The following is a 113,183-nucleotide window of genomic DNA, read 5'->3' on the forward strand; positions in this document are numbered from 1 at the left end:
TCTCCAACGGCACCCCTCGGGCCCGGTGACACCACCCCCCAGGTCATCCCTTCGACAGGGGGGAACAGTCATGCCGGGCCCGGAGGCCAGCGGCCCTCTTGCAGGACCGCGAAGAAGATAACGGGGGTGCGCCAGGGGCCTGCGGCGGCACGGGACCGCGGGGATGGGCTGCGTGCGTGGGGCCCGTGGGCAGTGGGAGGGGCGCAGGCCGAAACGGGTACGCGGGCCGGGGGCAGCGGGGCCGGGGCGGATAACCTTGGGCTCATGGCCGAGTCCTCTGAGTTCGGAGCGGACCTTTCGGACTTCCGCAGCAGGGTCGAGGAACTGCGGTCGGCACGCTCGCTGCCCCCGGAAGAGCAGACCGCTGCCCTCGACGCCGCCCTCTTCGAGCTCCAGCACGTCGCCGAAGTGCTGTGGCCCCGCTACGAGGAGCTCGCCGCGGAGGCTCGCCGCAACGGCGGGCGGCGCGACGAGCCGGAGTTGCGGCTGCTGCGCGGCCTGTTCCAGCGGCTGCCGCTGCCGGTCGCGCTGCTGGACCACACGACCGTCGTGCGGCGGCTCAACGTCGCCGCAACCGAGCTCTTCGGGATGCGCATGGGCTACGCCACCGGGCGCGCCCTGACCGGACTGCTCGCCCACGACGGCCGCCCCGCCTTCCGCTCCCAAGTGGCCGCCGTGGCCCGCGGCGAGGGCGACCGGAGCCTGGAGGTGCGGCTGCTGCAGGAGGAGGGCGCCAAGCCCCGGCCGGGCGGGGCCCTGCGGGTCACGCTCACGGCGCTGCGGCCGCCGGGCGAGCCGCGCCCTGCCGTGCTCGCCGTCTTCCAGGACGCGGAGGGCACCCGCCGCGCCGCCGCCGCAGCCGGGCGCGCGGTCCGCCCGGCCGCCGCGGGCGCGGCCGGCCACCCCGGCGGACACGGGCCGCGCGTGTCCAAGGCGCCCCGCCCCGACCTGGCCGAAGTGTCCCGGAACGCCGAGCTGATGGACCTGATGGACGACATGACGAGCGAGCTGCTGCGCGCCGAACCGGTCGGCCGCGAGGCCGTACTGGACGGAGCGGCGCGGCTGCTGCACGGCCGCTTCGCCGAGTGGGTGGTCGCCGACCTCGCCGAGGGGCGGAGCGGGGACGAGTACGGCGGCTGGCCGCTGCGCCGTATCGCGGTGCTCGGACCCGACCCCCAGCAGGCGGCGTCCCTCAGGGCCCAGGACCCGGCCGACTGCCCGCTGGTGGTGGACGCGGTCCGGAACGGCGTCTCGGCCCTGCGCGTCCGGCCCGACGACCCGGACGCCTTCGGCCACGACGCGTCCGGGGCCTCCGTACTGGTACGGGCCCAGGTCACGTCGCTGCTGTGCGTGCCGCTGTGCGTGCCGCCCTCCCACGGGGAAACGGCCCCCGCGCTGGGCGCACTCACCCTCTTCCGTACGGGCTGGCGGCGCGCGTTCGAAATGGCGGAGGCGGGCGTCGTCGACCGCATGTCCCGCCATCTGGCGATGGCCCTGCGCCAGGCGGGCCTCCAGGCCCCGCCGACCGACTGACGACCGGCTGACGACCTGGCGACCGACCGACGGCCCGGCGACCTGGTGACCGACGCGGTCCCTCGTCAATCGTCAGCTCGCGTCGGCCATCACCTGGTCGCACAGTGCCGCGCACGTACGGCTGATGAGCCGGGAGACGTGCATCTGGGAGATGCCGAGCTGCTCGGCTATCCGGCTCTGCGTCATGTCGCAGAAGAAGCGCATGTAGAGGATCTGCCGCTCGCGCTCGGGCAGACTGCTGAGCTTCGGCTTGAGGGCCTCGCGGTCGACGACCCGGTCGTAGCCCGACTCCTGGTCTCCGAGGGTGTCGACGAGGGCGTAACCGTCCTCGGAGCCCGGCAGTTCGGCGTCGAGCGAGAGCGGGGTGTAGCTGTCCAGGGCCTCCAGACCGATCCGGACCTCCTGCTCGGTCATGCCGGTGTGGTCGGCGATCTCCTGGACGGTGGGGCCGCGCCCGTCGAGCGAGTGGGACAGCTCGCGGTGGGCGGCCCGTACGCGATTGCGCAGCTCCTGGACCCGGCGGGGCACGTGCAGGCCCCACATGTGGTCGCGGAAGTGGCGCTTGACCTCGCCGACGACCGTCGGCACGGCGAAGCTCTCGAATGCGGTGCCGCGGGCCGGGTCGTAGCGGATCACGGCCTTCACCAGCCCGAGGGCGGCCACCTGCTCGAGGTCCTCGAGGGACTCTCCGCGGTTGCGGAACTGCCGGGCCAGCCGCTCGGCCATGGGGATCCACGCCTGCACGACCTGTTGCCGCAGGGCCTCCTTCTCGGGCCCGTCGGGGAGGTGGGCGAGCTCCTGGAATTCGGCGGTGGTGTCGGGGGCGTCGTCATGCGGGTGCTTCGCTGAGGGGCGCCTGGTGGCCTGAGCCTTGCCCCGTGCTCGTACGGTCGTCATGAGGAACAGCTCCCAGTACGGCGTTCTGTTCACCGCAGGAGCGAAGAATGCGCCCGGGACGGGCCAGGGACACCCGGGGCGGGCGCTATTGCTCCCGCGGGGCGTGCCTTCGGTCCGAAGCACGATTTTCGCTTGCCCGGCCGGTTGGGGCGTAAACGCGGCAGCCGGGGGACTAACTCCACGGTAGCCACGGGGGGCGGCGGACGCATCCGGACGGGTGATTCCGCAGGCCCGCCGCCCGCGCGGGAGGTTCCCGTGCGGGCTACCGGTGACGACGAGCACGTCGGCCAGGTGCCGTGGACCGACGGACCGGGCGTCGGCGCGGTGCGCCCGGCGAGGCGCTCCGGGCGGTTCAGGACTCAGGCCGGCCAGGTGCCGGTGAGGCGGCGCATGCCGGTGGCCTCGCCGCGTTTGACGGTCGCGCGGACGCCTGCCGTGATGGCGCCCTGGAGGGCGGCCGCCGGCAGCACCTCACGCCAGGTGGCGTCCTCGTCCGTGGGGGCGGGAGCCTTGTCCTGGCCCGGGAGCAGCCTCCACACGCGCTTGAAGATCGCGCCGGCGATCATGCCGCCGAGGATCCCGGACACCATGGCCAGCACCTTGTAGATCGCTTTCGCCACGGCTCACCACCTCCTGTCATGGGCGGGTCGCGCGGGCCCGGCCGCGGCCGGGCCGGCTCCGGCGGCTCGTTCGGCGGGCGCGCATGCCGCGCGTGGCCAGCACCGCGGCGAGCACCAGCAGGCCGCCGATGAGGCCGGCCGGGACCGGGCGCCGCCGTCCGGTCTCCGCGGCCTTCGACGCGGCCGACCAGATCTGCTCCGGGGTCCTGTCGTGGACCACATGGGCGGCGTGGGACGTCCTGTCCTGCACGGCGTGGCGGGCGTGGGACGTCCTGTCCTGCACGGCGTGGGCGGCGTGGGACGTCCTGTCCTGCACGGCGTGGGCCGTGTGGGCGGTCCTGTCCTGGACCGCGTGCCGGGCGTGGGACGCGGTGTCGCGCGCGTGCTGCCTGGCCTCGGCGGCCCGGGCCTGTACGCGCTCCCTGACCTCCGCGGCCTTGTGCTGCGCCCTGCCCTTCACATCGGCCTTGGCCGCGAGCTCCTCGACCGTCGTGCCCAGCCGCTCGCGGGCCTGTGCGACCTGTCCGCGCAGCTCCTCGGGGTTGCTGCTCATCGGTGTGCCCTCTCCTTGATCTCTTCGACGTCGGTCCTGACCCCGCTGATGGCCTGCTCCGGCTTGAGCGGCGCGGCCTTACGGGTCTGCCTCCTGCCCAGCAGTGCGAGAACGGCCGCGAGCACGAACAGCACGCCGGTCACGATCAGCGCGGCCGCCCAGACGGGCAGGGCCAGCGCGATGGCCGCGATGCCCGTGGCGGCCAGCGCCTGCAGTCCGATCAGGGCCATGATCCCGGCCCCGCCGAAGAACCCACCGCCGAGTCCGGCCCGCTTGCCCTTGCTCACCATCTCCGCCTGGGCGAGTCGGAGTTCGCTGCGCACGAGGTCGGACAGTTGCTCCGAGGCCTGCTTGACGAGCACGCCCACAGACTTGTCGTCGGGTGTGGCGGCGCGGTGTCCGTAGGTATCCGCGGGGGTGGGGGTTCTCGTATCAGCAAGTGCTCCCGAGGCCCCCGTATCAGGAGGGGTTGCGGTTTCCGCGCGCGTGGTGCTTCCGGTGCTTCCGGTGCGCTCCGAGGTGTCGGTCACGTGTCCTCACCTCCCTCTTCAGGCGTGAACGGTGGGGCTGTGACCAGCCCTGCCGGCGGCGTCAGCAGCAATTCCTCGTACCGGCCCAGTGCGAGAACGACACCGAGCATCACGATCGGCATGAGTAGGGCGAGCAACAACGCCATGGGCCCTGTCCCTTCCCTGAGCGCCCGCGCGCGCTCTGGAAGAACGCCGCGGACTCAGGACCGAGTGACCGCGCTCGACGTCACCAAACGTCCGGAATATCCAGGGCGTGGGCCCAGACATGGCCCGAAGCACGGCTCGCGCATGGCCCAGGCATGGCTTGGGCCCGGGATCCCTGAAGTCCCGGGCCCAAAGCCTCTCTTCTCCCCAACTCACGGCCGCTCGGCCGACGTCCGGGTCCCCGTCCCGGCCGACTCCAAACACCCCCGGGGACGTTTGTTCCCCCCAGCTCTTTCCTCGGCCCTTCCCGCCACCGCTCCGGCCGCTCAGCTGCAGGTCCTGGCCCTGGCGCCGTCCCGCGTCCGGCCTGCCGCCACGGACCGGTCCGGGTGCCTGCGCAGATACTCCGCCTCCAGCTCCGCCATCCGGGACGTGTGCCTCTCCAGTGCGTCCTCCGACCCGTAGAGCAGCGTCTCGTGGCGGGTGCGGTGGATGGTCTCGAGTTCCTTGATCAGGTGTGGTTCGTCGAGCGCAGCCGCGTCGATGCCGCCGCCCCGCCGTCCGGGGTCGCCCATGAGGCCACTCCCTTCCGTCACCTGCGTGACCGGGCCGGCCACGCAGCGCAGCCGTGTTGCTGTCCGCTCGACGGGTACCCGCTCGGCATGACCGACACGGATCCGCACGGGATCCGGACGGATCAGTACGACGGATCAGTACGGAGGACGCCATGGAGCGAGGCAACCGGCTCAATGTGCACAAGGACGACGAGATGAAGCACGAACTCCAGGGTCTGCTTCGCTCCGGCCACCCCACCAGGTCCGAGGAATGGCACGACCCCGAGCCCGCCGCGGACGACGACCCGGAGGTCGCCGCCGGCCGGGTCGCGGGTCTCGGCTCCCCCGGCGACGCCGAAGCGCTCCGCTACGAACTGGCCCGGTACTTCGCCCGCACCCCGTTCCCGGCCAAGCGGCGGGAACTGGTGCGCACCCTGCAGGAGCGGAACGCCCCGGACCGGCTGGTCGAGATCGTGGGCGGTCTGCCGCCCCAGGACACGTACAGCAACGTGCAGGAGGTGGTGACGGCGCTCGGCCGCTCCACGCGCGCGTAGGCGTGGGCAAGCGCGTAGGCAGGCACATCGTGCAGTGGAGCGACGGGGACGCATGGCGCACCGAGAGTCGGGTACAGCGTGCTGCGGGACCCACGTATGCACGGATGAGAGAAGGCGAACAGCGATGGCACGGTACGTGAGGGACGTCATGACTCCCGCCGTGACCGCCGTACGTCCCGATGCGTCGCTCGTCGAGGCGGCACAGCTGATGCGGGAGCAGGACATCGGGGACGTACTCGTCGCCCAGGACGGCAGGCTGCTCGGCATGCTCACGGACCGGGACATCACCCTGCGAGCCGTGGCGGACGGCGTGGATCCGCTGACGGTGAGCGCCCAGTCCGTCTGCACGCCGGAGCCGGTGACGGTCCGACCCGACGACTCGGTGACGACGGCGGTGGCGCTGATGCGGACGCATGCGATCCGGCGGCTCCCCGTCGTCCAGGACGGCGCGCCGATGGGCGTGGTGAGCATCGGGGACTTGGCGCAGGAGCAGGACCCGGACTCGGCACTCGCGGACATCAGCCGGGCGTCGCCGGACAGCTGGCCGGGCTGACGGGCACGTCGTCCGGCCGGCACACGGACCGGCAGAGGAGGCACAGGCTGATACGGCATGCGCTGAAACGGAGCGGGCTCCGCCGATGGCTGAGCGCGCGGGACCGGTCCCTCTTCCATATGGTGGCGTCCCGTCACTGGCCCGGCGCCGAGGGCGTGCTGCCGCGGCTGAGCCGGAGCGCCGACCACGGGCGGCTGTGGTTCGGCATCGCAGGTGTCATGTGGGCGGTCGGCAACCCGCGCGGGCGACGCGCGGCGGCGCGCGGTGTCGCTTCGCTGGCGCTCGCCTCGGCCACGGTCAACACCGTGCTGAAAGGATCCATAGGCCGGGCCCGCCCGGTTGCGCACGCCGTGCCGCTGGTGCGGCGGCTGGCCCGCCACCCGATCACCACCTCCTTCCCTTCGGGCCACTCGGCCTCGGCTGCCGCCTTCACCGTGGGAGCGGCCCTCGAGTCGCGCCGCTGGGGCGCCGCGCTGGCACCGGTCGCGGCCTCCGTCGCGTTCTCCCGCGTATACACGGGCGTCCACTATCCGAGCGATGTGGTGGTGGGGGCAGCGCTGGGCGCGGGCGCGGCGTTCGCGGTGCGCGGGCTCGTACCGACGCGCACTCAACTGCCGCCGCCCGCCCGGCCGCGCGCGGACGCGCCCGCGCTGCCCGGCGGGGACGGGCTGATCGTGGTCGTCAATCCCGCCTCGGGTGCGCCGCCCACCCTGGCCGACCCCGTGCGGCAGCTGCGGACCGCCCTGCCCGAGGCGGAAGTGGTGCTGTACGAGGAGGATGCCGGGCCGCTGCCGAAGGTGCTGGAGGAGGCGGCGGAGGACGCACTGCGGCGGGCCGGCGCGCTGGGCGTCTGCGGCGGCGACGGCACGGTGAACGCGGCGGCGGGCGTGGCGCTGCGCTACGGCGTGCCGCTCGCGGTGCTGCCGGGCGGCACGTTCAACCACTTCGCCGCCGACCTCGGGGTGGAGACCGTCCAGGACACGTGCCGCGCGGTGGCGGCGGGCACCGCGGTGCGGGTGGACGTGGGCCGGGTGTCCCCGGTGGCGGGTCCCCCGGCCGAACCGGTCCACTTCCTCAACACCTTCAGCATCGGCTCGTATCCGGAGCTCGTGCGGGTGCGGGAGCGCTGGTCGCCCCGGCTGGGCGGGCCGCTCGCGGGACTGCTGGGGGCGGTGCACGTGCTGCGCACGTCGCGGCCGGTCACGGCGGTGGTGAACGGGCGGCCGCGGTCGCTGTGGCTGCTGTTCGCGGGCAACGGCGCCTACCGCAGCGTCGGTCTGGCCCCGGTGCGGCGCTACGACCTTGCGGACGGGCTGCTCGACGTCCGGATCGCGCGGGCCGGGCGCTTCGCCCGTACGTGGCTGCTCGCGGCGGCGGTGACGGGAGTGCACCGGCGCTCCCCCTTCTACGCGGCGGTCCGCGCTCGGCGCCTGCGGGTCTCCGGGCTGCCGGAGGGCACGGACATGGCCTACGACGGAGAGGTGGCGCCCGCGCCTCCGGCGTTCCTCATCCACAAAGCCGAAGAGGCACTGACGGTGTACCGCCCCACACAGGACCCTTGACCAGTATGTGATACGCCTCTCTCGCCATACGAGATCGAGGCGTAGGCTGCGGATACCTGCCGCCGCACGGTCGAGAGAGGGGATCCGCCATGCCGGAGAAGGCACCCGAGAGGTCTGTCGACAGGGCGCTGGACGGGTCGCGCGCCGGCGAGGCACCGGGCAAGGCCGCCGTCTACACCCACGGGCACCACGAGTCGGTGCTCCGCTCGCACAGCTGGCGGACGGCCGCCAACTCGGCCGCCTACCTCATCGGCGAGCTCCGCCCGGGCCTCGACCTGCTGGACGTGGGCTGCGGCCCCGGCACGATCACCGCGGACCTGGCCGCCCTGCTCGCGCCCGGCCACGTCACGGCGGTCGACGTGGCACCCGGCATCCTGGACCAGGCGCGCCGGGCGGCCGCCGAACGCGGCTTGGACAACGTCGACTTCGCGGTCGCCGACGTCCACGGCCTGGACTTCCCCGACGACTCCTTCGACGTCGTCCACGCCCACCAGGTGCTCCAGCACGTCGGCGACCCGGTGCGCGCACTGCGCGAGATGCGGCGCGTGTGCCGGCCCGGCGGCGTCGTGGCGGCGCGTGACTCCGACTACGCGGCGATGACGTGGTACCCGTCCGTGCCGGGCCTTGACGACTGGCTGGAGCTGTACCGGCGGGTGGCGCGCGCCAACGGCGGCGAGCCGGACGCCGGCCGGCGCCTCACGTCCTGGGCCCGCCGGGCGGGCTTCACCGACGTGACGGCGACTGCCGCAACCTGGTGCTACGCGGCGCCCGAGGAGCGCGCCTGGTGGAGCGGCCTGTGGGCGGACCGTACGACCGAATCGCTCTATGCGCGCCGCGCGGTGGACGGCGGCCACGCCACCGGGGCGGACCTGCGGCGGATCGCGGACGCGTGGCGGGAGTGGGGACGGAGGGACGACGGCTGGTTCGCCGTTCTGCACGGCGAGGTCCTGTGCCGCACCGCGACCGCAACCCGCGTACCGTGGATCCCCCGGACGGCCTAGGCTCGTTGTATGGAGATCCTCGGTACTTCACTGCGCGTGTGCGTCGATGACCTCGAGTCCGCTGTCGGTGTCTACGAGCGCCTGACGGGCAGCCAGGCGCTGCGCTTCGAGCGCGGCGGTGTCTCCGTCGCGGCGGTCGGCGCCTTCCTGCTGATGAGCGGCCCCCAGGCCGAGCTCGACATTCTGCGGAAGGTCACGGCCACCATCGCCGTGAAGGACGTGGACGAGGCGTACGCCGTGCTGACCGAGGTGGGTGCCCAGATCATCGCGGGCCCCGTGCCGACCCCGGTGGGCCGCAACCTGCTGGCCCGTCACCCGGACGGATCGGTCTTCGAGTACGTCGACCGTGGCGGGTCCGCGGCCCTATGCGGGCAAAAGACCGAAAACCCCCCACGGGCCCACCGCTGGTCACGTCCCGTCACGTCACCAGCAGGACGATCTTTCCCCGCGTGCGGCCTTCCTGGCTGAGCCGGAACGCCTCGGCGACCTCCGCGAGCGGAAGCTCCTTGTCGACATGGACGGTGAGCTTCCCGGCGTCGGCGAGCTCGCCGAGCGCGGTCAGATCGGCGCTGTCCGGGCGGACGAAGAGGTAGCGGCCGCCCTGCTCCGTGATCCCGGGGTCGATGATGGACACCACCCGGGACGGGGTCTTCGCGAGCTCCAGGGACGCGGGGATGGCGTCGTCGCCGACGAAGTCGAAGGCCGCGTCGACCCCTTCGGGAGCCAGCGCCCGCACCCGGTCGACGAGCCCCTCCCCGTACGTCACAGGCTCCGCGCCCAAAGAGCGCAGATAGCCGTGCTTGGGTTCGCTCGCCGTGCCGATCACACGTGCCCCCCGCGCTGCCGCGATCTGCACGGTGAGTGAACCGACGCCGCCCGCGGCCGCGTTCACCAGGACCGTATCGCCCCTGCCGACGCCGGCTGCGCTCAGCGACTGGTACGCGGTGAGCCCGGCCAGCGGCAGGCCCGCGGCCTGCTGCCAGCTGAGCGAGGCGGGCTTGCGCGCGAGGGTGCGGACGGGCGCGGGCACCAGCTCGGCGTACGTGCCGTGCTGCACGACGTCCTGCCGGTTGTAGCCGATCACCTCGTCCCCCGGCGCGAACTCGGTGACGGACGGGCCGGCGCGCTCCACCACACCGGCCAGGTCCCAGCCGGGGATCAGTGGGAAGTGGACGTACATGATCTGGTCGAGGTAGCCGGCCGCGACCTTCCAGTCCACCGGGTTGACCCCGGCGGCCTTGGTGCGGACGAGCACGGTGTCCGGGCCGACCTTGGGCTCCGGCTGGACGGTGATCTGCGGGGTTTCGCCGTAGGCGCTGATCGTGACTGCCTTCATGCCCGCTGGAACGGCGGGCCGGAACCGATCATTCCCGATCCGCCGCTTCTGGCGGAACGTCATCCGTGTGGCCGCATGCGGTAGTCGTACCGCCGCGGCAGCGGGTGCGCGGCGCGGGCGCGGGCCCGTACGTCCTCGGTCACCGGACCGCCGCCCGCCATCAGCTGCTCCGCGACGGCGTACCAGGTCCGCTCCAGCGTCTCCTCGCCCTCCCGCAGGTCGTCGACCTCGAAGCCGGCGTCGAACACCGCCCGCGCGGCCTGCGCGTCGCCCTGCGCGAGCAGAACCTGCGCCTGGAGCAGCCGGAACCGGCCGCGGTCGCGGACGGAGGGGCGGAGCGCTTCGAGGACGGCCGCCGCGTCGTCCGCGCGTCCCGCGGCCAGCAGGGCAGGAATTGCCTCGCGGGCGAGCGCCGTGTGGAAGTGCTTCCCGTACCGGGCGTCCCACGCCGACTTCACCGCCTCGGTGAAGGCCCGGTGGTACAGATCGGCGGCCCGCCCGGTCTCACCGGCCTCCGCCTCCGCGACCGCCAGGCAGCGCAGCACCCAGGGAGCCCCGGAGTCCGAGCCCCAGCTGCGCAGCGAACGCTCCCAGCTGCGCACGGCCTGCGAGCGGTCGCCCGCGTGCCACTGGGCGACCCCCAGGTGGTAGTCGCTGTCGGCGGTCGGCGCCGAGGCCTCGAGGAGAGCCCGCCAGTGGGGGCCGACGAGGCTGGGCCCCGGGATGTGGGAACCGGGGAGGTCGTGGTACTCGCCGGTGTGGAGCAGTTCCAGCCAGGGCCGCTGCTCGTCGCCGAGGCCGGCCTCGTCGAACGGCGTCCCCGGCAACTCGTAGTGCCCGCGTACGACTTCGAGCGCGCCCCAGCCCGAGCCCGTCGCCAGGATCTCCTTCGGTTCGGCGTCGGCGGACGGCAGCCAGGCGGCGTAGGCTGCGTCCACGGCGGCGCGCGGCAGGGCCGCTTCGAGGCGGGCCTCCGTCTCCGCGCGGGCCGCCGCCCAGTCCGCGCCGTGCACGGCCGCCGGGTCGGCGGACAGCGGGCCGTACGCCTCCAGCCAGGCGAAGTCCGCGCCCGGCTCCAGCCGTACGTGCTCCAGCTGGGTGCGGGCGAGCCGGCTGGCAGCAGGCCGCCGGACTCGGGGCTGTCCACGGCGGGCATCACGGAGGGGTCCGGTCCGAGTTCCCGGGGTGCCGGAAGTCCGCCGAGCCGTCGATCGCGGCGAGCCGGTACCGGCCGATGCGGCGGAGCACGGGGGACGCGCGGCGTTTTCGGGCGAGGGAGGGAGCGGGCCCCGGCCGTCCTCTCAGGACGGCGTGCGCCGACCGGCGGAGTCGTCGGCGTCGTTCCCGTTGGCCGCGTCGGCCGACGGGCCCGTGCGGCCGCTGGACTGATCAACTGTCATCTCAGCCGTGATGGCCCAGCGTTCATGGTCCCGCCACGCGCCCGCGATGAACAGGAAGTCCGGCGAGTAGCCCTCGAGCCGGAAGCCGAGCCGCTGCACGAGCTTTCGTGACGCCTCGTTGCCCGGCTGGATGTTCGCCTCCAGCCGGTGCAGGCCCAGCCGCTCGAACGCGTACCGCACGGCGAGCCCGAGACCCTCGGTCATGTAGCCGCGCCGGGCCGCGTGCGCGAAGACCCCGTAGCCCACAGCACCGCACTGGAAGCCGCCCCGGACGATGTTGTTGATCGCGATGCCCGCCACGATCCGCCCGGTGTCCCGCTCGCAGACCGCATAGCCCTCGGCGCCGGGGGTGCGGAACTTGGCGGACCACCGCTCGAACTCCTCGGCGGTGGATGGCAGAAACACCCACGGGTGATGCAGCCCGGCGCTCTCCCGCACCCGTGCGGTGAACTCCTCCTGGTCTCCCCGCTCGATGTGCCGGATGGCCACGCGAGGCCCTGCTGCGAGATGGACGGCGTCGAACGGCACCGGTCCATCGTACGAATCGGGGGCGCAGGACGCACGGCGAGCGGATCGGAACGCTCCCGCCCGCGTGCCCGCTCCCTACGGGGACGGCGGTTGCTCCGTACGGACGAGGGGATCCGTAGGCGCGACCGCAGCGGTCGGGCTGAGGCGTACGGCGCAGGCTGCCGCGTACTCGTGCCGATCCACGAGGTCTTCGGGCCGCTCCGCAGGCATGACGGGCACGTCGCGTGAGGTTGGCAGGGGCACATCGGCGAGGGTCCAGCCGGGCGGCTGCACCGGTTCAGGACCCGCCCCGACAAGGGTGATGGACGGGTCCTCGGCGAGGCCCGTACCGGTGCCCTTGAGGTAGGCCTCCTTGCGGGTCCAGCAGCGGGCGAAGGCCGCTGGACGTTCGGCGTCCGGCAGGGCGGCGAGTTCGGCGCGCTCGGCCGGGTGCAGAGTGGTGGCGACTTCGGTCACCGTCCTCGCGGACGGCACCTTCTCGACGTCGATGCCGACAGCGGTGTCCGCGAAGGCGAGCAGCACGAGGTCCCCGGAGTGGGAGAGGGAGAAGTGCAGCGGCGCGCCGGGCAGGGCGGGGCGGCCGTGCGGGCCGCCGCAGCCCGGGCACGGCTCCCGTACGAACTCGACGGCTGCCGGGGCGAGGCCGAGATACGCGGCGAGCAGCCGCCGCAGCGCCACATGCGCGACCCGGTACCGGTCGCGGTCCACCGGGCGCACGAACGCCGCCGCCCGCGCCCGCTCCCCCTCGTCCAGCAGGTGCTCCTCGGCAGCGGCGCGCTCCGTATGCGCGGACACGTCTGCCACCCACACGCGCGGCGCACCACCCGCCCAGGGTGCGGGCAGGGGGTCCGCCCAGTACCGGTGCGGCGCGGGTGTGCACCCGACGGCCGGTCCGTCGAACGGGCTGCCAACGGCGGTCATCGGTCGTCCTCCTGGGGGTGTTGCGCCGTGATTACAGTCAGGGGCGGGTGCGGTCAGTCCATGTGGCCATTCGTGATGGGTGATACGTGAGGTGTGATGCGTGATTCCCGATGCTGATTGATGACGGTACCGGTGATCGGTGACGTACGGCCGTGGCGGAACGCGGTTCAGGACCCGACGTGGCGAAGGTAGCGGAGGACGGCGAGAACCCGGCGGTGGCCGGTCTCGGACGGCGGGAGGCCGAGTTTCGCGAAGACGTTCGCGACGTGCTTCTCCACCGCCCGCTCCGAGACCACCAGCACCGCCGCGATCCCCGCGTTCGTACGCCCCTCCGCCATCAGCTCCAGGACCTCGCGCTCGCGTGGGGTGAGCAGGTCAAGTGCCGAGGTGCGGCGGCCCGCGCCGAGCAGTTGGGTGACCACGTCGGGGTCGAGGGCCGTGCCACCTGCGGCGACGCGGCTCAGTGCGTCCACGAACTCGTCGATGTCGACGACCCGTTCCTTGAGGAGATAGCCGACGCCCGCGGAGCTCTCGGCCAGCAGATCCGCGGCGAACCGCGTCTCCACGTACTGCGAGAAGATCAGCACTCCCACGTCCGGCGTCTCTCGCCGGATCGCGACCGCGGCCCGCAGCCCCTCGTCGGTCTGGCTCGGCGGCAGGCGGATGTCGATGACGGCGGCGTCGGGGCGGTGCTCGGCGACCGCGCTGTGCAGCGCGTCCGCGTCGCCGACCGCCGCGGCCACCTCCACACCGCGCAGGGCGAGAAGTTGCGCGAGGCCGTCCCGCAGAATCGCGGAGTCCTCGGCGATGACGACACGCATGCTCGGGCGCCCCCGTCGGTCTCGGTCTCGTAGTAACGGTTCTGATGCGTTGTGGCCGGGTGAGCAGGTCAGCAGGGCAGGACAACGGTGACCACCGTAGGCCCTCCGGGCGGGCTGTCGACGTCCAGCGATCCGTCGACCGTACGGACCCTGGCCAGCAGCCCGGCCAGCCCGCTCCCTCCCGCCGCTCCGGTTCCGGATCCGGTTCTTGCGCGGGCTCCCCCGCGCCCGTCGTCGGAGACCGTCACCCGCAGCAACCCGCCCTCGCGGCGTACGTCCACGGCGACTCGGCTCGCGCCGCTGTGCTTGACCGCGTTGGCGAGGAGCTCGGCCGCGCAGAAGTACGCGATGCTCTCGATCGCCGGGGACGGCCGCTCGCCGATGTCCGCCGTGACGGTCGCCGGCAGTGCGCTTCCCGCGGCGAGCGTCGCGAGGGCGCTGTCGAGGCCCTGGTCGAGTACGGGCGGGTGGATGCCGCGGACGAGGACGCGCAGGTCGGCGACGGCCTGTTTGGCGTTGTCGCGCGCCGTGTCCACGACCCGCAGCACTTCGGCACGGTCGGCGCCTGCCGCCACCAGCTCCCGGATCATCGTGAGGTGCATGCCGAGTCCGACCAGCCGGGCCTGGGTGCCGTCGTGCAGGTCGCGTTCGATCCGCCGGAGGGTCGCGGCCGCGTCGTCCACGGCCTGCGCCCGGGTCTCCTCAAGGGTGCGGATACGGTCCTGGGCGCGGCTCGGGCCGAGCAGTCCGCGCAGCAGCGTGCGGTGCGGGACGAGGGCGGCGCGCAGCAACCAGGGTGCGCAGAGCAGCAGTTGCAGCCCGAAGGCCGTCACCAGGACCAGCAGAGGACCGGAGCCCGCCTCGATCCCGGCGACGGAGATGCTGACGTGCCGGACGGTGCCGCCGGGCTCGTGGACGGTGGTGCTGTTCCAGTGGCGGGTGAGGGGGAGGGTGAGGAACAACAGGCCGTAGACGTATGCGACGAGCGCGGTCGCGAAGGCGAGCAGGGCCGTCGCGGGCGCCGCGACGAGCGCCCCGACCGCCCGCCAGCAGGCCGGGTCGCCGAGCACGGCGCGCCGCCAGCCGAACAGGCCCGGCTGCGTACGCGGTACGGGCGGCTCGACGCGCTCGCCCAACAGGCCGCGGACGAGGCCGCGGTGAGCCGCCGCGAGCCCGAGGGCGCCGCGCAGGGCCGCCGCTATCAGCCAGGGCCCGAGCGGAGTCACCGACAGCGCGCCCCCGACCAGCAGCCCGGCCGGGACCAGTACGGCCCCGGCCAGCGCGAACGGCAGCGCGATGACCGCGTACAGCAGCGCGGCCAGGCTGCGCGGAGTGAACGGGGCCGTGAGCAGGGCCTGGACGCGTCGCATGGTCCGCCGAGGATCCCAGATCAGGTTCCGAGGAGCCGGCGGGTGGCACGGTCCTGCAGTGCCGTGAGCCCGCGTATCAACGCCAGGGCGAGGATCTGGTGGGCGAGGGCCACGCAGGAGTGAATGAACCACGCGCCCACCAGGGTCGGGCCGCCCCAGGAGGAGTTGAACCGGTCGTCGGGTGTGAAGGGGTGGCCGAGGGCGAACGAGGCGTCCGGGCGCAGGAAGTAGAGATATCCGGCGTAGATCCCCCAGAGGGACAGGGCGACCGCGACGAAGGACACCAGGGCGGGCAGCCCGACGACGACGCTGTGAGCGATGACCCGCGCCGCGCCGGGCTCCCGCGCCGCGCCGGACTCTCGCTCGGGTCCCCGCCCGGCGCCCGGCCCGGGGCCGAAGCGGCTGATCACCCCCCGCTGCGCGCGGGCCGCCACCCCGCCCGCGCCGACCAGCGCCATGGGGACGGCGGCCACGGCGAGCGGCAGCCCCGCCGCGCCGCGGACCGTCATCCTCCGGACCCAGGCCCACGGTCCGGAGCGGAAGTCGGTGGACTCACGGGCTGGTCCTGCGTCGCGGCGCGGGCGCGAGGTGAGGGTGGTGCCGGCCATGCGTGCCTCCTGGCGCATCAGCGATCCCGCCCCGCGGGATCTCGTACGTCCAGGCTCCCGGCTGCGCCGGCGCGGATCGATGGGGGCAGTACGGAACCTCGGGGTTCGGTTTACCCCACCCCCCTGGCCACGGCCGACCGCCCCTGCCGCCCCCGGATCCCGGCCGCAGCCGGTCGCAGCCGGCCTCTCCAGTCGCCCCGGTCACCCATACGTCACTTGGTGAGCTCCAGCGTCGGTACGTCCGGCGCGTCGATGCCGAAGGTCCGGGCGTAGAGGGAGAGTTCGGCCTCCAGCGCCCGGATCATCGTCTCCGCTCTGCGGAACCCGTGGCCCTCCCCCTCGAAGGTGACGTACGCGTGCGGGACGCCGCGCCCGGCCATCTCCGCGACGAACCGCTCGCACTGCGAGGGCGGGCAGATCACGTCGTCCAGCCCCTGAAGGAGCAGGAAGGACGCCGTGATCCGGTCGGCGTGACGCAGCGGCGAGCGGTGGCGGTAGCGGCCCGGCACTTCGGACGGCGAGCCGATCAGGCTCTCGAGATAGCGCGACTCGAAGTCGTGCGTGCCGTCTTCCGCGGCCCAGCTCAGCGGATCCAGGACGGGGTAGATGACCGTGCCGCAGGCGTAGACATCCGTGGTGGCGAGGGAGGCCGCCGCCGTCCAGCCGCCCGCGCTGGCGCCGCGGATGGCCAGCCGCGCGGGGTCCGCCGTGCCTTCCTCGGCCAGCACCCCGGCGACGGCCGCGCAGTCCTCGACGTCCACCACACCCCACTGCTCGCGCAGCCGGTTGCGGTACTCCCGCCCGTATCCCGTCGAGCCGCCGTAGTTGACCTCCGCCACGCCGATGCCGCGAGAGGTGAAGTAGGCGATCTCCAGGTCGAGTACGAGCGGTGCGTGGTCCGTCGGGCCGCCGTGTGCCCACACCACGTACGGCGGGAGCTCGCCCGCCGGGGCGGTGTGGTCCGGGCTGTGCGGAGGGTAGATGTGGGCGTGGACCTTCCGGCCGCCTGGACCGCTGAAGGTCCGTATATGCGGCTCGGGGTAGTACGCCGGGTCGACCGGATGGACGTGCTCCGCGCCGATCACGCGGGTGCGGCCCGCGGCGGTGTCGAGCTCCACCACCTCGTACCCGCTCCGGGGGCTGGCGGCGACCCCGACGACCCGGGAGCCCTGCACGGCCAGGCTCGGCGCCCATGCCGTCCACGGCCCCGCCGCGTCGGTGAGTTCACCGGTCTCGGGGTCGAGGACGCCCAGCGCCGTGGTGCCGCGGCCGTGCACGACGGCGATCAGGCCGGTGGGCAGCGGGGCGAACCAGCGGGAGCCGATCCGCCACAGCGGTCCGCCGAACTCCTCGGCCCGCGGGCACAGGGCGGTGGCCCGCCCGCCCTCGAGGGGGATGCGGTAGAGGTTCCACCAGCCGCTGCGGTCGCTCGCGACGAGCAGTTCGCCGTCGGGCGTCCACTCGGCCTGGGCGATGGACTCGACGGCGCCGCCGACGACCGGGCGGACGCGCGTGAGCCTGCCGTCCTGCGTGACATCCGCGAGGTTCACCACCGTCCCGTCCCACGGCATCCCGGGGTGGTCCCAGGCGATCCAGGCCGCCCGCCGCCCGTCCGGGGACAGCTTCGGTCCTGTGACGAAACGGTTCCGTTCGTCGGTCAGCTCACGGACTGCGGTGCGGTCCTCCGCCGCCGACCCGTCGAGCGGGACGGCCACGATGACCCGGCGTACGTCGGTGGGCGTCTCGCCGGTGAACTCCTCCAGCACGCACCACACTTCGCCCCGCTCGAGGTCGATCCGCGGATCGGCCCAGCGCAGCCCGCCGCCGAGCGCCGAGAGGGGTGTGAGCGGCCGCGGCTCCGCAGCACCGTGCGCGCCCGGCCCGGCGCCCGGCCCGGCATCCGCCCCGGCGCCCGGCCAGGCGTCCGGCTCGAACACGTACAGCCGCTGGTCGGCGAAGTTCACGAAGACGGCGATCGGGCCGCCCTCCGCCCGGGGCACCGCGGCCCACGGCTGCCCGCCGTACTCGATGACCCTGCTGCGGACGTTCCAGGGCGCGGGCAGCAGCGACTGCTCGGTGCCGTCGGCGCGACGCCGGACCAGCGCTCTCCGTCCGCCCTCGGAGGGCCTCGGCCCGGTCCACCACACCTCCTCCCCGACCGCACCCACGAACTCCGGCCTCCCGTCGTGGGAGGCGGCCAGGGCCGCGCCGATCGGCGACTTCCAGGCGCCGTACGGGGCCGTGGACACCATTCGTCATGCCTCCTGCGATGTGCTGCTGTTCAGTGCGATGTGCCGCTGTTCTTGAGGAAGTGGTCGAGCACCCGGACGCCGAAGTGGAGTGCCTCGACCGGGACCCGCTCGTCGACCCCGTGGAAGAGCGCTCCGTAATCGAACCCCTCGGGGAGCTTCAGCGGCGAGAAGCCGTAGCCGGTGATGCCGAGCCGGGAGAACTGCTTGGCGTCCGTGCCGCCCGCTATGCAGTACGGCACGGCCTTGCTCCCGGGGTCGAACAGCTCGACGGCATCGCGCATGGCCCGGTACGCGGGCGAGTCGACGGGCGCCTGCAGCGGTACCTCCCTGTGGTGGAACTCCCAGTCCACGTCCGGCCCCGTGAGCCGGTCGAGCGTCGCCCGGAACTCCTCCTCGCCGCCCGGGAGGATGCGGCCGTCGACGAAGGCCGTAGCGCTGCCGGGGATCACGTTCACCTTGTAACCGGCGTCCAGCATCGTCGGGTTCGCGCTGTTGCGCACGGTGGGCTCGACGAGCTTGCCCGCAGGCCCCAGCCCCGCGATCAGCGCGTCGACCTCGCGCGCCAGGTCGCCGGGGCCGGCTGCGGACAGGTCCGCCTCGATGCCGTGCAGCTCGGCGAGTTCGGCCAGCGCGGCCCGTACGGTCGGGGTGAGCCGGACCGGCCACTCGTGCTCGCCGATCCGGGCGACCGCGGCGGCCAGCCTGCTCACCGCGTTGGCACGGTTGACCTTGGACCCGTGGCCCGCTCTGCCGTGCGCCGTCAGCTTGAGCCAGCCCGTGCCCCGCTCGCCGGCCCCGATCGGGTAGAGCCGCAGGCCGGAGGCGTGGACGGTGAAGGCCCCGGACTCGCTGATCCCTTCCGTGCAGCCCTCGAACAGCTCCCGGTGGCTGTCGGCGAGAAAGCCGGAGCCGTACGCCGCGCTGTCCTCCTCGTCGGCGGTGAAGGCCAGCACAATGTCGCGGCGCGGCCGACAGCGTTCATTTCTCTTGGCGGAGCGCGCCCAGGCCCGGACGACCGCCAGGATCATCGCGTCCATGTTCTTCATGTCGATCGCGCCGCGGCCCCACACGACGCCGTCCCGGACCTCTCCCGAGAAGGGGTGCACGCTCCAGTCCGCGGGTTCGGCGGGCACGACGTCCAGGTGACCGTGGACCAGCAGCGCGTCCTCACCCGGGTCCGTGCCCTCGATCCGCGCCACCACGTTCGTACGCCCGGGGGCGCGCTCGAGCAGCACCGGCTTCAGGCCCGCCTCGGCGAGCCGCTCCGCCACGTACTCGGCGGCGGGCCGCTCGGTGCAGTCGCCGCCGCCGCGGTTGGTCGTGTCGATCCTGATCAGCTCGGAGGTGAACCGCACCGCCTCGTCCAGGGCCTGGGCGTCGATCGCACTGCCCGGCAGCTCAGCCATACTGCTCCTCCACGGCGGACGAGACGACGGTCGTGACGGCCTTGAAGCAGCGGATGCCGTCGTACATGGTGTCCGAGCTGTACGCGACCCGGCGCTCGCCGCTGCTGACGACGCCTGGCACCACGGTGGCGGCCCCCGCCAGATGCTCGGCGTCGAACTCCACTTCCACCGTGAACGGCCCGTCCTCCACGGGCGCGCGCCGCACCGCGAGCACCGCCGCCTCCTTGGCGGCCGCCCGGATGTCCGCCGCCGTACGGGCCGGGGGGCGGCACACGGCGGCATACCGCGACACGTAGTCCTTCACGGCCACGGAGCGCGCCTCCGGTGCGTACCCCTGCGCGTCCTCGCAGGTGCGGTCGTCGCCGGTCACCAGCACCACCGGCACCCCGAACTCGGCCACCACCAGGGAGTTCAGCAGGCCCTCGCTCGCCCGCGCGCCGTTCACCCACACGCCGGTGATGGAGTTCGCGAGATAGGTGTGCGCCAGCACGCCCTCCGTGCCCGCGCCGGTGTGATAGCCGAGGAACGCGATGCCGTCGACGTCGCCATGCTGGACGCCCTCGACCATGCTGAGCGTCTTGTGCCGGCCGGTGAGCATCTGCGCGCGCTCGTCGAGCCGTTCGAGCAGCAGATTGCGCATGGTCCAGTGCGCCTCGTTGACCAGCACCTCGTCCGCACCGCCGTCGAAGAACCCGCCGATCGCCGCGTTCACATCGGACGTGAACATATGGCGGCAGCGCTGCCACTGCTCGCTGCCCGGGAGCACGTCGGCGGGCCACGTGACGCCCGTCGCGCCCTCCATGTCCGCACTGATGAGGATCTTCAAAAAGATCTCCCTTTTCCCCTGGTCAGACCCACCTTCCTGAGGCCTGATCTCAGTCGCCGACATCAGTTTCGTCGCAATCCAGCAGATCTCCAACGACATTCGGCGCTTCCTGCTGCGCCTTGATCGCTGCCCAGACATGGACCGCGGAACTCGTGTCGATGTGGGTGTGTGACCCACCCTGGCACAGGGGCCCGTCACCACCCGTGTCTTCCCGGGAACCGCTCGTGCGGGATGGCTGCCGAAGCAGGTGTCCGATCAGGACGGCGTCACCGTTGAAGCGCGCGCTCCATACCGGGGCCGGCGACGCCGGCGAGCTCTGCCAGGGCCGCGCGGGCCCGGCTCTGCCACTCAAGGTCGCCGAGGTTGGTGAACTCGTCCAGGGCATCGCGCAGACAGCCTGCGGCAGCGGGCTCGCCCAAGTGCTGCCGGGCCATGCCTTCGTGGAATGCCACCAGGGCCGCGACCCACCGATAGCCCTGAGCCGTAGGGATTCCCTTGCGCGCGCGTACCTGGGCGTCGACGGCCTCGGGCCAGCGTTGCTGTGCCGCGAGCGCCCGCCCCATGAGGTGGTTCGTATACGCCTGGAGCAGTGTCGACTGTTCCGCCGTGACCCGCCCCAGTATCTCCGTGAGCCCAAGCATCTCCTGGAACATGTTCATGGCCTCGTCATAACGTTCCATGGCGCACAAGGTCTGCCCGACCTGGGATCGCGAGGTGTAGTTCCCCATCGGCTCGTCCAGGCCGCTGAACAACGCCACGCCCTGCACGGCACACTCCAGTCCCTCTTCCGGGCGGTCGAGCATCTTCAGGCACATGGCGATGTACGTAAGCGCCCAGGCCTCCTCGGCCACGTTTCCGATTCGGCGGGCAAGCGCCAGGGCCTGTTGGTGCGTCGCCAGACTGGCCTCAGCAGCCCCCTCGGGGATCAGCTGGGCCCAGCCGAGGAAGTTCAGCAGGACAGCCTCGTCGTCCGCGTGGCCGAGCGCCCGGGCCGAGGCGGCACCGGAAGCGAACAGTTCCGCCCAGGGAACGCCCCGCGGGACCCGGTCGGAGTACCAGTGCATCGCGCGGGCGAACCGCACCAGTTCCAGGTGGAGCCCCAACTCGGCAGCCGACCGGGCGGCAGCGAGCCAGTGCTCCCGCTCACGCTCCAGCCAGACGTACGCGGCTGCGGACGATTCCATCCGGACCAGGACCAGGCCGCGGTCACTCCCGCCATCCTGCGGTGCCCCGGCCCCGGCGGACCCGGACGGGGGGTCTGCCGCCGGCAGGACCACGTCTTGTTCGGCGCCGGCCGCCGTCGCCATGATCAGTAGCCAGCGTGTCATCCGCTCCTCGATGCCGCGCACGTCGTCGGGGGACTCCTCGGCTTCGAGCCGTTCCCTGGCGAACAGCCGGAGCAGGTCGTGCAACCGGTATCGACCGGCCTGGCCGCCCACGTGGAGCAGACTGCTGTCGGTGAGCTCTTCGAAAGCGGTCTCGGCTTCCGCCTTGGGTATGCCCGTCACCACGGAGCCGAGCTGGACGCCGAATTCGGTGCCGGCGATCAGCGAGAGCCTGCGGAAGACCTGGCGGACCTCGGGGGCGAGTTGACGGTAGGCGAGGTGGAAGGCTGCCCGGATCTCGAGATCCCCCGCGGCCAGAACATTGAGTCTGTCCTCCTCGTCGGCAAGGCGCCCGGCCATATGGTGCAGGCTCCATCGTGGACGGACAGCCAGCCGGTTGCCGATGATGCGCAGGGCAAGGGGGAGGTGCCCGCACCGGTCGACGATCGCTAAGGCCGCTTCCGGCTCGGCGCTCACCCGCTCCTCGCCGACGATGCGGCTCAGCAGCTGCAGCCCCCCACCCTGCGGCAGCTGGTCGAGACTCACATGGCGCGCGTCCGTCAGTCCGACGAGGATCCGGCGGCTGGTCACGAGCACCGCCGCCGTCGGGTCGACAGGCAGCAAGGGGCGGATCTGCGGCTCGTCGGCCGCGTTGTCGAGCACGAGCAGGACGCGCTTGCCGCGCACCAGGGCACGCAGCAGCGCGGAGCGCTCTTCCACGGTCGAAGGCAGCCGGGACACCGGCACGCCGAGTGCCCGCAGTAACCACTCCAGCGCCTGGGCAGGCTCGACGGGTGTCGCGTGGCCTCGGAGTTCGAGAAAAAGAACGGCGCCGGGGAAGGTCTCGCGCAGTCGTTTTGCTGCTTCCACCGCAAGAGTGGTCTTGCCGATGCCCGGCTGCCCGGAGATGGCGAGAACGCGCGGACCTCGGCGCGCCTCGTCCGGCCCTCCGGCGCTGCTGCCGGCCTCGGCCACGTAGCGGACCGCGTCGGCCAGCTCGTCCTCACGACCGCAGAAGCCCTCCGTCGTTGCCGGCAACTGGCAGAGGTCGTACGGGATTCCGGGCTCCTGCGCCCCTGACGGCGAGCCGGTCGCAGTCCCGGCTTCCTCCTCACCTTTCGCTGTGGTCCCCTCCGCCGGCAGTGCAGGCGCGCCTGATGCGTCGGCCGGGCCCGCCGCTGCATCCAGCTGGTCCATGGGATCGTGCGGTGCATCGAGCGCCGGATCTCCATCCAGCAGCCGGGCATGCAGATCCCGGAGTGCCGAACCGGGTTCAATGCCCAGCTCGTCCACCAGCGTGCGCCGGGCCCTCTGGTAGACCTCGAGCGCCTCCGCCTGCCGACCGCACCGGTACAGCGCGAGCATCAGCGATTCATGCAGCCCTTCCCGCAGCGGGTGCTCACGCGCAAGCGCTGCCAGCTCGGCCACGACCTCGCGGTGGAGTCCCAGCTGCAGATCCACCGTCAGGCGGAGCTCCAGCACACCGAGCCGGCGCTCTTCCAACCGGGAACGCTCGGTCTCGGCGAGCGGACCGGGGATCCCGGCCAGCGGCGACCCCTGCCAGAGGTCGAGAGCAGCGTGCAGCAGCGAGCGGCAGTGCGGGAGGTCACCGGCGGTCCTCTGCTGCGCGGCTTCGGCCACCAGCTGCTCGAACCCGCCGAGATCCAGGGCGTCCTGCCCGATGTTCAGCGCGTAACTGCCGGCCACCGGGATCATGATGGACGAGTCACCACCTGAAGCGCTGTCCAGGTCCAGCACCTTGCGCAGTCGCGAGACATAGCTGCGTATCACCGATACCGCACCTGACGGCGAGTCGCTGCCCCACAGCGCGTCGACCAGCTCGCCGACCGTCATCGGACGTCCCCGGCGCAGCAGCAAGGCTGCCAGCACCCCCCGCTGCTGGGGAGGGCCGAGGGTCAGCTCTTTCTCCTCTCGCCATGCTCTGACCGGCCCCAGAACGCTGTACCGCACAGTTCCTGTCTGTGATCCGTCCACGCGTTCGACGATAGGGACGGCGCTGTGCGCTTCTTCGATTCAGCCGAGTGACGGGAGGAAACCGTTATTTACGGGAACGGCACCGCAGTTGCGTGGAGAGGGACTCCGGTGCGGCCTTCGTCCGCCGTTACGGGGAACCCGAGTGACTGGCGACAACCTCGCGGTCCCCCTGACGTACCGGGCTGCGGACGCCACGTTCCTCCAGGGCCAGTCGCAGGGCTCGCATGCCGTAGTAGAGGCGGGACTTCACCGTGCCGATGGGTATGCCGAGTCTGCGCGCGGCCGCCGGCGCCGTCCTGCCGGCGAAGTACGTCTCGTAGATCACTTCCCGGTGCATGGGCGACAGCGCCTGCAGCGCGTCGTCCACCACCAGTGAGGTGAGCAGCGAGTCCAGGGAGTCGGACTCGCTGTCGTGCAGGACGTCCATCCAGGCGCCCCCGTACACCTCCTGAGGGCGGGCCACTCGCTTGCGGTACCCGTCGATGACCAGGTTGCGCGCCACCGTGAACAGCCACGCGCGGGTCAGGCTGCCGGGGTCGTCCTGGTCGTGCTTGAACCAATAGCGCAGCAGCGTCTCCTGAACGATGTCCTCGGCCTTGTCCCTGTCGCCGCCGAGAAGGCGCACCACGTAGTTGTGCAGCGCGTCCCTGTGCTCGTCGTACAGCCTCCGGACCGCTTGTTCCCGGGGGCTGTCCGTTCCGAGGGATCCCATGATGCTCCGGCGCAAGGTCTGCTCCTTTGGTCGTCCGGCCACAAGGACCGGAGGAGGACTCCTGGGCCGAACAAGACGTGAGCGGCCCGACATCTGGGGAGTCTGTCGAGCGGTGTTGCACGTCCCGTTGACGGATGATTGGGATCCGGATATACGGCCGGCAAGGCGGCCGGCGTACCTCACGGGGCTGCGGCCTTCAGCGCCGTGTCTGCGGTGGTGAGGCGATTCAGGCGGCGCTCCACACGGTCCAGGAGTTTCACGTCCGCGGCGCTCAGCCACCCCTGGGCCGCGAGCCGGGTCCGCAGGGTGACCAGCTCCCGGCCGTGTGCGATCGCGGCAGGGGTGTCGCGGAGCAGCCGCCAGGCGGACGCGGCTCGTATGACGTCCTCCCTGGCGAGGGGGTCGCCCTGCCGGTGGCGGAGCCCGGCGAGTTCGAGGGAGATGGCCGCGGACCGCCGGTGGTGGCCGCGCAGGAAGGCTATGTAGGCCGCCAGTTCGTGGCACTCCAGGGTGTACGGGTGCTCTGCCCCGTGCCAGCGCACGATGCTCTCGGTCAGATGCGAGACCAGTTCCTCGGCACGCTCCAGCTCTCCGGCGGCCACGGCGGCGTTGACCCGCGCCACGGACTCTGCCAGTTCACGCGGGATCAGTACGGCGGGGAGCGCGTCCTCGCGGCCCCGGCCGTCCCCACCGCCTGGCGGGGGCACGTCCGCGGAGTCGGGAGCGGGCTCAGGAGCGAAGTCGGGAGCGGAGCCGGGAACGGAGTGAGGAGCGGAGTCGGGAACGGAGTCGGGAACGGAGTGAGGAGCGAAGTCGGGAACGGAGCCGGGAACGGAGTGAGGAGCGGAGTCGGGAACGGAGCCGGGAGCGGGCTCGGCGCCCTGCTCCAGGAGCCGGCTGGAGCCGTCGGGCGCGACCTCGATGCGTACCGTGTAGCCCGCCGCTTCGTCGAGGATCACCGCTTCGACGGGGTTCTCCCGGCCTCTCGCGTATCCCTGCAACAGGTTGAGTATCGCGACGTTGACCGTCTCCTCCTCCATCACCGGGACGCTCACGCCGTTGACGGTGGCCGAGCCGTCACGGGAGATGACCACGTCGAAGCGGGTGACTCCCACCTCGAAGGGGGACGGCGGCTCCGGTGCGGCGTCGGCGGCGTACCGCTCCTGGCCGGGACGTACAGGTCTCCTCAGCATGGGGTTGCCCCTCCTCATCGGGTCTGCGGTTCTGCGGCGGTTACGGGGTCAGCGGATCTACGTTGACGTGGGGGTGGGCCCGACGGTGGGATCCAGCGTGCCGCCGATCGCCTCGTACCGGGCGAACTGCGCCCTGACGCCGGAGACGTAGCCCTGGGCCTCGGTGTTGCCCTCGATGCCATGGCCTGCGCGTACCGCCTCCAGCCCCACTTCGTAGGCGGCGAGCGTCAGATCCAGCACATCTCCCTTGGCCTCACCCGCGTCGATCATTCCTTGGACATCCTCGGCCAGCTGGCACAGGTACTCCCCTTGGGCCTCGATCGAATCCTCGGGTTTGAACGGGTCACCGTCATCCCCGAATTCATCGAACTTCTCGGGCGGGAGCTGCGAGATGCCTTCCTCGCCGTCCGGGCCGACCAAGTCCTTGTTGAAACCGGACTCGTGCATGATCTGCGAGGCGATCACCACCGGGCCGATCGCGTCGCAGGCGCTCCCGGCGTCCTCGATGGGCTCGAGCAGGTCCTCGGGCACGGTGTCCGGACTCAACTCGCCCTTGCCGTCGCCTTCGTACGCCGCTTGGGCCTGCTCTCCGTAATCCTGGTTGGCCGCGTCCGAGCCTCCGCCGCCTCCGAACAGGAGGATCAGGGCGATGACCGGGGCGAGCAGGACGCCGAATCCCCCGATGATGATCACGATGACCACGCCACCGCCCAAGATGAGGGGGGACGCCATGCATCCGAGAGCCCCCGCCGTCACAGCGGTGTTCCTGACTGCCTTGGACGTCTCTCCTTCGCCCTCGCTCATGAGCACATCACTCCCTGATCTCCCCGCCTGAAGCGGGACTTCGGACGTTGAACCCTTTTGGGCCGAGCCCCCGTTGTGGCCCTCTGACGGATCGCATCGAGCCCGCAGACCGAGACGGGAAGCGTTACGAATCAGTTCAATCCGGTCCGTCGGCAGCAAAGATCACGAAAGGGGGGTGGAGCCGCATGAGCGTTCCCGCAGCGGCGCCCGCGGGCCCGCAGTCATGGGTTCGCGGGCCGACCACGGGACAGCCCGCCGGGAGGCAGGGCGCGATGACCGCCCGGTCCGGAGGACCTTCTGCGCAGGTCGAGCACCGTGGGCTCGCGGTCAGTTGGGTCAACGCACACGGCGGCGCCGGAGCGAGCACACTCACCACCATGCTCGGCGGGGCGGACCTCGGACGCCGCTGGCCCGACCCGGCTCTCGGCGAACCCGGTCGGACGCTCCTGGTGGGGCGTACGCACTCCGAGGGCCTACGGGCAGTGGGCCGGGCCCTGGATTCCTTTCGCAGGCGGCAGCACCCGCCGGGGGTGGAGCTCCTGGGAGTGGTGCTCGTCGCCGACGCCCCGGGGCGCCTGCCGCTCAAACTCGGCCAGCGGGTCCGTGTGCTCCGCTCCGTGGTCGAGATCCACAGGATCCCGTGGATCCCGTCCCTGCGGCTCGGAAAGCGGATGGAGAAACCGCCGAAGCAGGTGCTGGCACTTGCCGAACTGCTCGGGGTGTCCGAGTACCTCAACAAAGCACGATGACCGTGAAGTGGACAGCGAATGCTCCATCAAGCTTTTGACCCGGGCAGCGTCGAGGGCGACCCAGCGGAATATCTTCTCGGCATTCTCGCCTGGTGCGTCTCGGCCGCAGGTGTCGGCGGCGTGATCATCGTCGGTACCCAGATGGCGATCCAACTCCGCCGTGGGGAAATGGGCGAGGGCGCTACGTACTTCAGGGGCCTGGTCATCATCCTGGGCGCTTGTGTCCTCGCCGCGACAGCGGGCCCGATTGTCAGGTTTCTCGGCCCACTCGGTATCTGAAGACCTCTCACCTTCACTTAGCAGCAGCATCGACAGCAGGAGAACACTCATGAACAAGGCCAGTCTCTACCAGTTCCTGGCACAGGTTCCCGACCCGCAGAAAAAGGCTCCGCCGGAGCTCAAGACCAAGGTGGATGTCGTCCTCGGAATCGCGGCGTGGGCAGGTACAGCGGCCGGTGTCGCGGGCGTTCTGATCACCGGCACGATGATGGCCATATCCCTGAAGCGCGGTGAGAGCTCGGAGCACATGAGCCGCCTCGGCATGGTGCTGGGCGGCTGTGTTCTCGTCGCTACCGCCGGGCCGCTGGTCAAGTTCGTCTTCACGTAAGCCGGTTCGGGGATGAAAAGCATGTTCCTACGCGAGCAGGAGCACGACCCAGGAGCCCCGCCGTTCTGGCAGCAGCGCGGCTGGGTGCTCTCGGCCGCGTTCCTCGCGATTGTCGTGGTCGCGTCGCTCCTGGCCTTCCTGGTCGGTGACAACGATGCTTCCGGCCAGACGGACGCTCAGGCCAAGACCGGACCGTTCACCTCGGCCGGCCAGGAAGGCGCCGGGAAGCAGCCGGGCGGCCGGCCTCACGGCTGCCGCACCGACGACAGCGACGACGCGGAGCCGACATCCACGCCAGGGGACGTACGGTGGGAGACGCTCGGTGCCGCGAAGGTGCCGGCGTCGCAGTCGGCCGGGCCGTTGCGGAAGGACGGCCCGGTGCGGTGGTGCTTCGCCCGTACCCCCCTGGGGGCGGTCATCGCGGCGCACACCATCCCCGTGCAGATGAGCGGGGACGACTGGCGCACGATCACGGAGCAGCAGGTCGTCCCGGGGATGCCCCGCGATATTTTCGCGACCCGGCGGGCCACCCTGCCGGACTCGTCTGCGGAATCCGGCACCTCGGGATCCTTCGCCGGATTCTCCGTCGCGTCGTATTCCCCGGATTCCGCCGAGGTGCGGCTCCTGATCAAAGGTCCGCAGGGCGGATTCATGCAGACGACGGTGTCGATGCGGTGGACCGACGGCGACTGGAAGGTCGAGCCCGGATCTGACGGGTCCCTGTATTCATCCGTGACCTCCGTGACAGCGACCGGCGGCTTCATCATGTGGAGAGTGTGATATGTGCGAAGGCAATCCACTCAAGGCCTTTTTGGTGGGTTTCTTCTCGTTCCTGGGCGATCCCATCGGCACCATCGTGGACGCCATCGCCAAGGCCGTCCTCGCCGCCGCGATGGGCGTACTCGGGGCCTTGATCACCAAAATCCCCACACTGGGGACGAGCGGAACGGAGCAGAAGGTCAACGACCAGACCCAGTGGATCGTTGTCTACCTCGCCGTCGGCTCGCTCATCTTCGCGTCCATCCGGATGGCGATGGACCGCCGTGGTGATGCAGGGGTGACCGCAGTGAAGGGACTGCTGCGCGTCATTGCGGTCTCCGGTGCCGCGACGACGGTCGTCGTAGCCGCCGCCAAATTGGCCGACGGTTACGCCGATCACCTCTTCGCGAAGGGTGTGCTGACACAGGTGCAGGAGATCGGCTGCAAGGACGCCGACAGCGACACGTTGACGCCGTTCCTGCTCATGGTCCTCGCCTTCCTGCTGCTGCTCTCCGCCATCATCCACACGATCCTGCTCTACATCCGGCTCGGGGTCATGATCCTTCTGCTGGGCACGCTGCCGCTCGCCGCCGCCGCCTCCATGACGGACTGGGGCGCCGGATGGTGGCGCAAGCACATCGGCTGGATGATCGCCTGGCTGCTCTACAAGCCCGCCGTCGGCCTGATCCTGTACGCCGGCTCGGCGATGATCGAGAACAGTGGGAAACACGGACACACCGAAATCCACGAACGGATCGCCGGCATAGGCGTGATGGTCCTGTCGGCCGTCGCGCTTCCCGCGCTGCTGAAGCTCGTGGTGCCCGCCACCGCGGCGCTCGGCGGCGACCAGGCCCATCAGCAGGGCATGGCGGCCCTCGGCGGTGCGGTCGCATCCGGGGCGAAGTCGGTCGGTGGCTCCGCCCTCTCGGGCGGCGGCTCCGGCGGCGCCTCCGGACGCGGCGGATCCGCCGGTCCCAAGGGCGCCTCAGGGGCGGCCGGCGGCAGCGGCGGTCAGGGATCCGAGGGCGGAGGAGGCCGGGACGCGCCGCCTACCGGCGCCCAGCCGGCCCGGGGTCCCGGAGCCGCCGCCGGCGGCGGCCGGGCCGGAGCGGCAGGCGGAGCCGGAGCGTCAGGAGCCGCGGCCGCGGCAGGACCGGCCGGTGCCGCGCTGGCTGCGGCAGCCGAGGTCGCAAAGGCGGTCGGGAAGACCGCCTCGGGTGCAGTCGACGGCGCCGATGGCAACGCGGGCCACAACCAGTAGGCCAGTCGACCGACCCACACGATCCGTAGAAGAAAGGCGATGACCACCATGTCTTCCGAAGCCGTGAGCCACCCCACGTACGGGAACTGGCGCCGGCCCAGACGCGCGGGCCTCGGACCACTCGGTCTGGTCGGTACGTTCGGCGTGTTCGGCGGGCTCATCCTCACTCTGCTGGCGTCGCTGGTCTCGCTGATCGCCGCCGCGGTCGTGCTCGTCCCCGTGGTCCTGTTCGTGACCCCGCTGGCGGTGCGGACCCAGGACGGGCGCAACGTGTACCAGTTGCTCGCGCTGCGCATCGGATGGTTCCGCCGCAAAGCAAAGGGCTCGCACACCTACGTCTCCGGGCCGCTGTCACGGCGGGCCGACGGGAGGTTCCGCCCACCGGGCCTGCTCAGCCGGGTGACCATGATCGAGGGCAGGGACCCGTACGACCGGCCGTTCGGCGTGCTGCACCACAAGGGCCGCAACCTGTACACCATCGTGCTGGGCTGCGAACCCGACGGCGGATCGCTGGTCGACCCCGACCAACTGGACATCTGGGTGGCCTCGTGGGGCGAGTGGCTGTCCCGCCTGTCGCACGAGCCCGGGCTGCGCGGCGCCAGCGTCAGCATCGAGACCGCCCCCGATACCGGGACCCGGCTGGCCCATGAGGTCCTGCCGCGCATCCAGCCCGACGCTCCACCCGCCGCACGCGCCGTGATGGAGGAGGTGGTGGAGCGCTATCCGTCCGCGTCTTCCGAGATGCACACGTACATCGCGCTCACCTACGGCTCCCCGGGGGGCCAGAAGCGCAAGCGGGACGAGCTGCTGGCCGACCTGGCGATCCGCATTCCCGGCCTGCTCACGGGACTGGTCGGGGCAGGAGGCGGATCCGCCGCTCCGCTGTCGGCGGAGCGCATCGCCGAGATCGTACGGGTGGCCTACGACCCGGCGGTCGCCGCGGAGGTCCTCGACGCGCAGGCCCAGCACGGCGGCACCGGCCTCGAGTGGGAGGACGCAGGGCCCGCGGCGGCCGTCGAGACGGTCAACGCCTACCAGCACGACTCGGGCATCTCCCGGACCTGGCTGCTGACCCTCGCGCCGCGCGGCACGGTACGGTCCAACGTGCTGCGCGGCATGCTGGAGGCCTCACCCGGCACCCGCCGCAAGCGGGTCGCCCTGCTCTACCGGCCCATCGACCCGGGGACCTCGGCACGCATCGTCGAAGCCGACCGCCGGAGCGCCCAGTTCATGGCCACCTCCGGGCGCGGCATGGTGCAGGCACGCGCCGCCTCGGAGATGGCCGCGGCCGAGCAGACCGCGGCGGAGGAGGCGGCCGGGGCCGGCCTGGTGGAGTTCTCCCTGATGCTCACGGTCACGGTCGACTCCGTCGACGAACTGGCGGACGCCACCGTGACCGTGCGCAACCTCCAGGCCGCGGCGCGGATGTCGCTGCGCCCGGCCGACCGTATGCAGGCGGCGGCCTTCACGTGCTCGCTCCCCGTCGGGGTCCTCCCGTGGGAGTACATGCTGGTCCCGCACGAGCTGCAGGAGGCGCTGTGAGCCCGGGCAAGAAGAGCGCCAAGTCCACGTCCAAGTCCAAGCCCAAGGCGCAGCCCAGGGAGCGGATGGCGCCGATACGAGGGTATCCGGGGCCCGGTGGCGGGCAGGTCGGCAGCATGGACCCGCCCACCATGTGGCGGGCGACGACCGTGCAGGCATGCGGGCTGTGGCCGTTCGCGGCCGGCTCCGGCGCGCCGATGACCGGCGTGCCGCTGGGACAGCACATCTTCACCGGGGCCACCGTGTGCGGCGACCCGCTCTCGTGGTTCACCCGTGCCCGGTACATCTCCAACCCGTCGCTGTTCATGCTCGGCATGCCGGGCCTGGGCAAGTCCACCCTGGTCAACCGGATGCTCATCGGCCTGTCCGCCACCGGAGTCGTTCCGCTGGTCCTCGGCGACCTCAAGCCGGACTACGCGGACACGGTGCGCGCGCTGGGCGGCCAGGTGATCCCCGTCGGGCGCGGTGTCGGCGGCATCAACGTGCTCGACCCCGGCGCGATGGGCGCGGCCGCCGCCCGGATCGGCGGGGAGGCGGGCCAGGTGCTGATGGCCGAGACGCACGGCCGGGTGCTCAACATGGTGGCCGCGCTGATCACCATCGTCCGCGGCCGCCCCATGGACGACCACGAGCAGTCCGTGCTGTCCGCGGCGCTCCACCACCTGCGCGAGCGCACCGCGCCGGGCCGGGCACCCCTGCTGCCCGACCTGCTGGCCGTCCTGAGCGAAGGTCCCGACCGGGTCCGCGCCGTGACCCTGGACCGGGGGGAGGACACCCGCTACCGGGATGCCGTCGATCCCCTGCACCGCTCGCTGCTGGGCATCCTCGACGGGCCGCTCGGCGGCACGTTCGCCTCGGAGACCTCGACCCGGATCGATCCCGGCGCACCCGCGGTGTGCATCGACATCTCCCGGATCGGGGAGGCGGACACCCAACTGACCGCCGCGGCGATGCTGGCGGCGTGGTCCGACGGCCTCGGCACGGTCGCGGCGTCGCACGCCCTGGCCGACGCCGGGCTGACGCCCCGGCGCTGGTTCTTCACCGTGCTGGACGAGTTGTGGCGACCGCTGCGCTCGGCCTCGGGCATCGTCGACCGGATCGACGCGCTCACCCGCCTCAACCGCTCGCTCGGCCTCGGCGACGCCAAGATCACGCACACCCTGAAGGACGCGGAGGCCCTGGGCACCGACGCGGACCGGGCCAAGGCGCGGGGTTTCGTCGAACGCGCGGGCATGGTCGTCTGCGCGGGGCTGCCGCGGGCCGAGATGGAGGAACTGGGCCGCGTCGTGGGCCTGTCCCAGCGGGAGATCGAACTCGTCTCCTCCTGGTCCTCGCCACCGGGCTGGGGAGCGGGCGGAGAGCACGAGGAACCGCCCGGCCGGGGCCGCTTCCTCATCAAGGTCGGCGGCCGGCCCGGTATCCCGATCAAGGTCGCCATCACCGACACCGAGCGCGACCTGCACAACACCAACACCCGCTGGACCCCGAACGAGCAGGTGCCCGAGCCGGAGCCGGAGAGCAGGTGGTCCGCATGAGCGCGCCGGGTGGAGCCACGGCACGGATGTACGGAAGTGACCTGGCGCCGTGGGCGATCGTGGCCGTGGCGGCGGTGGCCATGGTGGTGTTCGGCGGTGTCTGGTTCGGCGGAACGCTCGGCGCCGCGCTGTCCGGCGCGGGCTGGCACCCGCCGCCGTTCACCTTGAGCACGTTCGGTTCCCTGGGCACGAAGGGTCCGGGCACACTGTGGCCGGGGGCGTCGCCCGCCGCCGTGTTCGCCGGCATCGCGGGGGTGTTCGGCGCGTTCGCCGCACTGGCCGTCGTGCTCCTGCGAAGGGTGCGGAAACACCTCTCCCGGCCCAAGGGGCTCGCCGGACGGCGCGAGATGGCCGCCCTCGCCCCCAAGGGCATCGCGGCACGGGCCCGCGAACTGCGGCCCTCGCTCAAGGGCATGGACCATCTGGACCCCGACGAGACCGGCAACCTCCTCGGCGACCTCGAACCGGGCGGGCCCGAGCTGCGCTCCTCGTACGAGGACGTGGAACTCGACCTGATGGCCCCCCGTGCGGGCAAGTCCACGGGCATCGCGATCCCCCGGGTCTTGCGGGCGCGCGGCGCGGTCCTGCTGACTTCCAACAAGTCGGACGTCTACGCGGTGACCCGGGCCGAGCGCGAAAAGGCCGGCACGGTTTGGACGTTCGACCCGCAGGGCATCGCGCACACGCCCCGCGCGATGTGGTGGGACATGCTCGCCGAGTGCGTCACGATCGAGGGCGCCCGCAGGCTCGCCGGGCACTTCGTGGCGTCGGTCAACGACGACTCGTCCCAGAAGGACTTCTGGATCTCGGCCGCGCAGAACACCCTGACGGCCCTGTTCCACGCCGCCGCACGCGGAAAGGCGTCGGTCGTCGACCTCCTGGCCTGGCTCGCCGACCCCGCGGACCGTACGCCGATCGACCTGCTGCGCGACGCCGGTATGACAGCGCTGGCCGAGCAGTTGCAGGGAACGGTGCGCGGCGCCGTCGAGACCCGCGACGGCATCTACGAGACCGCGCGGCAGTGCGTGGCCTGCCTGCTGGATCCGCAGATCGTCGCCTGGGTGACCCGCGATCCCCACCTGCCGCAGTTCAAGCCGCACGAGCACGTGCTCGGACGGGACACGCTGTACCTGCTGTCCAAGGACGGCGGCGGCTCGGCGGCGGGCGTCATCGCCGGTATCGCGGACGCGACGATGCGCGCGGGGGTGGTCGCGGCCGAGCGCATGGGAGGCCGGCTCGACCCGCCGATGACGGCGGTCCTCGACGAGGCGGCCAACGTCTGCCGCATCTCCGATCTGCCCGACCTTTACAGCCACTTCGGCTCCCGGGGCATCAACGTCGTCACTCTGCTGCAGAGCTACCGTCAGGGCAGCCGAGTGTGGGGCGAGGCGGGTATGGACGCGCTGTGGAGCGCGGCGACGATCAAACTGCTGGGCGCGGGCCTCGACGACGCGGACTTCGTGGAGAAGATCTCCAAGCTGGTCGGCCAGCACGACGTCAAGACACCGAGCACCTCCAAGAGCAAGGACGGGACGTCCCGGTCCATCTCCTATCGCCAGGACCAGGTGCTGCCGCCGGACAAGATCCGTGCTCTCCCCAAGGGCACCGCCCTGCTGCTCGCCACGGGTGTACGGCCTGCCCTCATCAAGCTCCGGCCCTGGTACAAGGAGCCGAACGCGGGCCCGATCTCCGCGGCGGCCAAGGCCGAGGTGGCGGCGATCACGGAGCGGGCGGCGAAGGCATGGGAGTGGGCATCGACGGAGCGGACCGGTGGCCCCAGTGGCCCGACGGGGGGCGGGGTTTACACCGAAGCGGTGGACTGGGTGGAGCAGAACGCCAGGTCCCACCGCTGATCGACGGCGCGAGGGAGAGGGGCCCGAATCCTCGGGCTCCTCTCCTCGTGCTCGCACGCACACCGGGATCTGCTGTCACCTTCCCGGGGCGGAACCTTTGGACTTGACCACCTGCACTACCTGCGGCTTGTAAGGCCCGGAATAGCGGACCTGGACCGCCTTGCTCACCGCCGATGGCCCGTTTCCTTCGGGGACGGTTGCCGAGCTTCTCCAAGAGGCCGCCTCGGCCGTTGACGGTGGACGCCGGGCCGGATCCGAGTTGTGTACGGCCGCGCTGGAGCCGTGGGGAATCTTCGGCGGTACGGGGGGCGCCTCGTCGTTGTGGAACGGCGGCACATGAGGACCGGGACCACCCACTCCCTGGACGCTACTCTGCGGGGCATCCGGGGCGCTGCGCGGGACCGACGGAGCCTGCTCGGAGTAGTCCGACCGGAAAATCTCGAACGCGCCGTTGCCGGACTGCGGCATATCCGGCCCGGTGTTCACCCCGGCACCGGCATCTACGCCGGGCTCCGAACGCACCCCTCTCTCGACGAGTTCTCCGTACGGAAGCGGCTCGTGAGGAGAAGGCCCGTCCAACGCAGCACCGACGCCGGAACCGTTCAAGCGAGAGCTGGTGAGCGGGGGCATCAAGCCGCCGACGCGGAGGAGGGCCTGGCTTTCATTTCGGTCATCGGCCAGCGCTTTCTGGAGAGCTTTGTTGCTGTTGAGGATGTCGTTGACCAGGTGTGCGGCCGCGACGGTGATCACCTGCTCCCTCTCCGTCTGGCGCCGCGTTCCCTTCCCGTTCACGGCTTCGGCCACCACGTCGGAGATGGGGGCGTCTCCGGACGGCTGCGTGTCCCCTGTCCGATTCATCAGCCGACGGATCAGCCGGGCGATGTCACTCGCTCCGGTGCCCGACCGGCGGCCGGGCTGTGTCCCATCGGACTCTGGCTGCCTGCGCTGCAGACGGTTGGGGCCCGCCAGGTACGGCGCAGTCTGGTCCCGGACGTATTTCTCCAGCGACTTTCTCTCGTCCCGCCGCAGGCCCGCCGCTTTCAGGTCCCGGGTGATCAAATCCCGGACGGTGGAGACGAGTTCGTGGTTGTCCCGGACCCAGTCGAACTGACCTCCGGATGATGGTGGTGGCATGTTTTCCTCCTCCTGGTTGCTCCGTCAGACGTCTGTTACAAGGGCGGCGGCGGAAGCCGGGTCATGAAGGTTCGGTGGTGCGGTCTGGGCGCGATCCGTTCATGGAGGCGACGGAATGCGGGCCAGCGTGATGGCGCGCAGCAGCCATTCGACGGGCCCATACCGGAAACGGCGCATCAGCCAGGCGCTGAGGGCGAGTTGGATCGCGTAGAAGACGACGCAACCGGCCAGCAGCGCCACCGTGCCGACGCGGTCGTACAGCGCGAGGCCATAGCCGGTGAAGGCGAACGCCATCACCAGCGACTGGGTGAGGTAGCTGGTGAGCGCCATCCTCCCGGCGGGGGCGAGCGCGGCCCCGACCCACCGGCCTCGCGCCGTGTTCAGGAAGAGCACAAGACCGCAGGCGTAAGCGGAGGTCAGTGCCGGGCCGGTGAGCATCCCGGCGGCCGTGCCGATGTAGGACCACCGGTCATCCATGGGCCCGTTGAGGCAGACCGCCATGAACACGCTTCCGGGCAGGCCGACCGCCAGGCCGTACTTCGCGATCCGCACCATCGAGCCGCGGTACCGGTCCGACCCGGCGAGCACCTGGCGCTTGCCCGCAGCGAGGCCGATCAGGAATGCCGCCATCAGGTCGGCTCCCATGATGAGCGTGCCTACGACCATCTCGGGCAACTGCTCCAGATTGGCGTGTATCACCGCAAACGGATCGCCCCGGTACGCCGCCACGTGCTGCGCGGCCTCGGTCACGAGCTCCCGCGTCGGCGTCGGTTCGTCGGCAAGCTGTAGCAGACCCACGCCGATGAACGCGGCGCTCAGCACGGCGAGGAGGCAGAGCGCCGCCCGTACCGCGGTACGGGGCGCGACATTGCGGACGCCGAACAGCACGAGTCCCAGCACGGCGTAGGCCATCAGGATGTCGCCCACGAACAGCAGCACCGCGTGAGCAAGGCCGAGGAGGAAGAGACCGGTGAGGCGGCGGAGATGGCGCCGCGCGAAGGCGGCTCGCTCCCGCTCTGCCGCGCTCATCTGCAGGGTGAGGCTGTAGCCGAAGAGGAAGGAGAAGAGCGGGTAGAACTTCATGGCGACCAGGGCGGTGACCATCCATGCGGCCGCCCGGTCCACCGGCGAGGCGAACGGGTCGCCTCCGGAACCGGCGTAGGGGTCGGCCATGACCTGCACGTTGGCCAGCAGGATGCCGAGCAGCGCGAAGCCTCTCAGGACGTCGAGCTCGCGGACACGCCGCGGGACCCCGGTCGTATCGAGCGCGGGGGCGACACTTTCCGTTGCTGTCAAAGGACGCTCACAAGTCCGAGTCGCGACACGTATGGGGCGGTGAACGGTCCCCCGGGAGAAACCCCGGGGGCACGAGCTGATCGCCACCCGTACCGCAACGGGGCACAGGGCGAGAAGGTTCAGTCCCACCCTTGGACGGCCCCGCATACATGCAGGCGCTTCGGCAGCTGACCTTGTGGACGCATCATGTGCTTCTGCCGGTCTACGGCAGGGAGGTCACTGCCACCGCTCCATGGGTGCCCTACGCGACCCGATGGGCCCCTTCGCCGGATGCAAGAGCCCTGCACCGGCCCCGACGCCGGACCACCGGCACCCGCGCGGAGCCGGCTCAGGGCGGACTCAGCCGCTCCCCATGCTCCATTGGTGGTCGTCGGCGTCGTTGCAGGGGAAGATCGTGAGCGGGGCTCCGGCGGAAGGCTTCCTGTCACTTCGCACGTCAAGGCACAGGTTGCTGCTCTTGTGGTTGCGAATCCAGTACGTCCCGTTGGACCGCTCGTCGAACCACCACAGCTGATTGTCGTTATCCGTACCGTCGCAGTGGTACTCGGTCACCGGCGAGGTCGCCGGACGGGCCTCGTAGCCGGCCAGGTCCAGGCAGAGGCCGTCCATGACGTTGCGGATCAGGTACAGGTCGGCACCGCGTAGACCGGCGCCTTTCTGGCTGAGGTCCACCGTCCACTGCTGGTTGCCGGTGCCCGACCGCTGGCAGGTGTTCTGCACGACCGGGCCGTCCGGCTTGCCCTTGCCCTCGCCGGGAAGGTCCACGCACATACCGGTCTTCCTGTTCTCGATCAGCACCTTTCCATCCGGGACGCCGACCGTCCCGCCGCCTCCGGGCTTCTCGTCGCTGCCCTTCGTCTTCGTCGGCTCCGGCTTCTCCTTGGGTGCTGAAGCCGAGGCTGACGGCGAGGGCGAGGACGACGGCTTGCGCGAGGTCGATGCGGACGGCAGGACGCTGGGATGCGTGGGGGTGTGAGGGCGGTCCGGGAGCTGCGTCTGCGGCGACTTGCTCTTCGAGGCGGCGGCATTCTGCTCACCGCCATCGCCACCCGAGGCGGCCACCGTGATCGGAATCGCGATCAGCACCACCCCGGCGACGGCCGCCGCGACGAACAACGGCTTCTTGAAGAACGCGGTCGAGGAGTACTCCTCGTCGGACTGAGAGGAGCCGCTCTTCCCGCCCAACCTGGCCGGTGGTCCGGGGAGTGGGAGCGGATTGGCCCGGGTGGAAGTGGCGGCGGAGGCGAAAGTGGAGGCGGCGGCAGAGGTGGATGCGCCTGTGGTGGGGGGCGCGGACGTGGAGGCGGGCGCGGAAATGGAGGCGGGCGCGCCTGTGGAGGCGGGCGCGGACGTGGAGGCGGGCGCGGACGTCGCGGACGGGGGGCGAGTGGCCCCGCCGTCGCCAGGCCGTTCTCCGGACGGGCGCGCCCCTCCCCGCGGTGGGACGCCCGCTTCACGCCTCACCGGGGCCGGGGCCTGCGGCTGTGCTGTCCCCACATCCTCGGCGAGCGCGGCACCGGCGTTCGCCGTCGCCGCGGGCAGTGACACGGGCCGGCGGAACCGGACCCGGCGCGCGGCAGGCGCTACCTGGGGCCCGCCGGACGCCGGCTCGGTACGCGGCGGGTCATCGGGTGACGAGCGCTCGTCGGACATCGGTTCCTGCCTTTCTGGCCCGGGGCATCGCCGCACCACGGCCGCGGCGGCCTCTCCTGCTCCCCGGGCCCATGGCACGGACCCGGCTTCGCCACCGCAACGGCTCTGACGGCGTGGGGGTTCACACCTCGCCTCGGGGCGCGGGCGGCGCGTTGGCACCCGGCGCACCCGGCGCCGGCAGGAACACGCCGTAGCGGTCCGCGAGCGTACGCATTTCCGACACCACGTCCTGGCCGCACAAACCCCGCACGCACATCACCGCACCGCCGAGCAGTTCCGCCCCCAACCCGTCGAAGAGCCGGGCCAGGGCCGGAAGCACCGTGACGTCCAGGGGCCCGCCCGGCGTGCCGACTTCGATGGTCATCCGCTCGACGTCCACCGCGCGTCCGTCCGGCGATGGCCGTTCATGTCCCGCGGTCTCGACGCTCAGCCCGGCCCGCGTCACGAACACCTGCCAGGAGTCGGTGAGTTGGACGGCCCCGTTACCCGTACCGTCCCAGCCGGGCATCGGCGGGTACCAGGCCAGCAGGCGCGGACCGCTCCGCTCCCCCGTCGCCGAAGCGGGCGAGCAGGCCACCGCCTGTACGAACGGCTGCCAGGTCAACTGGCCATCGTCGCCGACGAGTACCACCCGCACTTCTGGTGCCCCCCCGTGCGGCGACTCGTCCTCGACGACCACCGGGAGCCCGGTCAGCACCTCCACCTCGATGCCCAGCAGGTCCGCGACCTGCTGCCCCAGCGGCAACAGATCCACGCCCGCCCCCGGAGCGAGGCGGACTCTGTGGCGCAGTTCCGCGGGCAGGGCGGAAAGGACCTCGGCGACGGCAATGGCGGGGACGGTGGGCGCGCCGGGGACGCCCACCAGCACGGTCGGCCGGAGGTGGTCGACATGCAGGGCGTCCCCGAGGTCGTCGGGGCCGCCCGACGGCGCCTGCAGAGGCCGGATCAGCACCCCCGCCGGTATCTGCTCCACGACACATCTGCTACGGGTACGGGCGGGCAGTACGCCCAGGGCACTCTGCCAGGACGGCTCGGGCATGCGCGGCCCCAGGAACACCGACTCTCCCCGTGGCGTGAAACGCCGCCAGCCGCGGGACTGGTCTCCGGATCCCGGGACGAAAAGCGTTCCGCCGGGAACGATCACCACGTTCCCGTCCGGAGCGAGGACGTCCGTTTCCCAGGCGTCGGCCAGCTCGTACGCCGCGGCCGGCGAGTCCGGACTGCCGCTTCCGGCTCCGGACACGACCAGCCGCACGGACCTCGCACCAGCGGCGCGCGCCGAAGGGACCAATTCCCCCAGCCGCGCCCAGAGCGAGGAAACCGCGTTCCGGCTCACACTGGCGACGACCGTCACCGTCTCGGTATCGCTGCGCGCCAGCACTCCCGCCAGCTCGGCCAGGTCGCCGGGGCCGGGCGGGTCCTCGCGAGAGGTACGGACGAGGAGCACACTCCCCACCGTGTCGGTGACGAGCCTTACTCGCGGCTGGGAGTAAAGGCCCGCCGCCGTCACATCATCGCTGCCGGGCGTCTCATCGACGAGCCGCGAAGGCGTTCGGCCCCAGAGTCTCACCAGGCGTCTTCCAGCAGTTCGGCATCGAACGCGCGAGACGGGGTGATGACTGTCGGCGACGGTGCGACCGGCGCCGCCCATCCACTCTCGGGGCTCTCCCCGACTCCCCCACTCCCGAGCGGTTCCAGGGTCCGTTCACTCATACGGTCCTCGCCTCTCCCCTCTCCGCTTGGTGCTCGATGACCTGCCGCTCGACCACTGAGGGCAACCACGGAAAGCCGCCGTCCGCGGGAGGCCGCTTGTGCACACATGCCATCCCTCCATAACGCAGATCCACGCAGATGGTTCACCGGGTCCAAGATCCTGGTGCAGTTCAGGACCACGTCTTCCCAAGCGCGATGGGCTCGTTGCGCGATCTCCGGCATCCTCGGCGACCCTCGCGGCTGGAGCCGCGTCTCTGCGGCTGCGGCCGTGGGTGCGCGCGACGGCCCAGCTCCTTCGGTGCTGGGCCGCCCGCGTACGCAACCGGCGCACCGCAGAAGGACGAGCTCAGCGGCGCCGGGAGAAGGACGCCGCCGCTCGGACGGCCTCCAGCTCGCCGTACATAACTCCACCGGGGCAGTCGGTCTGAAGCCAGTCGCGGTGGCCGCTGACGATGTTCACGTCCTTCTTCACCCCGTTGACCGGGTTGACGAATGTCGTCTTCCCCCGGGGGTCCAGGCCGTGAGAGCGAGACAGGATCCTGATCAGTTCGATGAGGGAGGAGCGGGCGTCGTCCGTGGGGCCCCGGTCGCCCAGCGTGCCCATGAGAGCGATGCCGATGTTGCCGGAGTTGAAGCCCTCGGTGTGGAAGGCTGTGACGCCCTTGCCCTCCGCGTCATGCGCGGGAATTCCATCGGTGCCGGACCAGCGCCCTTCGTAGATGCGACCGGCCTCATCGATGAGGAAGTGGTAGCCGATGTCACCCCAGTCGTTGGTGATCGCGTGGAATTCGTAGATGGCCCGCACCGTGGCGGCAGGGTCCGGGTCATCGTTGGGCGTGTCGGTGTGGTGGACCGTGATGGTCTGCACCGGGTAGTACTCCGGGGGCGAGTTCTCGGTTCCGTCCGGCTTGAATCGCTTGGATTCATCGCAGCCCCACGCCGCCCGTGAGAGGTACTCCAGGCCTCGCACCCGGGTCGGGCTGGTCGGAACCTTCAGGGCCTGCCCAGGTCCGTCCTTCGTGTCAAGCGCGAGAGAATGCACGTCCGTTGTGCTGTCGGCGGCCCGAATCTGGTACCGGGTTGCGGCCGTAGCGGGTACGAGCGCCGTCCCGACGCCGTTAACGGCCGCGCACCCCGCACGCAGTTCCCGCCACTCGCCCGGGCTCCCGTCGGCATCGGCGAAACGAATGGCGGGGCCCTGATCCTCGCCGGCCCAGCGCACGCCCACGTAACTAACGGGGAAGGCGGTCTCAACCGCGTCGGTTCCCTTGGCGAGGGCGCTCCTCGTCTTCGGGAAGGTCTTGTTCTGCGTACCTGCCTTAGTGGAAAGTTCGGCCACCCCCTCACTTTCCCCGGTCGCATCGGTCGCGTCACCCGCAGCAGCGAAGACCGCAGGCGTCAGGGCGGCTCCGGCAGCCACGGCTCCGGCGGTTCCGAGCACCCCCCGACGGGAAAGCCGAGGCTTATCACGGTGGGAACCGGGCTTGGGGTTTGACGTCATGGAGGCGCCTCTCGTTTGTGGTGAGGAATTGCTGGCGGGTCGTCCGCAGGGCCTCCCCTCGTCCGGTTGGTGGCCGGACACTGCCGAAGCGGTCCCCATCACATGCCCCGTTACGCAGGACTCCGGCTCGGCCGTGAGCCTGTCGCGTCGGCCGAAGGCGGATGGGGGAAGGCGAACCAGCGAACCCACCCCGTACCACGAACAGATGGGTCCGCCGGTTCGATCGGAGTCAGGGATTAAATCGGAGGCAGGGGGTAATCAGCGGCAGGGGGTACTGAGCGTCCGTCCCGCCTCGGGCTGCCAGGCCCGCCTTCAGCGCCCGCACGGCGTAGTACGTGCGCGAGTACGTGCGCGAGTACGTGCGCGAATTGACGGTCTCCTGCCGAATTCCCAGCCCCTCCGGTGTTGGTCAAAGGGCACCGGGGCGCGCGTAGCGGTAAAAGAAATGCCCGAACTGGCGCGCGAGGGCCCGGGTGAGCCCGAAGCTGTCCTCGAGCAGCCGCGCGCCCGGGTCGAGGTCGCCGACGAAGACGGGGTCGTAGCCGGCGTCGTGGCTCAGCCGTTCGGCGATCTCCCGCGCCTTCGGCTCGGCGGCGAAGAGGTTGCTCGGTCTGACGAGCTGTTCACCGACGCGGTCGTAATCGGCAGCGAAGTTGGTCGAGAAGGCCTTGGCCGTCGCCCCGCCAATGATCGACTTGAGCTGATGCGAGAGCGAAGGGAACTCCTCATCACGACCGCCGAAGACGTTACAGGTGTCGATGGTCACCTGCCCCGCCAGGCCCGAGACCCTGCCCAGCGCCTCGAAGACCGCAGGAGCGGGCACGGCCACCACGACCACGTCCGCTCCAGCGGCATCCCCGCCTTCACTGCTCAGGACCGTCACGGCGTGCCCGGCTGTCCTCCACAGCCGCGCCAGCCCGGTGCCGACACGCCCGCCCCCGATGACGGTGATCTCCATCGTCGCGCTCCTGTCTGCGTCCGTCCTGATCGTCCGGCAACGGTCAGTTCGAGCTGCCTGCTCCGAACGTGTGGGGGGACCGGGAACCGACGGAAGGAGAACCGGAAGGACAAGAAGCGCCCTGGACCTTGACGTCGGGCGACCGCTGCATTCGGGCCGACAGGTCCGAAACCCTTGGCGATCTCCTGGGCTCCTTTATTGCCAGGTCTCCGGAGAATGAGGTGAGGAGACTGCTGCGGCGGTCCGTGATCAGACGGCGCGGGCCCCCGGCCCGGTAGCCGAGCAGAAGCAGAAACCCGTTCGGAACTCGGCGGCGGTAGCCGCGTCGTTCTCACAGCCGCTTCTCGACCTCATGATGAGCCCCCCTGCTCATCGTAGGGGGAATCCACCGCCGCCCCGACCTCCGTTTGGCTTGCCTCGATGACCGCTTCTGCCCGAACGGGCCGCTGAATGTTCCCAGTTCAGCGCGGATCCGCCACTCTGTCTGCCGCATACGGGCAGCCGATTGGGTAGTTGGGATGCCCGTATCGTGTGGCGTGAGGGCCCGTATCGTGTGGCGCAGGAGCCCGCGGCGGTCGGCCGATGGACCGGGCCCGCCTTCTCGGCTCCGACCGGTGCACCCCACGAGGCCGAAGTGAAAGGCGAACACAGGCGGGTTGTCGTATTCCCCACAGTCGGCGGGTCGCCCTCGGCAAATCGTGGGCGGCCATTTGGGCCGTCCCTAAGATGCGCTCATGCACATAGCCAGCTGTACACGTACCTCGCTACTGCACGGCCGGGCGAAGGAGCTTGAAGAGCTCGACCGACTCCTGGACTCGGCCCGTAAGGGGCGCGGAGGGTCATTGGTCCTGCTCGGGGAAACGGGAATCGGAAAGACCGCCCTGTTGAAACAACTCCTGGAGCGGTCCGCCGGCTTCCGGACCCTGGAAGCCTCCGGCGTCGAGTTCGAGGCCGAATTCGCGTTCGCGGCACTGCACCAGCTCTGTGCACCCATGCTGGAAGGGATGGGTAATCTTCAACAGCCGCAGCGCGAGGCCTTGTCCGTGGCATTCGGGCAGACATGCGGCACTGTCCCGGACCAGTTCCGGCTGGGCCTTGGAGTGCTGAACCTGCTTGCCGAGACCGCGGCGGAGCAACCCCTCCTCTGTGTCATCGATGACGCGCAGTGGCTCGACCAGGCATCGGCTCAGGCCCTCGGCTTCGTCGCCCGGCGGATCGCGGCCGAACCGATCGTCCTGGTCATCGCCCACCGCGACGAGGCCGAGGACGCGTTCACAGGGCTTGCGAACCTACGGGTCGAGGGCCTGGCCGATGCACCCGCCCGGGAGCTTCTGGCTTCGGAGTTCCGTGCTCCGCTGGACGCGGGGGTACGTGAGCGGATCCTCGCCGAGGCACACGGCAACCCACTGGCACTTCTCGAACTGCCCAAGAGCATGGGACCGGCGCAGTTGGCGGGCGGCTTCGGGCTGCCCGACACCATGCCGGTGCCGAGCAGGATCGAGAACAGCTACCGCGAGCGCCTTCAGAGCCTGCCGGTCCGCACCGCGGAACTCCTGGTGGTCGTGGCCGCCGAGCCGACCGGGGACCCGGCACTGCTGTGGCGAGCGGCCGAGGTGCTGGACATCGAGGCCACGGCAGCGGCACCCGCCGAAGCCGCCGGTCTCATCGAGTTGGGCACCCGCATCCACTTCCGGCATCCGCTCGTGCGATCGGCGGCCTACCGAGCCGCCTCCATCGAGGGCCGGCGACGGGCGCACCATGCCCTCGCCGAGGCCACCGATCCCGCCCACGACCCGGACCGCAGAGCGTGGCACCGCGCGCAGGCGACGCCAGGACCGGACGAGGACATCGGCGACGCACTCGTACGCTCCGCGGATCGTGCGCACGCCCGCGGAGGTATCGCCGCAGAGGCGGCCTTCCTGGAGCGCTCGGCCGCGCTCACTGCTCACCCGGGCCGACGGGCCGCACGAACACTCGCTGCAGCACGGGCCAAACTCGAAGTCGGCGCGGTGGACAACGCTGTCAGTCTCCTGAGCACGGTCGAGAACAGTCCCCTCAGCGTGCGGCAGCGAGCCCAAGTCGACCTGCTGCGCGGCCAGATGGCGTTCAGCCTGGAGCGTGGCAGTGAGGCTCCCCTGTTGCTGCTCCGGGCAGCCGAACGGGTCGCACAGCTCGATCCCGCACTGGCGCGTGAGTACTACCTGGACGCGGTCGAGGCGGGGATGCTCGTCGGCCGGGTCGGGGACGGGATGATGACCACCCTTCGCGCGGCCCTCGCGGCGCCGCCTGCGCCTGTGCCGCCGCGTGCCGTGGATCTGGTGCTGGAGGCCGTGCTGGACTTGTTCACCGGCGACTACCAGAGGGGCGTGTCGAAGCTCGAGCCGATCATCGACGATGCCGACGCGGACGTCTGGGTGCGCCGGCCGTGGCTCGGCTCACTGCTGGCCATGGAACTGTGGAACTTGGACGCGTACATGCGGATCGCCGCCCGGCAGGTGGAGACGGCGCGCGCCGCAGGCTCGCTCCTCGCACTCCCCATCGGCCTGGCCACGCTGGCCGGCGCTTCGGTGCGGGCCGGCGATGTTCCGGCCGCGCTGTCGGCGCTGGGCGAGATGGAGGCGCTCGTCGAGGTGACCGGCGTGACCCGGCTCACGTACGCCTGCGCGCAGCTCGCGGCGTTGCGCGCGGAGCCCGGGGCGGCCGAGCGGATCCGGGCGATGGCGCACGGGGCGGACCAGCGCGGCGATGGGCTGCAGGTCGCCTTCTGCATGTGGGCGACCGCCCTGCTCCACAACGGCAGAGCCGAATACGCGGCCGCGCTGGCGGCCGCACGGACGGCGAGCGCCTATGGGGACCCGGCCGTCACTGGCCTTGCGCTGGCCGAGCTGGTCGAGGCGGCCGTTCGGTGCGGCGAACGTGATGCTGCGGTGGCGGCCCACCAGGCCCTCAGGACTCGTACATCCGCGGTCCGGACCGGGTGGGGCGAGGGCATCGAGCAGTGCGCCGCTGCGCTCATCGCGGAGGACGACCGGGCCGACGCTCACTACCACGAGGCCATCAAGCGGCTCGGCGACAGCCGCGACCGCACCTGGCACGCCCGGGCACAGTTGCTCTACGGCGAGTGGCTGCGCAGACACGGCAGACGACGAGAGGCTCGCACTCACCTACGCAGTGCCCACGAGCTGTTCGACTCGATGAGGGCCGAGGCGTTCGCCGACCGGGCCGCCGCCGAGTTGCGCGCGACAGGCGAGAAGGCCACACGGCGCACCCCTGACAAACTGGAACAGCTGACTCCGCGCGAGCTCACCATCGCTCGCCTCGTGGCCACGGGTGCGACGAGCAAGGAGATCGGTACCCGGCTCTTTCTGAGCCCGCGCACGATCGATGCCCACCTGCGCAGCATCTTCAAGAAACTCGGTGTCACCTCGCGCAGGCAGTTGAAGGACCTGTACCAGCCGGAAAACGCGTCATCACCCCTGCTCGAGGCGGCCGCCCCACCCCGGGGCACCCCAAGCCCCGCGCGTTAGACGGGGGTTCAGTAGGCGACTTTCGCCGATGCAAGCAGGCACCAAGAGTTGAGAGTTTCGGCCTCGGGCCTGCCGGTCCACGGCGGTGGCACCGCGAAGCTCCACTGACAGCGGCCGACGTCACCACCTTCCATTCCGGCGGCCCGAACCCTCACCGACCGCAGCGCAGAGGGGGAACGACCCGCGCGATCAGTCGCCACGGTTCCTCGGGCCGCTGACAGCAAGGGACATACAGGATCACCAGTGCACGAGACATCGCGGTGCGGTCGGAAGACACGGAAGGTCGATAGATGCAACCCGTGCCCAACTCCACCGTTCACTTCGGGAATCCGGGCCGACTGAACAGCAGAGCTCTGACGATCACCCTGGACCACTCGGCGACCCGACCGCTGTTGCGGAATGTGCGCATTGCCGGAATGGTGCCGCCGATGCTCGAGGGGTGGGGCTCGTCCGAAGCGTATCTTCAACTCCTCAACAGTTCGGTGCCCTTTGTGATCCTGGACGTGCCACACCCTCGCTGGCTGCCGGACCTCGGCCGGCGGACCAGCGTTCTGAGCAGGCTCTCACCGGTGATCGCGCTCGTACCGAGCGGTGCCGACGTTTTGGGGCTGCTCAGGGCCGGCGCAGCGAATGTCCTCGAACGGAACATGCCGATCCGGGAGCTGACCGCCCGACTGACCGCTGAACAGCGCTGGTTCACGGCCACTCCGGCGGACCCGTCACCGGATCCACCCGGCCCGCCGGCGTGCGCGGGCCCGTTGCACAGCGCCGCGGGTCCGTTGCACAGTACGCAGCGGCTTCTGCTGCGTCTGCTGGTCCGGGACCGCCGGCCGTGGTGCTGCCACGATCTCCGCCTCTTGCTGGGCACGTCCGACCAGCCACTGCGGCGGCCCACGCTACGAGCTCGGCTCGTCCGGCTCGAACCGTACCTGGCCCGTATGGGACTGACCCTGCGCCGCAGCGGCAGCTGGGGTCGCATCACGTACCAGGCCGCGGAAGCGGTCCCTTCTCCTAGGCCGTGCGGCCAACGACGAGCCTGAGCACCTGCCGCGCTGCCGTGAGTCCCACCCTGCGGGTCACGCGGGGGTGGGACTCACCGGGGGGACTCACACAAGCGGGTCAGTGGCCTCAGCCTGAGGATGACTCCAGGTCACTGCTCGCGGACCACGTTCGCGACGCCCTTCTTGATGTCCACGGCCACCGTCACACCGCCCTTCTTGGCGGCTGCTTCCAGCTCCTTCACCGTGCACGCGTCGGCGACATGTCCTTCTCCGTCACCGCAGATGTCGCCTGCCCCCCAGACCTCGGTGTCCTCAGCGACATAGAAGGGGCGGCCGTCGACCTCGAGCTTGCCGGGCGCCATGAAGGTCAGGGCACCGGTGACCGTGCCGTCCGCGCGGTTGTCCGCGGTCGCGTCGTTGCCGCCGTCCGCCCCGCTGGCCTGGCCGCGGTCGGTCCCGGCGGGGTTCTCTGAAGAGTCGGTGCCGCCATCGGCGCCGGCGACGTGACCCTCGTCCACCTCGGACGGGTTGTCACTCCTGTACTGATCGGTGACCTTGACGGCCGTGCCCTTCTGGATCTCCACTTCGGCTTCGGCACCGCCCTTCTTGGCGGCTGCTTCCAGCTCCTCGGCGGTGCACGCGTCGAGGGCCTGTCCCGCCGGGTCACCGCAGATGAGGCCGGAACCCCAGATCTCGGTGTCCTCAGCGACGTAGAAAGGACGGCCGTCGACCTCGAGCTTGCCGGGCGCCATATAGGTCAGGGTGCCGGTGACCACGCCGTCCGCTCGGCTGTCCGACTCCGGCGAGTCGACGCTGGAGGCCGCGGCCTTTGACGTGCCGGCCGCGTCGGGCTCGTCGCTGAAGGGGTTGCATCCCGTGAGGAGCACCCCGCTGACGACGAGAGCGGCGAGTCCGGCGATCTTGCGGGAGCGGTTGAGTGACATGGTTGTGTGCCCTTTCGGCGTTGTGCTTGGCGCATTCACCTCCGAAACGGCATTCCAGAGACAGCGGGTTCACGGGGCAGGTCCCTTGTTGCCGGCCCCGGATGAACGGAACCGTCCTGTTACGTGAGGGGGCGCAAGCCCGCGCTACGACCCCCATACAAGTCGGCCCGGCGGCAAGCTCTCTTGGAGCCGGCCGCCGGGCCGGTGCCGGTCTTGGGGGGATGACTGATCCGGCATCTACTCAACGGCGGTGCGGGCACGAAGGTTCACATCGTCCAGCCCTTCGTGCCATTCCCTGCTCCGGTCAGCCCGCGGGGCCCAGCACCAGCCACTGCGCCGGAAGATCGATCCGCGTGCCGTCCGCGAGGTACTCGGTCTGCGGCAGCACCGTGGCACCCTGCGCCAGCACCGTCAGCCCCGCCTCCCGCAGCAGCCGCTCCACCTCCGAGTCGTCGGCGTCGGCCGGTTTGAGCCCGTGCGTGAAGACCTTGCCGAGCTTCGGCGGCGGACCGCCGGGCGACTGCATCGCCTTCTGGAGCACCGCCCGCGACCCCGAGGTCAGCTCCGCCACGAAGGCCCGACCGGCCGATCCCACCAGCGCCGCCACCGCTGCCGCGACACGCGCCCGGTCCTGCGGCTCGCTCTGGTGGATGACGGCGCGCATATAGACGTTGACGTCGCCGAGCCGCTCGTGCAGCTCCCGTACGCCATCCGCGTCCGTGAGGCTGAGCTGCCGGAACTCCGCGACGCCTTCGGTGTCGGCGCGGAGCGCGTGCTCGATCGCCGTGTGCGAGAGGTCCACCCCGATCGCCCGCGGAAAGCGGGTGGCGAGGTAGCGGGTCTGCGTGCCGTTCCCGCAGCCCAGGTCGACAACGGGCAGCGAGGCGACGGCGTGCGGCGCGAAGAGCTCCATGTGCGGGATCGCGGTGAGGCTCGGTTCGGAGTCCCAGATCGCCTCACCCGAGGCACTGGAGGTGTCCTTCCAGTAGCCCTCCCAGGCGTCCCTGTACTGCTGCGACACGCTCATAGTGCGCTCCCCACGATCCACTGACGGGCTGTCAAGATCTTCTACTGCCAGGGCAGGGGGCCCGGCAAGGGGCTGTAGCGATACTTCACCGGCTGTTCGTGCCGGCACGCGTCGCCGGCCTCGCCGGGCGCGGCAGCGACTGCTCGAACCACACCGTCTTGCCGCGCGCCGATGAGCTGGTCCCCCACTCCCGCGTCAGCGAGCCGAGCACCCGCAGCCCGCGCCCGTACTCGTCCGCGCGGTCCGCGTCGAGCAGCACGGGCAGTGCGCGGTCGTCGTCCGACACCTCCCACAGGAGCGCGTCCGTCCGTACGACCCGCAGCTCGACCTGCTCGGTGTAGGCGTGCCGCACCGCGTTGGTGACGGCCTCGCTGACCAGCAGCTCGGCGGTGTCGACGGCCTCCTCCAGGCCCCAGTCGGTGAGCCGCTCGCGGACCATCCGCCGGGCCCGGCCCACCTCCCGCGGGTCTGTGCCCAGCCGCCAGGCGGCCACCTGCTCGCGCGGGATCCCGTTCAGCCGGGCCATGAGCAGGGCGACGTCGTCCTTGCGGCCGCCCTGGCCCTCGTCCCAGGAAGAGGCAGCGAGCGCGCGGATGATGGTGTCGCAGGCGGCGTCCATGGAGGCCGCAGGGTGCGCCGCGGACTCGCACAGGGCCGCGAGCCCCGCCCCGATGTCCTGACCCCGCACCTCCACCAGCCCGTCCGTGCACAGGATGAGCCGGTCGCCGGGCGCCACCCGCACCTTGGCCGTCCCGAACGCCACTCCCCCGACCCCGATCGGAGCGCCCGTGGGCACCTCGAGCAGCTCGCTGCGCCCGTCCCCCGCCCGTACGAGTACGGGTGGGATGTGCCCGGCGTTGGAGATCAGCAGCTCGGAGCGGATCGGGTCGTAGACCGCGTAGAGGCAGGTGGCGAGGTAGTGCTCGCCGAGCCGCTGCGCCAGATCGTCGAGATTGCGCAGCAGCTGCGCGGGCGGCAGGTCGAGCGCGGCCATCGTCTGCACGGCGGTGCGCAACTGGCCCATCATGGCGGCCGCGTTGAGGCCGTGGCCCATGACGTCGCCGACGACGAGCGCGGTGCGCGAGCCGGGCAGCTTGATGGTGTCGAACCAGTCGCCGCCCACGCGTCCGAGCCGTGTCCCCGGCAGGTAGCGGGTGGCGGTGTCGCAGCCCGGCAGGCGCGGGGCGACCTGCGGCAGCATGCTGTCCTGGAGCGTCTCGGCGACGTTCTCCTGGTGCGTGTACATGCGCGCGTTGTCGAGCACCAGCCCGGCGCGGGCGGCGAGTTCGGCGCCGGTCGTACGGTCCATGTCGTTGAACGGCTCGCGGTCGGCCCGGCGCAGCAGCACCATGAAGCCGAGGACGACATCGCGGGCCTTGAGCGGCACGATCAGGATCGACCGCCCGTTGATCAGCGGCCGCAGGTCCCGCTTCTCGAACTGGCCGGAGATCCTTGCACCCAGCTCGTCGCTGATCCGCGGGATGAGCACCGGCTCCCCGGTGACCATGCACTGGAAGAACGGCGTGTGCTCGGGGAAGGCGATGGCCTCCCCGACCGGCACGGTGTCGTCCCAGCGGCCCGGTTCGTCGTTGTGCTCCACCCAGACGCGGTGCCAGATGGTGGTCACGTCCGGCACGCCGTCGGGGAACTCCTCACCCGCCAGCACCTGGGCGCGCAGATGCGTGCCCGCGAAGTCGGCGAAGCGGGGGACGGCCGCGCTGGTGACCTCGCGGATCGTCCTGGCCAGGTCGAGGGAGGAGCCTATGCCGCTGCTCACCTCGTTGAGGAACTCCAGCCGCTCGCGCACCGCCGCGTACTCGAGGTCCTCCTCGGGGCCGGTGTCCGAGCCGGGCGACGGCGGTACGAAGGCAGCGGGGTCGCCACCCTGCGGCCTGCGCGGGCGCCCGGCACGCCGCGGCACGCCCCAGTCAGGGGTGATGGGCACCCGGTCGTGGCGGCTGAACTCCAGTACGGGATAGCCGAGTTCCAGGACCTGGGCGGCGATCCGGGTGCCCTGGGCGACGCTCATGCTGGGGAAGATCTCCGGCAGTCTGCCGGCGAGTTCGTCCGCGCCGGGAAACTCCGTGTGCAGCGCGAAGCCGGGTGCGATGCTCTCGCCGGGGCAGCACTCCCCGGCTTCCTGGCTCTCGTGGTACGGCCCGCCGGGCCCGCACAGCCCGCGGGTGCCGGCGGCGAGCACGAGCAGCCGTTCGGGGCCGGGGCCGATCAGCGGGTACGCCCACCACAGCACGTCCAGTGACTCCTCGCCCACGCGCGCGGAGGGGCCGGCGCCGGTGTCGGAGATCCGGGCCCGGCCCGCGGCCGGGTACGACATCCGGCCGCTGAGCGAGTCCCCCAACCCGGGCCCGGCCCCCTCCTCGTACGAGGCGAAGCCGCCCTGCTCGGCGTCGAGGGCGCCGGAGACGGGCAGGAGATCCGCGGCGGGCACGCCGACGGCTTCCTCACGGGTGCTGCCGAAGAGCCTCCGCGCGCCTGAACTCCAGTGCGAGACGAGGCCGTTGGTGTCCACGACGACGACAGCGAGCGGGATTTTTCCGGACAGGGCTCTCGGCTGCGGCGGACCGGCCGGTGCCTGCGACGGAATGCCACTGTCCATAGCCGGGAGGCTCCTTCCCTGCCGCATGATCCGCGGCACCGTCACCACGGTACGGGTGAGTAAGGGTGCAGCGCGTGCCGTTCGCGCAAGTCGCGCAGGCCGCCTTGGGTCTCCTCAGTCCTCTCCGTCCCCTCCGTCCTCTCAGCTTTCTCAGTCCTCGTGGCCGAGCAGGAGGTCCCGCTCCATGCGGCCGCCGCCCGCGACCTGAAGGACCGTGGCCACGACCTCTCCGCGCGCGTCCGTCAGCGTCATCATCGGCGGGCGGCCGGTGAGCATCACGAAGCCCCGGACTGCCTGCGTCCGGGGCTTCGTGATGCTCACTGAGACCGAGGCCCCACCGAGACCGAGGCCGTATTGATGCCGACGGCATCGAGACCGACGGCCTACTTCTCCACCTCGGCGGCGAGCTTGGCGAGCACCGCGTCGTAGATCCTGCCGAGCCCCTTGGGCGCGAAGGTCTTCTCGAAGAAGCCGCCGATGCCGCCCGCGCCGTTCCAGACGGTGGTGACGACGACCTTCGCCCTGCCCTCCCCCGCCGGGGTCACGGTCCAGGTGGTGACCATGGAGGAGTTGCGGTCCTTCTCGACGAGTTGCCCGGCGGTCGGCTGGGAGACCTCGAGCAGGCAGTCGCGGATCCGCTTGCTGGTGGCCTGGAGCTTCCAGTGCACCAGAGTGCCCTCGCCCTCGCCGCCCTCGCGCACCTCGTACTCGCTGAAGTGCTCGGGGAGCAGCTTGGCGCGGGTGCCGGAGTAGTCGGAGAGCGCGCGGAACACCGTCTCGGGGTCCGCCGCGACGATCCGCTCCGTCGTGGCCTCTACCTGCGCCATCGTTCTTCCTTCCGTCGACTCGCCGGTCCTTGTGACCTGCGGTGCGTCCTGCCCGCCAAGCCAACCACCGGCGCTCCCCCGGCCCAAATCGGGGTCCCCGCGTGAGCCGTTACGGGATACCGTCTGGCGTCATTCGAATAAGTGTTCTAGCGTGACGGATGTGCAAGGAACGGCTTGCAAGGAAGAGGGAGGCGCCATGCGCTGGGACGGTCTGGCGGCGGGCGACGCGACCACGGCGGCGCCCGCGCTCTTCGGCACCGACGCGGTGACCCGTACCTTCGACACCCCCGAGTTCCGCGGGATCACGTTCCACGAGATCCGTGCGCGGACGATCGTGAACCGGGTGCCCGGCGCCTCCCGGATGCCGTTCGAGTGGACGATCAACCCGTACCGCGGCTGCACGCACGCGTGCGTCTACTGCTTCGCCCGCAAGACGCACAGCTATCTGGACCTCGACACCGGGACCGGCTTCGACTCCCAGATCGTCGTCAAGGTCAACGCCCCCGAGCTGCTGCGCCGCGAGCTGGCCTCCCGCCGGTGGCAGGGCGAACACATCGCGATGGGCACGAACGTCGACTGCTACCAGCGGGCCGAGGGCCGCTACCGGCTGATGCCGGGCATCCTCGCCGCACTGCGCGACTACGCGAACCCGTTCTCGATCCTCACCAAGGGGACGCTGATCCTCCGCGACCTCGAACTGCTGCGCCAGGCCGCCGCGGTGACCGAGGTCGGCGTGTCCGTCTCGGTGGGCTTCCTGGACGGCGGGCTGTGGCGCACGGTCGAGCCGGGCACACCGTCGCCCGAGCGCCGCCTGGAGGTCTGCCGCGTCCTGACCGACAACGACATCCCGTGCGGCGTCCTGATGGCGCCGGTCATCCCCTTCCTCAGCGACTCACCCGAGAAGCTGCGCGCGACGGTCCGGGCCATCGCGGCCGCCGGCGCCACGTCGGTGACACCGCTGGCGCTCCATCTGCGGCCCGGGGCGCGGGAGTGGTTCATGGCCTGGCTGGCGCAGCACCATCCGTATCTCGTACGGCGCTACGAGACGATGTACGGGGGCGGGGCGTATGCCCCGAAGTGGTACCAGCGGCGGATCACCCGCCAAGTCCACGAGTACGCGACCGAGTTCGGCATCGGGCCCTCCCGCCCCGGCGACGCCCGCCGCATCCCGCAGCCGCCCGACCCCGACCCCGACCCGGTCCTCCCGCCCCCGACCCAACTGACGCTGCTCTGAACGCGGTCAACGTCCGCCCGACACCCGGGCCAGGGCAGCAGCGGCCGCCGCTGCCAGGCGCGGGTGGTCGCGGGCGGCCGTCAGCGAAGGGATCGCTCGCGGGTCGCCGAGAGCGCCCAGGCCCTCGACGCAGGCGAGGGCCACCTGCCAGTACGGTCCCCCGTCCGCCAGCAGCCGCTCCAGGGTGGCCATGAGCGCGGGCACCGACTCCGGCGCGCGCAGCTCGGTCAGCAGCCGGACCGGGTAGAGGGCGTACGCGGTGCGCAGCGGATTCGTGGCGAGGGCAGCAGCGGCCCGGGCCGTACGCGGGTCGCCGAGCCGGGCCAGCGCGTGGGCAGCCGTGGCGCAGCGCGGCGGATCCCGGTGGTTGAGCAGCAGCACCAGCGTCTCGAACGCCCGCCGGTCCCCGGCACACCCCAGCGCGAAGGCCGCGATCTCCCGCGCCCACAGCGGCCGCCCGGACTCGGCGAGCACACGTGCCAGCTCGCCACAGCAAGCCGCGTGACTTCCCCCCGCGCAGCTGCCCCCGGCCGAGTTACTCCCCACAGATCCGTTCCCCACAGATCCGTTCCCCGCGGGCCCCTCCCCCACAGATTCGTTCACCGCGGATCTGCCCTCCACAAGCGCGGCCAGTCGTTCGTACTCCGCCCCCTCCCCCCGTCTCGCGGCCTCCCCCTGCGCCCGCTCCACCAGCGACCGGAATGCGCCTTCCGTCCCCATGCCGTGCCCCTCACCCGCTTCCATGCAGTCCTCCTCCCCCGCGTGGCCCGCGCCACAGCCGACCGCGCCCAAGTTCCTCTGGCGGATTTGGTTACCCACGGGTTAAGCTCCTGGTACGAGCACACCCGCTCGGGCGGCCTGGTGACGCAGCCGCCTCGTGCAGTCGGTTCTGCACACACAACACGCACGCAGTACGGCATGGCCTCGGGACAGGGCCGGCCGCCTTTCTCGCCGGGCATCGCTGCCCGCCGTGCAGCCCCACATCAGGCAAACCCCCTTCCGCGGTGAGCGCGTTCGCGCAGCCGGACCCTATCCGCACCCGGAAAACCCCTCAGTCGTCACTCTCCCCGCGGCCGCGGTGCCCGGGGAACACCCTCAGGAGTCCCGCGATGGTTCGTCCGTCCACCCCGGATCCCGCCTCCACTCCCTCCACCCTCAGCACCGTCGCCGTCGTCGGCCTCGGCACGATGGGCACCGGCATCGCCGAGGTGCTGGCCCGCGCAGGCCGGGAGGTCATCGGGATCGACATCAGCGAGGCCGCAGCCATGCAGGCCGCGACCGCCCTGGAAGCCTCGACGGCCCGCGCCGTGGAGCGCGAGCGGCTCACCGAGCAGGAGCGGCAGGATGTCCTCGCCCGCTTCCGTACGTTCACCGACCTCCAGGCGGCGGCCGACGCCGACCTGGTCATCGAGGTCGTGCCCGAGCACTACGAGCTGAAGCACGAGGTGTTCGCGGCGCTCGACTCCATCATCCGGCCCGACACCATCCTGGCGACCGGCACCAACGCGCTCTCCGTGACCCGCCTCGCCGCCGACTCCGCCCGGCCGGAACGGGTCCTGGGCCTGCACTTCTTCAATCCCGCGCCCGCCATGCGGCTGGTCGAGGTGGTCTCCTCGGTGCTCACCGCGCCCGCCGCCGTCACCGCGGTCACCGCGCTGGCCCGCGAACTGGGCAAGGAGCCGGTGGCGGTCGGCGACCGGCCCGGCTTCGTGGCGGACGGACTGCTCTTCGGCTACCTCAACCAGGCCGCCGCGATGTACGAGGCGAAGTACGCCACCCGCGAGGACATCGACGCCGCGATGCGGCTCGGCTGCGGCCTGCCGATGGGCCCGTTGGCCCTGCTCGACCTGATCGGCATCGACACCGCCCGCACCGTCCTGGAGGCGATGTACGCGGCGTCCGGTGACCGCCTGAACGCCCCGGCCCCGATCCTCAGGCAGCTCAGCGAGGCCGGGCTGACCGGCCGCAAGTCGGGCCGCGGCTTCTACACGTACGAGGCGCCGGGCAGCGGGACCGTCGTGCCGGACGCCGAGACCCCGGTCGAGGCCGGTGCCGCCGCGCGCAGCCGTACGGTCACCGCTGTCGGCGTCGCGGGCTCCGGCACCATGGCGAGCGGCATCGCGGAGGTCTTCGCCAAGGCCGGCTACGACGTGGTGCTCGCCGCCCGCAGCCAGGAGAAGGCGGACACGGCGAAGGCCCGTATCGCCAAGTCGCTGGCCAGGTCGGTCGAGAAGGGGCGGCTGTCGGAGGAGGCCAAGGACGTGGCGCTGGGCCGGATCACGCCCGCGGGCTCGCTCGACGCCTTCGCGGACGTGGACCTGGCCGTCGAGGCGGTGGCCGAGGACCTGGAGGTCAAGCAGCAGCTCTTCGGCACGCTCGACAAGGTCTGCAAGCCGGGCGCCGTGCTCGCCACGACGACCTCCTCGCTGCCCGTCATCGCCTGCGCCCGCGCCACTTCGCGGCCGCAGGACGTGATCGGGATGCACTTCTTCAACCCGGCGCCCGCGATGAAGCTGGTCGAGGTGGTCCGTACGGTCCTCACCGCGGACGACGTCCACGCCACCGTCCGCGAGGTGTGCGCTGCGGTCCGCAAGCACCCGGTGGACTGCGGCGACCGGGCCGGTTTCATCGTCAACGCGCTGCTGTTCCCGTACCTCAACAACGCGGTGAAGATGGTGCAGGAGCACTACGCGTCGCTGGACGACATCGACGCCGCCATGAAGCTCGGCGGCGGCTACCCGATGGGCCCGTTCGAGCTGCTCGACGTGGTCGGCCTGGACGTCTCGCTCGCCATCGAGCAGGTGCTGCACCGCGAGTTCCGCGACCCGGGCCTTGCGCCCGCGCCACTGCTCGAGCACCTGGTCGCGGCGGGCTGCCTGGGCCGTAAGACGGGGCGCGGCTTCCGCGAGTATGCCCGGCGTTGAGGGGGACGCGGCGTGGGGCGGTCTGCTGGACCCCGTTGGCAGTCCGCCCCCGCACGGTGTCAGCGCATCGTGTTACGTTCCCCACATGTCCCAGCCCGTTAAGTCCCCTCGTACCCCTCCTGTGGAGCCATCGGAGAGCCCGGGCAGCCGCCGCGCAGCCGCCCAGCGGCTGACCATGCGCCGCAAGTTGGCGGCCGCGGCGATGGAGCTCTTCGCGACGAAGGGGTACGAGGCGACGACGGTGGACGAGATCGCCGCCGCGGCAGGGGTCGCGCGGCGGACCTTCTTCCGGCACTTCCGCTCCAAGGAAGAGGCGATCTTCCCCGACCACGACGACACGCTCGTCCGGGCCGAGGCGGTACTGGAGGCGGCCCCGCCCCATGAGCATCCGCTGGACACGGTCTGCCGGGGCATCAAGGAGGTCATGCGGATGTACGCGGCCTCGCCCGCGGTGTCGGTGGAGCGGTACCGGCTGACCCGCGAGGTGCCCACCCTGCGGGAGCGCGAGATCGCCTCCGTCGCGCGCTACGAGCGACTGTTCACCCGCTATCTGCTGGGCCACTTCGACGAGCGCGCGCACCGCGACGGCGACGACGACCCGCTGCTCGCCGAGGTCGCGGCCTCCGCGGTGGTCACGGCGCACAACCACGTGCTGCGGCGCTGGCTGCGCAGCGGCGGCCAGGGGGATGTGGAGGCCCAGCTCGACCACGCCTTCGAGATCGTCCGGGACACCTTCGGGACCGGGATAGGCGCGGGCCGGCCCACGGCGGACCGCGGGCCCGCGGCATCGGTGTCCGCGGAGGGCGAGGTGCTGGTGACGGTGGCCCGAACGGACGCCCCTCTGAGCGAGGTCATGCGCACCATCGAGCGGGCCCTGAAGGACAAGTGAGCTCGCAGCACGGGCGGGCGTGCGGTCCCGCCGGGCGGGATCCGGCCAAGCGGCTGACCGCGCTCACTCCGACGGCTCCGCTCGGCGCCGTCGCGGCGGGCATCGGCGCCCCGCCGCTGGAGAATACGCACTGACGGCACGCGATTGATCACTGTCGGCAACGGCCGCCCCGGGAGGGGCGGCCGTTGTTGCTCATAAGTACCTGCGGGATGACATCTGAGAGAAATTGTTGGCACGCAGTGTCTTGCCGAGTGGCACGGCGTGCCATACGTTGAAGGGGTCCGGGCGGCCGGGCGCGGAGTGAAGGCACCTGCGCCCGGCTGTCCCCGCAAGCCTATTGCGCGCCCGGACGCCTGCGTCACAGGCACATCCCCCGGATTCCGTCCGGCGGGACCCACCGCGGCCACCCCGCGCAGCCAAGCAACACCTTGCGCCGAACCGACGGCACGCAGCACCAACCGTCAAAGACCCCAGCGTTCCCTCAAGCGTTCCGCAACGCTTCGCCGGAGGCCCACCATGAACAAGATCCTGGACGCAATCCTCTCCCCCGACAGCACCGCTGCCGACTTCGCCGCCCTGCCGCTCCCCGAGTCGTACCGGGCGGTCACGGTCCACAAGGACGAGGCAGAGATGTTCGCCGGAGTCGAGAGCCGGGCCAAGGACCCACGCAAGTCCCTGCACGTGGACGACGTGCCGGTGCCCGAGCTCGGGCCCGGCGAGGCACTCGTCGCCGTCATGGCCAGCTCGGTGAACTACAACTCCGTCTGGACCTCGATCTTCGAGCCGGTGTCGACCTTCAGCTTCCTGGAGCGGTACGGCAAGCTGTCGCCGCTCACCAAGCGTCACGACCTCCCGTACCACATCATCGGCTCCGACCTCTCGGGCGTCGTGCTGCGCACCGGGCCCGGCGTCAACGCCTGGCAGCCCGGCGACGAGGTCGTCGCGCACTGCCTGTCGGTGGAGCTGGAGTCCGCGGACGGCCACAACGACACGATGCTCGACCCCGAGCAGCGGATCTGGGGCTTCGAGACGAACTTCGGCGGCCTGGCGGAGATCGCGCTCGTCAAGTCCAACCAGCTCATGCCCAAGCCCAAGCACCTGAGCTGGGAGGAGTCGGCGGCCCCCGGCCTGGTCAACTCCACCGCCTACCGGCAGCTCGTCTCCCGCAACGGCGCCGGGATGAAGCAGGGCGACAACGTTCTGATCTGGGGCGCGAGCGGCGGACTCGGCAGTTACGCGACGCAGTTCGCGCTGGCCGGCGGCGCCACCCCGATCTGTGTCGTCTCCAGTGACCAGAAGGCGGAGATCTGCCGCGCGATGGGCGCCGAGGCGATCATCGACCGCAACGCCGAGGGCTACAAGTTCTGGAAGGACGAGCACAACCAGGATCCGAAGGAGTGGAAGCGCTTCGGCAAGCGCATCCGCGAGCTGACCGGCGGCGAGGACGTGGACATCGTCTTCGAGCACCCGGGCCGCGAGACCTTCGGCGCGTCCGTGTACGTCACGCGCAAGGGCGGCACGATCGTCACATGCGCCTCGACCTCCGGCTACAACCACGAGTACGACAACCGCTACCTGTGGATGTCGCTGAAGCGGATCATCGGCTCCCACTTCGCCAACTACCGCGAGGCCTGGGAGGCCAACCGCCTGATCGCCAAGGGCAAGATCCACCCGACGCTGTCCAGGACGTACACCCTGGACGAGACCGGCCAGGCCGCGTACGACGTGCACCGCAACCTCCACCAGGGCAAGGTGGGCGTGCTGTGCCTGGCCCCGCAGGAGGGCATGGGCGTGCGCGACGAGGAGATGCGCGCGAAGCACATCGATGCCATCAACCGCTTCCGGAATGTGTGAGCGAGCCGCATGACTGAGCGTCAGAAGGATCGTCCGTGGCTGATGCGGACGTACGCCGGGCACTCCACGGCCGAGGCGTCCAACGAGCTGTACCGGCGCAACCTCGCCAAGGGCCAGACCGGCCTGTCGGTCGCGTTCGACCTCCCGACGCAGACCGGCTACGACCCCGACCACATCCTCGCCCGCGGCGAGGTCGGCCGGGTCGGGGTCCCGGTCTCCCATCTCGGTGACATGCGGCGGCTGTTCCAGGACATCCCCCTGGAGCAGATGAACACCTCGATGACCATCAACGCCACCGCCATGTGGCTGCTGGCCCTCTACCAGGTGGTCGCCGAGGAGCAGGGCGCGGACATCACCAAGCTGTCGGGGACGACGCAGAACGACATCGTCAAGGAGTACCTGTCGCGCGGAACGCACGTCTTCCCGCCCGGCCCGTCGCTGCGCCTGACCACCGACATGATCGCGTACACGGTCGCCCACATCCCCAAGTGGAACCCGATCAACATCTGCAGCTACCACCTGCAGGAGGCCGGGGCCACGCCGGTGCAGGAGATCTCGTACGCGATGTCGACCGCCATCGCGGTGCTGGACGCCGTACGGGACTCCGGGCAGGTCCCGCAGGAGAAGTTCGGGGACGTCGTCGCCCGGATCTCCTTCTTCGTGAACGCGGGCGTCCGCTTCATCGAGGAGATGTGCAAGATGCGCGCCTTCGGCCGCATCTGGGACCAGGTCACCCGCGAGCGCTACGGCGTCGAGAACCCCAAGCACCGCCGCTTCCGCTACGGCGTCCAGGTCAACTCCCTCGGCCTGACCGAGGCCCAGCCGGAGAACAACGTCCAGCGGATCGTCCTGGAGATGCTGGCCGTCACCCTCTCCAAGGACGCACGCGCGCGTGCCGTCCAGCTCCCGGCCTGGAACGAGGCGCTTGGCCTGCCCCGGCCCTGGGACCAGCAGTGGTCCCTGCGCATACAGCAGGTCCTGGCCCACGAGTCCGACCTGCTCGAGTACGACGACATCTTCGCGGGCTCGCACGTCATCGAGGCCAAGGTCGACGCGCTGGTCGACGAGTGCCTGACGGAGATCGACCGGATCCAGGAGATGGGCGGCGCCATGGCGGCCGTCGAGTCCGGCTACCTCAAGGCCCAGCTGGTGTCCTCGCACGCCGAGCGCCGGGCGCGCATCGAGTCCGGCGACGAGAAGATCGTCGGTGTGAACTGCTTCGAGTCGACCGAGCCCAACCCGCTCACCGCCGACCTCGACACCGCGATCATGACGGTCGATCCGGCGAACGAGGCCGGGGTCGTGACCGCCCTGCACGCATGGCGCGACAACCGCGACGAGGGACGCGCGCAGGAGGCCCTCTCGGCGCTCAAGGCCGCGGCCGCGGGTGACACCAACCTCTTCGCCCCCACCCTCGAATGCGCCCGCGCGGGCGTGACGACCGGCGAGTGGGCCTGGGCCCTGCGGGACGTCTTCGGCGAGTTCCGGGCTCCTACGGGCGTCAGCAGCGCGCCGCTCGCGGTCGCGGCGGAGGAGGGCAGCCCGCTCGCCTCCGTCCGCGAGAAGGTCGCCGGGACGGCCGACGAGCTTGGCAGCGGCAAGCTGCGCCTGCTGGTCGGCAAGCCCGGCCTCGACGGGCACTCCAACGGCGCCGAGCAGATCGCCGTACGGGCCCGGGACGCCGGGTTCGAGGTGATTTACCAGGGCATCCGGCTGACGCCGGACCAGATCGTCTCGGCGGCCGTCGCCGAGGACGTGCACTGCGTCGGCCTGTCGATCCTGTCCGGCTCGCACGCCGAGCTCGTGCCGGACGTACTGGAGCGGCTGCGTCAGTCCGGCGCCGGGGACATCCCGGTCATCGTCGGTGGAATCATCCCCTCCGCCGACGCCGAGGCGCTCCGCGCGGCCGGAGTCGCGGCCGTCTTCACCCCGAAGGACTTCGGTATCACGGAGATCATCGGCCGTATCGTCGACGAGATCCGTACAGCGAACAAGCTCGACCCCCTGGAGGTCCCCGCATGACCAGCCCCGTCAACCGCCTGCGGCCGCGCCGCTCCTGCCTCGCCGTGCCGGGCAGCAACCCGCGCTTCCTGGAGAAGGCGCAGGGCCTCCCCGCCGACCAGGTCTTCCTGGACCTGGAGGACGCGTGCGCTCCGCTCGCCAAGCCGGAGGCGCGGCACACCATCGTGAAGTTCCTCAACGAGGGCGACTGGACGGGCAAGACGAGGGTCGTGCGCGTCAACGACTGGACGACGGAGTGGACGTACCGCGACGTCGTGACCGTCGTCGAGGGCGCTGGCCCGAACCTCGACTGCATCATGCTGCCGAAGGTCCAGGACGCCGAGCAGATCGTCGCGCTCGACCTCCTGCTCACCCAGATCGAGAAGACGATGGGCTTCGAGGTCGGCAAGATCGGCATCGAGGCACAGATCGAGAACGCCAAGGGGCTGGTGAACGTCGACGCGATCGCGGCCGCCTCGCAGCGCGTGGAGACGATCATCTTCGGCCCGGCCGACTTCATGGCATCCATCAACATGAAGTCGCTGGTCGTGGGCGAGCAGCCGCCCGGCTACCCGGCGGACGCCTACCACTACATCCTGATGCGCATCCTGATGGCGGCCCGCACGCACAACCTCCAGGCGATCGACGGCCCCTACCTGCAGATCAAGAACGTCGACGGCTACAAGGCGGTGGCCCAGCGCGCCGCGGCCCTCGGCTTCGACGGCAAGTGGGTCCTGCACCCGGGCCAGGTCGAGGCGGCCAACGAGATCTTCTCGCCCTCCCAGGAGGACTACGACCACGCCGAGCTCATCCTCGACGCGTACGAGTACTTCACCTCCGAGGCGGGCGGCAAGAAGGGCTCTGCGATGCTGGGCGACGAGATGATCGACGAGGCGAGCCGCAAGATGGCGCTGGTCATCTCCGGCAAGGGCCGCGCCGCCGGCATGCAGCGCACCAGCAAGTTCGAGATCCCGGAGGCCTGAGCACCATGCAGTTCGGACGCACCTACGAGGAGTTCGAGGTCGGGGCCGTCTACAAGCACTGGCCCGGGAAGACGGTCACCGAGTACGACGACCACCTCTTCTGTCTGCTGACGATGAACCACCATCCGCTGCACATGGATGTGAACTACGCGGAGAAGACCACCGATTTCGGCAAGAACGTCGTGGTCGGGAACTACATCTACTCGCTTCTGCTGGGCATGTCCGTGCCGGATGTGTCCGGGAAGGCCATCGCCAACCTGGAGATCGAGTCGCTGAGGCACGTGGCGCCGACCTTCCACGGCGACACGATCTACGGCGAGACGACCGTGCTCGACAAGACGCCGTCAAAGTCCAAGAGTGACCGCGGAATCGTCTATGTCGAGACCAAGGGGTACAAGCAGGACGGCACGCTGGTCTGCGTGTTCCGCCGCAAGGTGATGGTCCCCACCGAGACGTACATCAAGGAGCGCGGCGGCGAGCAGCCCGGCCGCCCGGAGCTGCCGGACACTTCGAAGAACCCCCAGGAGAAGTAGAGATGAGCCGCCTCGCGCAGACCCACGGGCTGACGGACATCCAGCAGGAGATCCTGTCCACCGTGCGTGACTTTGTCGACAAGGAGATCCTGCCGGTCGCGACCGAGCTGGAGCACCGCGACGAGTACCCCGCCCAGATCGTCGAAGGCCTGAAGGAACTCGGCCTCTTCGGACTGATGATCCCCGAGGAGTACGGCGGCCTCGGCGAGTCCCTGCTGACGTACGCGCTGTGCGTGGAGGAGATCGCCCGCGGCTGGATGAGCGTCTCGGGCATCATCAACACCCACTTCATCGTGGCGTACATGCTCAAGCAGCACGGCACGCAGGAGCAGAAGGACTACTTCCTGCCAAAGATGGCGCTCGGCGAGGTGCGCGGCGCCTTCTCGATGTCGGAGCCGGCCCTCGGCTCGGATGTGTCGGCCATCACATCCAAGGGCGTCAAGGACGGCGACGAGTACGTCCTGAACGGCCAGAAGATGTGGCTGACCAACGGCGGCTCGTCGACACTGGTGGCGGTGTTGTGCCGGACGGACGAGGGGCTCCCCGAGGGCACGGCGCCGCACAAGTCGATGACGACCTTCCTGGTCGAGAAGGAGCCGGGCTTCGGCGAGGTCCGGCCGGGTCTCACCATCCCCGGGAAAATCGAGAAGATGGGCTACAAGGGGGTTGACACCACCGAGCTCATCATGGATGGTCTGCGAATCCCAGAAAACCGGGTGCTTGGCGGGCAAACCGGACGTGGCTTCTATCACATGATGGACGGCGTCGAGGTCGGCCGTGTCAACGTCGCCGCGCGAGGCTGCGGTGTCGCCCAGCGCGCCTTCGAGCTGGGAGTTTCGTACGCCCAGCAGCGTCACACCTTCGGCAAGCCGATCGCCCAGCACCAGGCCATTCAGTTCAAGCTGGCCGAGATGGCTACCAAGGTCGAGGCGGCCCATGCCATGATGGTGAACGCAGCACGCAAAAAGGACTCCGGGGAGCGTAACGACCTCGAGGCAGGAATGGCGAAGTACCTCGCCTCCGAGTACTGCAAAGAGGTCGTGGAAGACGCGTTCCGAATCCACGGCGGCTACGGCTTCTCCAAGGAGTACGAGATCGAGCGCCTCTACCGCGAGGCACCGATGCTGCTCATCGGTGAAGGTACCGCCGAGATTCAGAAAATGATCATTGGTCGCCGGCTGCTCGAGGAATACCGATTCCAGGGATAGTTGTCCGCTTTGGGGCAATTCCTTCGGGAAGATCTAGAACAAGATCACACCCGGATTTCGGTCTTCGGGCACCGACTCGGCTGCTGGCTTGCCCAGTTGCCACGCGTTACCGATAGCATCCCGGAAAGCCGCCGTCCCCCATTGCAGCGCGGCATCATCCGCTACGAAGGTCATCCATGCCCCACAGCCAATCCTCTGCACCACGCGGCCGGGTCCGCCTCGCGCGCGGAGCATCGCCGTGGCTCCTCCCGACCGTGGCCACCGCGGCCCTCAGCCTCTCCCGGGCCCGCCGCTCGGGACGCTGGGCCGCCCTCGCTGTGCCCACCACCGCGCTCGCGGCGGGCATGCTGTGGTTCTTCCGCGACCCCGAGCGCGAGATCACCCAGGGCCGGGTGATCTCGCCGGCCGACGGTGTGGTGCAGAGCATCATGCCGTGGAAGGACGGACGTACCCGCGTCGCGATCTTCATGAGTCCGCTGAACGTCCACGTCAACCGCGCGCCGCTGGCCGGCACGGTGACGTCCGTCGAGCACATCCCCGGCGGTTTCGTTCCGGCGTTCAACAAGGAGAGCGAGAACAACGAGCGGGTCGTCTGGCACTTCGACACCGAGCTCGGCGACATCGAGATGGTGCAGATCGCCGGTGCCGTGGCCCGGCGGATCGTGCCGTACGTGCCGCAGGGTACGAAGGTGGAGCAGGGCGAGCGGATCGGCCTGATCCGGTTCGGCTCCCGCGTCGACATCTACCTCCCGGCCGGTGTCGACGTGGCGGTCGATGTCGGGCAGCCCACGATCGCGGGGGTGACTCGCCTTGACCGTGATTGATCCCGAGCCTCAGGCGCAGGCTTCCGGCGCCTGGGTTCCCGAGGTCGAGGCGGACTCCGACGAGATGGACGACATGCCGCTGTCCACGCGGCTGTCGATAGCGGACACCCTCACCCTGGGCAACGCCACCTGCGGCTTCATGGCCGTGTACTTCACCACCACCGGCGTCCTCATCCCGCACCTCACGGGCAGTGAGGACGGCGGCATGGCCCGGCACAGCGCGGCCACGGCCGTGATGCTGATGCTGCTGGCTTCGGTCTTCGACCTCTTCGACGGGCTCGTGGCGCGCAAGCTGCGCAGCTCGGCGATGGGCGCGGAGCTGGACAACCTGTCCGACCTGATCAGCTTCGGGCTCGCGCCCGCGTACTTCGTACTGGTCTGGGGCATGGTCGCCGACGACGCGCACCAGCGGGTTTCGGCGCTGGCCGCGATCGTGGTGCTGCTGGCGGTGGTGCTGCGGCTTGCGAGATTCTCGTGTGTCACGCTGCGTGACGGCATCTTCCAGGGGATGCCCAGCCCCTTCGGGGCGCTGACGGTCGTCTCGATCGTGCTGCTGGAGCTTCCCTTCATCCCGACGCTGCTGGCGATCATCGGGGTGGCGTGGCTGATGGTGAGCCGGGTCGAGTACCCGAAGCCGCGGGGGCGGCTCGCGGTGGCGATGCTCGGCTGGATCGTGCTCAGCATGGGCATGCTGGCCGCCTGGGCCTTCGACGCGCCGGGCGGACAGCTGCTGCTGCAGACGGGCTGCGCCCTGCAGCTGGTGATGGGCGCGGTGATCCCGCTGTTCGCCACGGCTCGCCGCGTGAACACGTTCCGCGACAACCGCCGCGAGGCACGGGCAGCGCAGCTGCCGTAGCCGCTCCGCGGCGGGAAAGCGCGCAGAGGAGGGGCCCGAGCGAAAGCCCGGGCCCCTCTCCCCGTTGTGGGCATGCGTTCCGCGGGGCGGAACGGGTGGGCACAACGGGGCCACCGGCGTGCAGCCGCGTATGAGACGGGAACCTAAGACGGGGGTCGGCGCATCGTCGCCGAATGCGGCCCGGTGGCCGGTGTGTGCCCACCCGTTCCGCCCCAGCGCAACGAATGCCCACACACCGGCAGGGGCTAGCGCAGCTGGTCTGTTGCCAGACGCTCGGCGGTGCGCTCCAGGAGGGGGCCCGCATTCGCGATGCACCTGGCCCGGTCGGGCTCCAGGTCCGTCAGGGCGTACGCGCGGGCGATGCCCGCGGCCTCCAGCGCCTCGTCGGACAGGCCGCGGCGCCCGCACACCGCGACCACCCGCCGCCCACCCGCCCGCGCCGCCGCCGCAACCCCCGCCGGAGCCTTCCCGTGCAGCGTCTGCTCATCGAGCGAGCCCTCACCCGTGATGACGAGGTCCGCCCGCTCCAGTGCCGCCGCGAAGCCCAGAACGTCGAGCATGACCTCGATGCCCGGTCGGAAGCTCGCGCCGAGCCCGATCAGGGCGCCGTAGCCGATGCCGCCCGCCGCTCCCGCGCCGGGCGACTGCGCGTACGCCGCGGCCTCCGGCCCGATCGCCTGCTCCAGAACACGCGCGTAGTGAGCGAGCGAGGCGTCCAGCAGCTCGGCATCCTCCTCGCTCGCGCCCTTCTGCGGGCCGTAGACCGCCGCGGCGCCCTTCGGCCCGGTCAGCGGGTTGTCGACATCGCTCGCGAGGACGATCTCCGTATCGGCGATCCGCGGGTCGAGGCCGGAGAGGTCGGCGGTGGCGAGCTCGCGGAGCGGGCCGCCGCCGGGCGCGACCGGCTCGCCGTCGCGGTCGAGGAAGCGCGCGCCGAGCGCGGCGAGCATGCCTGCGCCGCCGTCCGTCGTCGCGCTACCGCCGACGCCGAAGACGATCGTGCGCGCGCCCGCGTCCAGCGCGGCCCGCAGCAGCTCGCCCGTGCCGTACGTGGTCGCCGTGAGCGGCGTGAAGACGCCGGCGGGCAGGCGCTGGAGCCCGGAGGCCTCCGCCATCTCGACGACGGCCGTGCCGTCGCGCAGCGCGTACGCAGCCGTGAGCGGGATGCCGAGCGGACCGGTGACCTGTACCTCGCGGCGCTCGAACCCGGCGGCGACCGCGGCGTCGACCGTCCCGTCGCCACCGTCGGCAACGGGCAGCGACTCGACGCGGACGCCAGGGGCCACCCGCCGCAGCCCGGCGGCGACGCGCTGGGCGACCTCTACGGCCGTGAGCGAGCCCTTGAACTTGTCCGCGGCGATCAGCACGCGCCCGGTTTCCTTAACTGCTGCGTCCGCCACTTACTACCCCTCGCTATCGAACACGCAGTCGCGCCGCTGCGACCCTATCCGGAGGTGAACCGCACTGCCCAGCGTGAACGGGGCGAACCAGAGCGATCCGCCGGTGCCGGGCGCGGGCGCTAGGCTCGCGGCCGTGACCATCGACGACTACGCCACATACATCGCCGGACTGCCGAGAGTTCTCGCCGGTGCGGGCGTCATCTTCCGCGACGCGCAGGGCCGGATCCTGCTGGTGGAGCCGAACTACCGGAACGACGGGAAGTGGATCCTGCCCGGCGGCACCGTGGAGTCCGACCACGGCGAGACACCGCGGCAAGGCGCGCGGCGCGAGGCGGCGGAGGAGATCGGACTCGACGTCGAGCTCGGGCCGCTGCTCGCCGTCGACTGGGTACCCGGGTCCGCCAGGCCTCCGCTGGTGTCGTACCTCTACGACGGCGGAGTGCTCGACGAGCCCCAGCTCACCGCCATCCGCCTCCAGGAGGCCGAGCTGCTGTCCTGGCAGCTGGTGCACCCGGACGCGGCCTACAGCTATCTCGACGGCGGGCTCGGGCGCCGCGTCCGCGCCGCGCTCGGCGCGCTGGCGGGCGGCACGGGTCCGGCGGAGCTGGAGAACGGATACCCGCCGCTCGGCGTCGCGTCCCGCTAGCGATGCGCCGAGCGGCGCCGGGCAGCGGCAAGGCTCCGGGAAAGCTGCTCGCCCCGGCCTTCCCCCGTGCGTACGCTCGCCGCATGAGCAGCGGCGAGACGAGCGCGCGGAACGGCTCCCGGCAGCCCCTCGTGGCGGTCCTCAGCGGTGCCGGGATCTCCACCGACTCGGGGATTCCCGACTACCGCGGTCCGAACGGCCTGTGGCGGCGTGACCCGGAGGCCGAGAAGCTCGTGACGTACGAGTACTACATGTCCGACCCGGAGATCCGCCGCCGCTCCTGGCAGATGCGGCGGAACAGCCCGGCACTCCGCGCACAGCCCAACCCCGCGCACCGCGCGGTGGCCGAGCTGGAGCGCTCAGGGGTGCCGGTCCGGGTGATCACGCAGAACGTCGACGGGCTGCACCAGCTCGCCGGGCTCCCGCCCCGCAAGGTGCTGGAGCTGCACGGAACGGCGCGGGCCGTGATGTGCACGCGCTGCACGGCGCGCTCGGAGATGGCCGAGGCCCTCGACCGGGTGGCGGCGGGCGAGGACGACCCGCCGTGCCGGGAGTGCGGCGGAATCCTCAAGTCGGCGACGGTGATGTTCGGCGAACGGCTCGACCCGGACGTGCTGGCGCAGGCCATGGCCATCGCCCAGGCGTGCCAGATCTTCATCGCGGTGGGTACGAGCCTCCAGGTGCAGCCGGCCGCCTCGCTGGCCGGTTTGGCGGCGGAGCACGGCGCACGGCTGATCATCATGAACGCCGAGCCGACGCCGTACGACGATGTGGCGGACGAGGTGGTGCGCGAGCCGATCGGGACGGCCCTGCCCGCCCTCCTGGAGCGGCTTCTCCCCTGACCCGCCGTCCCCCGCTCCCCCAGATACCGCTGGCTGGGGGAGCACGCACGTGCCTTAAGGCGTGAGCACGATCTTGCCGCGGGTGTGGCGCCTTTCGAGCTCCCTGAAGGCGTCCTGGACCTCGTCCAGGGGATGGGTCCGGGCGATCGGAATTTCCTGCCCGGACCGCCGCGTAGGCCGTCGTCCCGACGACCGAAAGCGCCCCGGCCACGTCCCATGAGACGCCCGCCGGGCGGTGGATGAGGTCGCGGGCGTCGGCGAGCACGAACTCGGCCTGACTCGCCCGCCCGTGGGTGAACCCGAGAACCTCGTCGCCCACCGTGAAGTCCCCGACTCCTTTGCCGAGTTCGGCAACGACTCCGGCGAGGTCACTGCCCTGTCTTGAGCAATCCCTCGAGAGATTCCGTCCCGGACTCGAAGTCGAGGAGGCGGCGCTTGCGGTCGAGCCCGCCGCCGTAGCCGGTGAGGCTGCCGCTCGCGCCGACGACCCGGTGGCAGGGAACGATGATCCCGATGGGGTTCCGGCCGTTCGCGAGGCCGACGGCGCGCGATGCGGACGGGTTCCCGAGGCGGTCGGCCAGCTGCCCGTACGAGACCGTCGCGCCGTACGGGATCCGCCGCAGGGCCTCCCAGACGCGCTGCTGGAAGGGCGTGCCGTCCAGGCGGAGAGGCAGGTCGAACGTGGTCAGCTCTCCCGCGAAGTAGGCCCCCAGCTGGCGTACGGCCTCGGCGAAGGGCGCGTCGTCGGGGGTGCCGAAGGTGTCCTCCGGGGGCCGGTGCCGCTGCTCGGTCATGTAGAGACCGCTGAGGACCGCGCCGGTGGCGACCAGTGTGAGCGGGCCGAGGGGGCTGTCGACGACGGTGTGGGTGCGCTCGGGCATGGCGTGCTCCTCGACGGTCGGATCGTCGGCCGGGCAGATCTCCGGTCAGACGGCGGGCAGGTGGTTGATGGGGTGGTCGTCCGTCGCCCACAGGTGCTGGACGGCGTACGCCCGCCACGGCCGCCAGGCCGCGGCCCGCGCGGTGAGGGCGGCAGGCGTCGACGGCAGACCGAGCTCCTGGGCGACGCGCCGCAGCCCGAGATCGGTCGGGAGGAAGGCGTCGGGGTCACCCAGTGCGCGCATGGCGACCACCTCGACCGTCCAGGGTCCGATCCCGGGCAGCGCGGCGAGCCGGGCTCTGGCCTCGTCCCAGTCGCTGCCCGCGCCGAGGACGATGTCCCCGGCGGCGAGGGCCTCGACGAGCCTGGTGAGCGTGGTACGGCGGCTGCGGGGCAGGGCCAGCTGCCCGGGGCCGAGGGCCGCGAGCTGCTCGGGGCCGGGGAAGAGGTGGGTCAGTCCGCCCGCGGGGTCGTCGACGGGCTCGCCGTGCGCGAGGACGAGGCGGCCCGCGTGCGTACGGGCGGCTGCCGTCGACACCTGCTGGCCGAGGACGGCCCGCACGGCGAACTCCGCGGCGTCGACCGTCCGAGGCACCCGGCGGCCGGGGTTCTTGCCGACCAGCGGCGCGAGCAGCGGATCCGCCCTGAGCAACTCGTCCACCGCCACCGGATCGGCGTCGAGGTCGAGCAGGCGGCGGCACCGGCTGATCGCGATGGTGAGGTCGCGCAGGTCGGTGAGGGCCAGCCGGCAGCCGATGTGGTCCGGCTGGGGGCGCAGCACGGCGACCCCCTGCCCGTACGGCAGCCGCAGCGTGCGCCGGTACGCCCCGTCGCGCCACTCCTCGACCCCGGGGACGGCGGTGGCGACGAGGTGCCCGAAGAGGTTGTCGGGGCAGAGCGGGGCCCGGTAGGGCAGGCGCAGCGAGATCGTCCCGGTCGCGGAGGTGCCCGCCGTACGGCCGTCGCCGCTCGTACCGCGCGCGGCGCGGGCGCGCAGCTCGCTCGGCGAGAGAGCGAAGACTTCGCGCACGGTGTCGTTGAAGGTGCGGATGCTGGAGAAGCCGGCGGCGAAGGCGATCTCCGCCATGGGGAGTTGGCCGGTCTCGATGAGGAGCCGGGCGGTCTGCGCGCGCTGTGCACGGGCGATCGCGAGCGGGCCCGCGCCCAGCTCGGCCAGCAGCTGCCGCTCGATCTGCCGCGCGCTGTACCCGAGCCGCCCGGCGAGCCCCGGCACCCCCTCCCGGTCGACCACGCCGTCGGCGATCAGCCGCATCGCGCGGGCGACGAGATCGGCGCGCTCGTTCCACTGCGGGGAGCCGGGGCTGGCATCGGGCCTGCAGCGCTTGCAGGCCCGGAACCCGGCCTGCTGCGCTGCGGCCGCGCTGGGATAGAAGCGCATGTTCCCGACCTTGGGCGGCACGACCGGGCAGCTCGGGCGGCAGTAGATGCCGGTGGTCAGGACGGCGGTGAAGAACCAGCCGTCGAAGCGTGCGTCCTTCGCCTGGACGGCGCGTACGCACCGGTCGGTGTCGGTGTGCATGGGTCCAAGCATCGGGTACGGGGGGTGGGCGGGGCTGGCGAGAATCCGACATCGATGTCGAACCGAGCGCTGTGCATCGGGTGTGATCCGATTGCGGCAAACGGGAGACCGGCGGGGTGCTGATCTGCATCATGTGTGCGGTGACGCACTACGCCGAGATGCTCCTGGCCGATGACACATCCGTACGCCTGGAGCTGGCTCCCGTGGGCATACCGCCGGAACCGGGAGTCGCGCAAGCGGTTGGCGCCCGCCCCGCGGGCCCGCCGGCCCCTGCGGACACCGCTGGTCAGGATCTGCCCGACGGCATCGCCGGCGCGGTCCCGGCAGGGCGCCGCAGCGAGGCCGCAGCGGTTCTCGCCACGGACACGATGCGCTCGGCGCTGCGACCGCTCGGGCCGCTGCTGCAGCAGGTGCACGACTCGGTCGCGACCGCGGCCGACCCGCCCCAGGAGATCAGCGTGCAGTTCGGCGTACACATCGGCCAGGACTTCAAGCTCGGGATCGTCGGTGCGAACGGCCAGGCGAGCATGACCATTTCGGCCACCTGGCGGCTGCCCTCGGCTACGGACGCGGCCCGCACGGACTGAGCCGTGGAGGACTTCCACACCGTGCCTTTCCTGGCGCGCCCAAGCTCTGTGTCGATCCTGCCCCGCGGTGGTCGCCGCGCCGCCGGATCGGGCGTCCTGCTGCCCGGCGGCCGCCTCCTGACGTGCGCCCATGTGGTCAACAGCGCGCTCGGGAACCGGCCGGAAGCCGCGGACGACCCGGCGCCTGCCGCAGTGCGCGTGCTCGTGCTCCACCCGAGCGGCTTCCACGAGACCACGGCCCGGCCCGTGGTCTGGATTCCGCCCGGCCCTTCCTGTACCGCGGGCGCTGTCGAGTGGAGCGGCGACCTGGCCGTGCTCGAGCTGGCCGAGGACCTGCCCGCGACGGTCCTTCCGCCGCGCTGGCAGCCGATGGCCGAGGGACAGACCGTACGAGCCTGGCACGGCGGAGGACATGCTGCCACGGTCGCCGACGGCCGGGTGACCTCGTGCGACGGCAGGACCGGCTATGTCGACGGCATGCCGACCGGGGTGGCGATCGATCACGGGTACAGCGGCGGTCCCCTGTGGTCGGTCGGCGACGCCGCTGTGGTCGGCCTCGTCGCTGCAACGCTGACGCCTCCTCACGACCCCCTCACGGGCGTTCTCGAGCCCTACTCGCCCCAGCATGTCGCCCGCCGCAGCTGGGGCATTCCCTGGCAACGCATCCAGGAGGAACTGGTGCGCGCGGGCGGGGAGTACATCATCGAGGGGCTCGGCCCCAGTGTCCCGGCTCCGCCGGACGCGATCCGGCGCGACCTCGCGGACATCCTCGGCCGCGCTCTGCCCGACCCCGCGCACCGGGCGGACTGCGCACGGACGGTCGCGCAGCGGTGCGGGGCGGCGTACCCGCAGGGCCGCAACCTGCCGTCGGTGGACGAGTTCGCGCGGCTGCTCGCCACCGAGAAGCGGGCCATTCCCGCACTCACCGAAATCCTCCAGGCCACCGCTCCGCGAGCGGTGACGGAGCTGCTCGCCGTCGGACGACTGTCCGACGCGGCGACGCTGCTCTCACCCCGCGAACACCGGCAGTTGACGGAGGTCCTCGACACTCTGCCCGAGGATGCGGCGGCGCGCCTCCTCTCGGCCGTACGCGCCGCCCTGCCACTGACCGGGCTGCCTTCGGGGCTGTGTGGGGCCGAGCCGGCCGAGAGCTCCCCGCACTGCTACGGCACCGAACGGTCCGCCCGGATCGCGGCGGTGGTCGACCACCTGGAGGCCCTGCAGAGGGACAGCCAGCCGGTTCCGGACGGCACGTCCGGAGTCCCGGGTCTGCTGCGCGCCGTCGAGTTCGTGGCCGCCGTTTGCCCACCGCAGCAGCAGAAGGAGCTGCGCAAGTGGAGTGCGGCGACCGCCGGGCGCCTGGGCGTTCATGACTCGGCGCTCAAGGAGCGCCGGGCGGATGCCGAGGAGTGGGCGGCCCGGCAGAACGGGCACCGGCAGGCGGCGGCTCGCGTGCTGGTGCATCTGGCCGCGCACAGCGACCGGGACGGTGCCGACCGGTACCGGGTGCAGATCTGGTGCGACGAGGGAGCGGGGCCGCGCCGCGTCTCCGGCGACCCGGACCGTACGCGCACCGCCCCGGAGGCCGCCGAGGAGATTCTCGGCGTGCTCGAACCGCTCCACCGGGCCGCGCCCGACAGCCCCCGTCCCCTCATCGAAGTGCTCGTGGAACGCGATGCGTTGGAACTGCCCGTCGATCAGTGGGAGTGGCCGGGGCCTGCCGGTCTCCTGCCGGGCGTGCTCGGCGCCGAGTATCCGCTCATCGTCAACTGCCCGGAGCTCGTCGAGCGCGGCGGCGAGCGGTACAAGGCGTCGTGGCGGCACCGCTGGCGGCGGCTGGACGACGGGGCGACGGTGCACATCGACCGGTCGACGGGCGCCAAGGACCAGGTGTACGGGCTGCTCATGGAGCGGCTCGACGCGGCACGGGTCAGCATCGACGACGTACCGCCGCAGGCACGCATCGAGATCGTCCAGCTCTGCCTGGCGATGGGTATCCCGGTCGTCCTGTGGGACAGGACGACGGACCCGTCCTCCGATGCCGTCCCGTCCCTGGCGGGCATTCCACCGCGGCGGCTGCCGGAGGCGGTGCGCACCTACCGGGCGAGGCGCCTGCGGCAGCCGCAGCGCTTCGTGGGCCGTCCGGTGCTTGCGTGGGCCGATGCGGACCGCCGGATGCCGCAGCTGGAGCTGGCAGACCCGACCGATCTCTGATCGCCCGAGGCATGAATCCGGACGGAGGGTCCGATGACGTCGGAAGCGCAGTGGCGGCTGTTCCGTGGCGACGGCGAGCGCCGTGTGGTGCCCTTACCCGAGGCGCCGCCCTGGCGGCGATTCAGCGAACGGGCGGCGGCGGACGGCCGCCTGCCGTCGCCGTATCTCATCTCGCGGCAGCACGCGGATGTGGTGAACGCGGCGCTGCATCTGCGCAGGCCGCTGCTGGTCACCGGGCATCCCGGCACCGGCAAGTCGTCGCTGGCGGAGGCGATCGCCCACGAGCTCGGTCTGGGCGATGTGCTGCGGTGGCCGGTCAACAGCCGCTCCACCGTGCAGGAAGCGCTGTACCGGTACGACGCGATCGGGCGGCTCCGGGAGACCACGCTGAGCCGCGACCGGAGCGAGAAAGAGCCCTCCATCGGTGTGTTCGTACGGCTCGGCCCGCTGGGGACGGCGCTAGTGCCGCGTGAGCGGCCGCGCGTGCTGCTGGTCGACGAGTTGGACAAGGGCGACGTGGATCTGCCCAACGATCTCCTCACGGTCTTCGAGGAGGGGGAGTTCGAGATTCCGGAGCTCGCACGGCTCCCCGAGAAGGAGTCGATCGTCGAGGTGCTGACCGCGCGGGCCGACGAGCAGGCCACTGTCGTACGGGGACGGGTGCGTTGCAGCGAGTTCCCGGTCGTGGTCATCACCAGCAATGGGGAACGCGACTTCCCTCCGGCCTTCCTGCGCCGCTGCGTACAGCTGGAACTGCCGGCCCCGGACGAGGACCGGCTCAGGGCGATCGTCACCGCTCACCTCGGCGGGGACGCGATGGCGGAGGTGGACGATCTGCTGCGGGCGTTCCTGCAGCGGCGCGTGCCGGGGCAGCTGGCCACCGATCAGCTGCTGAACGCCGTGTTCCTGCGTGCGGGGGGAGTGGATCTGGACGCGGACGGGCTGCTGGACGCGGTGCTGCACCGGCTGGGCGGGGCGGTGTGAGTACGTGGGGGGCGCGGGCGGGCTGATCACCGACGTGCGTGCGGTCCTCGGGGACAGCGGCGTCGACCTCTCTCATCAGGAGCTGCTGGACGCCCTGTGGCTGGCCCGCCTCATCCCGGCCGGGGACGGGGACGCCCCGCTGACACGGGCGGCGAGCCGCCGGCCCGGGCTGCCGTTGAACCCGGCACCGAGGTCCGTTCGCCCCCTCGACGCACCGGGGCCGTCACCTCAGCCCGCCGAACCGGCCGGGCCCCCGGAGCCGTCCGGGCCGAGGGGCAGGCAGCGGAGCACTCCGACTCCCCCCGCGTCGGCGGCACGGCCGGCCCCCAGGACCGCAGCGACCGATCTGTACGCGGCCCGGGGAGGAACTGGTCCCGCCCCGTCCGATCGGGCCCCATCGGAGCCCGCGGGCACGCGAGCCGTGCCGGTGAGCCTTCCCGAAGGGAAGGCGCTGGGCAGTGAGTTGGCCGTCGGCCGGGCCCTCCGTGCCCTCAAGCAGCACCGGCCCAGCGTGTCCCGGCTGGAGTTCGACGAAGAGGCGACCGCGGCGAGCCACGCCGAGACCGGGCTGCCGTACGTGGTGCTGCGGCCTGCGCGGGAACGCTGGCTGGACCTCGCCCTGGTCGTGGACGACGGCATGTCGATGCTCCTGTGGCAGCGGCTGGCTGCCGAGCTCCGCACGATGTTGCAGCGGCTGGGGGCCTTCCGGGTCGTACGGACTTACGGTCTGCACACGCGCGGCGGCAACGCCCCCCTGGTACGCGGACGGCCCTTCGACCCGGATGCGCCTGCGCTGCCGCCGCAGCTGCTGGCGGATCCCTCGGGCAGGACGCTGGTCCTGGTGCTGAGCGACGGAATGGGCGCGGCGTGGCGGGACGGCAGGATGCACAACGCGCTGGTCCGATGGGCGTGTTGCGGGCCCACCGCGGTCGTGCATGCGCTGCCGCGCCGGCTGTGGAGCGGCTCCGGCCTGCGGGCGGAGCGATGGCATGTCACCAGCCGGCGGCGCGGCTCGGCCAATGTCGACTGGACGGCCTCGGATCCGGTGCTGCCGGCGGAACTGGCGGAGTTCAACGGTCTGCCGGTGCCTGTTCCGGTGCTCGAACCGAGTCCGGGGCCCATGGGGGCGTGGGCTCGTCTCCTCGGCTCGCGTGGCGCCGGTGCGCTGCTTCCGCTGCTCGGCAACCCGGGTCTCCGCCGCTCCGGCACGCGTGACCGCGCGGAAATCCGTACCGCCGACGACGAGGTGCGGCAGGTGCAGCACTTCCGGGACGCGGCCTCGCCGGAGGCTTTCCGGCTGGCTGCTCACCTGTCGGCGGTCGCGCCCGTATCCCTACCGGTCATGCGGCTGGTGCAGTCCGCCGTTCCGTGGCGTGCGGACACCGGCCACCTGGCAGAGGTCTTCCTGGGCGGCCTGATGCATCCGGCTGTCGGGTCTCCCGCCAGGGGGCCGCTGCCCCTGCAGCACCGCGTCTTCGACTTCACGGAAGCGGCCCGAGGAGCACTGCTCGACGCGGTCCCGACCGCCGAGCTGATGAACACCGGACGCCACGTAGGGCGGCGGCTCGAACAACTCGCGGGCCGGTCACCGGATTTCCCTGCCTGGCTCGCCCGATCGGACGGGACCGAGTCGCTTCCCGCCGGGCAGCGCGCCTTCGCCGGGGTCGGCCGCCATCTGTCGGCACGGTTCGGGGCACCGTCAGGTCCCCATCAGGCCCCGCCGCAAGCGGGGATCCCGGAGTCGCTGGGCCGCTACGAGCTGCGCGGGCCCGCCGGGTCCGGCTCGGACGCGTATCTGGCCGACGGGCCCGACGGAGAGCCCGTGCTGGTGCGGTTGGCGAGCCCCTCGGGTTCGCGCTCGGCCGTCAAACGGATTCGTACGCAGGCGGAGGCGCTGCGCCGGATGGACGGCCGCCACGCGCCCCAACTGCTCGGGCAGGGTCTCGATGACGACCCACCGTGGATCGCCGAGGAGTTCCTCCTCGATTCCGACGGCTCACCTGCCTCGAGCCTGACGCGTCTCCTCGCCGGCACGCACGGGGACCTGGATGCCGTCACCGCCGCCAAGATCGGCGCCAGCGTCGCGAACGCGGTGACCGTGTGCCTCGGCCGGCGCATGGTGCACTCCAACCTGACCAGCGACACCGTGTTCGTCGCCGACGGCATCGCCAAGCTCACCGGCTGGGAGACGACGGTCATCGACGGCCGCTCGTCCACGCTGTCCCGCAGGCGGCCTCCTACCGCGGAGAGCAATGTTTTCGCGCTGGGCCTGATTCTCCTCGCCCTGGGCGGCGGCGCCCCCGACCGGTGGTGGCCCAAGGGCGGCCAGAGTCACGCCTTCGCCCTGCCGAGATGGCAGGGGCCGGAGTGGGAACGGGTGCACGGCGTCGTCGTAGCCTGTCTCCACGCCACTCCCGCCTCCCGGCCCACGGCGCAGGATGTCGCGGAGACCTTCGGGCTCCGGCTGTACGGGAGTGCTCCGCCGCCGCCTCCGCCCGCGGCTGAGTTCATCGGGCCTCCGCCCCGGCGACCACGGCCTCCTGAGCTACCCTCGCCCCCGGCGGAAATGGCGGTCGAGCCCGGACCTGTGGCCCGCCGCCTCAAGGGCTGGGCCTCGCGATTCGGGATCGGGGAAGCCAGGCCGGCGCGCGAGCGCCGACTCGCGATGATCCGGTCGCCGCTGCCCACCCCTCACCGCATTGCGGTTGCCGGCCTCGACGGACAGGTCGACAAGACCGCGACCATCGCCGTCCTCGGTTCCATCCTCGCCTCGGAGCGCGCTCACCGGACCATCGCGGTCGACACCGGCTCCACGGCGTCCGCCCTCCGTGGAAGAATGCGCCGGCAGACGCGCGCGTACTTCCACGAAGTGGCGAGCGCGATCCCGGCCTTGGGAACCTACGCGAACATCCGCCAGCTCACCTCACGCAGCCGGTACGGACTCGACGTTCTGGCCCCCGACAGTGCCCTGGGGGATTCCGGTGGTTTGAGCGGCGAGGACTACCGCCGTCTGCTGAGCATGCTCGGCGTGCACTACCCCATCACCCTCATTGACCTGGGCGGCGACCTGTCCGAGCACGCTGTGAGCGGTTTCCTCGGCCCAGGCCACGGACTCGGCCTCGATCTCGCCGACCAGCTCATTATCGTCACCGCACCGGGACGGGACGGCACGGGCAGCGGATGGTCGACTGTCGAACGGATGATCTCCTGCGGCTACGAGAATCTGCTGCGGCAGAGCATCACGGTCGTCACTGGTCACGGCCGGACCTGGGACGAGCGCCCCGTACCCCATGTGGCGGCCCACTGCCGGGCTGTGGTCACGGTGCCGCACGACGAGCACCTCGGGGCGGGCGGCGAGCTGGTCCTCGACCGGCTGCAGCCCCGGACTCTCGACGCATACCTGGAGCTGGCCGCGCTGGTCACCGGGGACGACGGCTGGCCGTAGCCCGGTGCCCGCGCAACCATCCCGCGTCAATGAAGGTTGACAAAGCCCCCCGCTGTCATCTTAGGTTGACAGCATGGCTGGAGCAGACGCGAGAGAAGCCGTGGACGCCGCCGAGGCCGCCATGAACCGTGATCCCCAGGTCGGCCTGCGCGCGGTGGCCGCGCTGCGGCGGCTGGTCGAGCGGCTCGAGGCGCTGCAGGTCGACAGCGCCAGGCGGCAGGGCTGGTCCTGGGAGGAGATCGGAGCTGCGCTGGGCGTGAGCAGGCAGGCCGTCCACAAGAAGCACGCCAGGAGGTAGGCATGTTCGAGCGATTCACCAAGCAGGCGCGCGCGGTTGTGGTGCAGGCGCAGCAGGAGGCCCGGGAACTCGGGCACACCTGGGTCGGCAGCGAGCACCTGCTGCTCGGCGTGGTGTCGCAGCCCGGCGCGCTGGGTACGGCCGCGCTGGACCGCCGGGGCATCACCGCCGAGACGTGCCTGGCGGCGGTCGAGGCCGTCGTCGGCCGGGGCGGCAGCGGGATCGGGACCGATGACGCGGAGGCCCTGAAGGCGTTCGGCATCGACCTGGATGAGGTGCGCAGCCGCGCCGAGGACACCTTCGGGCCCGGCGCCCTCGACACGCCGCCGCACCGGGAGGAACCCGGGCCGCGGCGGATCCTGCCCTTCCGGCGGCGCCGGCGGAGCGGTGGCCGCGAACGCGCGGGGCACATTCCGTTCACCCCGCGCGCCAAGCGGGTGTTGGAGCGGTCCCTGCGCGAGGCGCTCGCGATGAAGGACCGTCACATCGGCGCCGAACACGTACTGCTGGGGCTGCTGGATCCGGAGGACCGGCTTACGGCGGGGGTGCTGCGGCGGCTGGGCACGGAGCCCGAGGCCGTACGGGCGGATGTGCTCGCGGACTTGGGGCGGGCGGCGTAAGGGCCTGCTCGGGGCCGCTGCCCGGCGAGGCCTGTCGCCGCCTCAGGTGCGCGCGGCCACGCGCAACCTGCGCCACACCGCCCGCGCCGCGTTGTGGCCGCACATGCCGTGCACCCCCGGCCCCGGGGTGGTCGCCGCGGAGCACAGGAACACCGCCGGGTGGGCCGTCGCGTACGGGACGCGGGCGAGCTTGGGGCGCAGCACCGACTGGAGGCCGTCGAAGGCGCCGCAGGCGATGTCGCCGCCGACGTAGTTGGCGTTGCGGTCCGCCAGCTCCGCAGGGCCTGCGACGGCGCGGGCGAGCACCAGGTCCCGGAACCCGGGCGCGAAGCGCTCGATCTGACGCTCGATCACGTCGGTCGCATCGCCGTCCCAGCCGTTCGGGACGTGGCCGTACGCCCAGAAGATGTGCTTGCCCTCCGGAGCGCGGCCCGGATCGGCGACCGTCGGCTGGGCGGTGATCAGGAACGGCACCTCGGGCGCCTGGCCGCGCGCCGCCCGGTTCAGCGCCGTGGCGATCTCCCGGGCCGACGGGCCGACGTGGACCGTGCCCGCCCGGCGGGCGTCCTTCGCGGTCCACGGCACGGGCCCCGAGAGCGCGTAGTCGATCTTGAAGACGGCGGGGCCGTAACGGAAGCGGTCGTAGGCGTTGCCGAGCCCGGCGATCCGGGCGAGGGCGGTGGGCGAGGTGTCGAAGACGTACGCGCGGGCGGGCGGCAGCTCGTCCAGGCGCTTGACCACCGTGCCGGTGTGGATCGCGCCCCCCAGATCGCGCAGATAGCCGGCCAGTGCGTCCGAGATGGCCTGCGAGCCGCCGCGCGCCACGGGCCAGCCGTGCGCGTGCGCGGCCAGCGCGAACATCACGGCGAGCCCGCCTGTGGTGAGGCTGCCCGGCCCGGTGACGGCGTGCGCCGCGAGCCCGGCGAGCAGCCCGCGCGCCTTCTCGTCGCGGAACCGGCGGTTCAGCAGCGCGACCGGCTGCGGGCCGAGGAACGCGAAGCGGGCGAAGCGGGCCGGGTCGCCGGGCAGGCCGAGCCATTGGGGGCGGAGGAAGTCCGCGGCCAGCGCATCCCAGTGACCCATGAAGGGGGCCACGAGGCGGCGGTACGTGCCCGCGTCGCGGCTGCCCAGGGAGGCGGCGGTCTCGCCGACGGAGTGGGCGAGCACGGCGGCGGTGCCGTCCGGGAAGGGGTGCGCCATCGGCAGCTCGGCGTGCACCCATTCGAGGCCGTAGCGGCTCAGCGGCATCGCGTTGAAGGCGGGCGAGCCCGCGCCGAAGGGGTGGACGGCGGAACAGGGGTCGTGCCGGAAACCGGGGAGGGTGAGCTCCTCGGTGCGGGCGCCGCCGCCGACCGTGTCCCCCGCCTCGTACAGCGCCACCGCGCAGCCACGGCGGGCGAGTTCGACAGCGGCGGTCAGCCCGTTGGGCCCGGCCCCCACCACGACCACATCGAGCATCGACGGCACCGCGAGACTCCTTCGTCCTCCGACGGCCGGTCCCCGAAGCCGGCCGCTTCGCGCGGCCGCCGGGGCTTCGCCCAGGATATGCGGCGCATGTGACGGCCTTCCTGCGTCCGTCCTCATCCGGTCGTCCCATCCGGTCGTCCCATCCGCCCGGTCCTGCGGCCGTGGTCTGCGGCGCGGCCACCCCGGGCGAAGATCGCGGGGGAGCCTACGGGAGGATTCCGGACAGGCGTAACGGCCCATGTCGGAGAGCTACTGACGGACTCCGGAAAAGCCTTACCCTCTTCGCTCATGGAACGCATTGTCCGCACCGACTTCCGCAAGCTGCATGGCTTTTCGAAGGCGGTCGCTCTCCCCCTCCTCCCCGCCCGCGTCTGGACAGCCGCCGAGTGGGACCGCATCCAGCTGGGCTACCGCGCCCAGGGCATGGACGAGCGGTGGAACGCCTTCGCCGAGGGAAATCGGCTCTTCCTGCACAGCAGCTGGACGGGACACCGCATCTACGAGGCCGTGTTCGCTCCCGCTCCGGGAGCCGACAGCGGGGACGGCCAGGGCCGGCACGGCGACGGGCTGATCATCTCCGGGGCGCTGGTCGAGGGCGACCCACGCCGCCACCGGCGGACCTCGGACGCGTACGACGCCGTCATGCTCGAGGTCCTCGTGGGCTCGGTCCTGCTCGGCGAGCGCTCCGGGGCGGGGCGGCAGCGCCTCACCGAGCTCCGCGGCGGCGCGGACTCCGGGCAGGACGCCGGGCAGGACGCCGAGGCCGCGCAGCGGCTCAGCGCGCTCGGCCTGCGCACCGCGGACGAGGCGCCGGAACCGGCGCGGTGAGCACGGAATCGGGGTCGGGACCGGGACCGGGACCGGGACCCGGACCGGGACCACGACCGGGACCGGGACCGGGACCACGGCCGGGATCGGGACCTGGATCGGGGGCAGGAGCGCAGGCGGAGTCGCCCGCAGAGGCGGTCATCCGGTCCATGGCAGACCGGCTCGTCCGCATCCCCGGCGTCAGGGCCGTCGCGCTCGGCGGGAGCCGGGCGCGCGGCACGCACCGAGCGGACTCCGACTGGGACCTCGGCGTGTACTACCGGGGCGAGCCCGACCTGGAGGCGCTGCGGGCGCTCGCCGCCGAGGTGACCGGGGAGCCCGTCGAGGTCGCGGGCCCGGGCGGGTGGGGGCCGTGGGTGAACGGCGGGGCATGGCTGACCGTCGGCGGGGCGCGGATCGACTGGATCCTGCGCGATCTGGACCGGGTGGAGCGGGTGTGGGCCGAGTGCCGGGAGGGGCGCTACGAGGTCGGCGTGCAGGCCGGTCATCCGCTCGGCTTCTGGTCCCCGGCGTACGCGGGCGAGGTCGCGCTCGGGCGCGTACTGGCCGACCCTGCCGGGGAGTTGACCGCGCTGCGGCAGAGCACGCGCCGCTACCCCGAACCGCTGCGTGCCGCGCTGACCGCCGGGGCAGCGTGGGAGGCGGAGTTCTCCGTCGCCACCGCCCGGAAGTCGGCGCGCGCCGGAGACGTGCTGCACGTGGCGCTCGGCTTGTCGCGGGCGGTCGGCGTCCTCTGCCAGGCTCTGTACGCCCACCACAAAGTGTGGTGCCTCAACGAGAAGGGTGCGCTGGCCGCGGCCGCGGCGCTGCCCGATGCGCCGCCGGGTTTCGGCGAGCGGGCCGCGGCCCTGCTGGCGGCGCCGGGCCGTACGCCGGAAGCGCTCGCGGCGGCGCTGGACGCGGCGGACGGGCTGATCGCAGCCGTACGGTCCGTGGTCGCCCCCACCTGACCCGGACCCGCGCCGGCGAGCACGAGCCCGTGCTCGCGGCGTGCGAGGCGGCGGGGATCGCGTTTCTGCCGTGGCGGCCGGTCGCCGGAGCGGTGTCGGGCGCGACGGCCGAGATCGCCGCCGTAGCAGCCGAACTCGGCGTCCCCCGCAGGTCTCGCTCGCGTGGCTCCTCGGCCACTCCCCGGTCATCCTGCCGATCCCGGGCACCGCCCGGATCGACCACCTGGAGGAGAATCTCGCCGCGGCACATCTCCACCTGGCCCCGGCCCACCGCGACCGTCTCGTCCGGTTGCCCGAGAAGGCCCAGGTTCCGTCTCTTCGGTCAGCCTCGGGGATACGCTCCACACGCTCTACGCGCCCGTCCCCCGCTGGTCGTTCCAGGGGCCCTCGCCCGGGTGGGCGGCCGGCTCGCCTCCCAGGTGGGCGCCCTTGAGGAGGTCGAGGACCCGGCGGGCCGTCGCCGCGTCACGGGCGGCCGTGAACGGGAGCGCGTTCCCCCCGGCTATCCGGAACGGCTCGCCAGCGACCGTCGCGCTCGCCCCGCCCGCCTCGGCGACCAGCAGCAGCCCCGAGGCGTGGTCCCACGGGTTCTCCCAGCCGAAGGCCACGGCTCCCAGGGCGCCCTGCGCCACGTGCAGGTACTCCAGCCCCGCCGAGCCGCACGGCCGCGGGGCGACACCGCTGACCACCAGCCGCGCGAACGCCTCGTCCTCCTCCAGCGAGCTGAAGTCGGGGTGGGAGGTGGCGATTTCCAGCACCGCGCCCGGCTCCGGGCTGCCCGCGTGCAGCGGCTCTCCGTTCAGCCGCGCTCCCCCGCCGCGCACCGCGACCGCCATCAGCCCCAGCGCCGGGGCGTGCGTCCAGGAGGCCAGCAGCTCGCCGCGGTGGGCGAGCGCGACGAGCGTGGCGAAGCCGGGGTCGCCGTGCACGAACTGCCGTGTGCCGTCGACCGGGTCCACGATCCAGACCGGCGCGTCCCCGCTCAGCACGCCCAGAATGCCCCGGTCGGCGTGGACGGCCTCCTCGCCGACCACCACCGAGCCGGGCAGCAGCTTCGTCAGCGCGGCCGTCAGGTGCTCTTCGGCGAGCCGGTCGGCGACCGTGACCAGGTCGTGCGGACCGTTCTTCTCGACGATCTCGTGCGCGGCGAGCTGCCGGAAGCGCGGCATCACCTCGACCGCGGCCGCCGCTCGCACCGCTTCCTCGACATCGGACAGGTGCCGGCCCGCATCGGGCCCGGAGACGAAATCATCGATCATCCCCCCATCGAACCACGCACCGCCGAAACCCTTCCCTTCGCGCAGCGGGACAGCCGGTGACCTGCGGGTGAACGCCCCGCCCGCACACGTACGGCCGTCCGGAGCACCGCGCACACGCGTACGCCCGCACGCGTACGCCCTGTCCGGAGCCCCGCCCGCACCGCGTACGCCGTCAGCGCCCGACGGCGTACCCCTGCATGCCCCGCGGGTTCGCGGCCGCCGCCGGCACGCCCGTCTCCGGGTCGCGGGCCGCCGCGCACAGCCGCCCCTCCGACCACGGTTCTCCGACCGTCACCTCGTGGCCTCGGCTCCGCAGCCCCTCGACGACCTCGGCCCCCGCCCGGCCCTCGACCGTGACGGAGCCCGGCCGCATCCCGCGCGGGAAGAACGAGCCGGGGAAGCTGACGTTGTGCCAGTTCGGGGCGTCCCTCGATGAGCCGGTGCACGTACGATCGAGGGGGCGGGCTCGGTCGGCGCCCGGTCACGGTGTCTCCTCCCGGCCGTGCTGTCGAAATGCGGTCCGCCCGCAGCTCCGTCGAGTAGACCGGACACATGACAGCGCAACGCACCGCCGCCGCCCCCGTGCAGGACCTGGACGACAAGATCCTCGGCGGCTGGCTGGGCCGGATCGCGGGCAACATGCTCGGCAAGCCCGTCGAGCGCGGCGACCACTGGACGCGGCAGCGGATCGACCGTTACCTGCGCCGCATGGACGCGCTTCCGCTCACCGACTACATCCCCGGGCCGCCGCCCGGAACTCCGCTGGACCCAGCGGAGTTCGAGCTGCGCCCCGAGTGGCCGGAGTGCACCCGCGGCAACATCCACGGCAGTTCCCGCGACGACGACGTCGACTACTCGATCCTCGGCCTGCACCTGCTGGAGACCCACGGCTTCGACTTCACGACGGAGCAGGTCGGCGACCTGTGGCTGCTCCGCCTCCCCTATCTGCAGACCTTCACGGCCGAGCGGGCGGCCTACCGCAACCTCGCGCGCGGCCTGAAACCGCCGGTCGCCGCGACCGTCGACAACCCCTACCAGGAGTGGATCGGCGCCCTCATCCGCGCCGACATCCACGGCTGGACCTCCCCCGGCGACCCGCGCCGCGCCGCAGGCCTGGCCCGCCGCGACGCCGTCCTGTCCCACACCGGCAACGGCGTGTACGGCGCCATGTGGGCCGCCGCCCTCATCGCCGCCGCCTTCACGGCCCCGTCGGTCCGCGCCGCCCTCGAGGTCTCGCTCGAGCACATCCCGCCGGGCTGCCGCCTCGCCCGTACGGTCCGGCGCACGGCCGCCCTCCACGACGCGGGTCTCACCTGGGAGTCGGCCCTGGGCGAGCTGGACCGCGAGACCGGCCACCTCCACTGGATCCACACCGTCCCCAACGCCGCCGTTCTCACGGCCGGACTCCTTTACGGTGAAGGGGACTTCACCGCCACGATCGCCCTCACCGTCCGCGGCGGCCTGGACACCGACTCCAGCGGTGCGACGGCCGGGTCTGTGGCGGGGGTGATGTGCGGCGCGGCCGCGATCCCGCCGCAGTGGACCGCACCGCTCGAGGACCGCGTCCGCAGCGCGGTCTTCGGCTTCGACGGTGTACGGATCAGCGAACTCGCCCGGCGCACGGGCCGGTTGGCGGCGCCTCCGCCAGGGCCGTCGACCGGCCGGAGAACGGGCCCCGGAAAAGCCGCGGAAAAGCCCTCCTGAGGCCGTAGAAATCCCCCTCCCCATCCGGGCTATCATCCGCCTTACACACACGTGATCGCGCACAGCCGTGCAGGTCGCGGACTCCTTGGCACCGGCGTGTCTTCTCCGGCCCGGCGGCCTGGTCCGCCGCGCCGCAGGGCTGTGTCGCCCTGTGGCGAGGGGAGCCTTCCGCTGGCAATTCGTATCTGGCTCAGCAGCGCGGGGGCCGCCACGACCCAGGTGATCCGGATGCTCCGCGAGAACCCCGACGCAGCCGAGGTGCACGTCTACGGCACCAACATCAGCCCGTTCGCTCCGGCGCTCGCCGCCTGCGACGTGAGCGAAGTCGAACCCCACCGCGTGAGCAACGAGGCCTACGCCGAGTTCGCCCTGGACTTCTGCCGCCGGCACGCCATCGACGTCCTGATCCCGCCCAGGCGCCTTGATGCACTCGCGCCGCACGCCGAAGCCTTCGCCCAGGCCGGTACGCGGCTCATGTGCTCACCGGCCGCCGCGGTCGGTGTGCTGACCGACAAGGCCAGGACGTACGAGGTGGCCAGGGCGGCCGGCGTCCCGGTGCCGCCGTGGCTGGTGGTCTCGGACGGCGACGGGCTGCGCTCGGCGGCGCGCGAGATCACCGAGGGCGGCGGCACAGCCTGCATCAAACCGGCGGGTGAGTACTCCGCGTTCGGGTTCCGCATCCTGGACGACGGGCCCCTGCACATGAAGGACCTGCTGGCACCGGCGCGCCCTCTCGCCTCGGTCGGCGCCGTGGCGGATGCGCTCAACCGGGCCGCGGACCGGGGCGAAACGGTGCCCGAGTTCATCGTGATGCCCTACCTGGACGACCCGGAGGTCAGCATCGACTGCCTCTCCGCCCCCGGCGGCTCCATGGTGACGTGCATCGCCAGGTCCAAGGACGGCCGCTATCGGCACCTGCTCGACGACCCCGCTGTGACCGCCATCGCGCGGCGCCTGGTGGGCCACTTCGGGCTGGCGTACCTCTCCAACGTCCAGCTGCGCCAGTGGCGCGGCCGACCGGTCCTGCTGGAAGCCAACCCCAGGGCCTCGGGCGGGATCTTCCAGACCGCCTTCACCGGGGTGAACCTGCCGTGGGCCGCCGTGCGCATGCTGCTCACCGGCCACCCCGGCCCGCTCGAACCGCCGAGGCTGGGCGGCCGTATCGCGGTCACCGAGACCGTCATGGACGTCGGCGCGGTCCAGACGGCGATCCCGGGCCAGACGCGGGCCGATACGGTCCGGACCGACCCGGTCCGACCCGATGCGGTCACCGCGCCCCGGCCCGCCGGGCTCCCCCTGGCGTAGGAGGCATCCCGGCGGATCCCTGGTTCCCCGCCGATCGCCGAGAGCGCCGGCTCGTACCAGACGTCACCGAGCCGGTCGCCTTCCTGCGTCCGCTCGGCAGGCCCGCCACGGCCTGGCGGCTGAGGAGTACGGTGGACCGGCGGTGGCAGGCGACCGGTGGTGGCCGGTGGTTGCGGATGGAGGCGCGCCGTGCACGGGGAGTACGAGATGCCGTGGGCGGACTACGACTGGCAGCTCATCCACGAGGGCGCGCAGTCTCCCGCCCTCCACATGGCCCTGGACGAGGTGCTGACCCTCGAGGTCGCCATGGCGCGGCGGTCGGCGACGCTGCGGGTGTGGGAGTGGGCCTCCCCCGCTGCGGTCATCGGGAGTTCCCAGTCGCTGCGCAACGAGATCGACCCGGCGGCCGCCGAGCGCCACGGCATCACCGTCGTACGGCGGATCAGCGGCGGCGGCGCGATGTTCGTCGAGCCGGAGAACACCATCACGTACTCGCTGTACGCGACCCGGGCGCTCGTCCGCGGGCTGTCCTTCGCCGACTCCTACGCCGGTCTCGACCGCTGGGTGCTCGCCGCGCTCGGCGGCATGGGCATCCAGGCCCGGCACCGGCCGCTGAACGACATCGCCACCGACGCCGGGAAGATCGCGGGCGCGGCACAGAGGCGGGTGGTGGCGGGCGAAGGGGCCGTGCTGCACCACGTGACGATGGCGTACGACATCGACGCCGCCAAGATGCTCGAGGTGCTGCGGATCGGCCGCGAGAGGCTCTCCGACCGGGGCACGCGGAGCGCGGAGCAGCGCGTGGACCCGCTGCGCCGCCGCACGGGCCTCTCCCGCGCGGCGGTCATCGACCGGCTGACCGAGTCCTTCCGCGACCGCTACGGCCTCACCGACGGCAAGGTCACGGCGGAGGAGCTGGCGCGGGCGGAACGGCTCGCGGCGGAGAAGTTCACCTCGGAGGAGTGGACGGCGCGGGTGCCGTAGCGAGCAGATGCGGCTCGCCCCCATTTCGACAAGCTCAGGACGCCCCCGGCTGCCTGATCCACCCCAGCGCCCGCTCGACGGCTCGCTTCCAGTTGTCGTACTCCGCCTCCCGACGTTCGGGGTCCATGTCCGGCAGCCACTGGGCCGCCCGGTGCCAGTTGCGGCGCAGGACTTCCAGGTCCGGCCAGTAGCCGGCGGCGAGCCCCGCGGCGTAGGCGGCGCCCAGCGACACCGTCTCGGCGACCATGGGCCGCACCACGGGCACGTCGAGCACGTCGGCGAGGAACTGCATGAGCAGGTTGTCGGCCGTCATACCGCCGTCCACCTTGAGCGCCTTCAGGGCGAGCGAGGAGTCGGCGTTCATGGCATCGACGACCTCCCGGGTCTGCCAGCCGGTGGCCTCCAGGACGGCTCGGGCCAGGTGTCCCTTGGTGATGTACGAGGTGAGGCCGACGATGACGCCGCGTGCGTCGCTGCGCCAGTGGGGCGCGTACAGGCCGGAGAACGCCGGGACGATGTAGCAGCCGCCGTTGTCCTCGACGGTGCGCGCGAGGGTCTCGATCTCGGGGGCGCTGCTGATCAGTCCCAGACGGTCGCGGAACCACTGGACCAGTGAGCCGGTGACGGCGATGGGGCCTTCCAGCGCGTAGACCGCGGGCTGGTCGCCGATCTTGTAGCCGACCGTGGTGAGCAGTCCGTGCCGGGACCGTACGAGGCTGGTGCCGGTGTTGAGCAACAGGAAGCTGCCGGTTCCATAAGTGCACTTCGCCTCGCCGGGGGCGAAGCAGGTCTGTCCGAACAGGGCCGCCTGCTGGTCGCCGAGGGCGGCGGTGATGCGGACACCGGGGAGGACGGCACGGGCGGCGCCGTAGTTCTCGGACGAGGGCCGGATCTCCGGGAGCATCGCGCGGGGGATGCCGAAGAAATCCAGCAGCTCCTCGTCCCAGGTGAGCGTGCGGATGTTCATCAGCATGGTGCGGCTGGCGTTGGTGACGTCGGTGATGTGCAGGCCGCCGTCCGGGCCTCCGGTGAGATTCCAGATCACCCAGCTCTCCATCGTGCCGAACAGCACCTCGCCGTCTTCGGCGCGCTGCTGCAGCCCTTCGACGTGGTCCAGCAGCCAGCGGATCTTCGGGGCGGAGAAGTAGGTCGAGGGGGCCAGGCAGCAGCGCTGAAGGAAGAAGTCGTCCCCGGGGTCGTTCCTCAGGTTCTCGATGTGCGCGGCGGTACGGGTGTCCTGCCAGACGATCGCCCTGCTCAGCGGGGCGCCCGTCATCCGGTCCCAGAGCACCGTCGTCTCCCGCTGGTTGGCGATGCCGACGGCGGCGATCTCGTCGCCGCCTACGCCGGCGCCGGAGAGCGCCTGCGGCACCACGCGCTGCAGATTGCGCCAGATCTCGACGGCGTCGTGCTCGACCCAGCCGGGCCTGGGGAAGTGCTGCTGGTGCTCCCGCTGGGCGACCGACACCAGTCGCCCACCGTGGTCGAACAGGATGCATCGAGTGGAGTTGGTGCCCTGGTCGATGGACATCACATACCGTTCAACCATGATCAGGTGCCTGCCTTCCGATGCGTTCGAGGAGGTCGGTGGGGCTCACCAGCGGGCTGCCCCCAGGTCTCGGGAGACCGCCCGTGCGGCATCGCGGACCAGGGTGACCAGGGCGGGCTGGGGACGGCCTTGGGAGTCGCAGATCCGCTCGACCGCGCCGGATGCTCCGATGGCGCCCACCACGAGGCCGCCGTGCCCCCGGATCGGCGCGGCGACGCCGGCATCGCCCATGCTCATTTCCTGGACCTCGGCGGCCCACCCGAGCTCCTGGATTTCGGCGAGGGCCCGGGTGAGACCCTCCGGGGCGACCAGGGTGTGCCGGGTGTACGCCTCGAGACCGGCTTCCAGCACCGGCTCCACGGGCGTGCTCCCGAAGGCCAGCAGCACCTTGCCGAGCGAGGACGCGTGCAGCGGCAGCAGCGAGCCCACGTCGAGGGTCTGGAGGGTGTCGTCCGGCCGGAAGACATGGTGGACGATGAGCACCTTCCCCTCCAGGGGCGTACCCAGGCGTACCGCCTCCCCGCTGCGGGCGGCCAGGGCGTCGGCCCAGTTGATGGAGCGGGACCGCAGCTCGTTGACGTCGAGATAGCTGGTACCGAGGTGGAGCAGGGCCGCTCCGAGCTGGTACTTTCCGGTCGCCTCGTCCTGCTCCACGAAGTCCACGTGCTGCAGGGTGCGCAGGATGCCGTGCGTGGTTCCCTTCGCGAGCCCCAGCGCAGCCGCCACCTCGCCCAGCCCAAGCCGACGGGGACCGCCGGCGAGCAGACGCAGGATCGCCGCCGCCCGTTCGATGGACTGGACCGGGCCGGCCATGCAGCGATCCTAGTACCGCGATCACCGGTCGGCATCACGCACTGTTTCCGAATCGTTCGCACGCCCGAAAGGCGCGTTCGATAATGTCGACCCCCGTTCATTGACCCTCTCAGGTGCCGTCCATAGTCTTTCGGGGATCTGCGTCGACCCACGACCACTCGGCAGGCTCACGGAAGGAGGGCAGATGGCACTACAGCTCCATACGACGCCGCAGGAGGGCGCGGAGCACGTCTGTCCGCTGCCGCATGCCCCCGGAGCCGTCTCGGCCGTGCGCCGATGCGTGCGCACGGTCCTGGCCGGGTGGAACCTGTCCCAGGACGTCGCCGATGACGCGCTCCTGGTGATCTCGGAGCTGCTCACCAATGCGGTCGTCCACGCCCTGCCCCCGACCGCGCTACGACTGTCCTGGACCTGGATCGACGGGCGCAGCGCCCTGCGCATCGAAGTCACCGACGCGGGACCCGCGCATCCGGCCGGACAACCGGCCGACGAGCTCGACCCCGACGAGCACGGCCGCGGCATCGGCATCGTCACCGCCCTCTCGGCCCGCTGCGGCGTGCACATCCACCCCGGCGGCATCACGCGGTGGGCGGACCTCCCCGCGGCGTAGAACGCACGGCGAGGCGAGACGGCGTCGCGCTGCGAGTTCGGGCTCGTGTGACTGAGCGCTTCAGTCGCCGGGTTTCGCCAAGCACCGCGCTCAGGACGTGGCCGGAAGATCAATTCGGTCTGTCACTTCAGGAAGCAGGAGCTGCGCCGACTGCTCGTTGTCTGCTTCTTCTTCGTCGAGCCGGTCGACGAGGAGCATCGCCGCATCGTCCGCCAGGTGGCCCCCGGCGTGACGGATCAATGCCTGGTGCAGTTGTTCCAGGAACTGCGGCGGGGTGCAGGTGTGCACCGCTTCCATGGCCTCGGGCAAGGCGAAGAAATCGTTGTCAGGATTGCGGGCCTCGATCACGCCGTCGGTGTGCAGCAGCAGACGGTCACCGGGTGCGAGCGGATAGCTCTCCGCCTTGGCGGGAGGACCGGTCATGAAGTCGTCCAGGCCCAGGGGTGGCAGTGGTGAGCTGGGCATCAGGGCGTGAACCCTGCCCCGGTGCAGCAGCAGCGGAGGCGGATGGCCGCGATTGACCACCTGGACTTCGAAGCCGTCGGGCACCTGAGCTACGAGCGCAGTGACGAAATCCTCCGCCGGGTCTTCCCTCTCGTCCTGGTCGACCGCCCCCGGCGCGGCTCGCTCCCGGTGCAGCGCAGCCGCGCAGTGGTTCACCACCTCCACGAGGTCGTCCTCATAGTGCACGGCCTCCCGGAAGGCGCCCAGCACGGCTGCGGCCAAACGCACAGCAGGCAGCCCTTTGCCGCGGACGTCCCCCACGATCATCCGGACCCCATACCGGGTCTGTACGGCCTCGTACAGATCGCCGCCGATCTGCGCTCCGGTCTCAGCCGCGAGGTACATGCTGGCTGCCCGTACCGGGCCCAGCCGGGCCGGTGTAGGCCGCAGCAGGACTCGTTGTGCTGCCACGGCGACCCGGCGAACCTGGGTGAGCTCGCTCTGCCTGCGCGTGCGCACAGCTTTGCTCGTGATGACACTGGCCACGGACACCACGAGGAGGCCCAGGAGGTTGCTGTAGATCAGCATGCCACCCCACGCCTCGTGCAGGGTGGTGGTGATCAGGCTGACGGCCAGGGCTCCAGCCGCTGCCGAGAGGGTGCCTTTCGGGCCCATCGTCAACGAAGCCAGCGCCGGCATCGCGACGAGGAGAGGGCCGGTGTAGATATCGTGCGCAGGCGAGAGCTCGATCCCCAGCCCGAGCAGTATGATCACGAACGGCACGCACTGCGCGACTCGGAAAAGGGCCCGGCTGTGACCGCCCGCTCCCGGCGTAGGAGCTGGGCGGAAGAGCGTCCGCATGGGTACAGCCTGCCTCGCCGAAGGTGAGTGTTCCACTCATCGCCCCCGCGGCCTCCCGAGGCATCCGAGGACCCGTGGCCGACACCCCCCAGCGCTACGGTGCCCGTTGCGCTCAGGCTCGCCAACTCAGCCGCTGACCCGACAACTGAAGCGCTCAGTCACAGCTCGGACGTGGCCGGTGCCACCGCAGCTGCCGCATAAATCTATGCACGGGCGATCCGGATGTGCCAGGCGTCACCGTCGCGGACGAGTCGACCGCGGAGCTCGTGGGTACGGGGGGCTCCTTCCTGCCACCACTGGCGAATCAGGGCGCGAAGAACTTCGAGAGCGGGCGACTCGGGGTGGTCTGCGATGAGGAGCTGCTCCGTGGCGAGGGCTGCGTGGGCTGTGCCGTCGGGGGCGAAAGAGCCAACGCCGATGCCGACGCCGTCATCGAGGGTTGCTTCGAGGAGCCCTTCGGGGCTGGTGCCGATGAGCCAGTTCTTGAAGTGGAAGTACTCATCCCCTGGCGCCTGGGTCGGCTCGGTGTGCGGCTTGTCGCTCAGGCCGGAGAGGAGGGAGTTCGCACCCTCGCGGTTCGCGGGGGTGAGCGTGGTGAGGGTCAGGTGCGGCTGCCCTGGGGCCTTGGCCTGGGCGCCCGTCGTCGGGATGCCTAGGGCCGTCATGGGGGTGTAGCCGCCATGGTGGATCGTTACCGGTGCGGCTGGTGGTCGGCGTCGACCGTGACGTGAGCGATCGCGTAGGCGCCGGGCAGCGACGAGAGACGCACACCGGTCAGCAGCGCGCCGCCGGGCGTGAGTTGCTGGAGCCACGCATCGGGGATGGCGGGCGGGGTGGTCCCGACGAGAGTGCGGTCATACGGGGCGCGCGGCGGATGGCCGAGGAGACCATCGCCGACCACTGCCGCGACCTGGTGTCCGTGCTCGGCGAAAAGCGCTTCGGCACGCCTGGAGAGGTCGGCGTCGATGTCGACGGTGGTGACGTGACCGGTGGGCCCGGCGAGATGGGCAAGGAGGGCAGCCGAATAGCCCGAACCCGTGCCGATTTCAAGGACGTTGGCGCCAGGAGGGACAGCTAGCATCCGCAGGTGGCGCTGGGTGACAGCCGCGGGGGTGCAGGGGCGTACTGCACGCCCGTCGGGGCCGTGGAAGCGGGCGGCGGGCACGACATCGGCAGCGAGGTCGATTGCGTCGGGCATTGATGGTTCCTTGGGTTCAAACGCGAAGGGTGACGTGGAAGGGGCGATCCGGGGTGTCCGGCTCCCTGACGGGGTGATGGTTCGCTTCGATCCATGCCCCATGGGCGGCCGCCTTTGTGCGGTGCTGGCGCAGCCAGAGCTCGGTTGTGATCAGTGCTTCGAATGCGGCGAGCTTCCCGGGCACGCCAACGGCCATCCGGACGAGCACGGCCGCGGCATCGCCATCGTCACCGCCCTGTCGGCCCGCTGCGGCGTGCGCATCCACCCCGGCGGCATCACGCGGTGGGCGGACCTCCCCGCGGCGTAGGGAGTTAGGTCCGCCCTCGCAGGGGCGGAAGTACGAGCCGCCGATCGCGAGGACGTCACCCGCCGCGAAGGCCACGGTCGCCCTTGGCCGGGCCGGGTGGCGTGCGCGATCCGGACGGATTCTCGTCGGAGTGACATGCTGGAGTCCGCACTGGCGAGAGGGAGTTGGCTCATGCAGTGGACCGTCCATGGCGAACGTCAGATCTACAGCAACCCGTGGGTCAACCTGTGGCTCGTGGATGTCCAGCAACCCGACGGCCGCCGCTGGGAGCACCACGTCGTACGGATGCGGCACCTCGCCGTGGCCGCTGTGGTGGATGACCAGCATCGGGTCCTGATGCTCTGGCGGCACCGATTCGTCACCGACACGTGGGGCTGGGAACTCCCGATGGGCCTGATCGAGGGCGACGAAACGCCCGAGCAGGCCGCTGCCCGGGAGGTGGAGGAGGAGACCGGCTGGCGAGCGGCGGCGATGAAGCCACTGGTGTACGCCCAGCCCGCGAACGGCATCACCGACTCCGAGCACCATGTCTTCCGCGCGGACGGCGCTACGTACGTGAGCCCGCCGACGGAGATGAACGAGGCGGACCGGATCGAGTGGATCCCGCTCTCCGAGGTCCGGGGCATGATCGACCGCCGGGAGATCGTCAGCAGCGGCACGCTTGTGGGGCTGCTCTATCTGCTGCTCGACGAGGCCGCGAAGCGCGTCGGCTAGGCAGGTGGTCAGCCGAGCACTTCGCGCCGCCGCTGATCGAACGCGATCACCGGCGCCTCGCGGGCGTACGGAGCCAAGCGGCGGTGGAATTCGTGCACATGGCCCGCCACGCGGGGCGAGTCGATGGCGGCGGTCAGGTCGAGAGCGAGTCCGGCGCTGTGGCAAGCCTGGTCGAGTTTGTCCTGCTGGAGCTGGGTGCTGGCGAGCCAGAAGGCGTGGAAGGCACGTCCCCGCTGTTGGGCCGCCTTCTCACGACGCAGCCCTTCGACAATGAGCGGTTCGGCGCGGGACGCCTGGCCGAGGCGGGCCAGGGCGATGCCCGTGTCGACGATGAGCTTGGTCTCGTCGAAGTAGCGCACCCAGGAGGGCGCCGCGTCCTCGCGGCCGCGCGATCGCTCGTACTGATCGCGGGAGCGGTCGATGGCTTGGTGGCAGGCGGGGGCGTCGCGGAGGGCGGCGTGCGCGAAGGCTTCGCGCATGTGCAGCATGGACATCACCAGCGGCTGCTCGTCCGCCGCCCGGGCAGCGTCCTGGGCCTTGCACGCGAGGGCGACAGCGTCAGAGGGGTTGCCGTCGTAAGTGGCGAGAAGACTCATGCAGGAGAGCACATTGGCCATGAACAGCCGGTCACCCTGTCCGTGGGACAGCTTGAGGGCCTGGGAAAAGTAGGTGCGAGCGGTGCTGTACTGGCGCGCATCGAAGTACGCCCACCCGGCAAGGCGGGCCAGCTCGGCGGCGAGCGACTGCAGATCACTCAGCAGGCTCCCCTCGGCACTGCGCGCCAACTGCTCGACGTAGCGCAAGTGTCCAACGACAGCGGGACGTAGGGACGCTCCGCCGTGCTGGTCGTCGCGACGCCAGTAGTCCTCCACGGAGGAGCGGAGTGCAGCGAGGGTGGAGCGGGTGACCTGCCCGTCGGCCAGCGCGAGCAGATCATCCAGTTCGCCGAACGGGGTCCTGTGGGCGCTCTGTACGTGCGGGGGCTCCGATTCGGCTTCCGGGGCGCGGTCGTGTGTACGGACGGGGGCGGGGATCTCCCAGGGGCGGTGCGCGAGCCCGAGCATGGCGCCCGGGATCCGTAGCCCGTCAGCAACGCGCTCGATCACGTCGATGTGCGCCAGCCCACGGCGGCCCGTCATGATCTCGCCGACGCGGCTGGGTGTCATGCCGCACAGGGCCGCGATCCGCGAAGGGTAGATCCCGGCCTTGAGCTTGACCAGGCGGAAGATGCGGCTGAAGTCGCGAGCGCGGCAGGCATCCTGCCACGCAGGGCTAGCCAATAAGTCGGGCGGAAGCGCCTGATGCGACTGCGATCCAGACACCACGGCCCCTTCCTCAAGTGAGCAGCGAATCGGCCGTGAGGCTCAATCGCCCTAGATCTTACCCACGTTGGGTAATCACCTTGACCTGATTCCGTAATCGCTCGCTGCGATCAGCTGTCCCCGTACCGCCAACGACAAGGGGACGCGATGCACCCGACGACAACGCACGACCAGGCGACCGAACAGCGGTGGAAGATGCAATTCGCCTCGAACCCCAAGTGTGTCTCCCTGGCTCGACGACTGGTCGGCAAGACGCTCACCAGCTGGGGCTACAGCTCAGACGACGTCCTGCGTGTGATCCTGGTCTGCAGCGAGCTAGCCACCAACGCCGTACTGCACGCTCGGAAACCAGGCCATCTCTTCGAAATGTGCCTCACCGCCGACGGAGCGAACTGCCTCGTGGAGGTATCCGACGCCAGCGGCCGCCCGCCACGACCCGTCGATTCCCACACGGACGACGAGCATGGCCGCGGCCTCCAGCTCGTAGCCAGTCTGACTGAAGAGACCGGCCACCACCCCCGCACCCCCATCGGCAAGACGGTCTGGGCCCGCCTGCATCTTGGCGCCCCAGACGGGGATCCAGGCGCATGACTGACGCGGCAGGTCACCATCGGCGGAGACCGAAGGCCAAGATCCTGGGGGACACTCTGAGCGGCAGGCCGACATGATTCATCCTTGCTGGTCACTTGCCTCGACAGGGCGGCTGGAGGCACCGCCCAGGCGGAGCTCTGAGGGAGGACCGTCGCACGACCGCCGGATGCCCTCGGCCCAGCATCGGCTCATGGCCCTGATGGAAGTGCAGCTTCCGGTACGCGCCCGCGCGCTCGTCGAGGGCAAGACGGTGTTCATGGCCGTGCCGAAACTCGCCGACCCTCACCCGTTCTACCTCCTCGACCCGGCGGCGCTGGCAGTCCCGCCTGCCGAAGCTGCGGCGAGCAAGGTCGCTGCGGCGGTCGCGCCGAAGGTGGACGTGGAAGCTCTGCGGCCCGTCGACATGGTGGTGGTCGGCAGTGTCGCGGTGAACCGGTCCGGCGTACGCATCGGCAAGGGGGCGGGGTACTCGGATCTGGAGTTCGCCTTTCTGATGGAGGCCGGGCTGATCAGCTCGCGAACCGTGGTGGTGACCACGGTCCATGCCGTGCAGGTCCTGGACGAAGAGCTACCGGCCACTGGCCACGACTTCGGGGTGGATCTGATCGTCACCCCCGATGAGGTCATCACATGCCGGTCTCCGCATCGCCCGGCGGGACTGGTGTGGGAGCACCTGGACGCGGAGAAGATCGCTTCCATCCCCGTCCTCGCGGCCCGCGCTCCTGCGGCCGGTCGCTGAGCCGCCGAGCAGAACAGCTCGGCCGACGGCGTCCGTTGAGGGCGCCGTCGTCGCAGTAACAAGGTTAACGGGTGTGGGCGGTCAGGACTGGGCGGTCAGGACCGTGCTGCCGTGGTGTGCCGCGGCAGCATCAGCACCGCGTACAGCACCAGCGACGTCCCCAGTCCCACCGCCCAGCCGTAGTCGGCGAGCGGCTGGAGGAGGGGAATCAGGCCGTCCTCCGGGAACGGGCCCTTGCCCGGGGCGGAGTACGAGCCGCCGACCGCGAGGGCGCCGCCGGCCGTGAAGGCCGTGATCGCCCGCCAGTTCCAGCCGGCGGCGTACCAGTAGCGGCCACCGGGCCGGTAGAGGTCGGCGAGGTCGAGGACCGTGCGCCGGACGATCCAGTAGTCGGCGATGAGGATGCCCGCGACCGTGCCGAGCAGCCCGCCGACCACGCCCAGCCAGGTGAAGATGTACAGCTCCGGGGTGGCCGTCAGCTTCCACGGGAAGATCACCACGCCGACGACGCCCGTGATCAGCGCGCCCGTACGGAAGTTGATGACCTTCGGGGCGAGGTTGGCCAGATCGTACGCGGGCGAGACCACGTTGGCCGCGATGTTGACCGAGATCGTCGCGACGAGGACCGTCACCAGCGCGAAGAGCAGGCCGAAGGCGTTGTCCGTCTTCCCCGCGAGGGCGACCGGGTCCCACAGCGCCTCGCCGTAGACGGCCTGGGAACCCGAGGTGACGAGCACGGACAGCAGCGCGAAGGCGGTCATGGTGGTGGGCAGGCCGAGGGACTGGCCCCAGACCTGGGCGCGCTGGCCGCGGCCGAAGCGGGTGAAGTCCGGGATGTTCAGCGACAGCGTGGCCCAGAAGCCGATCATGCCCATGAGGGACGGGAAGAAGACCTTCCAGAAGTCGCCGCCCCAGCCGAGCTTCGAGGGCTGGTCGAGCAGCGGTCCGAAGCCGCCCGCCTCGTTCGCGATCCAGACCAGCAGGACCACCGCGCCCACGAGCACGAAGGGCGCGGCCCAGTTCTCGAAGCGCCGGAGGGTCTCCATGCCCCGGTAGATGATGGCGAGTTCGACCACCCAGAAGACGACGAAACAGAGCCACAGCGTCCACGGGTAGCCGCCGACCTCCGTGGCGCTCGCCCAGCCGCCGCCGAACAGCTTGCCGAGGAGTATGTAGATGCCCTGGCCGCCGATCCAGGTCTGGATGCCGAACCAGGCGCACGCCACGGCGGCCCGGATCAGCGCGGGCAGGTTGGCCCCGCGCAGCCCGAACGAGGCGCGTGCCAGGACGGGGAACGGGATCCCGTACTTGGGTCCAGCGTGCCCGGTCAGCAGCATCGGGAAGAGGACGATGACGTTGCCGAGGGCGATGGTGAGGACGGCCTGCTTCCAGTCCATGCCAAGGGCGACGAGCCCGGAGGCCAGCGTCCAGGACGGGATGTTGTGGGCCATGCCGACCCACAGCGCTGCGAAGTTGTACGTGGTCCAGTGCCGGTCCGCGACCGGGACGGGCCGCAGATCGTCGTTCGAGAAGGGGCCGTCGGGCAGCCGCATGTCCGGCGGGAGCTCCACCCGGCCGTCGGCGTGCGTGAGTTGGGGTATGGCGGCAGGTGGCTGGGCGGGCGGGGCGTCGGTCATGTCAGGGCCATCCGTCCGGGGAACCGTTCACTTTCCGGCAAGGGCGGGAATCACGTGCTCCCCGTACGCGTCGATGGTCGACTCCCTGGCGTCGTGCATCGCGTAGACCGCGAACTGGTCCACGCCCAGGTCCCGGAGCGCCTTCAGCTTCGCCACATGCGCCTCGGGCGGGCCCAGCAGGCAGAAGCGGTCGACGATCTCGTCGGACACGAAGTCCGTCGACGGGCTCCCGGTCCTGCCGTGGTGGCTGTAGTCGTAGCCCTGGCGTGCCGTGATGTACTCCGTCAGCGCCTCCGGTACGAGGTCGGAGTGCTCGCCGTAGCGCGCCACCAGGTCGGCGACGTGGTTGCCGACCATGCCGCCGAACCACCGGCACTGCTCGCGCGCGTGCGCCAGGTCGTCGCCCACGTACGCGGGCGCGGCCACGCAGATCGTCAGTGCGTCCGGGTCCCGGCCCGCCTCGGCGGCCGCGGCCCGTACGGACCCGACCATCCACTCCGTCAGATACAGGTCGGCGAGCTGAAGGATGAACCCGTCGGCCTTCTGCCCCGCCAGCGCGAGGGCCTTGGGCCCGTACGCAGCCATCCAGACCGGCAGTTTCCCGTCCTTCACCCACGGGATGCGGATGGATTCGCCGTCCACCCTCGCCTCGCGCCCCTCGGCGAGGTCGCGGATGGCGCCGATCGCCTCCCCGAGGCGGGCCAGGGTGTTGGGTTTGCGCCCGGCCACGCGCATCGCGGAGTCGCCGCGCCCGATGCCGCAGACGGTGCGGTTGCCGTACATCTCGTTGAGCGTGGCGAAGGTGGAGGCGGTGACCTCCCAGGTGCGGGTGCCCGGGTTGGTGACCATCGGCCCGACGATCAGCCGCTGGGTGTGCTCCAGGATGCGGCTGTAGATGACGAACGGCTCCTGCCACAGCACGGCGGAGTCGAAGGTCCATCCGTAGCGGAAACCGTTGCGCTCGGCGCGCCGCATGAGGCCGACGACGGCGGAGGCGGGCGGGTCGGTCTGCAGGACGAGTCCGAAGTCCATGGCGGCCCCCTTTCAGATCAGGTATTGGCAGGTACCGCGTGGCACGTACTGGCCGTGGCCGGCCCGGCCGGTGAACTCGCCCCCGTCGACGACCGGTTCACCGCGCGAGAGCACGGTCTCCACGCGGCCGGTGACCCGCTTGCCCTCATACGCCGAGTAGTCGACGTTCATGTGGTGGGTCTCGGCGGACAGCACCTGCTCGGCGTGCGGGTCGTAGATGACGACGTCGGCGTCCGCGCCCGGCGCGATGGTGCCCTTGCGCGGGTAGAGGCCGAACATCCGGGCCGGGGTGGCGCAGGCGATTTCGATCCAGCGGCGGCGCGAGATGTGCCCGTCGACGACGCCCTGGTGGAGCAGGTCCATCCGGTTCTCCACGCCCGGCAGGCCGTTGGGAATCTTGGAGAAGTCGCCGCGGCCCAGCTCCTTCTGGCCCGCGAAGCAGAAGGGGCAGTGGTCGGTGGAGACGACCTGGAGGTCGTTGGTACGCAGGCCCCGCCACAGGGCGGCCTGGTGCTCGCGGGGCCGCAGAGGCGTCGAGCACACGTACTTGGCGCCCTCGAAGTCCGGCTCCGCGAGGTTGTCGGTGGACAGGAAGAGGTACTGGGGACAGGTTTCGCCGAAGACGTTGAGTCCCTTGTCGCGGGCCTGCGCCAGCTCGGCGACGGCCTCCTCGGCCGAGACGTGGACGACGTACAGCGGGGCTCCGGCGACCCGGGCGAGCTGGATGGCGCGGTGGGTGGCCTCGGCCTCCAGCAGCACCTTGCGCACCTCGCCGTGGTAGCGCGGGTCGGTGCGGCCCTCCGCGAGGGCCTGCTCGATGAGGACGTCGATCGCGATGCCGTTCTCGGCGTGCATCATGATCAGCCCGCCGTTGGCGGCGGAGCGCTGCATCGCCCGCAGGATCTGCCCGTCGTCGCTGTAGAAGACGCCCGGGTAGGCCATGAAGAGCTTGAAGGAGGTGATGCCCTCCGCGATGAGGAGGTCCATCTCCTTGAGCGAGCCCTCGTTGACATCGGAGACGATCATGTGGAAGGCGTAGTCGATGGCGCAGTTGGAGTCCGCCTTCGCGTACCAGGCGTCGAGCCCGGCGCGCAGCGCCTGCCCTTGAGTCTGCACGGCGAAGTCGACGATCGTGGTCGTCCCGCCCCAGGCGGCGGCCCGGGTCCCGGTCTCGAAGGTGTCGGAGGCGAAGGTGCCGCCGAAGGGCAGCTCCATGTGGGTGTGGGCGTCGACCCCGCCCGGGATCACGTACTTGCCGGTGGCGTCGACCGTACGGTCGGCGGTCCAGCTCTCGCCGTACGCGCTGCCGTGCGCGGCCAGGGCGGCGATCCTGCCGTCCTCGATGAGCACATCGGCGTGGATCTCGTCGGCGGCGGTGATGACGAGGCCGCCGCGGATGACGGTGCGGGTCATGCTCCCACTCCTTCCGGTCGGCTCCGGGCCTGCCCGTTGCGTGTGGAGGCGTTGCGCTCACGCGCCACCGCCACGACCTCTACGCACGTAGACCCCGGCGTGGTGACGAACGTAGAAGGTGGTACCCACTGTGGCAATACCGCCGCTGTTAATCGCGGAAGACCATCACGTTTCCCGTGCCGGGGGACCCGCCCGGCCCAACCCCGCCGGCGGCCGAAGGTCACCGGAAGATGGCGAAGGCCAGCACTTCAAGGACCCCTTCCTCGGAGTTCCAGTTCTCGACTTTGCCGAAGCAGCGCGCCCGGAAGGGACCCGCGGGGACCTCGTTGCGCAGACCCTCCGTGGCGCACCTGAGGCGGACGTGGCAGCGGCCGTGCTCGGGGTCCTCCGGAGCCCCGTACGGTGCCAGGAAGACGGTGCTCTCGGTGGTTTCGTCGATCTTCCGGAACCGTCCTCTGATCAGCACGAACGGCTCCATGTCCTGCAGACGTACGGCCCTGACCCGCCCGGCTGGTCCCGGACGGGCGGCCAGTTCGTCGGCCAGCGCCCTGTTCCGTCTGACGGCCCGGCCTACGAGGTCGACGTGGACGATGGCGTCCTTCCGCTCCAGGACGTCCACGATGAGGCCGATCACCGAGATGGGCTCGGCCACCTCCAGGTACTTACTGACGACCTCCACGCTGTCGCGCTTGCCGCCGCCCGCGCCGACACCGAAGACGGCGGCGCGGATGTTCGCGTTCTTGCTGTCACTGGTCCGCAGCTCGACCTCCTTGCGGAGCGCCGGGGCGTAGCCGCGCATCTGGTAGTGGTCCATGACCAGTTCGTCGTTCAGGTAGAAGCAGATGCTGTCGGTGACTCTCTGGTCCCGGGCGCGCCTGCCGCGGGACAGCCATGTGGCGGTCACGTACACCAGCGCCATCACGGCGGCCGCGGTCGCCGACCACAGGAGCATCCAGGGCCACCAGATGCTCCACCACGCTTCACTGAGCACACCCACGGATCTCCTTGAAAGCGTTGAGGAGGGAGCGGTCGGTGGCGTCGACCATGCGACCGCCGGTTTTCCGTGCCGCCCGGTCGAGTTCCCCGGTGTCCGCCTCGCCGTAGCGGATGGTGTACGTGCGCACCGCGCGGGCCGCAGCGGGCAGGGACTGATAGCGGCGGATGAACGTGTCGAGGTCGATCCCGTCATTGTTCTCGCCGTCCGTCATGAGGACGATCGAGACGGGCTCGCCCGGATGGTCGCGCACACTCCGCGACAGCTTCCGGTAGGCGTGGTCGAGCGCGGACCAGATCGCGGTGCTGCCGTCGAAGTCCGCACGGTCCACGAATCCGCGGAGCCGGTCCAGGTCACGCCGCCCGCCGTAGGTCAGGCTCCGCTCGTCGAGCACGCGCCCCCCGAACCGCATCACCGTCAGCCTCTCGCCCCGGTAGAACCTGACGAACTTTCCGGAGCGGGAGTCATCGGCCCCGCTGAGTCCGTCGAAGGTGGCGCGCAGGTCCGCGATGCGCTCGCCTCTCATCGATCCGGAGAAGTCGAGCAGGAAGACCACCCGGGCTGGCCGGTCCCGCCCGGGATCGCCGTAGTCGGCGAGAAGCCTGTCGACGACCTTCTGGTCGTCCGGGAAGTACAGCGCGTTGCCGATGGGGTCGCGGAGGGGGGCGGTGCGGGGCAGCGCGGGATCGACCGGCCTGCGCAGCGTCCGCTCCATGATCTTCTTCTGGGCGGGTTCGCTCTTGAGCCAGTCGACGACCTTGTCGTACGCCTCGCGCCTGGCCGGGTCGAGGAGCAGCAGGGGGTAGTCGGACAGCACCATGCCGTCCTTCGGGTAGACGATCTCCAGCGGCCGGCGCAGCCTCCCGCTGTCGTTGAGGGAGAGCAGCTCCGACTCGTAGGTGATCAGGGCGTCGAGGTCGTCCTGGCGCCGTACGAAGGACTCGGTCAGCTGCCGGGACGAGTCCGCGGTGAGCCGCTGCCCGGTGAAGAAGCCGCGCAGCCGGTCGCAGGAGACGTCCTCGGGACGCAGGGCCTGGCCGGTGCCCGCGGCTGCGGTGGCCACTCCGACGAGCGTGGCCAGGCCGCTGTTGGAGTGCCGCGGATCGGCCATGCCGAAGCGCAGCGACCCGGCGGCCGCGGCGTCGGCGGCGTCCGCCCAGGAGATCTGGCCGCCGGGCGTCCCGCGGCGGAGCCGGTCGGCCGTCTCCTGCTTCATGCCGATGACCACGGGGGACTTCATGATGCTGGTGCCCAGCGGCCGTTCCGCGCCCTGTCCGGCCTCCTTCAGCTTGAGCTGGAAGTAGCGGTCGGAGGACAGCCAGGCGAGGTCGTGCCGGTAGTCGCCGGGGGCGAGCGCGGTGCTGGCGTCCACGGTGCTCTGGTAGTCGAGCTCCAGCGTGATGCCGGTGTCGCGCCGGAGGTCGTCCAACAGCGGCCGCATGTCGGCGAGTTCCGGGCTGGCCAGCACCGTCAGGGTGGCGGTCTCGGGGCTGTCCGTGGAGCACGCCGTGAGGACCGTGCCCAGCGTCATCCATGCCAGGCACAGCGCGAAGACGGCCCGCGGGCGCCGGCGCAACCCCCCTGCCCTCATCCCCGGTCCCCCGGTTCCGCCACGGCGGGCGGGCAGTCGCCCACGATGGAGATCATCCGCTCCAGGAGGGCCAGCCTGGGCATGGCCGACCTGGTGTCGCCCGCCATCTCGGGGACCGGGATCTCGCGCTCCTCCAGGAACCGCGTCAGCTGGTCGCCTGCGACCTTCCCGGTCGGGTCGAGGATCCGGAAGCCCAGTTCCATGGCCCGGCTGCGCAGTTCGGGGTCATGGGTGATCAGCTCGCCGAGCCGGTCCCCCGCACGGGTGAGCGCAATGTACTGGGGCTGGGTCACGAACTGGGGCGAGGGGTAGAGGAGCACCCGGTCGGCGTCCAGCTTCCCCGCGTGAGCCTGGAACTGCGCCTGGTAGGCGAGGTACTGGTGCTCGTACGCCACCACCACGGGGCCTATTCCCTTCCCCTCCGGGGAGGTGTAGGTGCGGAACAGATCGTCGGGCGGCAGGCCCTGCCCGGTGAGGAACGGCTTGATGTCCCGGCCGAGGGTGTCCGCTTCCTTGCCGGTGTCCGGCACGTCGCCGTCGCTGCGGGTGAAGGCGACCAGCGCCAGATAGGTGACCCCCGAGTTGGTCCCGCAGACATCCGGCGTCTGGGCGAGGACCTTGTTCCCGTTGGTGACCCCGTGGTCCTCGATCTTGAGATCCTGCCACTTGCGGCCTTCCTCGATCAGCCCGAGGAAGACCTTCATGTCGAGGGTGTAGTAGAGCGGCCGGTCCTGACCGGTGCCGCCCTGCGGGGCGGCGACTCCCCGGTCCCGCAGCGTCTCGGCGTACTCGCGGTAGGTGGCGAGCACGATGGGGCTGACGAACGGCCGGTGCACCTTGGCGTACCGGCCCTTCGCCGCGCGCTGTGTGGTGATCAGGTCGCCGGCGGGCTGCCCGGAGGGAAAGACGAAGTCGTACGAGGCGATGTCCCGGATGGCCACCTCACGCGACCCCGAACTGGTGGTGTGGACCCGCAGGTGATACTTCATCAGGATCCGCTGGACCTCTTCGTCCTCGAAGAAGTCCCGCTTGGACGCCATCTTGCCCTCGAGCGTGGTGACGCGCTCGAACGGCACCAGGATGTTTCCCGAGATGCCCAGCACGGCCACACCCGTCAGGACGGCGGCCAACAGGGGCAGGAAGGCGGCGAGGAAGCGGCGCCGCGACCCCAGGGAGGACGACCGGCGCTGGATGGCTAACCGCGGTTCTTCGACAACTGGTCTCTGCCCGACGGTCACGGACGCCTCCCCCGTTGTGCCGCGCGTCAGCTCATGGGCCAGTATTCACGATTCCACGGTGAAGCGGGCGCGCTCCGGCGAAGCCGGAGTGGACAACTCGGCCTCGCCGGAAGGGAGCTGCGGCCCGCACGTCAGGTCTGCCACTCCGCCGCGACCTCGGACTGCACACGCGTCAGGGCGGCTTCGAGCAGGGCCGCCCCCTCCTCTGCCTCGGCGACGCTCAGCGACATCGGCGGGGCGATGCGCAGCGCGTTGCCCTCGCGGCCGCCCTTGCCGATGAGCACGCCCTCCTCGCGGGCGTACTCGAGCGCGAGGGTGGCGGCGTGCGCGGAGGGCGCGCCGTCGGGGTCGACCAACTCGATCCCGATCATCAGGCCGCGGCCGCGCACCTCCCGTACGACCGGCAACCCGGCGGCGACGGCGCGGAGCCGCTCGATGAGCAGTCCGCCGACGCGGCGGGAGTTGCCCTGGAGGTCGTGCTCGACGAGATACGCGAGGTTGGCCAGGCCCGCGGCCATGGTGACGGGGCTGCCGCCGAAGGTGGAGATGGAGTTGGCGTCGAGGCAGTTCATGACCTCGGCGCGGGCGACGACCCCGCCGATGGACATGCCGTTGCCGATGCCCTTGGCGAAGGTGAGCAGGTCGGGCGGGCCGTTCCGGGCGTGCGCCTGCCAGCCCCAGAAGTGCTCGCCCGTCCTGCCCCAGCCGGTCTGCACCTCGTCCGAGATCCACAGGATTCCGTGCTCCTGAAGGACCTCGCGGAAGGCGGCGAACAGGCCGTCGGGCGGGAGGGTGAACCCGCCGACGCCCTGCACCGGTTCGGCGATCAGCGCGGCGACCGAGCCGCGCTGCGTCTGCGCCAGCATGTCCTGGAGGTCGGCGACGCAGGCCTCGATGAACTGGGCGTCGGACAGCTGGGCGTACGGGCCGCGGGTGCGGATGCCGCCGTGCACGTACAGCGTCTGGAGCGGGGACAGGCTGGTCGGCGACCAGGCGGAGTTGCCGGTGACGCCGATGGTGGAGAAAGAGCGGCCGTGGTAGCTGTTGCGCAGCGCCAGGATCTGGTTCGACCGGCGGTAGGTGGTGGCCAGCAGCAGGGCCGCGTCGTTGGCCTCGGTGCCGGAAGTGGTGAAGAAGACCCGCGCGTCCGGGATGCCGGACAGGGTGGCGATGCGCTCGGCCAGGTCCACCATGGGGCGGTTGAGGTAGAGGGTGGAGGAGTGGATGATGCGGCTCGCCTGCTCGCTGACGGCCTTGGTCACCTCGGGCAGGGCGTGGGCGGTCATGGTCGTGAGGATGCCGCCGAAGAAGTCGAGGTAGCGGCGCCCTTCGGCGTCCCAGACGTGGCGGCCCTCGCCGTGGGTGAGCTCCAGCGGGTCGCGGTAGTAGAGCGCGAGCCAGTCGGGCATCACGGCCTTGTGGCGGCCGATCAGCGCGGGGTGGGGATCGGGCGGGGGAACAGCCGGGTGGGACTCGGGCCGGGGGACGGCCGGGTGCGATTCGGGCGGGGGAAGCGGTGTCACGGCTGCACCAGCCCCTCGTACGCGTCGGGCCGCCGGTCCCGGTAGAACGCCCACTGCTGCCTGACCTCGTCGATCAGGCCGAAGTCGAGGTCCCGTACGATGAGTTCCTCCTTCTTGTCGCTGGCGACCTCGCCGACGAACTGGCCGCGCGGGTCGACGAAGTAGCTGGTGCCGTAGAAGTCGTTGTCGCCGTACTCCTCCTGGCCGACGCGGTTGATGGCGGCGATGAAGTACTCGTTGGCGACGGCGGCCGCGGGCTGTTCCAGCTGCCAGAGGTAGGCGGACAGACCGCGGGAGGTGGCGGAGGGGTTGTAGACGAGCTGGGCGCCGGCCAGACCCAGGGCCCGCCAGCCCTCGGGGAAGTGGCGGTCGTAGCAGATGTAGACGCCGACCTTGCCCACGGCCGTGTCGAAAACGGGCCAGCCCAGATTGCCCGGCTTGAAGTAGTACTTCTCCCAGAAGCCCTTGACCTGGGGGATGTGGTGCTTGCGGTACTTGCCGAGGACGCTGCCGTCGGCGTCGATCACGACCGCGGTGTTGTAGTAGAAGCCGGACTGCTCGACCTCGAAGACGGGGACGACGACGACCATGCCGGTCTCGCGGGCGAGCGCCTGCATGCGGCTTACGGTCGGCCCTTCGGGCACGGGCTCGGCCCAGCGGTAGTGCTCAGGCTCCTGGACCTGGCAGAAATAGGGCGCGTTGAAGACTTCCTGGAAGCCGATCACCTGGGCGCCCTGGCGGGCCGCCTCCCGGGCGTGCTCCTCATGCTTCGTGATCATGGACTCGGTATCGCCGGTCCAAGTCGCCTGGACCAGTGCGGCGCGGACGACATTGGCCATGAGCTGCTCCTTCTCCCCCAGAGCTTCGCCTGGGTGGTACCCCCACGCTGTGCGGGCGCGGCGGGGCCCGCTCCCCCGCTGACGTCAAAGAGCCACTACGCCGCCTCTACCCACCCTCTACGCACGTAGACGCGGGACGTAGATGGAGAACGTAAGCCCCGTCACACCCCGTGGCAAGACCATCGCCGTTACGCGGCAGCGTCGATCACGTTTCATACCGCAACGGGCCACATCGGACATGGTCCGTGCCCTGCTCGGCACCTGCTCGGCGCGTCCTTCCTGGTGGTCCGGGGCTGCTCGGAAGGCGTTCGGAGGGCTTCGGAGGGGCTTTTCGGAAGGCCTTCCGAGGCGCTCCGGGAGTCCCGCAGGGGCGGGATCAGACGGCGTCGGGCACGCCCTGCAGTCCCGCGATCCGCATCGCGAGCGCGACGTCGCGCTGCCGGTGCGTCGAGACGCCCGTGGCCGCATCGAGCACCATCGGCACGAGCGCCTCCGGATCCGCCTCCGCGACGCGCGCCACCTCCTCCGGCGTACGGGCCCTGAGCAGCGCGTCGAGCAGGGTGTCGGCCTCGTCGGCGCGGTCCGCGTCGCACAGCGCGATGAGCGTGTCGGCGAGCTCCGGGGCGGGCCGGGCCACCGCCTGGCGCAACAGGGTGCGGCAGTCGCCCGTGCGGTCCCCGTCCGTGAGCGCGACGGCCGCGGCGGCCAGGGCCTGGGGCGGCAGGCAGGACGCCTCCCACAACAGCGTTGCCACATCTGCCGCGAGGCCCGACCGCTCGAGCCCCGCGACCAGCAGTGGCAGCTGCTCGGCGGGCCCGGCCACGGCCTCGCACAGCACGACGTACGCCTCGCCGCCACGCTCCGACGCGCGCAGCGCCGCGAGCCGCGCCACGGCCTCGTCGGTGGCGCGGCGTGCGGCCGCGAGGTCGGGTGAGTCCTGCGGCGCGGCCTCCGCCCGCTTGGGCGCGCGGTCGCGTCCGCCCCGCTTCCCGGCCCGCGGCTCCTTCGGCGCGCGGGATTCTTTGGGCGGGCGGGGCTCCTTGGGCGTCTCGTAGGCACCGGCGAAGCGGGCGCCGCGCGGCTTGGCGGGTGCCGGAGCCGCGGCCTCGGGGGTGGCGGGTACGGCGGCGGGCCCGGCCTTGTCGGTGTCCTCGATCCCCGCGAACCGGGCGCCCCGTGAGGCGACCGCCCGCTTGGGCGGCCTGCCGGGGTCGGGAGCGCCGCGCGACGGCTGTTCGGGCTCGCGCCCGCTGTCTTCGTGTTCATGGTGGTGCCGGGCCTCGCGGGGATGCGGCACGCGCACGGCTTCGCCCGCGGCGTCGGGGCGCGGCTGACCCGGCCGGTGGTCCCCCGGGACGACCCCCGGGTCCCGTCCCTGCTCCCGTCCCTGCTCCCGTTCCTGCTCCCGTTCCTGCTCGCCGCCGTGTTCGCGGCCGCGCTCACGGCCGTCCTCGAGCGTCGCCAGGCGGGCCCGGAGCTCCGCGCACCGGGCCGTCGCGCGTTCGCGATCATCCTGGGCCCAGGCCAGCTCCGCCTCGAGGCGCTCGGCCTCCGCCCTGCTCCCGGCGGAGGCCAGCGCCGCGCTCAGCTCGCGCTCGCGCGCCGCCGCGTAGCTGTTCTCCCTGAGCATGACGTCCAGCCGGTCGAGCAGCGCCTCCCGCCCGCCGATCCACCGGTCGTACGCGGCGACCGAGGCGCGGTGCAGCTGCTCGGCGCGGGCGCGCTGGCGGTCGGCCACGGGGGCGCCGTGCCGTACGGCCAGGTCCTGGAAGAGGGATTCCACGACGTCCCAGGGCAGCACCTCGCTGCCCTCCAGACAGGCCCGGATGCCGTCGGGGTCGCGCTGCGCGAACACCCCGTACCACCCCGCCTCCGGGTCGAGTGCGCCCAGGAGTTGATGCAGATAGTCGGCGAACTCCGCGACGTCGTCGGGGAGTTGCTGGTCCAGCATGTCCCACCCCTCTCGCCCGGCGGCCCCGTCTCTCTCCCGCGGCAGAGACCTCCGGGCCCGATGGCATTCGACACCTCTGGGATTAGGCGGGTGTCGCGATCGTGTTACGGGAAGTTTTCGAGTGTCGCACGGGGAGGCGTCAGAAGATAACGGCAATGCCTGTATGCGGGCGCTTACCGAGGCGTACGAGCGCGCCGCCACCGTCGACGATCCGGAACCGCCAGCCGTACTTGCCGGTGAGCAGTCCGCGTACCCGGCGGAGCCCGTCGGCGTCCAGCAGCTCCGCCTCGCCTTCCGCCGCCGTCGCGCCTTCGGCGGTGCGTCCGCGGGCATCGCAGCGGGTGACGGTGACGCGGCGGTTGTTGCGGATGCGCTTGACCTTGCCGGAGTCGGTGCGCGTCCAGACGTAGAGCCGCTCGCCGTCCGAGACGGCCCAGACGGGCGTCGGCACGGGGGTGCCGTCGCGGCGGTAGGTGACGAGGCTGACGTACGGGCTGCGGCCGAGTGCGTCCAGGGCGGCGGGGGCGGGGGTCATGGGGCTGAGCCTAGACCCGGCTGCCCTCCAGGGTGCGCCGGAAATCCCGGAACGGAGGTGAACACAACGCCGCCGAAAGCCTGTTACCGGGTGTGGACCACGTGGACCACGTGGACCACGTGGACACGAAACCGAGCGGAGGCAGGAGGTGTCTTCACACGTGTCGGACCCGGTGATCGTCGCCGTCGTTCTCGTCGTGGCGGCGGCCGTACCCAGAGTCGTGCTCTTCTGGCTGATGGCCAGGGAGCGGGAGCGTATCTTTTCCCTTGCGCTGCACGCGGAGCGCACCGATGTCGTCATGGAGCACAGCGGCCCGGAACGGGCCCGGCTGGCAATGCGGGCGGGGCGCGGCGCTCGCGGCGTGGAGCGAGGGGGATGCGGTGACGACCGAGTCGGCCAGAACTGACGGCACTCATGGCACTCATGACGCTCATGACGCCGATGGCGTCGTGGCCCCTGATGGCTTCGACGCCTTCTTCGAGCGCTCCTTCCCCAGCATGATGGCCCGGGCCCTCATCCTGTGCGGCCACCGGCAGGACGCCGAGGACGCGGTGCAGGAGGCGTACGCCGAGGCGTTCCGCAGGTGGGAGCGGTTGCGCGGGTACGACGCACCGGACGCCTGGGTGTACCGGATCGTACGGCAGCGCTTATCGGCGGTCTCGCGACGCAAAGCGCGGTGGCGGCCCGCGGAGCTGGACGGCATCCCGCATCCGCCGGCCGCCGGCATGGAACAGGCGGTGGAGGCGCGCGCCGTGCTCACCGCGCTGGCCGCTCTGCCCCGCCGCCAGCGGACCGTCCTGGTCCTGCACTGCCTTCAGGGCATGTCGCAGGAGGCCATCGCCGACGAGCTGGGGCTGAGCCGGGGCGGCGTCGCGGCCAGCCTGTTCAAGGCCCGTAAGAAGCTGAAGAAGGTGCTGGGCATGCCGGACAGGGGAACCGGCGGAGCCGGTGAACTGGGCCGAGGGCGCGATGAGTTGATCTCCGCGGACGTGCTCCGGGCCCGGCTCGCCGAAGCCACGGCGGGGCAGAGCGGCGATCCGCTGACCGAACGCCTGCACCGGACGGAGGTCTGGCTTCGCGGGGGTTTCACGGCGGAGCGGGAGACCATGGCGCGCATCCACGAACGGATCCGCACGCGGATGGGTCAACACGTCCCCGAACAGGTCCACGAACAGGTCCACGAACACGTCCGCGATGCGGTGACCGGGCCGCGGCCCGAGGCGAAGGACGGCCGGCAGTGACCGCGACGCTGCGGGCGCTGCTCGCCCTGGCGCTGGTGGCCGGTTTCTACGCGCTGGCCTGGGCGCTGGTCCTCGTCTATGTCGCGTTCGCGCTGCTCACGCTGTACGTCGTGTTCAGCTCCGAGGCACCTCTCCAGTCGCCGACGCCCCTCTATCTCGTCGCCTTCAGCACCCCGGCGATCCTGGCGGTGATCCGCGGGCTCTTCGCGGGCGGAGCCTCGCCCGGCGCGCAGCCGGGCTCGGTCCGGGTCGGCCGGCGGACGGCCCCCGAGCTGTGGGAGGCGGTCACGGACCTCGCCGAGCGGGTCGGCGCCCCCGCGCCGACAGACATTCGGCTGACCCTCGACGTCAACGCGGCGGTGAGCGAGGAGACGCGGTTCGGACTCGGGGTGGCGCAGCGCCGGATGTATATCGGGGTGCCGCTGCTGGCGGGGCTGCGCGCCGATGAGATGCGCGCCGTGCTCTGCCATGAACTGGGGCACTACGCGCGCCGCCACACCAGGTTCGGCGCGACGGTCTACCGCGGCTCGGCCGCCCTGAGCACGGCTCTCCAGGGCATCGCGGATGCCGCCGCCGGCAACAGGCTGATCGCGTACTACTCGGGCTTCCAGTACCGCCTGCTGTCGGCCTACGCCTGGCTGTACGACGCGGCGTCCTTCGCCATCCGCCGCCGCCAGGAGTTCGAGGCCGACGCGGCCGCGGCGGCGGTCGTCGGCAAGGAGGCCACGTCCGAAGCGCTGTCCTTGGTGCATGTGCTGGGCGCCGCCTGGGAGGACTTCAGGACCAGGTTTCTCGACCCCATGCGGGAGATCGGCCGCGTACCCGACGACCCGCTACGCGCCTTCGGGCTGATGGTCACCGATCCCGCGTACGAAGCGGCGCTCGCCCGCTGGCGGCGCGACCTCCCCGAACGGCCCAGATCCCGGCTGGACTCCCACCCTCCGCTCGACGAGCGGCTGGCGGCACTGGCACGGCGTACGGATGCGCCGGCGGCGCGCGACCTGTCGCCTGCGCTCGCCTTGCTGGGCGAGTCGGGCCGCGTGCCCGCATCCGTCTGGGCGGCGCTGTCGCGGTGGGGGACGGAAAGGCGTCAGGAGCAGCAGCCGTGGCGCGACTGGGTGGACGATGCGGCCGAACTCCAGGTGATCCGGGCGATCGAGGACCTGAGGGTGGCGATCGGACTCATCGGCACCGCGAGCTCAACCCTCGGCGGGGTGCTCGACCTGCTGGAATCCGGGCGCGGCGAGGAACTGGCCGGCGCGCTCCGCGACACCCGCTGGGGAGAGCGGCAGTGGGGCGACCTGGGCGAGGACCGCCTGCTCACAGCCGTCTGGATCCTGGTGGGACAGGGAGTGGTCACGGCGGGCAAGGCCGCCTGGAGCGCCGAGTGGGCCGGCCCCGGCAAGCTCGTCACCCTGGACGCCGACGCCGCCGTTGCGTACGAGCTCGTACGCGTGGCAGTCGCCCGGCCCTCCGACATCGCGGAGCTGCGCTTCCACCTCGTCCTCTGCGGCGTCAACGGCGCCGTTCCCATGAGCGAGGCCGGGGCCGCATCCGCCCTGCGGGTGCCGGCCAGGAAGACCGGGCACTCCCCCAGCTCCGCGGACGGCTCCACGAGGGGGCAACGCAAGATCAGCGCCGGAGGCCTCGCCGTCACCGTGGTGCTCAGCGCGGTCTTCCTCTCGGGATACCTCAGGAGCGACGGTTCGCCGTCGGCGCCTCCGGTCCGCCCGGTGGACAGCCAGGCCGGCTCGGGCCTGACGCCTCCCGCGTACCCCTCCCCCGGTGTCGGAACGGCCTATCCGGCCCTTCCGACACCGGGTACCGCCGACCCGACGCCGGACCGCCTGAACAGCTCGTCGCTCCCCGCGTCCCTCCCCTCCTCCCTCCCCTCGTCTCTCCCGTCATCCCTGCCCAGGGCCGACTGCGGGACGGCAGGCGTGTCGTACGCGGGCGGGTGCCTGCCGTTCCCCGAGCTGGGGCTCCACCACATGGTCACGGTGAAACCGGGCGACACGCTGTCGAAGCTCGCCTGCCGGTACTTGAGCACGGTGGACGAGCTGGTCGAGGTCAACCACCTGAAGTCCACCGACCTCCGCCCCGGCCAGGAACTGAAGGTCCCCGGGACTCCCGGCCTCGCCCGCACGCGCTGCGGATAACGGCGCCGGACCATCGCCGTGCCGGACCTTCCGCGCAGGACCCGCGGCGCCCGGTTCCGCGACGCTCCGGCCGACGACCGATGAGTTTGCGCCACGAGATCGGTCGGTACTCGTAACACGC

102 protein-coding genes and 4 pseudogenes are annotated in these 113,183 nt (G+C 71.4%); 50 read left to right on the forward strand and 56 right to left on the reverse strand.

Features of this window, described 5'->3' with window-relative positions; genetic code table 11:
• The first annotated feature begins 264 nt into the window (after window positions 1-264).
• The gene (locus tag ACTWQC_RS19385) at window positions 265-1,533 is read left to right on the forward strand and encodes a PAS domain-containing protein (RefSeq protein WP_443316984.1); all 1,269 of its coding nucleotides are present in this window, start codon (window positions 265-267) and stop codon (window positions 1,531-1,533) included.
• A gap of 72 nt (window positions 1,534-1,605) precedes the next feature.
• On the opposite strand, the gene ACTWQC_RS19390 is transcribed toward ACTWQC_RS19385, so the two are convergent.
• The 6 genes from ACTWQC_RS19390 to ACTWQC_RS19415 all read right to left on the reverse strand — a co-directional run bounded on the left by ACTWQC_RS19390 (window position 1,606) and on the right by ACTWQC_RS19415 (window position 4,852).
• Window positions 1,606-2,430: a SigB/SigF/SigG family RNA polymerase sigma factor gene (locus ACTWQC_RS19390; RefSeq protein ID WP_443317126.1), complete on the reverse strand. Its 825-nt coding sequence runs from the start codon at window positions 2,428-2,430 to the stop codon at window positions 1,606-1,608.
• Window positions 2,431-2,789: 359 nt separating this feature from the next.
• The gene (locus ACTWQC_RS19395; protein WP_443316985.1) at window positions 2,790-3,050 is read right to left on the reverse strand and encodes a DUF4235 domain-containing protein; all 261 of its coding nucleotides are present in this window, start codon (window positions 3,048-3,050) and stop codon (window positions 2,790-2,792) included.
• Between the two features lie 16 nt (window positions 3,051-3,066).
• Window positions 3,067-3,603: a DUF3618 domain-containing protein gene (locus tag ACTWQC_RS19400; protein WP_443316986.1), complete on the reverse strand. Its 537-nt coding sequence runs from the start codon at window positions 3,601-3,603 to the stop codon at window positions 3,067-3,069.
• A complete protein-coding gene (locus ACTWQC_RS19405; protein ID WP_443316987.1) occupies window positions 3,600-4,133 on the reverse strand; it encodes a phage holin family protein in 534 nt (177 codons plus the stop codon). The genes ACTWQC_RS19400 and ACTWQC_RS19405 overlap by 4 nt, the downstream gene beginning before the upstream one ends.
• Window positions 4,130-4,279 (reverse strand): hypothetical protein, encoded by a 150-nt coding sequence (locus ACTWQC_RS19410; protein WP_443316988.1) that lies wholly within the window; start codon window positions 4,277-4,279, stop codon window positions 4,130-4,132. Before ACTWQC_RS19410 ends, ACTWQC_RS19405 begins: the two co-directional genes overlap by 4 nt.
• 324 nt (window positions 4,280-4,603) lie before the next feature.
• Entirely contained in the window at window positions 4,604-4,852 is a 249-nt protein-coding gene (locus tag ACTWQC_RS19415) for a DUF6158 family protein (RefSeq protein ID WP_443316989.1), read from the reverse strand.
• A 152-nt stretch (window positions 4,853-5,004) separates the two neighbouring features.
• Here ACTWQC_RS19415 and ACTWQC_RS19420 point away from each other — a divergent pair, with 152 nt between their 5' ends.
• From ACTWQC_RS19420 to ACTWQC_RS19440, 5 genes are all read left to right on the forward strand, one after another.
• Window positions 5,005-5,385, forward strand: a complete 381-nt coding sequence (locus tag ACTWQC_RS19420; RefSeq protein ID WP_443316990.1) for a DUF2795 domain-containing protein — start codon at window positions 5,005-5,007, stop codon at window positions 5,383-5,385.
• A 124-nt stretch (window positions 5,386-5,509) separates the two neighbouring features.
• A complete protein-coding gene (locus tag ACTWQC_RS19425) occupies window positions 5,510-5,938 on the forward strand; it encodes a CBS domain-containing protein (RefSeq protein ID WP_443316991.1) in 429 nt (142 codons plus the stop codon).
• Between the two features lie 119 nt (window positions 5,939-6,057).
• Window positions 6,058-7,500 carry a bifunctional phosphatase PAP2/diacylglycerol kinase family protein gene (locus ACTWQC_RS19430; protein WP_443316992.1) on the forward strand — a complete coding sequence of 481 codons (1,443 nt, stop codon included), beginning with the start codon at window positions 6,058-6,060 and terminating at the stop codon, window positions 7,498-7,500.
• Window positions 7,501-7,589: 89 nt separating this feature from the next.
• Window positions 7,590-8,501 (forward strand): class I SAM-dependent methyltransferase, encoded by a 912-nt coding sequence (locus ACTWQC_RS19435; protein ID WP_443316993.1) that lies wholly within the window; start codon window positions 7,590-7,592, stop codon window positions 8,499-8,501.
• Window positions 8,502-8,510: 9 nt separating this feature from the next.
• Window positions 8,511-8,969 (forward strand): VOC family protein, encoded by a 459-nt coding sequence (locus tag ACTWQC_RS19440; protein WP_443316994.1) that lies wholly within the window; start codon window positions 8,511-8,513, stop codon window positions 8,967-8,969.
• On the opposite strand, the gene ACTWQC_RS19445 is transcribed toward ACTWQC_RS19440, so the two are convergent.
• From ACTWQC_RS19445 to ACTWQC_RS19515, 15 genes and pseudogenes are all read right to left on the reverse strand, one after another.
• On the reverse strand, window positions 8,920-9,837 hold the full coding sequence (locus tag ACTWQC_RS19445) for an NADP-dependent oxidoreductase (RefSeq protein ID WP_443316995.1): 918 nt from the start codon (window positions 9,835-9,837) through the stop codon (window positions 8,920-8,922). The two genes, ACTWQC_RS19440 and ACTWQC_RS19445, sit on opposite strands and share 50 nt — an antisense overlap.
• Before the next feature lie 59 nt (window positions 9,838-9,896).
• A complete protein-coding gene (locus ACTWQC_RS19450; RefSeq protein ID WP_443316996.1) occupies window positions 9,897-10,850 on the reverse strand; it encodes a hypothetical protein in 954 nt (317 codons plus the stop codon).
• 154 nt (window positions 10,851-11,004) lie between these two features.
• A pseudogene (locus tag ACTWQC_RS19455) lies at window positions 11,005-11,094 on the reverse strand (arginase family protein); the annotation flags it as partial.
• 44 nt (window positions 11,095-11,138) lie between these two features.
• Entirely contained in the window at window positions 11,139-11,765 is a 627-nt protein-coding gene (locus ACTWQC_RS19460) for a GNAT family N-acetyltransferase (RefSeq protein WP_443316997.1), read from the reverse strand.
• A gap of 75 nt (window positions 11,766-11,840) precedes the next feature.
• Window positions 11,841-12,686 carry a 4'-phosphopantetheinyl transferase family protein gene (locus tag ACTWQC_RS19465; protein WP_443316998.1) on the reverse strand — a complete coding sequence of 282 codons (846 nt, stop codon included), beginning with the start codon at window positions 12,684-12,686 and terminating at the stop codon, window positions 11,841-11,843.
• 167 nt (window positions 12,687-12,853) lie between these two features.
• Window positions 12,854-13,507 carry a LuxR C-terminal-related transcriptional regulator gene (locus ACTWQC_RS19470; RefSeq protein ID WP_443316999.1) on the reverse strand — a complete coding sequence of 218 codons (654 nt, stop codon included), beginning with the start codon at window positions 13,505-13,507 and terminating at the stop codon, window positions 12,854-12,856.
• Between the two features lie 68 nt (window positions 13,508-13,575).
• A complete protein-coding gene (locus ACTWQC_RS19475; RefSeq protein WP_443317000.1) occupies window positions 13,576-14,877 on the reverse strand; it encodes a sensor histidine kinase in 1,302 nt (433 codons plus the stop codon).
• Between the two features lie 20 nt (window positions 14,878-14,897).
• Window positions 14,898-15,485 (reverse strand): hypothetical protein, encoded by a 588-nt coding sequence (locus ACTWQC_RS19480; protein ID WP_443317001.1) that lies wholly within the window; start codon window positions 15,483-15,485, stop codon window positions 14,898-14,900.
• A 212-nt stretch (window positions 15,486-15,697) separates the two neighbouring features.
• Window positions 15,698-17,737, reverse strand: a complete 2,040-nt coding sequence (locus ACTWQC_RS19485; protein ID WP_443317002.1) for a dipeptidyl-peptidase 5 — start codon at window positions 17,735-17,737, stop codon at window positions 15,698-15,700.
• A 29-nt stretch (window positions 17,738-17,766) separates the two neighbouring features.
• Window positions 17,767-19,143, reverse strand: coding sequence for a M20/M25/M40 family metallo-hydrolase (locus ACTWQC_RS19490; RefSeq protein ID WP_443317003.1), 1,377 nt, complete (start codon window positions 19,141-19,143; stop codon window positions 17,767-17,769).
• Entirely contained in the window at window positions 19,136-19,969 is an 834-nt protein-coding gene (locus ACTWQC_RS19495; RefSeq protein ID WP_443317004.1) for a M55 family metallopeptidase, read from the reverse strand. Before ACTWQC_RS19495 ends, ACTWQC_RS19490 begins: the two co-directional genes overlap by 8 nt.
• A gap of 266 nt (window positions 19,970-20,235) precedes the next feature.
• On the reverse strand, window positions 20,236-23,289 hold the full coding sequence (locus tag ACTWQC_RS19500) for an AfsR/SARP family transcriptional regulator (RefSeq protein WP_443317005.1): 3,054 nt from the start codon (window positions 23,287-23,289) through the stop codon (window positions 20,236-20,238).
• A gap of 127 nt (window positions 23,290-23,416) precedes the next feature.
• On the reverse strand, window positions 23,417-24,016 hold the full coding sequence (locus ACTWQC_RS19505; RefSeq protein ID WP_443317006.1) for a sigma-70 family RNA polymerase sigma factor: 600 nt from the start codon (window positions 24,014-24,016) through the stop codon (window positions 23,417-23,419).
• Between the two features lie 164 nt (window positions 24,017-24,180).
• Window positions 24,181-25,194, reverse strand: coding sequence for a hypothetical protein (locus ACTWQC_RS19510; protein ID WP_443317007.1), 1,014 nt, complete (start codon window positions 25,192-25,194; stop codon window positions 24,181-24,183).
• Window positions 25,195-25,251: 57 nt separating this feature from the next.
• Window positions 25,252-25,998 carry a lytic transglycosylase domain-containing protein gene (locus ACTWQC_RS19515; RefSeq protein ID WP_443317008.1) on the reverse strand — a complete coding sequence of 249 codons (747 nt, stop codon included), beginning with the start codon at window positions 25,996-25,998 and terminating at the stop codon, window positions 25,252-25,254.
• Window positions 25,999-26,183: 185 nt separating this feature from the next.
• On the opposite strand from ACTWQC_RS19515, the gene ACTWQC_RS19520 reads away from it, so the two are divergent.
• From ACTWQC_RS19520 to ACTWQC_RS19555, 8 genes are all read left to right on the forward strand, one after another.
• On the forward strand, window positions 26,184-26,747 hold the full coding sequence (locus ACTWQC_RS19520) for a DUF6668 family protein (protein ID WP_443317009.1): 564 nt from the start codon (window positions 26,184-26,186) through the stop codon (window positions 26,745-26,747).
• 18 nt (window positions 26,748-26,765) lie between these two features.
• Complete coding sequence (locus tag ACTWQC_RS19525; protein WP_443317010.1) at window positions 26,766-27,026, forward strand: hypothetical protein; 261 nt, start codon at window positions 26,766-26,768, stop codon at window positions 27,024-27,026.
• Window positions 27,027-27,075: 49 nt separating this feature from the next.
• Window positions 27,076-27,354 (forward strand): hypothetical protein, encoded by a 279-nt coding sequence (locus ACTWQC_RS19530; RefSeq protein WP_443317011.1) that lies wholly within the window; start codon window positions 27,076-27,078, stop codon window positions 27,352-27,354.
• A 21-nt stretch (window positions 27,355-27,375) separates the two neighbouring features.
• Window positions 27,376-28,134 (forward strand): hypothetical protein, encoded by a 759-nt coding sequence (locus ACTWQC_RS19535; RefSeq protein ID WP_443317012.1) that lies wholly within the window; start codon window positions 27,376-27,378, stop codon window positions 28,132-28,134.
• A gap of 1 nt (window position 28,135) precedes the next feature.
• On the forward strand, window positions 28,136-29,374 hold the full coding sequence (locus tag ACTWQC_RS19540) for a hypothetical protein (RefSeq protein WP_443317013.1): 1,239 nt from the start codon (window positions 28,136-28,138) through the stop codon (window positions 29,372-29,374).
• A 48-nt stretch (window positions 29,375-29,422) separates the two neighbouring features.
• Window positions 29,423-30,916: an SCO6880 family protein gene (locus tag ACTWQC_RS19545; RefSeq protein WP_443317127.1), complete on the forward strand. Its 1,494-nt coding sequence runs from the start codon at window positions 29,423-29,425 to the stop codon at window positions 30,914-30,916.
• A 65-nt stretch (window positions 30,917-30,981) separates the two neighbouring features.
• Complete coding sequence (locus tag ACTWQC_RS19550; protein WP_443317128.1) at window positions 30,982-32,451, forward strand: ATP/GTP-binding protein; 1,470 nt, start codon at window positions 30,982-30,984, stop codon at window positions 32,449-32,451.
• The gene (locus ACTWQC_RS19555; RefSeq protein WP_443317014.1) at window positions 32,448-34,304 is read left to right on the forward strand and encodes a type IV secretory system conjugative DNA transfer family protein; all 1,857 of its coding nucleotides are present in this window, start codon (window positions 32,448-32,450) and stop codon (window positions 34,302-34,304) included. The genes ACTWQC_RS19550 and ACTWQC_RS19555 overlap by 4 nt, the downstream gene beginning before the upstream one ends.
• 75 nt (window positions 34,305-34,379) lie before the next feature.
• Here the strand turns inward: ACTWQC_RS19555 and ACTWQC_RS19560 are convergent, their stop codons facing one another.
• The 6 genes from ACTWQC_RS19560 to ACTWQC_RS19585 all read right to left on the reverse strand — a co-directional run bounded on the left by ACTWQC_RS19560 (window position 34,380) and on the right by ACTWQC_RS19585 (window position 42,559).
• Complete coding sequence (locus ACTWQC_RS19560) at window positions 34,380-35,363, reverse strand: hypothetical protein (RefSeq protein WP_443317015.1); 984 nt, start codon at window positions 35,361-35,363, stop codon at window positions 34,380-34,382.
• 174 nt (window positions 35,364-35,537) lie between these two features.
• Window positions 35,538-36,734 carry a DUF418 domain-containing protein gene (locus ACTWQC_RS19565; RefSeq protein ID WP_443317016.1) on the reverse strand — a complete coding sequence of 399 codons (1,197 nt, stop codon included), beginning with the start codon at window positions 36,732-36,734 and terminating at the stop codon, window positions 35,538-35,540.
• 339 nt (window positions 36,735-37,073) lie between these two features.
• Window positions 37,074-37,919, reverse strand: coding sequence for an RICIN domain-containing protein (locus ACTWQC_RS19570; RefSeq protein ID WP_443317017.1), 846 nt, complete (start codon window positions 37,917-37,919; stop codon window positions 37,074-37,076).
• A 589-nt stretch (window positions 37,920-38,508) separates the two neighbouring features.
• Complete coding sequence (locus ACTWQC_RS19575) at window positions 38,509-39,834, reverse strand: hypothetical protein (RefSeq protein WP_443317018.1); 1,326 nt, start codon at window positions 39,832-39,834, stop codon at window positions 38,509-38,511.
• Window positions 39,835-40,446: 612 nt separating this feature from the next.
• A complete protein-coding gene (locus ACTWQC_RS19580; RefSeq protein WP_443317019.1) occupies window positions 40,447-41,439 on the reverse strand; it encodes a peptidoglycan recognition protein family protein in 993 nt (330 codons plus the stop codon).
• Between the two features lie 571 nt (window positions 41,440-42,010).
• Window positions 42,011-42,559, reverse strand: a complete 549-nt coding sequence (locus ACTWQC_RS19585) for a dinucleotide-binding protein (protein WP_443317020.1) — start codon at window positions 42,557-42,559, stop codon at window positions 42,011-42,013.
• Window positions 42,560-43,293: 734 nt separating this feature from the next.
• On the opposite strand from ACTWQC_RS19585, the gene ACTWQC_RS19590 reads away from it, so the two are divergent.
• The gene (locus tag ACTWQC_RS19590) at window positions 43,294-46,086 is read left to right on the forward strand and encodes a helix-turn-helix transcriptional regulator (RefSeq protein WP_443317021.1); all 2,793 of its coding nucleotides are present in this window, start codon (window positions 43,294-43,296) and stop codon (window positions 46,084-46,086) included.
• A 299-nt stretch (window positions 46,087-46,385) separates the two neighbouring features.
• Window positions 46,386-47,126, forward strand: coding sequence for a hypothetical protein (locus tag ACTWQC_RS19595; protein WP_443317022.1), 741 nt, complete (start codon window positions 46,386-46,388; stop codon window positions 47,124-47,126).
• Between the two features lie 110 nt (window positions 47,127-47,236).
• Here ACTWQC_RS19595 and ACTWQC_RS19600 read toward each other — a convergent pair whose 3' ends face one another.
• The 5 genes from ACTWQC_RS19600 to ACTWQC_RS19620 form a co-directional block, all read right to left on the reverse strand.
• Window positions 47,237-48,031 carry a hypothetical protein gene (locus ACTWQC_RS19600; protein WP_443317023.1) on the reverse strand — a complete coding sequence of 265 codons (795 nt, stop codon included), beginning with the start codon at window positions 48,029-48,031 and terminating at the stop codon, window positions 47,237-47,239.
• A 304-nt stretch (window positions 48,032-48,335) separates the two neighbouring features.
• On the reverse strand, window positions 48,336-49,058 hold the full coding sequence (locus ACTWQC_RS19605; RefSeq protein ID WP_443317024.1) for a class I SAM-dependent methyltransferase: 723 nt from the start codon (window positions 49,056-49,058) through the stop codon (window positions 48,336-48,338).
• Window positions 49,059-49,143: 85 nt separating this feature from the next.
• The gene (locus ACTWQC_RS19610; protein WP_443317025.1) at window positions 49,144-51,675 is read right to left on the reverse strand and encodes a SpoIIE family protein phosphatase; all 2,532 of its coding nucleotides are present in this window, start codon (window positions 51,673-51,675) and stop codon (window positions 49,144-49,146) included.
• 150 nt (window positions 51,676-51,825) lie between these two features.
• A complete protein-coding gene (locus ACTWQC_RS19615) occupies window positions 51,826-51,996 on the reverse strand; it encodes a hypothetical protein (protein WP_443317138.1) in 171 nt (56 codons plus the stop codon).
• A gap of 62 nt (window positions 51,997-52,058) precedes the next feature.
• On the reverse strand, window positions 52,059-52,502 hold the full coding sequence (locus tag ACTWQC_RS19620) for an SRPBCC family protein (RefSeq protein ID WP_443317026.1): 444 nt from the start codon (window positions 52,500-52,502) through the stop codon (window positions 52,059-52,061).
• 196 nt (window positions 52,503-52,698) lie between these two features.
• On the opposite strand from ACTWQC_RS19620, the gene ACTWQC_RS19625 reads away from it, so the two are divergent.
• Complete coding sequence (locus ACTWQC_RS19625; RefSeq protein ID WP_443317027.1) at window positions 52,699-53,736, forward strand: Rv2578c family radical SAM protein; 1,038 nt, start codon at window positions 52,699-52,701, stop codon at window positions 53,734-53,736.
• 6 nt (window positions 53,737-53,742) lie between these two features.
• Here the strand turns inward: ACTWQC_RS19625 and ACTWQC_RS19630 are convergent, their stop codons facing one another.
• The gene (locus ACTWQC_RS19630) at window positions 53,743-54,282 is read right to left on the reverse strand and encodes a HEAT repeat domain-containing protein (RefSeq protein ID WP_443317028.1); all 540 of its coding nucleotides are present in this window, start codon (window positions 54,280-54,282) and stop codon (window positions 53,743-53,745) included.
• 563 nt (window positions 54,283-54,845) lie between these two features.
• Here ACTWQC_RS19630 and ACTWQC_RS19635 point away from each other — a divergent pair.
• From ACTWQC_RS19635 to pssA, 10 genes are all read left to right on the forward strand, one after another.
• Window positions 54,846-56,660: a 3-hydroxyacyl-CoA dehydrogenase family protein gene (locus tag ACTWQC_RS19635; RefSeq protein ID WP_443317029.1), complete on the forward strand. Its 1,815-nt coding sequence runs from the start codon at window positions 54,846-54,848 to the stop codon at window positions 56,658-56,660.
• An 85-nt stretch (window positions 56,661-56,745) separates the two neighbouring features.
• Window positions 56,746-57,549 carry a TetR family transcriptional regulator gene (locus tag ACTWQC_RS19640; RefSeq protein ID WP_443317030.1) on the forward strand — a complete coding sequence of 268 codons (804 nt, stop codon included), beginning with the start codon at window positions 56,746-56,748 and terminating at the stop codon, window positions 57,547-57,549.
• The gene (locus tag ACTWQC_RS19645) at window positions 57,546-57,683 is read left to right on the forward strand and encodes a hypothetical protein (protein ID WP_443317031.1); all 138 of its coding nucleotides are present in this window, start codon (window positions 57,546-57,548) and stop codon (window positions 57,681-57,683) included. Before ACTWQC_RS19640 ends, ACTWQC_RS19645 begins: the two co-directional genes overlap by 4 nt.
• A 382-nt stretch (window positions 57,684-58,065) precedes the next feature.
• Window positions 58,066-59,403 carry a crotonyl-CoA carboxylase/reductase gene (gene ccrA, locus ACTWQC_RS19650; protein WP_443317032.1) on the forward strand — a complete coding sequence of 446 codons (1,338 nt, stop codon included), beginning with the start codon at window positions 58,066-58,068 and terminating at the stop codon, window positions 59,401-59,403.
• A gap of 9 nt (window positions 59,404-59,412) precedes the next feature.
• A complete protein-coding gene (locus ACTWQC_RS19655) occupies window positions 59,413-61,425 on the forward strand; it encodes a protein meaA (RefSeq protein WP_443317033.1) in 2,013 nt (670 codons plus the stop codon).
• On the forward strand, window positions 61,422-62,387 hold the full coding sequence (locus ACTWQC_RS19660) for an HpcH/HpaI aldolase/citrate lyase family protein (protein WP_443317034.1): 966 nt from the start codon (window positions 61,422-61,424) through the stop codon (window positions 62,385-62,387). Before ACTWQC_RS19655 ends, ACTWQC_RS19660 begins: the two co-directional genes overlap by 4 nt.
• Window positions 62,388-62,392: 5 nt before the next feature.
• Window positions 62,393-62,920, forward strand: coding sequence for a MaoC family dehydratase (locus tag ACTWQC_RS19665; protein WP_443317035.1), 528 nt, complete (start codon window positions 62,393-62,395; stop codon window positions 62,918-62,920).
• Between the two features lie 2 nt (window positions 62,921-62,922).
• Window positions 62,923-64,128, forward strand: a complete 1,206-nt coding sequence (locus ACTWQC_RS19670) for an acyl-CoA dehydrogenase family protein (protein ID WP_443317036.1) — start codon at window positions 62,923-62,925, stop codon at window positions 64,126-64,128.
• A gap of 176 nt (window positions 64,129-64,304) precedes the next feature.
• Window positions 64,305-64,952 carry a phosphatidylserine decarboxylase gene (locus ACTWQC_RS19675; RefSeq protein WP_443317037.1) on the forward strand — a complete coding sequence of 216 codons (648 nt, stop codon included), beginning with the start codon at window positions 64,305-64,307 and terminating at the stop codon, window positions 64,950-64,952.
• Window positions 64,939-65,808 carry a CDP-diacylglycerol--serine O-phosphatidyltransferase gene (gene pssA, locus ACTWQC_RS19680; protein WP_443317038.1) on the forward strand — a complete coding sequence of 290 codons (870 nt, stop codon included), beginning with the start codon at window positions 64,939-64,941 and terminating at the stop codon, window positions 65,806-65,808. The genes ACTWQC_RS19675 and pssA overlap by 14 nt, the downstream gene beginning before the upstream one ends.
• Before the next feature lie 245 nt (window positions 65,809-66,053).
• Here pssA and ACTWQC_RS19685 read toward each other — a convergent pair whose 3' ends face one another.
• Complete coding sequence (locus ACTWQC_RS19685) at window positions 66,054-67,175, reverse strand: glycerate kinase (protein ID WP_443317039.1); 1,122 nt, start codon at window positions 67,173-67,175, stop codon at window positions 66,054-66,056.
• Window positions 67,176-67,341: 166 nt separating this feature from the next.
• Here ACTWQC_RS19685 and ACTWQC_RS19690 point away from each other — a divergent pair, with 166 nt between their 5' ends.
• Window positions 67,342-67,854, forward strand: a complete 513-nt coding sequence (locus ACTWQC_RS19690; RefSeq protein ID WP_443317040.1) for an NUDIX domain-containing protein — start codon at window positions 67,342-67,344, stop codon at window positions 67,852-67,854.
• A gap of 83 nt (window positions 67,855-67,937) precedes the next feature.
• Window positions 67,938-68,696: an SIR2 family NAD-dependent protein deacylase gene (locus tag ACTWQC_RS19695; protein ID WP_443317041.1), complete on the forward strand. Its 759-nt coding sequence runs from the start codon at window positions 67,938-67,940 to the stop codon at window positions 68,694-68,696.
• Between the two features lie 54 nt (window positions 68,697-68,750).
• On the opposite strand, the gene ACTWQC_RS19700 is transcribed toward ACTWQC_RS19695, so the two are convergent.
• Window positions 68,751-68,849: a zinc-binding dehydrogenase gene (locus ACTWQC_RS19700; protein ID WP_443317129.1), complete on the reverse strand. Its 99-nt coding sequence runs from the start codon at window positions 68,847-68,849 to the stop codon at window positions 68,751-68,753.
• A gap of 82 nt (window positions 68,850-68,931) precedes the next feature.
• Here ACTWQC_RS19700 and ACTWQC_RS19705 point away from each other — a divergent pair, with 82 nt between their 5' ends.
• Window positions 68,932-69,081, forward strand: a complete 150-nt coding sequence (locus tag ACTWQC_RS19705; protein ID WP_443317139.1) for a hypothetical protein — start codon at window positions 68,932-68,934, stop codon at window positions 69,079-69,081.
• On the opposite strand, the gene ACTWQC_RS19710 is transcribed toward ACTWQC_RS19705, so the two are convergent.
• Window positions 69,065-69,577 carry a methylated-DNA--[protein]-cysteine S-methyltransferase gene (locus ACTWQC_RS19710; protein ID WP_443317042.1) on the reverse strand — a complete coding sequence of 171 codons (513 nt, stop codon included), beginning with the start codon at window positions 69,575-69,577 and terminating at the stop codon, window positions 69,065-69,067. The two genes, ACTWQC_RS19705 and ACTWQC_RS19710, sit on opposite strands and share 17 nt — an antisense overlap.
• A 45-nt stretch (window positions 69,578-69,622) precedes the next feature.
• Window positions 69,623-71,116, reverse strand: a complete 1,494-nt coding sequence (locus ACTWQC_RS19715; RefSeq protein WP_443317043.1) for an AlkA N-terminal domain-containing protein — start codon at window positions 71,114-71,116, stop codon at window positions 69,623-69,625.
• Between the two features lie 140 nt (window positions 71,117-71,256).
• Between ACTWQC_RS19715 and ACTWQC_RS19720 the strand changes: the two genes are divergently transcribed.
• The 6 genes from ACTWQC_RS19720 (at window position 71,257) to ACTWQC_RS19745 (ending at window position 79,264) form a co-directional block, all read left to right on the forward strand.
• A complete protein-coding gene (locus ACTWQC_RS19720) occupies window positions 71,257-71,703 on the forward strand; it encodes a CU044_2847 family protein (protein ID WP_443317044.1) in 447 nt (148 codons plus the stop codon).
• Between the two features lie 48 nt (window positions 71,704-71,751).
• Window positions 71,752-73,917, forward strand: a complete 2,166-nt coding sequence (locus tag ACTWQC_RS19725) for a VMAP-C domain-containing protein (RefSeq protein ID WP_443317045.1) — start codon at window positions 71,752-71,754, stop codon at window positions 73,915-73,917.
• 33 nt (window positions 73,918-73,950) lie between these two features.
• Window positions 73,951-74,901: an AAA family ATPase gene (locus ACTWQC_RS19730; protein ID WP_443317046.1), complete on the forward strand. Its 951-nt coding sequence runs from the start codon at window positions 73,951-73,953 to the stop codon at window positions 74,899-74,901.
• Window positions 74,902-74,935: 34 nt separating this feature from the next.
• The gene (locus ACTWQC_RS19735; protein WP_443317130.1) at window positions 74,936-78,346 is read left to right on the forward strand and encodes an SAV_2336 N-terminal domain-related protein; all 3,411 of its coding nucleotides are present in this window, start codon (window positions 74,936-74,938) and stop codon (window positions 78,344-78,346) included.
• Window positions 78,347-78,419: 73 nt separating this feature from the next.
• Window positions 78,420-78,644, forward strand: a complete 225-nt coding sequence (locus ACTWQC_RS19740) for a hypothetical protein (protein WP_443317047.1) — start codon at window positions 78,420-78,422, stop codon at window positions 78,642-78,644.
• Between the two features lie 2 nt (window positions 78,645-78,646).
• Window positions 78,647-79,264 (forward strand): Clp protease N-terminal domain-containing protein, encoded by a 618-nt coding sequence (locus ACTWQC_RS19745; protein ID WP_443317048.1) that lies wholly within the window; start codon window positions 78,647-78,649, stop codon window positions 79,262-79,264.
• A 42-nt stretch (window positions 79,265-79,306) separates the two neighbouring features.
• Here ACTWQC_RS19745 and ACTWQC_RS19750 read toward each other — a convergent pair whose 3' ends face one another.
• A complete protein-coding gene (locus ACTWQC_RS19750; RefSeq protein WP_443317131.1) occupies window positions 79,307-80,722 on the reverse strand; it encodes a phytoene desaturase family protein in 1,416 nt (471 codons plus the stop codon).
• Between the two features lie 297 nt (window positions 80,723-81,019).
• On the opposite strand from ACTWQC_RS19750, the gene ACTWQC_RS19755 reads away from it, so the two are divergent.
• The 3 genes and pseudogenes from ACTWQC_RS19755 to ACTWQC_RS19765 all read left to right on the forward strand — a co-directional run.
• Window positions 81,020-81,559, forward strand: a complete 540-nt coding sequence (locus ACTWQC_RS19755; protein WP_443317049.1) for a hypothetical protein — start codon at window positions 81,020-81,022, stop codon at window positions 81,557-81,559.
• 149 nt (window positions 81,560-81,708) lie between these two features.
• Complete coding sequence (locus tag ACTWQC_RS19760; protein ID WP_443317050.1) at window positions 81,709-82,509, forward strand: nucleotidyltransferase domain-containing protein; 801 nt, start codon at window positions 81,709-81,711, stop codon at window positions 82,507-82,509.
• A 14-nt stretch (window positions 82,510-82,523) separates the two neighbouring features.
• Window positions 82,524-82,813: pseudogene (locus ACTWQC_RS19765) on the forward strand (aldo/keto reductase); the annotation flags it as partial.
• Window positions 82,814-82,859: 46 nt separating this feature from the next.
• Here ACTWQC_RS19765 and ACTWQC_RS19770 read toward each other — a convergent pair.
• Together ACTWQC_RS19770 and ACTWQC_RS19775 are read right to left on the reverse strand one after the other, a co-directional pair.
• Complete coding sequence (locus ACTWQC_RS19770; protein WP_443317051.1) at window positions 82,860-83,768, reverse strand: inositol monophosphatase family protein; 909 nt, start codon at window positions 83,766-83,768, stop codon at window positions 82,860-82,862.
• Window positions 83,769-83,940: 172 nt separating this feature from the next.
• Window positions 83,941-84,195: pseudogene (locus ACTWQC_RS19775) on the reverse strand (gamma-glutamyltransferase family protein); the annotation flags it as partial.
• Window positions 84,196-84,320: 125 nt separating this feature from the next.
• Here ACTWQC_RS19775 and ACTWQC_RS19780 point away from each other — a divergent pair.
• The 3 genes and pseudogenes from ACTWQC_RS19780 to ACTWQC_RS19790 form a co-directional block, all read left to right on the forward strand.
• A complete protein-coding gene (locus ACTWQC_RS19780) occupies window positions 84,321-85,472 on the forward strand; it encodes an ADP-ribosylglycohydrolase family protein (RefSeq protein WP_443317052.1) in 1,152 nt (383 codons plus the stop codon).
• 141 nt (window positions 85,473-85,613) lie between these two features.
• Window positions 85,614-86,777 carry an ATP-grasp domain-containing protein gene (locus ACTWQC_RS19785; RefSeq protein ID WP_443317053.1) on the forward strand — a complete coding sequence of 388 codons (1,164 nt, stop codon included), beginning with the start codon at window positions 85,614-85,616 and terminating at the stop codon, window positions 86,775-86,777.
• A gap of 168 nt (window positions 86,778-86,945) precedes the next feature.
• Window positions 86,946-87,761 (forward strand): annotated as a pseudogene (locus tag ACTWQC_RS19790) (lipoate--protein ligase family protein); the annotation flags it as partial.
• Between the two features lie 34 nt (window positions 87,762-87,795).
• Here the strand turns inward: ACTWQC_RS19790 and glpK are convergent.
• Window positions 87,796-89,310 (reverse strand): glycerol kinase GlpK, encoded by a 1,515-nt coding sequence (gene glpK, locus ACTWQC_RS19795; RefSeq protein ID WP_443317054.1) that lies wholly within the window; start codon window positions 89,308-89,310, stop codon window positions 87,796-87,798.
• 45 nt (window positions 89,311-89,355) lie between these two features.
• Window positions 89,356-90,123, reverse strand: coding sequence for an IclR family transcriptional regulator (locus ACTWQC_RS19800; protein ID WP_443317055.1), 768 nt, complete (start codon window positions 90,121-90,123; stop codon window positions 89,356-89,358).
• Window positions 90,124-90,307: 184 nt separating this feature from the next.
• On the opposite strand from ACTWQC_RS19800, the gene ACTWQC_RS19805 reads away from it, so the two are divergent.
• The gene (locus ACTWQC_RS19805; protein WP_443317056.1) at window positions 90,308-90,733 is read left to right on the forward strand and encodes an ATP-binding protein; all 426 of its coding nucleotides are present in this window, start codon (window positions 90,308-90,310) and stop codon (window positions 90,731-90,733) included.
• A gap of 90 nt (window positions 90,734-90,823) precedes the next feature.
• Here the strand turns inward: ACTWQC_RS19805 and ACTWQC_RS19810 are convergent, their stop codons facing one another.
• The 3 genes from ACTWQC_RS19810 to ACTWQC_RS19820 all read right to left on the reverse strand — a co-directional run bounded on the left by ACTWQC_RS19810 (window position 90,824) and on the right by ACTWQC_RS19820 (window position 93,236).
• Window positions 90,824-91,960: a PP2C family protein-serine/threonine phosphatase gene (locus tag ACTWQC_RS19810; RefSeq protein ID WP_443317057.1), complete on the reverse strand. Its 1,137-nt coding sequence runs from the start codon at window positions 91,958-91,960 to the stop codon at window positions 90,824-90,826.
• A 281-nt stretch (window positions 91,961-92,241) separates the two neighbouring features.
• Window positions 92,242-92,703: a hypothetical protein gene (locus tag ACTWQC_RS19815; RefSeq protein WP_443317058.1), complete on the reverse strand. Its 462-nt coding sequence runs from the start codon at window positions 92,701-92,703 to the stop codon at window positions 92,242-92,244.
• 26 nt (window positions 92,704-92,729) lie between these two features.
• On the reverse strand, window positions 92,730-93,236 hold the full coding sequence (locus ACTWQC_RS19820) for a protein-L-isoaspartate O-methyltransferase family protein (RefSeq protein ID WP_443317059.1): 507 nt from the start codon (window positions 93,234-93,236) through the stop codon (window positions 92,730-92,732).
• Window positions 93,237-93,336: 100 nt separating this feature from the next.
• Here ACTWQC_RS19820 and ACTWQC_RS19825 point away from each other — a divergent pair, with 100 nt between their 5' ends.
• Together ACTWQC_RS19825 and ACTWQC_RS19830 are read left to right on the forward strand one after the other, a co-directional pair.
• On the forward strand, window positions 93,337-93,543 hold the full coding sequence (locus tag ACTWQC_RS19825) for a hypothetical protein (protein WP_443317060.1): 207 nt from the start codon (window positions 93,337-93,339) through the stop codon (window positions 93,541-93,543).
• Window positions 93,544-93,714: 171 nt separating this feature from the next.
• The gene (locus ACTWQC_RS19830; RefSeq protein ID WP_443317061.1) at window positions 93,715-94,257 is read left to right on the forward strand and encodes an NUDIX hydrolase; all 543 of its coding nucleotides are present in this window, start codon (window positions 93,715-93,717) and stop codon (window positions 94,255-94,257) included.
• 8 nt (window positions 94,258-94,265) lie between these two features.
• Here ACTWQC_RS19830 and ACTWQC_RS19835 read toward each other — a convergent pair whose 3' ends face one another.
• A complete protein-coding gene (locus tag ACTWQC_RS19835) occupies window positions 94,266-95,579 on the reverse strand; it encodes a helix-turn-helix domain-containing protein (RefSeq protein WP_443317132.1) in 1,314 nt (437 codons plus the stop codon).
• Window positions 95,580-95,726: 147 nt separating this feature from the next.
• Between ACTWQC_RS19835 and ACTWQC_RS19840 the strand changes: the two genes are divergently transcribed.
• On the forward strand, window positions 95,727-96,170 hold the full coding sequence (locus ACTWQC_RS19840; protein WP_443317062.1) for an ATP-binding protein: 444 nt from the start codon (window positions 95,727-95,729) through the stop codon (window positions 96,168-96,170).
• A 190-nt stretch (window positions 96,171-96,360) separates the two neighbouring features.
• On the forward strand, window positions 96,361-96,909 hold the full coding sequence (locus ACTWQC_RS19845; protein ID WP_443317063.1) for a 5-formyltetrahydrofolate cyclo-ligase: 549 nt from the start codon (window positions 96,361-96,363) through the stop codon (window positions 96,907-96,909).
• A gap of 95 nt (window positions 96,910-97,004) precedes the next feature.
• Here the strand turns inward: ACTWQC_RS19845 and ACTWQC_RS19850 are convergent, their stop codons facing one another.
• The 10 genes from ACTWQC_RS19850 to ACTWQC_RS19895 all read right to left on the reverse strand — a co-directional run bounded on the left by ACTWQC_RS19850 (window position 97,005) and on the right by ACTWQC_RS19895 (window position 109,662).
• The gene (locus ACTWQC_RS19850; protein WP_443317064.1) at window positions 97,005-98,546 is read right to left on the reverse strand and encodes an NCS1 family nucleobase:cation symporter-1; all 1,542 of its coding nucleotides are present in this window, start codon (window positions 98,544-98,546) and stop codon (window positions 97,005-97,007) included.
• 27 nt (window positions 98,547-98,573) lie between these two features.
• Window positions 98,574-99,578, reverse strand: a complete 1,005-nt coding sequence (locus tag ACTWQC_RS19855; protein WP_443317065.1) for a TIGR03842 family LLM class F420-dependent oxidoreductase — start codon at window positions 99,576-99,578, stop codon at window positions 98,574-98,576.
• A gap of 12 nt (window positions 99,579-99,590) precedes the next feature.
• Window positions 99,591-100,991 (reverse strand): dihydropyrimidinase, encoded by a 1,401-nt coding sequence (hydA, locus tag ACTWQC_RS19860; RefSeq protein ID WP_443317066.1) that lies wholly within the window; start codon window positions 100,989-100,991, stop codon window positions 99,591-99,593.
• Window positions 100,992-101,211: 220 nt separating this feature from the next.
• Complete coding sequence (locus ACTWQC_RS19865) at window positions 101,212-101,988, reverse strand: hypothetical protein (protein ID WP_443317067.1); 777 nt, start codon at window positions 101,986-101,988, stop codon at window positions 101,212-101,214.
• Window positions 101,972-103,561, reverse strand: coding sequence for a substrate-binding and vWA domain-containing protein (locus ACTWQC_RS19870; RefSeq protein WP_443317068.1), 1,590 nt, complete (start codon window positions 103,559-103,561; stop codon window positions 101,972-101,974). The genes ACTWQC_RS19865 and ACTWQC_RS19870 overlap by 17 nt, the downstream gene beginning before the upstream one ends.
• Before the next feature lie 11 nt (window positions 103,562-103,572).
• Window positions 103,573-104,814, reverse strand: coding sequence for a hypothetical protein (locus tag ACTWQC_RS19875; protein ID WP_443317069.1), 1,242 nt, complete (start codon window positions 104,812-104,814; stop codon window positions 103,573-103,575).
• 131 nt (window positions 104,815-104,945) lie between these two features.
• Window positions 104,946-106,223 (reverse strand): aspartate aminotransferase family protein, encoded by a 1,278-nt coding sequence (locus ACTWQC_RS19880; protein WP_443317133.1) that lies wholly within the window; start codon window positions 106,221-106,223, stop codon window positions 104,946-104,948.
• Window positions 106,224-106,333: 110 nt separating this feature from the next.
• Window positions 106,334-107,176 (reverse strand): nitrilase-related carbon-nitrogen hydrolase, encoded by an 843-nt coding sequence (locus ACTWQC_RS19885; RefSeq protein ID WP_443317070.1) that lies wholly within the window; start codon window positions 107,174-107,176, stop codon window positions 106,334-106,336.
• 376 nt (window positions 107,177-107,552) lie between these two features.
• Window positions 107,553-109,127 (reverse strand): hypothetical protein, encoded by a 1,575-nt coding sequence (locus tag ACTWQC_RS19890; protein ID WP_443317071.1) that lies wholly within the window; start codon window positions 109,125-109,127, stop codon window positions 107,553-107,555.
• 139 nt (window positions 109,128-109,266) lie between these two features.
• A complete protein-coding gene (locus ACTWQC_RS19895) occupies window positions 109,267-109,662 on the reverse strand; it encodes a PPOX class F420-dependent oxidoreductase (protein WP_443317072.1) in 396 nt (131 codons plus the stop codon).
• Window positions 109,663-109,822: 160 nt separating this feature from the next.
• Here ACTWQC_RS19895 and ACTWQC_RS19900 point away from each other — a divergent pair, with 160 nt between their 5' ends.
• From ACTWQC_RS19900 to ACTWQC_RS19910, 3 genes are read left to right on the forward strand one after another with little or no spacing between them, the layout of a single operon-like run.
• Window positions 109,823-110,068 carry a hypothetical protein gene (locus ACTWQC_RS19900; RefSeq protein ID WP_443317073.1) on the forward strand — a complete coding sequence of 82 codons (246 nt, stop codon included), beginning with the start codon at window positions 109,823-109,825 and terminating at the stop codon, window positions 110,066-110,068.
• A gap of 43 nt (window positions 110,069-110,111) precedes the next feature.
• Window positions 110,112-110,903 carry an RNA polymerase sigma factor gene (locus ACTWQC_RS19905; RefSeq protein WP_443317074.1) on the forward strand — a complete coding sequence of 264 codons (792 nt, stop codon included), beginning with the start codon at window positions 110,112-110,114 and terminating at the stop codon, window positions 110,901-110,903.
• Entirely contained in the window at window positions 110,900-113,062 is a 2,163-nt protein-coding gene (locus ACTWQC_RS19910; RefSeq protein ID WP_443317075.1) for a M48 family metalloprotease, read from the forward strand. The genes ACTWQC_RS19905 and ACTWQC_RS19910 overlap by 4 nt, the downstream gene beginning before the upstream one ends.
• Window positions 113,063-113,183: the final 121 nt, after the last annotated feature.

The organism is Streptomyces sp. 8N616 (assembly GCF_052246385.1).
Classification (GTDB): Bacteria; Actinomycetota; Actinomycetes; order Streptomycetales; family Streptomycetaceae; genus Streptomyces.

Bases quoted from the DNA above. Each gene is read 5' to 3' on its own strand.
- ACTWQC_RS19385 (WP_443316984.1), top strand. From the start codon at position 265: ATGGCCGAGTCCTCTGAGTTCGGAGCGGACCTTTCGGACTTCCGCAGC.
- ACTWQC_RS19390 (WP_443317126.1), bottom strand. From the start codon at position 2,430: ATGACGACCGTACGAGCACGGGGCAAGGCTCAGGCCACCAGGCGCCCC.
- ACTWQC_RS19400 (WP_443316986.1), bottom strand. From the start codon at position 3,603: ATGAGCAGCAACCCCGAGGAGCTGCGCGGACAGGTCGCACAGGCCCGC.
- ACTWQC_RS19410 (WP_443316988.1), bottom strand. From the start codon at position 4,279: ATGGCGTTGTTGCTCGCCCTACTCATGCCGATCGTGATGCTCGGTGTC.
- ACTWQC_RS19415 (WP_443316989.1), bottom strand. From the start codon at position 4,852: ATGGGCGACCCCGGACGGCGGGGCGGCGGCATCGACGCGGCTGCGCTC.
- ACTWQC_RS19420 (WP_443316990.1), top strand. From the start codon at position 5,005: ATGGAGCGAGGCAACCGGCTCAATGTGCACAAGGACGACGAGATGAAG.
- ACTWQC_RS19425 (WP_443316991.1), top strand. From the start codon at position 5,510: ATGGCACGGTACGTGAGGGACGTCATGACTCCCGCCGTGACCGCCGTA.
- ACTWQC_RS19430 (WP_443316992.1), top strand. From the start codon at position 6,058: ATGGTGGCGTCCCGTCACTGGCCCGGCGCCGAGGGCGTGCTGCCGCGG.
- ACTWQC_RS19435 (WP_443316993.1), top strand. From the start codon at position 7,590: ATGCCGGAGAAGGCACCCGAGAGGTCTGTCGACAGGGCGCTGGACGGG.
- ACTWQC_RS19440 (WP_443316994.1), top strand. From the start codon at position 8,511: ATGGAGATCCTCGGTACTTCACTGCGCGTGTGCGTCGATGACCTCGAG.
- ACTWQC_RS19445 (WP_443316995.1), bottom strand. From the start codon at position 9,837: ATGAAGGCAGTCACGATCAGCGCCTACGGCGAAACCCCGCAGATCACC.
- ACTWQC_RS19465 (WP_443316998.1), bottom strand. From the start codon at position 12,686: ATGACCGCCGTTGGCAGCCCGTTCGACGGACCGGCCGTCGGGTGCACA.
- ACTWQC_RS19470 (WP_443316999.1), bottom strand. From the start codon at position 13,507: ATGCGTGTCGTCATCGCCGAGGACTCCGCGATTCTGCGGGACGGCCTC.
- ACTWQC_RS19475 (WP_443317000.1), bottom strand. From the start codon at position 14,877: ATGCGACGCGTCCAGGCCCTGCTCACGGCCCCGTTCACTCCGCGCAGC.
- ACTWQC_RS19480 (WP_443317001.1), bottom strand. From the start codon at position 15,485: ATGGCCGGCACCACCCTCACCTCGCGCCCGCGCCGCGACGCAGGACCA.
- ACTWQC_RS19485 (WP_443317002.1), bottom strand. From the start codon at position 17,737: ATGGTGTCCACGGCCCCGTACGGCGCCTGGAAGTCGCCGATCGGCGCG.
- ACTWQC_RS19490 (WP_443317003.1), bottom strand. From the start codon at position 19,143: ATGGCTGAGCTGCCGGGCAGTGCGATCGACGCCCAGGCCCTGGACGAG.
- ACTWQC_RS19510 (WP_443317007.1), bottom strand. From the start codon at position 25,194: ATGCTGAGGAGACCTGTACGTCCCGGCCAGGAGCGGTACGCCGCCGAC.
- ACTWQC_RS19515 (WP_443317008.1), bottom strand. From the start codon at position 25,998: ATGAGCGAGGGCGAAGGAGAGACGTCCAAGGCAGTCAGGAACACCGCT.
- ACTWQC_RS19520 (WP_443317009.1), top strand. From the start codon at position 26,184: ATGAGCGTTCCCGCAGCGGCGCCCGCGGGCCCGCAGTCATGGGTTCGC.
- ACTWQC_RS19525 (WP_443317010.1), top strand. From the start codon at position 26,766: ATGCTCCATCAAGCTTTTGACCCGGGCAGCGTCGAGGGCGACCCAGCG.
- ACTWQC_RS19530 (WP_443317011.1), top strand. From the start codon at position 27,076: ATGAACAAGGCCAGTCTCTACCAGTTCCTGGCACAGGTTCCCGACCCG.
- ACTWQC_RS19535 (WP_443317012.1), top strand. From the start codon at position 27,376: ATGTTCCTACGCGAGCAGGAGCACGACCCAGGAGCCCCGCCGTTCTGG.
- ACTWQC_RS19540 (WP_443317013.1), top strand. From the start codon at position 28,136: ATGTGCGAAGGCAATCCACTCAAGGCCTTTTTGGTGGGTTTCTTCTCG.
- ACTWQC_RS19545 (WP_443317127.1), top strand. From the start codon at position 29,423: ATGTCTTCCGAAGCCGTGAGCCACCCCACGTACGGGAACTGGCGCCGG.
- ACTWQC_RS19550 (WP_443317128.1), top strand. From the start codon at position 30,982: ATGGCGCCGATACGAGGGTATCCGGGGCCCGGTGGCGGGCAGGTCGGC.
- ACTWQC_RS19555 (WP_443317014.1), top strand. From the start codon at position 32,448: ATGAGCGCGCCGGGTGGAGCCACGGCACGGATGTACGGAAGTGACCTG.
- ACTWQC_RS19585 (WP_443317020.1), bottom strand. From the start codon at position 42,559: ATGGAGATCACCGTCATCGGGGGCGGGCGTGTCGGCACCGGGCTGGCG.
- ACTWQC_RS19590 (WP_443317021.1), top strand. From the start codon at position 43,294: ATGCACATAGCCAGCTGTACACGTACCTCGCTACTGCACGGCCGGGCG.
- ACTWQC_RS19600 (WP_443317023.1), bottom strand. From the start codon at position 48,031: ATGTCACTCAACCGCTCCCGCAAGATCGCCGGACTCGCCGCTCTCGTC.
- ACTWQC_RS19605 (WP_443317024.1), bottom strand. From the start codon at position 49,058: ATGAGCGTGTCGCAGCAGTACAGGGACGCCTGGGAGGGCTACTGGAAG.
- ACTWQC_RS19610 (WP_443317025.1), bottom strand. From the start codon at position 51,675: ATGGACAGTGGCATTCCGTCGCAGGCACCGGCCGGTCCGCCGCAGCCG.
- ACTWQC_RS19620 (WP_443317026.1), bottom strand. From the start codon at position 52,502: ATGGCGCAGGTAGAGGCCACGACGGAGCGGATCGTCGCGGCGGACCCC.
- ACTWQC_RS19625 (WP_443317027.1), top strand. From the start codon at position 52,699: ATGCGCTGGGACGGTCTGGCGGCGGGCGACGCGACCACGGCGGCGCCC.
- ACTWQC_RS19635 (WP_443317029.1), top strand. From the start codon at position 54,846: ATGGTTCGTCCGTCCACCCCGGATCCCGCCTCCACTCCCTCCACCCTC.
- ACTWQC_RS19640 (WP_443317030.1), top strand. From the start codon at position 56,746: ATGTCCCAGCCCGTTAAGTCCCCTCGTACCCCTCCTGTGGAGCCATCG.
- ccrA (WP_443317032.1), top strand. From the start codon at position 58,066: ATGAACAAGATCCTGGACGCAATCCTCTCCCCCGACAGCACCGCTGCC.
- ACTWQC_RS19655 (WP_443317033.1), top strand. From the start codon at position 59,413: ATGACTGAGCGTCAGAAGGATCGTCCGTGGCTGATGCGGACGTACGCC.
- ACTWQC_RS19660 (WP_443317034.1), top strand. From the start codon at position 61,422: ATGACCAGCCCCGTCAACCGCCTGCGGCCGCGCCGCTCCTGCCTCGCC.
- ACTWQC_RS19665 (WP_443317035.1), top strand. From the start codon at position 62,393: ATGCAGTTCGGACGCACCTACGAGGAGTTCGAGGTCGGGGCCGTCTAC.
- ACTWQC_RS19670 (WP_443317036.1), top strand. From the start codon at position 62,923: ATGAGCCGCCTCGCGCAGACCCACGGGCTGACGGACATCCAGCAGGAG.
- ACTWQC_RS19675 (WP_443317037.1), top strand. From the start codon at position 64,305: ATGCCCCACAGCCAATCCTCTGCACCACGCGGCCGGGTCCGCCTCGCG.
- ACTWQC_RS19695 (WP_443317041.1), top strand. From the start codon at position 67,938: ATGAGCAGCGGCGAGACGAGCGCGCGGAACGGCTCCCGGCAGCCCCTC.
- ACTWQC_RS19710 (WP_443317042.1), bottom strand. From the start codon at position 69,577: ATGCCCGAGCGCACCCACACCGTCGTCGACAGCCCCCTCGGCCCGCTC.
- ACTWQC_RS19715 (WP_443317043.1), bottom strand. From the start codon at position 71,116: ATGCACACCGACACCGACCGGTGCGTACGCGCCGTCCAGGCGAAGGAC.
- ACTWQC_RS19730 (WP_443317046.1), top strand. From the start codon at position 73,951: ATGACGTCGGAAGCGCAGTGGCGGCTGTTCCGTGGCGACGGCGAGCGC.
- ACTWQC_RS19740 (WP_443317047.1), top strand. From the start codon at position 78,420: ATGGCTGGAGCAGACGCGAGAGAAGCCGTGGACGCCGCCGAGGCCGCC.
- ACTWQC_RS19745 (WP_443317048.1), top strand. From the start codon at position 78,647: ATGTTCGAGCGATTCACCAAGCAGGCGCGCGCGGTTGTGGTGCAGGCG.
- ACTWQC_RS19750 (WP_443317131.1), bottom strand. From the start codon at position 80,722: ATGCTCGATGTGGTCGTGGTGGGGGCCGGGCCCAACGGGCTGACCGCC.
- ACTWQC_RS19755 (WP_443317049.1), top strand. From the start codon at position 81,020: ATGGAACGCATTGTCCGCACCGACTTCCGCAAGCTGCATGGCTTTTCG.
- ACTWQC_RS19760 (WP_443317050.1), top strand. From the start codon at position 81,709: ATGGCAGACCGGCTCGTCCGCATCCCCGGCGTCAGGGCCGTCGCGCTC.
- ACTWQC_RS19770 (WP_443317051.1), bottom strand. From the start codon at position 83,768: ATGATCGATGATTTCGTCTCCGGGCCCGATGCGGGCCGGCACCTGTCC.
- ACTWQC_RS19780 (WP_443317052.1), top strand. From the start codon at position 84,321: ATGACAGCGCAACGCACCGCCGCCGCCCCCGTGCAGGACCTGGACGAC.
- glpK (WP_443317054.1), bottom strand. From the start codon at position 89,310: ATGGTTGAACGGTATGTGATGTCCATCGACCAGGGCACCAACTCCACT.
- ACTWQC_RS19800 (WP_443317055.1), bottom strand. From the start codon at position 90,123: ATGGCCGGCCCGGTCCAGTCCATCGAACGGGCGGCGGCGATCCTGCGT.
- ACTWQC_RS19805 (WP_443317056.1), top strand. From the start codon at position 90,308: ATGGCACTACAGCTCCATACGACGCCGCAGGAGGGCGCGGAGCACGTC.
- ACTWQC_RS19815 (WP_443317058.1), bottom strand. From the start codon at position 92,703: ATGACGGCCCTAGGCATCCCGACGACGGGCGCCCAGGCCAAGGCCCCA.
- ACTWQC_RS19820 (WP_443317059.1), bottom strand. From the start codon at position 93,236: ATGCCCGACGCAATCGACCTCGCTGCCGATGTCGTGCCCGCCGCCCGC.
- ACTWQC_RS19825 (WP_443317060.1), top strand. From the start codon at position 93,337: ATGGGCGGCCGCCTTTGTGCGGTGCTGGCGCAGCCAGAGCTCGGTTGT.
- ACTWQC_RS19830 (WP_443317061.1), top strand. From the start codon at position 93,715: ATGCAGTGGACCGTCCATGGCGAACGTCAGATCTACAGCAACCCGTGG.
- ACTWQC_RS19840 (WP_443317062.1), top strand. From the start codon at position 95,727: ATGCACCCGACGACAACGCACGACCAGGCGACCGAACAGCGGTGGAAG.
- ACTWQC_RS19845 (WP_443317063.1), top strand. From the start codon at position 96,361: ATGGCCCTGATGGAAGTGCAGCTTCCGGTACGCGCCCGCGCGCTCGTC.
- ACTWQC_RS19850 (WP_443317064.1), bottom strand. From the start codon at position 98,546: ATGACCGACGCCCCGCCCGCCCAGCCACCTGCCGCCATACCCCAACTC.
- ACTWQC_RS19855 (WP_443317065.1), bottom strand. From the start codon at position 99,578: ATGGACTTCGGACTCGTCCTGCAGACCGACCCGCCCGCCTCCGCCGTC.
- hydA (WP_443317066.1), bottom strand. From the start codon at position 100,991: ATGACCCGCACCGTCATCCGCGGCGGCCTCGTCATCACCGCCGCCGAC.
- ACTWQC_RS19880 (WP_443317133.1), bottom strand. From the start codon at position 106,223: ATGCCCGACTGGCTCGCGCTCTACTACCGCGACCCGCTGGAGCTCACC.
- ACTWQC_RS19885 (WP_443317070.1), bottom strand. From the start codon at position 107,176: ATGGCCAATGTCGTCCGCGCCGCACTGGTCCAGGCGACTTGGACCGGC.
- ACTWQC_RS19890 (WP_443317071.1), bottom strand. From the start codon at position 109,127: ATGCTGGACCAGCAACTCCCCGACGACGTCGCGGAGTTCGCCGACTAT.
- ACTWQC_RS19895 (WP_443317072.1), bottom strand. From the start codon at position 109,662: ATGACCCCCGCCCCCGCCGCCCTGGACGCACTCGGCCGCAGCCCGTAC.